This window comes from Promicromonospora sp. NPDC050249, from assembly GCF_040656015.1.
Lineage (GTDB): Bacteria > Actinomycetota > Actinomycetes > Actinomycetales > Cellulomonadaceae > Promicromonospora.
Genome location: NZ_JBFAKY010000016.1, coordinates 57,672 through 146,346, shown reverse-complemented (window position 1 = coordinate 146,346; position 88,675 = coordinate 57,672). Strand labels below are relative to the sequence as shown.

The 88,675-nt window shown below is 71.6% G+C and carries 77 protein-coding genes and 2 riboswitches (1 of these 79 running past the window's edge); of the genes, 37 read left to right on the top strand and 40 right to left on the bottom strand.

All coding sequences use genetic code 11. The features are described 5' to 3' along the window. Window positions 1-83: 83 nt before the first annotated feature. Both AB0I32_RS15280 and AB0I32_RS15275 read right to left on the bottom strand, forming a co-directional pair. On the bottom strand, window positions 84-347 hold the full coding sequence (locus AB0I32_RS15280; RefSeq protein WP_357507366.1) for a GlsB/YeaQ/YmgE family stress response membrane protein: 264 nt from the start codon (window positions 345-347) through the stop codon (window positions 84-86). A 135-nt stretch (window positions 348-482) separates the two neighbouring features. Continuing rightward, window positions 483-1,307, bottom strand: a complete 825-nt coding sequence (locus AB0I32_RS15275) for an exodeoxyribonuclease III (RefSeq protein WP_357507364.1) — start codon at window positions 1,305-1,307, stop codon at window positions 483-485. Between the two features lie 179 nt (window positions 1,308-1,486). On the opposite strand from AB0I32_RS15275, the gene AB0I32_RS15270 reads away from it, so the two are divergent. Together AB0I32_RS15270 and AB0I32_RS15265 are read left to right on the top strand one after the other, a co-directional pair. Continuing rightward, window positions 1,487-2,215, top strand: coding sequence for an alpha/beta hydrolase (locus AB0I32_RS15270; protein ID WP_357507362.1), 729 nt, complete (start codon window positions 1,487-1,489; stop codon window positions 2,213-2,215). A gap of 93 nt (window positions 2,216-2,308) precedes the next feature. Beyond that, on the top strand, window positions 2,309-2,965 hold the full coding sequence (locus AB0I32_RS15265; RefSeq protein WP_357507360.1) for a TRIC cation channel family protein: 657 nt from the start codon (window positions 2,309-2,311) through the stop codon (window positions 2,963-2,965). 19 nt (window positions 2,966-2,984) lie between these two features. On the opposite strand, the gene AB0I32_RS15260 is transcribed toward AB0I32_RS15265, so the two are convergent. The 3 genes from AB0I32_RS15260 to glyA form a co-directional block, all read right to left on the bottom strand. Next, a complete protein-coding gene (locus AB0I32_RS15260) occupies window positions 2,985-3,467 on the bottom strand; it encodes a VOC family protein (protein WP_357507358.1) in 483 nt (160 codons plus the stop codon). A gap of 177 nt (window positions 3,468-3,644) precedes the next feature. Further along, window positions 3,645-4,529, bottom strand: a complete 885-nt coding sequence (locus AB0I32_RS15255; protein ID WP_357507356.1) for a bifunctional methylenetetrahydrofolate dehydrogenase/methenyltetrahydrofolate cyclohydrolase — start codon at window positions 4,527-4,529, stop codon at window positions 3,645-3,647. A gap of 2 nt (window positions 4,530-4,531) precedes the next feature. After that, window positions 4,532-5,812, bottom strand: a complete 1,281-nt coding sequence (glyA, locus tag AB0I32_RS15250; RefSeq protein ID WP_357507354.1) for a serine hydroxymethyltransferase — start codon at window positions 5,810-5,812, stop codon at window positions 4,532-4,534. 96 nt (window positions 5,813-5,908) lie between these two features. Beyond that, a riboswitch (ZMP/ZTP riboswitch) is annotated at window positions 5,909-5,995 on the bottom strand. A 144-nt stretch (window positions 5,996-6,139) separates the two neighbouring features. On the opposite strand from glyA, the gene AB0I32_RS15245 reads away from it, so the two are divergent. The 3 genes from AB0I32_RS15245 to AB0I32_RS15235 all read left to right on the top strand — a co-directional run bounded on the left by AB0I32_RS15245 (window position 6,140) and on the right by AB0I32_RS15235 (window position 8,957). After that, window positions 6,140-6,943, top strand: coding sequence for a hypothetical protein (locus AB0I32_RS15245; protein WP_357507352.1), 804 nt, complete (start codon window positions 6,140-6,142; stop codon window positions 6,941-6,943). Between the two features lie 86 nt (window positions 6,944-7,029). Next, complete coding sequence (locus AB0I32_RS15240) at window positions 7,030-8,526, top strand: FAD-dependent oxidoreductase (RefSeq protein ID WP_357507350.1); 1,497 nt, start codon at window positions 7,030-7,032, stop codon at window positions 8,524-8,526. A gap of 38 nt (window positions 8,527-8,564) precedes the next feature. Next, window positions 8,565-8,957 (top strand): PPOX class F420-dependent oxidoreductase, encoded by a 393-nt coding sequence (locus AB0I32_RS15235; RefSeq protein WP_357507348.1) that lies wholly within the window; start codon window positions 8,565-8,567, stop codon window positions 8,955-8,957. Window positions 8,958-8,959: 2 nt separating this feature from the next. Here the strand turns inward: AB0I32_RS15235 and AB0I32_RS15230 are convergent, their stop codons facing one another. After that, a complete protein-coding gene (locus tag AB0I32_RS15230; RefSeq protein ID WP_357507346.1) occupies window positions 8,960-9,469 on the bottom strand; it encodes a GNAT family N-acetyltransferase in 510 nt (169 codons plus the stop codon). A gap of 88 nt (window positions 9,470-9,557) precedes the next feature. On the opposite strand from AB0I32_RS15230, the gene AB0I32_RS15225 reads away from it, so the two are divergent. The 5 genes from AB0I32_RS15225 to AB0I32_RS15205 all read left to right on the top strand — a co-directional run bounded on the left by AB0I32_RS15225 (window position 9,558) and on the right by AB0I32_RS15205 (window position 13,171). Then, a complete protein-coding gene (locus tag AB0I32_RS15225) occupies window positions 9,558-10,190 on the top strand; it encodes a GNAT family N-acetyltransferase (protein WP_357507344.1) in 633 nt (210 codons plus the stop codon). Between the two features lie 9 nt (window positions 10,191-10,199). Next, the gene (gene purU, locus AB0I32_RS15220; protein WP_357507342.1) at window positions 10,200-11,060 is read left to right on the top strand and encodes a formyltetrahydrofolate deformylase; all 861 of its coding nucleotides are present in this window, start codon (window positions 10,200-10,202) and stop codon (window positions 11,058-11,060) included. A gap of 148 nt (window positions 11,061-11,208) precedes the next feature. Next, complete coding sequence (locus AB0I32_RS15215; protein WP_357507340.1) at window positions 11,209-11,532, top strand: hypothetical protein; 324 nt, start codon at window positions 11,209-11,211, stop codon at window positions 11,530-11,532. Between the two features lie 194 nt (window positions 11,533-11,726). After that, window positions 11,727-12,107, top strand: a complete 381-nt coding sequence (locus AB0I32_RS15210; protein ID WP_357507338.1) for a MerR family transcriptional regulator — start codon at window positions 11,727-11,729, stop codon at window positions 12,105-12,107. A 50-nt stretch (window positions 12,108-12,157) separates the two neighbouring features. Further along, on the top strand, window positions 12,158-13,171 hold the full coding sequence (locus tag AB0I32_RS15205; RefSeq protein WP_357507336.1) for a zinc-binding dehydrogenase: 1,014 nt from the start codon (window positions 12,158-12,160) through the stop codon (window positions 13,169-13,171). Window positions 13,172-13,288: 117 nt separating this feature from the next. Here the strand turns inward: AB0I32_RS15205 and AB0I32_RS15200 are convergent, their stop codons facing one another. The 5 genes from AB0I32_RS15200 to AB0I32_RS15180 all read right to left on the bottom strand — a co-directional run bounded on the left by AB0I32_RS15200 (window position 13,289) and on the right by AB0I32_RS15180 (window position 22,636). Next, window positions 13,289-14,173, bottom strand: a complete 885-nt coding sequence (locus tag AB0I32_RS15200; RefSeq protein WP_357507334.1) for a carbohydrate ABC transporter permease — start codon at window positions 14,171-14,173, stop codon at window positions 13,289-13,291. Continuing rightward, window positions 14,173-15,048, bottom strand: coding sequence for a sugar ABC transporter permease (locus AB0I32_RS15195; protein ID WP_357507332.1), 876 nt, complete (start codon window positions 15,046-15,048; stop codon window positions 14,173-14,175). Before AB0I32_RS15195 ends, AB0I32_RS15200 begins: the two co-directional genes overlap by 1 nt. A gap of 3 nt (window positions 15,049-15,051) precedes the next feature. Continuing rightward, on the bottom strand, window positions 15,052-16,401 hold the full coding sequence (locus AB0I32_RS15190; RefSeq protein WP_357507329.1) for an extracellular solute-binding protein: 1,350 nt from the start codon (window positions 16,399-16,401) through the stop codon (window positions 15,052-15,054). A gap of 175 nt (window positions 16,402-16,576) precedes the next feature. Next, window positions 16,577-22,054 carry a pullulanase-type alpha-1,6-glucosidase gene (pulA, locus tag AB0I32_RS15185; RefSeq protein WP_357507327.1) on the bottom strand — a complete coding sequence of 1,826 codons (5,478 nt, stop codon included), beginning with the start codon at window positions 22,052-22,054 and terminating at the stop codon, window positions 16,577-16,579. 135 nt (window positions 22,055-22,189) lie between these two features. Then, window positions 22,190-22,636 carry a GNAT family N-acetyltransferase gene (locus AB0I32_RS15180; RefSeq protein WP_357507325.1) on the bottom strand — a complete coding sequence of 149 codons (447 nt, stop codon included), beginning with the start codon at window positions 22,634-22,636 and terminating at the stop codon, window positions 22,190-22,192. Between the two features lie 106 nt (window positions 22,637-22,742). Here AB0I32_RS15180 and AB0I32_RS15175 point away from each other — a divergent pair, with 106 nt between their 5' ends. Both AB0I32_RS15175 and AB0I32_RS15170 read left to right on the top strand, forming a co-directional pair. Further along, on the top strand, window positions 22,743-24,230 hold the full coding sequence (locus tag AB0I32_RS15175; RefSeq protein ID WP_357507323.1) for an MFS transporter: 1,488 nt from the start codon (window positions 22,743-22,745) through the stop codon (window positions 24,228-24,230). 70 nt (window positions 24,231-24,300) lie between these two features. Beyond that, window positions 24,301-25,881, top strand: a complete 1,581-nt coding sequence (locus tag AB0I32_RS15170) for a glycosyltransferase family 39 protein (protein ID WP_357507321.1) — start codon at window positions 24,301-24,303, stop codon at window positions 25,879-25,881. Window positions 25,882-25,954: 73 nt separating this feature from the next. Here AB0I32_RS15170 and AB0I32_RS15165 read toward each other — a convergent pair whose 3' ends face one another. The 3 genes from AB0I32_RS15165 to AB0I32_RS15155 all read right to left on the bottom strand — a co-directional run bounded on the left by AB0I32_RS15165 (window position 25,955) and on the right by AB0I32_RS15155 (window position 33,777). Beyond that, window positions 25,955-29,590, bottom strand: coding sequence for an ATP-binding cassette domain-containing protein (locus AB0I32_RS15165; protein WP_357507319.1), 3,636 nt, complete (start codon window positions 29,588-29,590; stop codon window positions 25,955-25,957). A gap of 835 nt (window positions 29,591-30,425) precedes the next feature. Beyond that, window positions 30,426-32,636 carry an NADP-dependent isocitrate dehydrogenase gene (locus tag AB0I32_RS15160; RefSeq protein WP_357507317.1) on the bottom strand — a complete coding sequence of 737 codons (2,211 nt, stop codon included), beginning with the start codon at window positions 32,634-32,636 and terminating at the stop codon, window positions 30,426-30,428. A 151-nt stretch (window positions 32,637-32,787) separates the two neighbouring features. After that, complete coding sequence (locus tag AB0I32_RS15155; protein ID WP_357507315.1) at window positions 32,788-33,777, bottom strand: malate dehydrogenase; 990 nt, start codon at window positions 33,775-33,777, stop codon at window positions 32,788-32,790. Between the two features lie 245 nt (window positions 33,778-34,022). On the opposite strand from AB0I32_RS15155, the gene AB0I32_RS15150 reads away from it, so the two are divergent. Together AB0I32_RS15150 and AB0I32_RS15145 are read left to right on the top strand one after the other, a co-directional pair. Beyond that, window positions 34,023-34,973: an aquaporin gene (locus tag AB0I32_RS15150; protein WP_357507313.1), complete on the top strand. Its 951-nt coding sequence runs from the start codon at window positions 34,023-34,025 to the stop codon at window positions 34,971-34,973. A 144-nt stretch (window positions 34,974-35,117) separates the two neighbouring features. Further along, window positions 35,118-36,350: a septum formation family protein gene (locus tag AB0I32_RS15145; protein WP_357507311.1), complete on the top strand. Its 1,233-nt coding sequence runs from the start codon at window positions 35,118-35,120 to the stop codon at window positions 36,348-36,350. A gap of 54 nt (window positions 36,351-36,404) precedes the next feature. Here the strand turns inward: AB0I32_RS15145 and AB0I32_RS15140 are convergent, their stop codons facing one another. Next, window positions 36,405-36,671: a DUF3017 domain-containing protein gene (locus AB0I32_RS15140; protein WP_357507309.1), complete on the bottom strand. Its 267-nt coding sequence runs from the start codon at window positions 36,669-36,671 to the stop codon at window positions 36,405-36,407. A 293-nt stretch (window positions 36,672-36,964) separates the two neighbouring features. Here AB0I32_RS15140 and AB0I32_RS15135 point away from each other — a divergent pair, with 293 nt between their 5' ends. Further along, entirely contained in the window at window positions 36,965-38,359 is a 1,395-nt protein-coding gene (locus AB0I32_RS15135; protein ID WP_357507307.1) for an FAD-dependent oxidoreductase, read from the top strand. A gap of 112 nt (window positions 38,360-38,471) precedes the next feature. Here AB0I32_RS15135 and purH read toward each other — a convergent pair whose 3' ends face one another. Both purH and AB0I32_RS15125 read right to left on the bottom strand, forming a co-directional pair. Next, on the bottom strand, window positions 38,472-40,112 hold the full coding sequence (purH, locus tag AB0I32_RS15130) for a bifunctional phosphoribosylaminoimidazolecarboxamide formyltransferase/IMP cyclohydrolase (protein ID WP_357507305.1): 1,641 nt from the start codon (window positions 40,110-40,112) through the stop codon (window positions 38,472-38,474). Window positions 40,113-40,144: 32 nt separating this feature from the next. After that, window positions 40,145-40,231: riboswitch (ZMP/ZTP riboswitch) on the bottom strand. 14 nt (window positions 40,232-40,245) lie between these two features. Beyond that, the gene (locus AB0I32_RS15125; protein WP_357507303.1) at window positions 40,246-40,671 is read right to left on the bottom strand and encodes a pyridoxamine 5'-phosphate oxidase family protein; all 426 of its coding nucleotides are present in this window, start codon (window positions 40,669-40,671) and stop codon (window positions 40,246-40,248) included. An 81-nt stretch (window positions 40,672-40,752) separates the two neighbouring features. Between AB0I32_RS15125 and AB0I32_RS15120 the strand changes: the two genes are divergently transcribed. Further along, a complete protein-coding gene (locus AB0I32_RS15120) occupies window positions 40,753-41,688 on the top strand; it encodes an AraC family transcriptional regulator (RefSeq protein ID WP_357507301.1) in 936 nt (311 codons plus the stop codon). 22 nt (window positions 41,689-41,710) lie between these two features. On the opposite strand, the gene AB0I32_RS15115 is transcribed toward AB0I32_RS15120, so the two are convergent. Continuing rightward, on the bottom strand, window positions 41,711-43,030 hold the full coding sequence (locus AB0I32_RS15115; RefSeq protein ID WP_357507299.1) for an MFS transporter: 1,320 nt from the start codon (window positions 43,028-43,030) through the stop codon (window positions 41,711-41,713). 82 nt (window positions 43,031-43,112) lie between these two features. Here AB0I32_RS15115 and AB0I32_RS15110 point away from each other — a divergent pair, with 82 nt between their 5' ends. Next, on the top strand, window positions 43,113-43,691 hold the full coding sequence (locus tag AB0I32_RS15110) for a helix-turn-helix domain-containing protein (protein ID WP_357507297.1): 579 nt from the start codon (window positions 43,113-43,115) through the stop codon (window positions 43,689-43,691). Between the two features lies 1 nt (window position 43,692). Here AB0I32_RS15110 and AB0I32_RS15105 read toward each other — a convergent pair whose 3' ends face one another. The 6 genes from AB0I32_RS15105 to AB0I32_RS15080 all read right to left on the bottom strand — a co-directional run bounded on the left by AB0I32_RS15105 (window position 43,693) and on the right by AB0I32_RS15080 (window position 50,997). Beyond that, a complete protein-coding gene (locus AB0I32_RS15105; RefSeq protein ID WP_357507295.1) occupies window positions 43,693-44,958 on the bottom strand; it encodes an MFS transporter in 1,266 nt (421 codons plus the stop codon). Window positions 44,959-45,148: 190 nt separating this feature from the next. Then, a complete protein-coding gene (gene purN, locus AB0I32_RS15100) occupies window positions 45,149-45,793 on the bottom strand; it encodes a phosphoribosylglycinamide formyltransferase (protein ID WP_357507293.1) in 645 nt (214 codons plus the stop codon). A gap of 10 nt (window positions 45,794-45,803) precedes the next feature. Beyond that, on the bottom strand, window positions 45,804-47,333 hold the full coding sequence (locus AB0I32_RS15095; protein WP_357507291.1) for a DUF6350 family protein: 1,530 nt from the start codon (window positions 47,331-47,333) through the stop codon (window positions 45,804-45,806). Between the two features lie 290 nt (window positions 47,334-47,623). Further along, complete coding sequence (gene sucD / locus AB0I32_RS15090; protein WP_357507289.1) at window positions 47,624-48,520, bottom strand: succinate--CoA ligase subunit alpha; 897 nt, start codon at window positions 48,518-48,520, stop codon at window positions 47,624-47,626. A 39-nt stretch (window positions 48,521-48,559) separates the two neighbouring features. Further along, the gene (gene sucC / locus AB0I32_RS15085) at window positions 48,560-49,732 is read right to left on the bottom strand and encodes an ADP-forming succinate--CoA ligase subunit beta (RefSeq protein ID WP_357507287.1); all 1,173 of its coding nucleotides are present in this window, start codon (window positions 49,730-49,732) and stop codon (window positions 48,560-48,562) included. Between the two features lie 200 nt (window positions 49,733-49,932). Then, entirely contained in the window at window positions 49,933-50,997 is a 1,065-nt protein-coding gene (locus tag AB0I32_RS15080; RefSeq protein ID WP_357507285.1) for a PHB depolymerase family esterase, read from the bottom strand. A gap of 130 nt (window positions 50,998-51,127) precedes the next feature. On the opposite strand from AB0I32_RS15080, the gene AB0I32_RS15075 reads away from it, so the two are divergent. The 6 genes from AB0I32_RS15075 to AB0I32_RS15050 all read left to right on the top strand — a co-directional run bounded on the left by AB0I32_RS15075 (window position 51,128) and on the right by AB0I32_RS15050 (window position 58,045). Further along, complete coding sequence (locus tag AB0I32_RS15075) at window positions 51,128-51,337, top strand: helix-turn-helix domain-containing protein (RefSeq protein WP_116673717.1); 210 nt, start codon at window positions 51,128-51,130, stop codon at window positions 51,335-51,337. Next, on the top strand, window positions 51,337-51,879 hold the full coding sequence (locus AB0I32_RS15070) for a Clp protease N-terminal domain-containing protein (protein WP_357507283.1): 543 nt from the start codon (window positions 51,337-51,339) through the stop codon (window positions 51,877-51,879). Before AB0I32_RS15075 ends, AB0I32_RS15070 begins: the two co-directional genes overlap by 1 nt. Before the next feature lie 166 nt (window positions 51,880-52,045). Then, complete coding sequence (locus AB0I32_RS15065) at window positions 52,046-55,783, top strand: S8 family serine peptidase (RefSeq protein WP_357507281.1); 3,738 nt, start codon at window positions 52,046-52,048, stop codon at window positions 55,781-55,783. A gap of 152 nt (window positions 55,784-55,935) precedes the next feature. Beyond that, window positions 55,936-56,706 carry a hypothetical protein gene (locus AB0I32_RS15060; RefSeq protein WP_357507279.1) on the top strand — a complete coding sequence of 257 codons (771 nt, stop codon included), beginning with the start codon at window positions 55,936-55,938 and terminating at the stop codon, window positions 56,704-56,706. Further along, window positions 56,703-57,323 carry a hypothetical protein gene (locus tag AB0I32_RS15055; RefSeq protein ID WP_357507277.1) on the top strand — a complete coding sequence of 207 codons (621 nt, stop codon included), beginning with the start codon at window positions 56,703-56,705 and terminating at the stop codon, window positions 57,321-57,323. The genes AB0I32_RS15060 and AB0I32_RS15055 overlap by 4 nt, the downstream gene beginning before the upstream one ends. Then, window positions 57,320-58,045: a hypothetical protein gene (locus AB0I32_RS15050; RefSeq protein WP_357507275.1), complete on the top strand. Its 726-nt coding sequence runs from the start codon at window positions 57,320-57,322 to the stop codon at window positions 58,043-58,045. Before AB0I32_RS15055 ends, AB0I32_RS15050 begins: the two co-directional genes overlap by 4 nt. On the opposite strand, the gene AB0I32_RS15045 is transcribed toward AB0I32_RS15050, so the two are convergent. Together AB0I32_RS15045 and AB0I32_RS15040 are read right to left on the bottom strand one after the other, a co-directional pair. Beyond that, window positions 57,987-59,327: a hypothetical protein gene (locus AB0I32_RS15045; RefSeq protein WP_357507273.1), complete on the bottom strand. Its 1,341-nt coding sequence runs from the start codon at window positions 59,325-59,327 to the stop codon at window positions 57,987-57,989. The two genes, AB0I32_RS15050 and AB0I32_RS15045, sit on opposite strands and share 59 nt — an antisense overlap. Window positions 59,328-59,428: 101 nt before the next feature. Continuing rightward, a complete protein-coding gene (locus tag AB0I32_RS15040) occupies window positions 59,429-59,968 on the bottom strand; it encodes a helix-turn-helix domain-containing protein (RefSeq protein ID WP_357507271.1) in 540 nt (179 codons plus the stop codon). Between the two features lie 87 nt (window positions 59,969-60,055). Here AB0I32_RS15040 and AB0I32_RS15035 point away from each other — a divergent pair, with 87 nt between their 5' ends. After that, on the top strand, window positions 60,056-60,946 hold the full coding sequence (locus tag AB0I32_RS15035) for an NmrA/HSCARG family protein (RefSeq protein WP_357507269.1): 891 nt from the start codon (window positions 60,056-60,058) through the stop codon (window positions 60,944-60,946). A gap of 51 nt (window positions 60,947-60,997) precedes the next feature. On the opposite strand, the gene AB0I32_RS15030 is transcribed toward AB0I32_RS15035, so the two are convergent. Further along, on the bottom strand, window positions 60,998-63,736 hold the full coding sequence (locus tag AB0I32_RS15030; protein WP_357507267.1) for a UvrD-helicase domain-containing protein: 2,739 nt from the start codon (window positions 63,734-63,736) through the stop codon (window positions 60,998-61,000). Window positions 63,737-63,863: 127 nt separating this feature from the next. Here AB0I32_RS15030 and AB0I32_RS15025 point away from each other — a divergent pair, with 127 nt between their 5' ends. Genes AB0I32_RS15025 through AB0I32_RS15015 form a run of 3 tightly spaced genes read left to right on the top strand, consistent with a single transcriptional unit; the run spans window position 63,864 to window position 66,525 of the window. Beyond that, window positions 63,864-65,090 (top strand): macrolide family glycosyltransferase, encoded by a 1,227-nt coding sequence (locus AB0I32_RS15025; protein ID WP_357507265.1) that lies wholly within the window; start codon window positions 63,864-63,866, stop codon window positions 65,088-65,090. Next, window positions 65,090-65,587 carry a hypothetical protein gene (locus AB0I32_RS15020; protein ID WP_357507263.1) on the top strand — a complete coding sequence of 166 codons (498 nt, stop codon included), beginning with the start codon at window positions 65,090-65,092 and terminating at the stop codon, window positions 65,585-65,587. The genes AB0I32_RS15025 and AB0I32_RS15020 overlap by 1 nt, the downstream gene beginning before the upstream one ends. Beyond that, entirely contained in the window at window positions 65,584-66,525 is a 942-nt protein-coding gene (locus AB0I32_RS15015; RefSeq protein ID WP_357507261.1) for a hypothetical protein, read from the top strand. Before AB0I32_RS15020 ends, AB0I32_RS15015 begins: the two co-directional genes overlap by 4 nt. Before the next feature lie 31 nt (window positions 66,526-66,556). On the opposite strand, the gene AB0I32_RS15010 is transcribed toward AB0I32_RS15015, so the two are convergent. Continuing rightward, window positions 66,557-67,357: a class I SAM-dependent methyltransferase gene (locus tag AB0I32_RS15010; protein ID WP_357507259.1), complete on the bottom strand. Its 801-nt coding sequence runs from the start codon at window positions 67,355-67,357 to the stop codon at window positions 66,557-66,559. A 39-nt stretch (window positions 67,358-67,396) separates the two neighbouring features. Then, window positions 67,397-67,846, bottom strand: a complete 450-nt coding sequence (locus AB0I32_RS15005; protein ID WP_357507257.1) for an adenylyltransferase/cytidyltransferase family protein — start codon at window positions 67,844-67,846, stop codon at window positions 67,397-67,399. Window positions 67,847-68,057: 211 nt separating this feature from the next. Here AB0I32_RS15005 and AB0I32_RS15000 point away from each other — a divergent pair, with 211 nt between their 5' ends. From AB0I32_RS15000 to AB0I32_RS14985, 4 genes are all read left to right on the top strand, one after another. Further along, the gene (locus AB0I32_RS15000; RefSeq protein ID WP_357507255.1) at window positions 68,058-68,699 is read left to right on the top strand and encodes a low molecular weight phosphatase family protein; all 642 of its coding nucleotides are present in this window, start codon (window positions 68,058-68,060) and stop codon (window positions 68,697-68,699) included. 98 nt (window positions 68,700-68,797) lie between these two features. Then, a complete protein-coding gene (locus AB0I32_RS14995) occupies window positions 68,798-70,480 on the top strand; it encodes a polysaccharide biosynthesis tyrosine autokinase (protein WP_357507253.1) in 1,683 nt (560 codons plus the stop codon). Next, entirely contained in the window at window positions 70,464-71,606 is a 1,143-nt protein-coding gene (locus AB0I32_RS14990; RefSeq protein WP_357507251.1) for a glycosyltransferase family 4 protein, read from the top strand. Before AB0I32_RS14995 ends, AB0I32_RS14990 begins: the two co-directional genes overlap by 17 nt. A gap of 21 nt (window positions 71,607-71,627) precedes the next feature. Then, window positions 71,628-72,275 (top strand): LysE family translocator, encoded by a 648-nt coding sequence (locus AB0I32_RS14985; RefSeq protein ID WP_357507249.1) that lies wholly within the window; start codon window positions 71,628-71,630, stop codon window positions 72,273-72,275. Window positions 72,276-72,288: 13 nt separating this feature from the next. Here AB0I32_RS14985 and AB0I32_RS14980 read toward each other — a convergent pair whose 3' ends face one another. Next, a complete protein-coding gene (locus AB0I32_RS14980; protein ID WP_357507247.1) occupies window positions 72,289-72,690 on the bottom strand; it encodes a nuclear transport factor 2 family protein in 402 nt (133 codons plus the stop codon). Window positions 72,691-72,782: 92 nt separating this feature from the next. On the opposite strand from AB0I32_RS14980, the gene AB0I32_RS14975 reads away from it, so the two are divergent. After that, window positions 72,783-73,148 carry a helix-turn-helix domain-containing protein gene (locus tag AB0I32_RS14975; protein ID WP_357507245.1) on the top strand — a complete coding sequence of 122 codons (366 nt, stop codon included), beginning with the start codon at window positions 72,783-72,785 and terminating at the stop codon, window positions 73,146-73,148. Between the two features lie 59 nt (window positions 73,149-73,207). After that, entirely contained in the window at window positions 73,208-73,612 is a 405-nt protein-coding gene (locus AB0I32_RS14970) for a hypothetical protein (protein ID WP_357507243.1), read from the top strand. A gap of 22 nt (window positions 73,613-73,634) precedes the next feature. Here AB0I32_RS14970 and AB0I32_RS14965 read toward each other — a convergent pair whose 3' ends face one another. Together AB0I32_RS14965 and AB0I32_RS14960 are read right to left on the bottom strand one after the other, a co-directional pair. Continuing rightward, on the bottom strand, window positions 73,635-73,940 hold the full coding sequence (locus AB0I32_RS14965; protein ID WP_357507241.1) for a DUF1905 domain-containing protein: 306 nt from the start codon (window positions 73,938-73,940) through the stop codon (window positions 73,635-73,637). Between the two features lie 25 nt (window positions 73,941-73,965). Beyond that, a complete protein-coding gene (locus AB0I32_RS14960) occupies window positions 73,966-74,352 on the bottom strand; it encodes a DUF1761 domain-containing protein (protein WP_357507239.1) in 387 nt (128 codons plus the stop codon). Between the two features lie 72 nt (window positions 74,353-74,424). On the opposite strand from AB0I32_RS14960, the gene AB0I32_RS14955 reads away from it, so the two are divergent. Next, complete coding sequence (locus tag AB0I32_RS14955) at window positions 74,425-75,084, top strand: TetR/AcrR family transcriptional regulator (protein ID WP_357507237.1); 660 nt, start codon at window positions 74,425-74,427, stop codon at window positions 75,082-75,084. Between the two features lie 33 nt (window positions 75,085-75,117). On the opposite strand, the gene AB0I32_RS14950 is transcribed toward AB0I32_RS14955, so the two are convergent. The 5 genes from AB0I32_RS14950 to AB0I32_RS14930 form a co-directional block, all read right to left on the bottom strand. Continuing rightward, on the bottom strand, window positions 75,118-76,146 hold the full coding sequence (locus AB0I32_RS14950; protein WP_357507235.1) for an acyltransferase family protein: 1,029 nt from the start codon (window positions 76,144-76,146) through the stop codon (window positions 75,118-75,120). Next, complete coding sequence (locus tag AB0I32_RS14945; protein ID WP_357507233.1) at window positions 76,143-77,399, bottom strand: hypothetical protein; 1,257 nt, start codon at window positions 77,397-77,399, stop codon at window positions 76,143-76,145. Before AB0I32_RS14945 ends, AB0I32_RS14950 begins: the two co-directional genes overlap by 4 nt. Further along, complete coding sequence (locus tag AB0I32_RS14940) at window positions 77,396-80,680, bottom strand: PKD domain-containing protein (RefSeq protein WP_357507231.1); 3,285 nt, start codon at window positions 80,678-80,680, stop codon at window positions 77,396-77,398. The genes AB0I32_RS14945 and AB0I32_RS14940 overlap by 4 nt, the downstream gene beginning before the upstream one ends. A gap of 156 nt (window positions 80,681-80,836) precedes the next feature. After that, entirely contained in the window at window positions 80,837-81,514 is a 678-nt protein-coding gene (locus AB0I32_RS14935) for a hypothetical protein (protein ID WP_357507229.1), read from the bottom strand. Window positions 81,515-81,574: 60 nt separating this feature from the next. Then, window positions 81,575-82,564 carry a glycosyltransferase gene (locus tag AB0I32_RS14930; protein WP_357507227.1) on the bottom strand — a complete coding sequence of 330 codons (990 nt, stop codon included), beginning with the start codon at window positions 82,562-82,564 and terminating at the stop codon, window positions 81,575-81,577. 91 nt (window positions 82,565-82,655) lie between these two features. On the opposite strand from AB0I32_RS14930, the gene AB0I32_RS14925 reads away from it, so the two are divergent. The 3 genes from AB0I32_RS14925 to AB0I32_RS14915 are packed head-to-tail and all read left to right on the top strand — an operon-like array spanning window position 82,656 to window position 86,232. After that, window positions 82,656-83,888, top strand: coding sequence for a glycosyltransferase (locus tag AB0I32_RS14925; protein ID WP_357507225.1), 1,233 nt, complete (start codon window positions 82,656-82,658; stop codon window positions 83,886-83,888). Continuing rightward, window positions 83,885-84,913, top strand: a complete 1,029-nt coding sequence (locus tag AB0I32_RS14920) for a glycosyltransferase (protein ID WP_357507223.1) — start codon at window positions 83,885-83,887, stop codon at window positions 84,911-84,913. The genes AB0I32_RS14925 and AB0I32_RS14920 overlap by 4 nt, the downstream gene beginning before the upstream one ends. Beyond that, complete coding sequence (locus tag AB0I32_RS14915; RefSeq protein ID WP_357507221.1) at window positions 84,910-86,232, top strand: polysaccharide biosynthesis protein; 1,323 nt, start codon at window positions 84,910-84,912, stop codon at window positions 86,230-86,232. Before AB0I32_RS14920 ends, AB0I32_RS14915 begins: the two co-directional genes overlap by 4 nt. A gap of 64 nt (window positions 86,233-86,296) precedes the next feature. On the opposite strand, the gene AB0I32_RS14910 is transcribed toward AB0I32_RS14915, so the two are convergent. The 3 genes in view from AB0I32_RS14910 to AB0I32_RS14900 are tightly spaced (each overlapping or abutting the next) and all read right to left on the bottom strand, a layout consistent with a single transcriptional unit that may run on beyond the window. Then, the gene (locus tag AB0I32_RS14910; RefSeq protein WP_357507219.1) at window positions 86,297-87,187 is read right to left on the bottom strand and encodes a glycosyltransferase family 2 protein; all 891 of its coding nucleotides are present in this window, start codon (window positions 87,185-87,187) and stop codon (window positions 86,297-86,299) included. Continuing rightward, window positions 87,184-87,915 carry a CDP-alcohol phosphatidyltransferase family protein gene (locus AB0I32_RS14905; protein ID WP_357507217.1) on the bottom strand — a complete coding sequence of 244 codons (732 nt, stop codon included), beginning with the start codon at window positions 87,913-87,915 and terminating at the stop codon, window positions 87,184-87,186. The genes AB0I32_RS14910 and AB0I32_RS14905 overlap by 4 nt, the downstream gene beginning before the upstream one ends. Further along, a protein-coding gene (locus AB0I32_RS14900; protein ID WP_357507215.1) for a DUF1972 domain-containing protein crosses the window boundary here: on the bottom strand, window positions 87,908-88,675 show its 3' portion. The gene runs 441 nt beyond the window's last position; the window shows 768 of its 1,209 coding nt (coding positions 442-1,209); its start codon lies beyond the right edge, outside the window — the gene reads right to left on this strand; it ends in the stop codon at window positions 87,908-87,910. The genes AB0I32_RS14905 and AB0I32_RS14900 overlap by 8 nt, the downstream gene beginning before the upstream one ends.

Here is an 88,675-nt window from a genome sequence, read left to right as displayed (position 1 = left end):
GGGGGGGCTGCTGGGTGTGGGTTGTTGGCTTCCCCGGTGTCCTGCACCTCCCCCACCAACGGCAGGTTCGCAGGGCGGTCGGCTCAGCGCCTCCTGCCCGTGACCGCGCCCCAGATGACCAGCACGAGCAGTGATCCGATGAAGGCCCACAGCCAGGTGGTCAGGGAGAAGAAGGACTGGTTGGTCGGGGCGCCGAAGAGCTCCCCGCCGAGCCAGCCGCCCAGGAGAGCCCCGAGCACCCCGATGACCAGTGTGACGAGCCAGCCGCCCCTGGCCTTGCCGGGCAGGATGGCACGTGCGATGGCGCCCATGATCAGGCCGATGAGGATCCAGCCGAGAATTCCCACAGCGTTGTCCCTTCGATCGTGCGGCCCGCTTCGCAGATGATGCGGTCCGTCGGTGGCCGGACCCTACCGGGCAACGCACGGTGCTGACCAGGGTTAGGCTCTAGAGATATTTCATCTCTTGAGAGACAAGGTAGTTCAGAGCTCGTAGGTGGCCACCAGCGGGGCGTGATCGCTCCAGCGCTCCGCGTAGGTGGGCGCACGGTCGACCTCGATCTTGCGGCACGCGCCCGCGAGCGCCTGGTTGGCGAGCTGGTAGTCGATGCGCCAGCCGGAGTCGTTGTCGAACGCCGCACCGCGCCACGACCACCACGTGTACGGGCCGGGACCGTCGCCGGCGTGCACCCGCCCGAGGTCGGCCCAGCCGTGCTCGTCGAGCCAGCGGGTCACATAGGCCCGCTCCTCCGGCAGGAAGCCTGCGCTCTTCAGGTTGCCCTTCCAGTTCTTGATGTCCGCGTTCTGGTGCGCGATGTTGAGGTCGCCCGCGACCACTGCCGGGGTCTGCGCCGTCGAGAGCTCCGCCAGGCGCGCCGTGACCTTCTCCAGGTAGGCGTACTTGGCCACCATCGTGTGTTCCTGGCCCGGGTTCGTGGACCCGGAGTGCAGGTAGGCGGAGACGGCGGTGAACGTCCCGCCGTCAGGCAGCTCGATGTCCGCCTCGATCCAGCGGCCGGTGTCGCCACCTGCCTCGACCTCGCCCTCCGGCCCGTAGGCGGCCAGCCCCGTACGCACCTCATCGAGCGGCAGCCGGGACGCGACGAGCACCCCGGCGCGGCCCTTGACCTCGCACTCGGTGTGCGCGACGTGCCAGCCGTCGAGCAGCTCGCGGGCCACCTTGTCGGGGGCACGCACCTCCTGCAGCAGCAGCACGTCGGGCGTTCGGGTGGTGATCCAGGAATCCATGCCGCGGCGGACGGCGGCACGGATCCCGTTGACATTGGCTGTGGCGACGATCAGAGGCACCCGGGAAGCCTAACGGGCGCCTCTGACACGGGCCGCTCACGCGCTCCCCGCGGCTGCGGGGTCTCGGTTCACCCTCGCTCCCGCGGCCAACATGCAATATATTGCATTCAAGATGCGTTACGCGGGGGGACGAAGACAGAAGTCTTCGACGAAGCAGTGCCGATCCGAGAGAGGGCATCATGAACACCACCGCCACCAAGCAGACCATCGTCCTGGTCCACGGCGCCTACGCCGACTCGTCGAGCTGGAACGGCTCGATCACGGCGCTTCGCGAAGCCGGCCACCGCGTGATCGCGGTCGCCAACCCCCTCCGCGACCTGGAGCAGGACGCGCAGTACCTGCGTGACGTGCTGAAGACGATCGACGGGCCCCTCGTCATCGCCGGCCACTCCTACGGCGGGCACGTGATGAGCCACGCGGCCGAGGGCAACCCGAACGTGACCGCCCTGGTCTACGTCGCGAGCTTCCTCGCGGAGCCCGGAGAGAGCCTGGTCGACCTCGTCGAGAAGTTCCCCGGAGCCAGGCTCGGCGGCGCGGCACAGCCGTTCCCGTACACCACGCCAGAGGGCAGGACGGCCACAGAGCTGTACATCGACCCGGCCCAGTTCCACGAGCTGTTCGCGGGCGACGTCGACGCGACCACGGCGGAGCACATGGCGGCCACACAGCGTCCGCTCGGGCTCGCCGCCTTCGAGGCGCAGGCCAGCGCCGCGGCCTGGAAGTCGATCCCGTCGTGGGTGCTCTCCGCCACGCAGGACCTGGCCGTCCCCGCGGAGCTCTCGCGCTTCATGGCCGATCGCGCGGCCGCCACGCTCGTCGAGGTCGACGCCTCGCACGCCGTGACGGTCTCCCAGCCGGAGTCCGTGACGAACGTGATCCTCGAGGCCGCACGGTCCACCGCGCGCTGACCCGTCTCGCCGGTCCCGACACGCCCCGCACGGCGCGGACGGGACCGGCAGCGGGCACGGGGCACAGAACAAGCACGGAGAACGAGCACCCGCATGGACACGATCATCCCCTTCGGGATCCCGCTCTGGGCCGAGCTCGCGGCGGTGGCACTGGGCGCACTCCAGGGCGCCCTCTTCGCCGGCGCGTTCACCGACCGCCGCATCGACGTGCTGGGCACGGTGCTCCTCGGAATCGGGGTAGCGCTCGGCGGGAGCCTGCTGCGCGACATCCTGCTCGGCGAACCGCCGGTGGTGATCTACGGGCCCTGGTACGTGCTCGTCGCGGCGGTCACCGCCCTGGCCGGGCTGTCGCTGCAGCGGATCTTCGCGCGCCTCGACCCCGTCATCCTGCCGCTGGACGCCGTCGTCATCGGCCTGTTCGGTGCGATCGGCACCTCGAAGGCCCTTGCCCTCGGGGTGCCTGCCGTCCCGGCGGTGTTCGTCGGCGCGGCGGCGGCCGTCGGCGGCTCCGTGCTCCGCGACGTGACCCTCAACCTCCCGGTCGCCCTGCTGCACGTGGGCTCGCTCTACGCGGTCGCGGCAGCGGGCGGCGCCGCCCTGCTCGTGGCTCTGGTGGCGCTCGGGGTCCCGGTGCTGTGGGCCGCCGTCGCCGCGGTGGTGCTCACCACCCTGCTCCGACTCCTCGCCCTCCGGTACGGCTGGCAGTTCCCCGAGCAGCAGGCCTTGGTCGTGCGGCGGCGGCCGCGCTGAGCAGTCCCCGTCGAACGATCTAGGCCCCGTCGTGCGCCGCCTGCAGCGCGGCCACGTCGATCTTGCCCATCTGGAGCATCGCGTTCATCGTCGCGATCTCGCCCGGCGTCGAGTAGGTGCCCGACAGCTGCTCGAGCTCCTTGGGGATGACCTGCCACGAGACCCCGAACTTGTCCTTGCACCAGCCGCAGGCGCCGGGCTCGCCGCCGTCGGCGGTCAGGAGGTTCCAGTAGTGGTCGACCTCCTCCTGGCCCTCGACGGACAGGTAGAACGAGAACGCCTCGTTCAGGGTGACGTGCGGGCCGGCGTTGAGACCGGTCACGGGCAGTCCGCCCACCGTGAACTCCACGACGAAGTCGGCGCCCTCCTCGGGGCCCGGCGCGTCCTTGGGTGCCTTGACGACGTTGTCCACCGACGATCCGGGGATGTGCTCGGCGTAGAACGCGGCCGCCTCGCCGGCGTTGTTGTTCGCGAACCAGAGATGCGCTCGAACGGTAGCCATCGTGTCCTCCTGAGTGGGTGGGGACCGTCGTCGGCCCCTTCACCTACTCCGACCCGGCGACCTGAGAAAACTCATCGGCCGGACCGCCGCGCCGGCCATGGCGTCGAGCACAGCGGCTGCTGCCAGGATCCACCGAATCTGGGCAGCAGCCGCTGTGCTCGACATGGTCAGCGGTGGTCAGCGCGCGAGAGCGCGCTCCGCCGAGTCCACCACGTTGGACAGGAGCATCGCGCGCGTCATCGGGCCGACGCCGCCCGGGTTGGGCGACACCCAGCCCGCGATCTCAGCGGCCTCGGGCGACACGTCGCCCACCACGCGCGACTTGCCCGTCTCCGGGTCGGTCTCGCGGGAGACGCCGACGTCGATCAGCACGGCGCCCGGCTTCACCATGTCGCCGGAGACGATGCCCTTGACGCCCGCGGCGGCCACGACGACGTCGGCCCGCCTGACCAGCGCGGCGAGGTCCTGCGTGCCGGTGTGCGTCAGGGTGACCGTCGCGTTCACCGCACGCCGCGTGAGCAGCAGGCCGATCGACCGGCCGACGGTGGTCCCGCGGCCGAGCACGACGACCTCCTTGCCCGCGAGCTTGATGCCGTACCGCTCGATGAGCTCGATGATGCCCCGCGGCGTGCAGGGCAGCGAGGAGGTGACCTCCTCGTTGACCCGCAGCACCAGGCGCCCCAGGTTGGTGGGATGCAGGCCGTCGGCGTCCTTGTCGGGGTCGACAAGCTCGAGCACACGGTTGGCGTCGATGCCCTTCGGCAGCGGCAGCTGGACGATGTACCCGGTGCAGGCCGGGTCCTCGTTCAGCCGGCGCACGGCTGCCTCGATGTCCTCCTGCGTGGCGTCGGCCGGGAGGTCCTCCCGGATCGACGCGATACCGACCTCGGCGCAGTCGCGGTGCTTGCCCGCCACGTACCACTGCGACCCGGGGTCGTCGCCGACCAGCAGCGTGCCCAGCCCGGGCACGACGCCGCGCTCGCGCAGCGCCGCGACCCGCTCCTTCAGCTCGCCCTTGATGGCCGAGGCGACACTCTTCCCGTCCAGGATCTGAGCCGTCATGGTCAGAGACCCGGGTAGAGCGGGAACTTGGCCGTCAGCGCTGCCACGCGGGCCGAGAGGGCGTCCACGTCCGTTGCCGCGCCGTTCTTGAGGGCCGTCGCGATGATGTCGGCGACCTCCGTGAACTCGGCGTCGCCGAACCCGCGCGTGGCGAGCGCCGGCGTGCCGATCCGCAGGCCCGAGGTGACGCGCGGGGGCCGCGGGTCGAACGGGACGGCGTTGCGGTTCACGGTGATCCCGGCGTCGTGCAGGAGGTCCTCCGCCTGCTGACCGTCGAGCTGCGAGTTGCGCAGGTCGACGAGCACCAGGTGCACGTCGGTGCCGCCGGTCAGCACGGAGGCACCGGCCGCCGCGACGTCGGGCTGCGAGAGACGCTCGGCGATGATCGAGGCACCCCGCAGCGTGCGCTCCTGGCGGTCCTTGAACGACTCGGTCGCCGCGACCTTGAACGAGACCGCCTTGGCGGCGATCACGTGCATGAGCGGGCCACCCTGCTGGCCGGGGAACACCGCGGAGTCGATCTTCTTGGCGTACTCACCCTTGGAGAGGATGAAGCCGGAGCGCGGCCCGCCGATCGTCTTGTGGACGGTCGAGGAGACGACGTCGGCGTGCGGGACGGGCGACGGGTGCAGGTCGGCCGCGACGAGCCCGGCGAAGTGCGCCATGTCGACCCACAGCTTGGCGCCGACCTCGTCCGCGACCTCGCGGAACGCGGCGAAGTCGAGCTGGCGCGGGTAGGCGGACCAGCCGGCGATGATGACGTCGGGGCGGTGCTCCAGCGCCTTCTTGCGGACCTCGTCCATCTCGATGCGGTAGGACTGCGGGTCCACGCCGTAGGCGCCGACGTCGTACAGCTTGCCGCTGAAGTTGATCTTCATGCCGTGCGTGAGGTGGCCGCCGTGGGCCAGCTCGAGGCCGAGGATCTTGTCACCGGCGTTGATCAGGGCGTGCAGCACCGCCGCGTTGGCCTGGGCGCCGGAGTGGGGCTGGACGTTGACGTGCTCGGCGCCGAACAGGTCCTTGGCGCGGGCGATCGCGAGGTTCTCCGCGATGTCCACCTGCTCGCAGCCACCGTAGTAACGGCGGCCGGGGTAGCCCTCGGCGTACTTGTTCGTCAGGACCGAGCCCTGGGCCTCCAGGACGGCACGCGGCACGAAGTTCTCGGACGCGATCATCTCGAGAGTGTCACGCTGGCGGGCCAGCTCTCCGTCCAGGACGGCGGCGATCTCGGGGTCGAGCTCAGCGAGCGGGGTGGAGAGCGGGTCGGGAGTCGATGCGCTCATAAGCTCCTCGATTCATGCGGGACGGGGATTGTCGGACGGCGGTGGAAAGCACACGCGCCGCGACACGACTGCCCGGGCGCACACCTTCACGAGGTGACCCGGGGCCCAGGCGAACGACCCCTCGTCGGCATGACTCGTCGCTCCCCGGTGGTGATCCACCTGACGCCAGTCGCGACCCGAAGATCGTAGCAGCGGCGGGTACGAACCCGTGCCCGACGACCGTCCGGTGATCCCGTCCTCGACCAGGAGGAGCGAAAAGCCCGGTATTGCAACGAAAGTATCTGAGACCCTTTCGCGATTCAGCCGGACGTGGCTATGGTGCGGCCCATGCCCTACCCCGTGTCACCGGACGCTGGTGTTCCGGAACACCAGCCGGACCAGCGTCGCCAGAACAGCCGGTGGACCGGCGGTCAGCCGCCGTCCGGCCCGTTCGCCGCGACCCGCCCCCCGTCGGGCCAGTTCGCCGCAAGCCCCGGCGTGGGTCAGGACCCGGAGCCGGGCTGGCCCGCCACGGGCCCTGTGCGGACCGGCAACGACGGCAGCGGCGACCGCCGCAGGAAGGGCGGCAGGCGGGACTGGATCTGGTCGGTCGTCGCGTTCGTCGTCGCCGCGGCCGTCATCGGCGCCGTCGGCTTCTACTTCTTCGGCCCCGACTCCACCGAGGCGCCCACCGCGACCTGGGCGGTCGACTCGTGTGCCGGACCGGACCCGGCGGTGGAGAGCACCGATGCCGAGACGGCCACCTACCGTCCGCTGCCCTGCGACGACCCGGGTGCGACCGTCACGGTCCTCGACATCCAGGACGCCGTGTCGGTGGGCCAGCTGCACTGCCCGGCGGGCACGGACCTCGTCTTCCAGAAGGACGGCAACGCCGGCGGGGAGACCCAGGCGGTCTGTGCCCGCAACCTGTCCGACGACCACCCGGGTGACCCGGGGATGGGTGGCGGGCAGCTCATGACCGGCGACTGCGTGGACGGGGACGGCGCCGAGGTGGCGTGCTCGTCCGACGGCGCGCATCCGGTCACCGGCCTGACGGTCGGGGGCGTCGAGTGCCCAGAGGGGACCAAGGACGAGCTCCGGCTCGGTTTCGACGCACAGCGCAGCTACGAGACGATCTGCCTCGGCTCCTGAGCCGGAGGCAGAGCCTGACCTGCACCGTCATCTGACGCTCATCCCGGCGAAACCGGTAGTCACCGGACATTGGCTAGATTCGCCGTATGGCACGTCTCCAGCAGACCGTCTTCGAGCGCAACGTCCCGGCTCGCGCCGTCGTCGACCACGCACTGGGCGGGACGCACCACGCGGTGTTCTGGCTGGACGACCTGGGTGAGCGTACGAGCTACCCGACGCTGTCGGCGCCGCTCCGTGCCGACATCGCGGTGGTCGGCGGCGGGTACACCGGCCTCTGGTCAGCGCTCCGCGCGAAGCAGCGTCACCCCGGGGCACGCGTCGTGCTGGTCGAGGCCCGCTCGGTGGGGTGGGCGGCGTCGGGCAGGAACGGCGGGTTCTGCGGGGCGAACCTCACGCACGGCCGCGCGAGCGGACGCCCGCCGGACGTCCCGGACCGCCTGGACGGACCCGACGAGCACGACCTCATGGTCCGGCTCGGCCACGAGAATCTCGCGGCGATCGGAGCGACGGTGGACGCCCTTGGTCTGGACTGCCAGTGGGAACGCACCGGCATGGTGGACCTCGCGATCGAGCCGCACCAGATCGACTGGCTGCTCGACGCCGCCGCGCGGGCCGCCCGCACCGGCGCCCCGCACACGTTCCTCGACCGGGCGAAGATGCGCGCCGAGGTGGCGAGCCCCACCTACGAGGCCGGTCTGCTCCGGCCGGACGACGCCGCGCTGGTGCACCCCGCGCGGCTGGCCGCGGAGCTGGCGCGGGCCGCGAGCGACCTCGGCGTGGAGATCTTCGAGCAGACCCGGGTGACCGGGCTCGCCCCGCCGCGGCGTGGCGCGCACGACGTCGTGCTGCGCACCCTCTCGCCCGGCGGCGAGGCGAGCGTGCAGGCGGACCGCGTGCTGCTCGGGACCGGCTCGTTCCCAGCGCTGCTACGGCGCTACCGCCACCACACCGTGCCCGTCTACGCCTCGGCGATCGCCACGGAGCCGCTGCCCACCGACCTGCTGGGCGCGATCGGCTGGCGCGGCAGGCAGGGTCTCGCCGACCTGGCGAACCGGTCCCACCGCTACCGGCTCACGGCGGACGACCGGATAGTGTTCGGCGGGCACGACGCCGTCTACCACTACGGCGGGCGCATGAGCCGGACGTACGAGGACCGGCCGGCGACGTTCCGGCGGCTCACCGAGCACCTCCTGACCACGTTTCCGCAGCTGGAGGGCATCCGGCTCACGCACAGGTGGTCGGGCACCGTCGACACGGCCACCCGGCCCGGCGCGTACTTCGCGCAGGCCGCGGGCGGTCGCGTGCAGCACACCGGAGGGCTGGCAGGGCTCGGCGTCAGCACCGGCCACTTCGCCGCTCAGGTGATGCTCGACCGGCTCGACGTCATGGACGGCGCCCCCGACACCGAACGCACGAGGCTCCGGACGGTGCGGCGGACGCCTGTTCCGTTCCCGCCCGAGCCGGTGGCGGCCGCCGGAATACGGGCCACACGGCTGGCCCTGGACCGGGCGGACCACCAGAGCGGACGACGCAACCTGCTGCTCCGGTCGCTCGACACGCTTGGCCTGGGGCTCGATACCTGATTGGCTGCTCGGACCGTCCGACGTCGAAGGAGCACACAGTGGCCACGCCCCCGGTCCCCCAGAACATCGCGAAGATCCTCGCCCAGCCGAACCCCGCCGTCATGGCGACCGTCCGGCCCGACGGCGCGCCCGTCTCCGTGGCCACCTGGTACCTGTACGACGACGGCAGGGTGCTGCTCAACCTCGACGCCACCCGCAAGCGCCTGGAGCACCTGCGCGCGGACCCGTGCGTCTCCCTCACGGTGCTCGACGGCGACACGTGGTACCGGCACATCAGCATCCAGGGCCGCGTGACGATCACGCCCGACGAGGGCCTGGCCGGCATCGACCGGCTCGCGACCCACTACACGGGCAGCCCGTACCCGAACCGCGAGAACCCGCGGGTCGACGCGTGGCTGGAGATCGAGTCCTACCACGCCTGGGGTTACTGACCTCAGCTGTCCTGGGGCACGCTCTGCGCGCCCGCGGCACCCAGCACGCGCCGCAGGTAGGTGTACGTCAGGTCGCCGGCGGCCTTGTCGTACTGCTCCTCGTAACCGTGCTTCGTGTACATCGCGAGGTTCTGCTTCGAGTCCTTGCCGGTGAAGACCCAGATCTCCTTGGTCTGCTCCGGCAGGTACGGCAGCACGGCGAAGAGCATCTCGGTGCCGATGCCGCGAGCCTGCTTGTCCGGCGCGACGGCGAGCCGGCCGAGCGTCGCCTTCTCGCCCTCGATCTCGACGCGTACCGAGCCGATCATCCGGTGGCCCTCCCACGCGCCGATGGTCACGACGTCGTCACGGGCCAGATCGTCCCGCAGCTCGGCGAGCGTCTGCGTCAGGGGCGGGATGTGCGGGTCGTCGTACAGCTGGGCCTCGGTCACGAACGCGGCGCGCCGCAACGTGAGGAGCTCGCCCGCGTGGTCGTCCTCGACCAGCGCGATCGTCGTGGTGGAGTTGCTCATGGGTCCATGGTGGCAGAGTTGGCGCGCCCGGGTCGACGGTGTTCGCGGTGCAGATGGTCGTGTCGGTGGCCCGGAGTAGGTTCGGAGCATGGGGAGCTCAGGAGCCCGGCGGACGGCGGAGGGCGAGCGCATCGACGTGCGCTCCGCGGTGGGGCGGTATGACGACTTCTACGAGGTGGTCGGGGTCAAGAAGCCGGGTGGCGGGGGCTGCTGGTGCATGAGCTACCGGGACAGCCGGGTCCGCAACGACGAGCGCCCCGGCTACATGCGGAACCTCTGCGAGTCCGAGCCCGGCCCCGGTGTGCTGGTCTACGTCGACGACGTCGTGGCGGGCTGGTGCTCGATCGCGCCCCGTTCCACGTACCGCCGGCTCATGAACAGCCGCACCATCCCGTTCGTCGACGACCGTGACGCCTGGGTGGCGGTGTGCTTCGTGGTCCGCACGGGGTACCGCAAGCGCGGGCTCATGCACCACCTCCTCGCTGGGGCGGTCGAGCACGCCCGGGCGCACGGCGCCGAGGTGGTCGAGGGCTACCCGGCCGACGTCGGCCCGGACCGCGTCGACGTGATCAGCGGCTACGTCGGGACCGTGCGGATGTTCGAGGAGGCGGGCTTCGAGCGCGCGGCCGAGACGAGCGGCGTCAGCGGGGGCCGACGGCGCTGGGTGATGCGCAAGGAGCTCGTCGCGGACGGCGGAGCCGCCTCGGCCCCAGCGGGTTAGCCTGACCGCGTGAACGACGCGACCGCAGCCACCCACTGGATCCTCACCCTGTCCTGCCCGGACCAGCCGGGAATCGTGCACGCGGTGGCGGGAATGCTCGCCGAGCACGGCGGCAACATCACCGAGTCGCAGCAGTTCGGAGACCCGACGTCGGGCCTGTTCTTCATGCGCGTGCAGGTCGAGTCGACCGCGTCCCGCGACGAGCTCACCACCGCGATGACGCAGGTGGCCGGCCGGTTCGCGATGACATGGACGCTGGATGTCGTCGGCAGGCGGATCCGCACGCTGATCATGGTGTCAAAGGCGGCCCACTGCCTCGTCGACCTGCTGTACCGCGAGCGCTCGCAGCGCATGCCGATCGATGTCGTCGGCGTGGTGGGCAACCATCGCGACCTGGAGGACATCGCCACGTTCTACGGCAAGCCGTTCCACCACGTCCCGGTCACGAAGGACACCAAGCCCGAGGCGGAGGCCACGTTGCGCGGCCTGGTCAAGGAGCTGGACGTCGAGGTCGTGGTGCTCGCGCGGTACATGCAGATCCTCTCGGACGAGCTGTGCCGCGACCTCAGCGGGCAGATCATCAACATCCACCACTCGTTCCTGCCGTCGTTCAAGGGTGCAGGTCCGTACCGGCAGGCCCACGACCGCGGCGTCAAGATCATCGGCGCCACGTCGCACTACGTGACGGGCGACCTCGACGAGGGCCCGATCATCGAGCAGGACGTCGAGCGCGTCGACCACTCCCGCACGGTCGAGGACCTGGTCGGCATCGGGGAGGACGTCGAGCGGCGCACGCTCGCCCGCGCCGTCCGCTGGCACGCGGAGCGCCGGGTGCTGATGGACGGACGCCGCACGGTCGTCTTCCGCTGAGGGCGCGGGTGTAGAAATGCGCGATGCCGGGCTCCTGACGTCCATCAGGGGGTCATTGCGAGACCTTCGACGTCCCGGCCAGCGCAGCATCCACTTCGTTTCCGAGCGCAACGCAGTTCGGGACGCCGTCGTACGCACCCTGGTCGACATGGATGTCTCCGCCCTGGTCGTCTCTGCGCCCAAGCGGCGAACAGCGCAGACGCCACGCGAGCTGTGCGTACGAACGCTCGCCAGGACGTGCGTCGAGAAGGACACTTCGTTCGTCGTCCTTGAGACCGATCGAACTCTTGTCCCCGATGACAAGAGATGGCTCTTCGAAGAACTGCACAAGAGTGACGTCCGCTACGACCACAAGGAGCGACACGAAGAACCGCTGCTCTGGGCCGCTGACGCCATCGCATGGGCCTGGAACCGGGACGCAGCGTGGCGAGCAAGAGTGCGCCCGCTCGTGGTCCACGAGGTCGAGGCCTGAAACCGCCGCTTGAGATCACAGATAGCGCAGAGCCCGAGACGCCGACCGTCCGGAAGGCTCTCGGGCTTGCTTCTCCGGGCTACTGCCCTTCGCGTCTCTCAGATTACCCGTCCAACGCAACACCGACCAGCGCCGCAGAGCGGGAAGTGCCGCAACAGAGGCAACCGCTCGGCGGAAGATCGAGCCGTCGCTCGATGTTGCGCACGAGTGTGAAGATCGGCGAAGCCTCCAGAGCCACCGGCGCGAGTGCGAGGTCGTTGCGGTTCTACGAGGACGAGGGCCTGATCGTCCCCGGCCGGTGCGGCAACGGCTACCGGGACTACTGCCGGACCACGGTCGACCGGGTGATCGCCGTCCGCTCGTTGCTGGAGTCCGGGCTGCCCGTGCGGATGATCAGGGAGCTGCTGCCCGAGCCGGCCGACGGCCGCGACGCCACTGCCGACCAGCCGCGCACCGAGTTCCTGGACGAGGTGCGGGCCTACCGCGACCGGCTCGCTGCGCGGATCACGGTCCTCGATTCCCAGAAGTCCGCCCTGGACGCGTTCCTGAACGAGGCCGGCCGCGCCCGTCGATGACCGCGGAGGGCTTGACGTTGACGCAAGCGTGAGGGTTCTACGTTCCCCGCATGGACGCGATCAACCGACACGAGAACTCAGCGGACACGATGCGAGCGCTGGTCCAGCAGTCCCACCACGGTCCGGGCAACCTGATCCTCACCCGCCGTCGCCGTCCGACGCCGGGGCCCGGCGACTATCTCGTCCGGGTCGGCGCTGCCGGGGTCAACTTCGCCGACGTCATGCAGTCCCGGGGAACCTACGGCGGCGGGCCGACGCCGCCCTACGTGGCGGGCTTCGAGGCTGCCGGCGAGATCGTCGGCGTCGGCCCGGAGGTCGAGGAGCCGTTGCCGATCGGCACCCGTGTCGTCGGGACGGGACCGGGGGCGTTCGCGGAGTACATGGTGATGCCGCACCACGGTGTGCTGCCCGTGCCGTCGGGCTGGAGCGACGCCGCGGCGCTCGGCATGGTCCTGAACTGGGCGACCGCGTTGGCGGCCCTGCGGCCGCTCGGTGAGGTCAGGGTGGGCGAGACGGTACTCGTCCACGCCGCGGCCGGCGGTGTCGGACAGGCCGCCGTCCGCCTCGCGCGGCACTACGGCGCGCGCGTCGTCGCGACGGCGTCGCCCGCCAAGCACGACGCCGTCCGGGCGCTCGGCGCCGACGAGGTGCTCGACAGCACGCGGGCCGATCTGGGCGCAGCCCTCGGCCGCCTCACGGGCGGCGTCGACCTGGTCCTCGAATCGGTCGGACGGGACACGTTCGAGACCAGCCTGGCGGTCACCAAGAGGTTCACCGGACGCGTCGTGGTGTTCGGTGACGCCTCCGGCAGCGCCTCCCTGACCACGCACGACCTCGTCTTCAACCACCCGGTACAGGTCAAGGGCCTGCACATCGGCGCGCTGGCCTCCGCTGCGCCGGCCCTGTACCGGTCGCTCGTGGCCGAGCTCGGAACGCTGATCGAGGACGGCGTCTACCCGCCGGGCACGCCAGTGACCCACCCGCTGACCGAGGGCCCCGCCGCGCTCCGAGAGCTGGAGCTGCGCACGAGCCGCGGCAAGCACGCCCTCGACCCGCGGCAGTAGTGGATGTCCGCCTCCATCACGCTGTTGCGCATGCTTTCGCGGCCGTTTCCATGCACAACCGCGTGATGGTGGCGGACATTCGGCGGCCCCGGCCCGGCGTCGCGGGCCGGGGCGCCGTCAGCCCTTGACCGCGCCCGCCAGGGCGAACGCCGAGCCCGAGATCCTCGTGACGAGGACGTACAGGCCCAGGACCGGCGCGGCATAGAGCAGCGAGTACGCCGCGAGCTGGCCGTACGCGACCGAGCCGTACTGCCCGAAGAACGCGAAGATGCTCACGGCCGCCGGCTGCTTCTCCGGGGAGAGCAGCAGCACGAACGGGACGAAGAAGTTCCCCCACGCCTGCACGAACACGAAGATGAACACCACCGCGATGCCCGGCCGCATGAGCGGGAGCACCACGCGCCGGAGCGCCTGCATCGCCGAGGCCCCCTCGGTCCAGGCCGCCTCCTCGAGCGAGATGGGCACGGAGTCCATGAAGTTCTTCGTCATCCAGATCGCCATGGGCAGCGAGGTCGCCGCCATGAAGAAGATGGTGCCCGGCAGCGAGTCCAGCAGGTTGAGCTGCACGAACAGCGCGTACACCGGGACCATGATCGCCGTGATCGGCAGGCACGTCCCGAACAGCACCGAGTACAGGAAGTACTTGCCGAACCGCATCCGGTACCGCGACAACGGATAGGCCGCGAGCACCGCCACGACCACCGTGATCGCCCCGGACCCCGCCGACAGCACGAACGCGTTCCACAACGGCAGCCACGTCAGCTCCGGCGTCAGGATCGCGGAGAAGTTGGCGGTCGTCACGGCGTCGGGCAGGCCGAAGGAGAGCGTCGCCTCCGCGTCGAACGACGCGACGAGCACCCACGCCATCGGGAGCACGAACAGCAGCGCGATCACGAGCAGCACCAGGTTCGCCGCCACTTTGGTGGCCTTGACGCGTGGTCCCGCCAGGCGGCCGACGCCGCCCCTGGCCGGTGCGGCGGGCCTCGTCATCGTGTCCGTCATCAGTCCACCTCCGGTCGGAGCGCGCGGATGTAGATCACGGAGAAGACCGCGCCCACGATGATCATCACCGTCGCGATGGCCGTGCCGTAGCCGACCTGCGCGAACTTGAACGCCTCCTGGTACGCCAGGATCGGCAGCGTCGAGCTGTCGGTGCCCGGACCGCCGCCGGTCATCACGTAGATCAGCGTGAACACGGACAGCGTCTGCAGCGTCGTGAGCATGAGGTTGGTCGAGATGCTGCGCCGGATGACGGGCAGGGTCACCCACGCCAGCCGCTGCAGCCCGTTCGCGCCGTCGAGCTGCGCGGCCTCGGTGAGCTCCGGCGGCACCTCGGCGAGCGCCGCCGAGTAGACCATCATCGAGAAGGCGGTGCCGCGCCAGATGTTCGCGACGATCACCGCGAGCATCGGCGTGGAGTAGAGCCAGTCGGGCCCGGTGATCCCGATGCCGCCGAGCATGGCGTTGAGCGTGCCCTCGGAGTGGAAGAACGCGTACGCGGCGAACGCGGCGACGATCTCGGGCAGCACCCAGGCGGCGACCACCACCGTCGAGGCGATGGACCGCACCGGCTTGACCGCCGAGCGCAGCAGCCCGGCGAGCATGATGCCCATGATGTTCTGCCCCACCACCGCGGACAGGAACACGAACACGACGGTCAGCCACAGCGACTTCGGGAAGTCCGCGTCGCCGAACAGCGCGGTGTAGTTGTCGAGCCCTATCCACTCCGGGTTCAGGGCGGCGGGTCCGGTGAGCGCGGCGTTCGTGAACGAGCCGTAGAACGACCACACCACCGGGCCGAGCATGAAGAGCACAAGAAGGACGACGGCGGGCGCGAGTGGGATCACCCGCGCCGCGCCGCGGGACGTGACGGCCACAGGTCAGCCCTGGGTCGTGTTCTCTTCGCCGACGATGCCGGTGACGGCCTCGTCGTAGACCGCAGCGGCCTCCTCAGGCGTCTGCTGTCCGGTCATCACGGACTCCATCGCGACCATGATCTCGTTGGAGACCTTCGGGTAGTCCGAGGTGGCGGGCCGGAAGTGGGTGACGTCGACGAGGCCGGTGAAGAACTCGGTGGTCGGGTTGGTCTTCGTGTACTCGGGGTCCTCCGCGACGTCGGTCCGCACGGCGATCTGGCTGTTCGCGACGTCGAACCACAGGGAGTTCTCGCGGTTCAGGGCCATCGAGATGAACTCGAAGGCGGCGTCGGGGTTGCTGGAACCGGCCCCCATGGCGAGGGTCCAGCCGCCGGACATGCTCACCGCACCCGGTGCGGCGCCGTCCTGGGTCGGCATCGGCGCTGCGCCCATCTTCTCGGACCACTCGGGCCACGGCGCGACGCCGGACTCGAGCCAGTTGCCGGCCACCCAGGAGCCGTCGAGCGCGATGCCGACCTTGCCCTCGGGCAGCCACTCGGCCTGGACCGTGTTGCCGATGTTGGTGTCGAGTGCCTGCTGGGGCGTTGGCGCGAGGCCTTCGGTGAACACCGTCTGGACGAAGTCGAGAGCGTCGACGAAGCCCTGGGAGCCGAGCACCCACTTGCCGTCCTCGTAGAGAGTGTCGCCCGTCCCGTACAGCAGCATCTCGAAGCCCTGCATGACCGCCGCCTCACCCTGCGGCTTGCCGGAGTACATGTTGAACGGCACGACGTCGGGGTCGGACTCCTTGATGGCCCTTGCCGCCTCGAGCAGCTCGTCCCAGGACTTCGGCGCCCAGTCCTCCGGCAGGCCCGCCTTCGCGAGCACGTCCTTGTTGAACCAGAGGCCGCGGGTGTCGGTCCCCATGGAGACGCCGTAGGTCTTGCCGTCGTCGCCCGCGCCGGCTTCCTTGGCGCTGTCGACGAACTGGTCCCACTCGTCCCACTCGGCGAGATAGTCGTCCAGCGGCGCCAGGTATCCGGCCTCGACGTCGGACTTGATCATGTACGTGTCCTCGTACATGACGTCGGGCGCGGTGCTGGGCGACCGGTTCATCAGCGCGAGCTTCGTGAAGTAGTCGTTCTGCTGTGCCTCGATAGGCACGAGCTCGACGGTGATGTCCGGGTTCGCCTTCTCGAAGTCGGCCTTGACGTTCTTGAACAGCTCGTCCGCCTGCGTGAAGTTGCCGAACTTCTGGTAGGCGACCTTGATCGTGCCGTCGTCGGAGCCGCCCCCGCCCGAGCCGCAGGCACCGAGCGAGAGGGCGAGTGCCACTGCCGTGACGGGTGCGATGAAGAATCGTGCCGTGCGCATGAAGCTCCCTTGCGTCGTGCGAAATCCGGCAGCTCTGCCAGACCATCTGGGGCACACGATTCACCCCCGACGGGTCAGAGTCAAGGGTTGATTGTCAGCGCTGTCAGCCGGACCCCCCGCCCTGACCGCAGACTTGTCGGCGACCGGCGTCTCCGACAAGTCTGCGGTCAGGTGGTCAGCCTCGGGCGTCGGTCAGGACGGCGACCGTCCTCGCGGGGACCGTGACGGTCCCGTCCGCCGCGTCCCACTCCGTCTCCCGCACGACGGCGTCCGCCCCGCGCACCTGCACCCGCGAGAGGGCGTAGTCGCGGCCCGCGAGCTCGGGCACCTCCACGGTGGCCGACGTCGGCGACGCGTTGAACACCACGAGCACCCCGTCCAGCCGCCGGTCGACGTCGGACGATCCCGCACGGTCGTCGATCGACATGGTGATCACCCCGGGGACCGCGTCCGGGCCCGAACCCGGGAACGTCACCTTCTGCCGGATCAGCTCGGCGGAGCCCAGCCGGAACAGGTCCGTCGAGTGCCGCAGCTCCAGCAGCTCGCTCGCCTGCGCCGACGCGAACGCGATGTCGTCAGGGGCCGGCTTGAGCGCCGGGTCGGCCAGGAGCGGGCCCTGGAGCGGCCACTTGTCCTCGTTGTCGGCCGCCATCGGCAGACCACGCCCGAACCCGTTGTCCCGCCCCGACCAGTCGATGGCGTTGAACCAGTCGCCCGAGTCGTACGAGTTGCGGTCCAGCGACTTCGAGCGCAGCAGGTCGGTGCCCGCGTGCCAGAACGACGGCGACTGGGACAGCGCGGCGGTCGCGAGCGACACCGTGTTCATCCGGACCCGGTCGGTCATCGGGGTGTCCGCCGGCAGCTTGAGCGTGAGCAGGTCGAACAGCGTCTCGTTGTCGTGCGCGTCCACGTAGGTCACGACCTCCTCGGGCGACTCCGCGTACCCTGCCGGCGAGCCGCGGTAGTCCAGCTCGTCGCCGCGCACCCGCTCGCCGTCTGCGGTGGTGATCTCGTAGGAGCGCAGGTTGCCGGCCAGGCCGAGCTTCACGAGGTCGCTCTGGTGCGCCAGGTCCGCCGCTTCGTCGGCCCCGCCGTCGTTGACCGACGACGGGTCGTCGAGCCGCGCGTCCCTGCCGTTCGGGTCGGTGAACAGCCCCGTCCCGAAGCCCTGCGTGAACAAGGAGGCGCCGTCGACCGGCGAGCCGCCGTGGACGGCGTCGCGCAGGCGGTCGCTGAACGTGCCGATACCCGTGCCGCCGAGCTGGCCCTGCGTGGCCTGCTCGAACCGCGCGTTGTTGGCGACCTCGCCGAAGTTCCAGCCCTCGCCGTACAGGTAGACGCTCTTGCCGTCCACGCCGTCGCGCCGCAGGGTGAGCTCGTCCAGGGCCGCCCGGACCGCCTCCATGTTCTCCCGCGAGTGGTGTCCCATGAGGTCGAACCGGAACCCGTCCACGCGGTAGTCACGGGCCCAGGTGACCACCGAGTCCACCATCAGCTTCTGCGCCATGGCGTGCTCCGTGGCGACGTTCTGGCAGCAGGTGCTGGTCTCGACCGCGCCGCTGACCGGGTTCAGCCGGTGGTAGTAGCCGGGCACCACGCGGTCCAGCACCGACTTCGGGTCCTGGCCCGACGCCGCCGTGTGGTTGAACACCTGGTCGAGCACCACCTGGAGACCGGCCCGGTGCAGGTTGCCGACCATCGAGCGGAACTCGGCGACACGCTTGCCGCCCTCGGCCTCGACGGCGTAGGAGCCCTCCGGCGCCATGAAGTGGTACGGGTCGTAGCCCCAGTTGAAGCCGTCCTGCCCCTGGACCTCCGCGACGGCGGCCTGCTGCTCCTCACTGTCCGGCGCGAAGCCCGACAGGTCGCCGGTCGTGGCCTGGTCCGCACGGCCCTCGGGGATCGAGGCGATGTCGAACGTGGGCAGCAGGTGCACGGTGGTCAGACCGGCGTCGGCCAGCGAGCGCAGGTGGGTCATCCCGTCCGACCGGCTCGCGCCGAATGCACCGTAGGTGCCGCGCAGACGCTCGGGCACTGTCTCGTCAGAGATCGAGAAGTCGCGCACGTGCAGCTCGTAGATCGTCTGGTCCACCGGGTTCTCGACGACCGGCGCGGGCGTGGTGCGCCAGACCTTGGGTCGCCAGTCCGCCGCGTCGAGGTCCACCGCCACCGAGTGCGTCGAGTCGAGCGTGAGGCCCACCGAGTAGGGGTCGGTCACGACGTTGGTCTCGACCTGGCCGGTGCTCGGCACGTACACCTCGACGGCGTACCGGTACCGAGCTCCCTGCCAGCCCGTTCGCTTGTCGAGGCCACGCCCGCCGTCGACCGTCCAGGCGCCGTCGTCCTGCCGCTCCATCTCGAAGGCGCGCGGCTCGGCGTCGAGCGACGACCCGGCAGGCCAGGCCTGCAACGTCACCGCGCGGGCCGTCGGTGCCCACAGCGCGAACGACGCCTTGCTGCCTCGCCACGTCACGCCCAGGGGACGGTCGGTGGCGAACAGGTCGTCCAGCACGCCCGGGATCTGCACGCCCGTGGCCGCGGTGAGCGTCTCGCCGTCATGCCGGGTCAGCCGGAGCGCACCCCGCAGGGCCGACGCCGCCGCGGCGCGGTCCATGCCCTCGACCTCCAGGGCGAGGTGCTCGGCCAGGTGCGGGAAGTCCTCGGCCGCGTCCGCGGGCACCTCGCCCGGGTGCAGCGCGTACGACGTCGGATCCTCCGGGTCGCCGGTCTCCAGCGTCCAGCGGTCACCGGCGCCGAAGTCCTGGGCGGGCACCAGCACCAGGTTCTCGCGGACCCAGTGCGCCGCCTGCTGCCCCTCCCCCGGCGTCCCCGGGGTGCCGACCTGGACGGTGGGCACCTTGGTCTCCGGGTCCCAGGTGAAGGTCACCGGGCCGCCGCCCGTGGAGTACGGGATGTTGGCGCCGTCGCGCACGCCGTCGGCGCCGTAGTTCTCCGCCCAGGAGCCGTTCACGGCCACCTTGAACTCGTACGAGCCTGCGGGCAGCTCGAACGTGCCCGTGTAGGTGCCGTCCTCGGCGAGAGTGAGGCGCGCGGCCTCGCAGTCCGGGGTCCAGTCGCCGGCGCAGCCCATCTCGCTGTTGTGCGAGCCGGCGACGGTGACCATGTCGATGTCGGGGTCGGTGCCGTCGTCCACCACTCCGCTCACGTCGACGCCCACCGAGGCGTACGAGCTGGCGGCGGCGCGGTCGCCGTCGGCGTCCCGGGTCACCGTGCGGTACTCGACGAGGGTGCCGTCGGGCAGGTCCGCGCCGTTGGCGCTCACGTCGTGGAACACGCGCGGTGTCGTGTCCTCGGCGGTGCCGAGGTGGTGCCACTCGTCGGTGCCGACCGCGCGCCAGGCGAAGGAGGTCTCGGCCCAGGCGTCGTCGATACCGGCGGCGACCGGGGCGACGCCGGAGAGTGCGGCGCCGGGCCGGGCGCTCGTGCCCGGGACGACGGTTACGGCTCCCGCGGAGTCGGCGCCCACGGTCCGGTCGGCGACCAGCACGACCGCTGAGCGGGCGGGGACGGTCAGGGTGACCGCGCCGTCGGCGTCTGCCGTGACCGTCGCCTCCGTGCCGTACAGCGGCGTGAAGCCGGCGCCCGGGGTGAGCGACTCGAAGGTGACCGTCCGCTCGGCGGCCGCGTTGTTGGCGGCGACCAGGTGCTCGACCCGCTCGTCGCGGTGCACCCGGGAGAACGCGTAGACGCCTGCGCCGTCGGCGGCGAAGCGCTCGATCTGGGCACCCGTGGCGAGCGCGGGGTGGTCCTCCCGCAGGTCGGCGAGGGCCGCGATGTGCTCGTAGAGCGGCGCGTCGGTGCCGTAGCGGTCCACGCTCCCGGCCTGCTCACCCGTGACCAGGGTCTGGTTCGCGTACTCGTCGACCTGCGTGGCGAACAGGGTCTGCCGGGCGTCCTTGTCACCGCCGGTGCCCACGAAGCCCTGCTCGTCGCCGTAGTAGACGACCGGCTGGCCGCGCGTGAGGTACATCAGCTCGTGCGCCAGCTCGTCGCGTGCCAGCGGGTCGTCGGAGCCGGCCAGCATGTAGCCCACGCGGCCCATGTCGTGGTTGCCGAGGAACGTCGACAGTGCGGCGGGGCTGCTGTGCGGCGTGGTGTACAGGTCGTCGGAGGCGTACAGGTCCGCGAGCCGCTGCGCGCTGTTGCCGCTCGCGTAGCTCGTGGCGGCGGACTGGAAGGAGAAGTCGAGCACGGAGCTCATGTCCGTGCGGCGCACGTACGGGGAGGTCTTGACGGCGTCGGCGTCGTACACCTCGCCGAACGTGAAGAACTCGTCCTTGCCCTGGGCGTGCGCGTACTCCTCGATCTCGGCCGACCACTCCTCCCAGAACTCGAAGTTCACGTGCTTGACGGTGTCGATGCGGAACCCGTCGATGCCGAGGTCGATCCACGCCTTGTAGATCTCCTCGAAGCCGTCGACGACGGTCGGGTGCTCGGTCATGAGGTCGTCCAGGCCGCTGAAGTCGCCGTAGGTCACCGACTCCCCGGCCCACGTCGAGTTGCCCCGGTTGTGGTAGAGCGTGGGGTCGTTGAGCCAGGCCGGGACCTTGACGTCCTGGTCGGCCGGGTCGATGACGGGCGTGTACGGAAAGCTCGTCGCGGCGTCGAGCTCGGGGAAGCTGCCCGTCCCCGCGTGGTCGGCGGGGTCGAACGGGTTGCCGGCGGCGTCCTCGTACGGGGCGGTGGCCTGGTCCACGTAGTCGTAGGTGCCCTCGGCGTAGTCGACGACGTCGGCCGTGTGGTTGGTGATGATGTCGAAGTAGACCTTGAGGCCGCGCGCGTGGGCGTCGTCGATCAGGGCCTCGAGCTCGGCGTTGGTGCCCAGGTGTGGGTCGATACGCGTGAAGTCGGTGATCCAGTAGCCGTGGTACCCGGCGCTCACGTCGGCACCCTCGCCTTGTACGGGGCGGTTGAGGAAGCTCGGGGTGAGCCAGATCGCCGTCGTGCCCAGGTCTTCGATGTAGTCGAGGTTCTGGCGCAGGCCCGCGAGGTCGCCGCCCTGGTAGAAGCCCTTGTCGGCCGGGTCGAAGCCGGTGGTGAGCCGGTCGCCCGTCAGGCCGCCCTCGTCGTTGGCCGGGTCGCCGTTGGCGAACCGGTCGGTCATCACGAAGTAGAAGCGCTCGTCGCTGCCCGGCTGACGGACCGGGTCGTGGACCCGTGCGTCGTCGGCCGGCGTGTAGTCGCCCTCGAGAGTGAGCGGGGTCAGAGCGGTGCGGTGGGTGGCGTCGTCGTAGGTGACGCGGAGCGTCGCGGGCCCTTCGAGATGGAGCGGGATGTTGTCCTGGCCGCCGTCGCGGCCGTAGGACTCGTCCCACGCGTCGTTCAGCGCGACCTTGTACTCGTAGGTTCCGGCCGGGACCTCGAACTCGGCGACGAACGTGCCGTCGCCCTGGGCGACCAGCTCGGTCGCGGCGCACGCGGGGTCCCAGTCGGCGGCACAGCCGAGCTCGTCCTGGAGGCTGCCCACGAGGGCGGCCGTACGGTCCACCACCTCGGTCGCGGTGGTCGCGGCGGGTATGGCCGTGCCGGTCAACGCCGATGCCGAGGCGGCGAGCCCGACCGATGCCGCGAGGGCTGTCGCGACGGCGGCCGCGCCGAGCTGGGTGAGGCGCGGGCGCGCGGTGCGAGACATGGATGACCCCTTCGTCGTCCGGAACCCAGATGTGTGGTCCGAGCGCGACTGTAACGCTTGCAGAACTTTGCAGCAAGGGTCCAGGTGCGGGGATTGACCCGCCCCGACACTTTCGACGGTGGGCGGCCGGCGCCGTCAGAGCGGGAGCTTGAAGCCCTCGTGGGACTGCTCGTAGCCGAGGCTCCGGTAGAAGCGGTGCGCCTCGGGCCGCTGCTTGTCCGACGTGAGCTGGGCCAGGGCGCAGCCCCGCGCACGACCGCGCTCGTGGGCGTGCTCCATCAGGCGACGGCCGATGCCCTGGCCCCGCAGCTCGCTGCTCACCCGCACCGCCTCGACCAGGAGCCGGGAGGCGCCGTTCCGGGAGATGCCCGGGATGAACGTGAGCTGCATGACGCCGATGACCTCACCGCCCGACTCCGCGACGACCAGCTCGTTGTCCGGGCTCGCGGCGACGGCCTCGAAGCCCCGGACGTGCGGCTCGCCATAGCTGCCGGTGCGGCGAGCCGCCACGGCGTCGTCGGCGATGAGCTCGACGATGCGTTCGAGGTCGTCACGCTCGGCCTCACGAAAGATCAGATCCATGAGTCTCACCCTAGGCAGACGTGCCAGGCCCCCGGACCGTCCGGCTGCGCCCCACCTCCGGCACGTACGATCTTTGAGTTCCCCCTTCTCCGAGAGGCGCACTTCCGTGACCAGCTCCCCCGCGCCCGCGGCGTCGAACAGCTCCCCTGACAAAGCCCCGCGCAGCTCGTGGATCGCGCTCGCCGTGCTCATCCTCGGCGTCTCGATGGCCCTGCTCGACACGACGATCGTGAACGTCGCGCTGCCGACGATCCGCACGTCGCTCGACGCGTCCGAGGGAACCCTGTCGTGGATCATCTCCGGGTACGCGCTCGCCTACGGCCTGGCCCTCATCCCTGCCGGCCGGGTGGGTGACCGGGTGGGCCACAAGTGGGTGTTCGTCGTGGGCCTGGCCGGGTTCACGCTCGCGAGCCTCTGGTGCGGGCTCGCGGCGGGCGCCACCGAGCTGATCGTGGCCCGCGTGGTCCAGGGCCTGTGCGGCGGCATCTTCTTCCCGGCCGTGACGGCGCTGATCCAGCTCATGTTCGCCGGCCGCACGCGCGGCAGGGCGTTCGCGGTGATGGGCGCGGCCATCGGGTTCTCCACCGCCCTCGGGCCGATCGTCGGCGGCCTGCTCATCGAGGCGTTCGGCGAGAACGAGGGCTGGCGCTCGATCTTCTTCGTCAACCTGCCCTTCGGGGTGATCGCGGTCGCCGCTGCGATCGTGCTGCTGCCCCGCATCGTCGTGGGCGGCTCCGCGCGTGGGGTCGACGTCGTGGGGCTGCTGCTGATCTCGGTCGCGCTCGTCGCCGTGCTGGTGCCGCTCATCGAGGGCGAGGACGCCGGCTGGCCGTGGTGGACCTGGACGTCGCTGGTGGGCGGCCTGCTGCTGCTCGTCGCGTTCGCGTTCTGGGAGCGCCGGGTCGCGGGACGCGGCGGCAGCCCCCTCGTGCCGCCCCGCCTGTTCGCCCACGCCGCGTTCACCGGCGGCGTGATCCTCGCGCTGGTCTACTTCGCGGCCTTCACCAGCATCTTCTTCACGATCTCGATCTTCTGGCAGTCGGGGCTCGGCCACTCGGCGCTGGCGTCGGGGATCGTGTCGGTGCCGTTCGCCATCGGGTCGATCGTCGGTGCGTCGCAGAGCGAACGCCTGGCGCACCGCCTTGGCCGGTCGGTGCTCGTGATCGGCACCGGCATGGTCGCGCTGGGGCTCGTGTCGCTGTGGCTCGTGCTCTGGCTGGTGCCGACCGGCGACCTGACGCACTGGACCCTCGCGGCGCCCCTGCTGGTCGGCGGCATCGGCAGCGGCCTGTTCATCGCGCCGAACGCCCAGTTCATCGTCGCGACCGTGGACCGCGACCAGGCCGGTGCGGCGTCCGGCGTGATCGGCACGATGCAGCGGGTCGGATCGGCGGCGGGCATCGCCGTCGTCGGCTCGGTGCTCTTCGGGTCGCTCACGTTCCCACCCGGACGGCCGACGCCCGAGGTGGTCGCCGACACCTTCGCGCACGCCGCGACCATGGCGATGGCGACGAGCGCCGCGCTGGCCGTGGCCGCGTTCCTGCTGGTCTTCACTCTGCCGCGCCGGGTCGACGACCGGGTGCGGCCCGCTTAGTCCCGGCGGCGCAGAAGACCACCCGCGCCGGCCCTGGCGCGCCGCGGACGGCGGCCGGTACGTTCCGGCCATGGCGGTCGCGTCCGCACCACCCGACCCTGGCACGCTGTCGGCGCGCCCGGCCGACGCACTGCCCCCCGTGGCCTGGGCGCCCGTGGGGGCCGCGGTACTTGCCCTCGGCGTGCTGCTGACCGCCGTCAGCACCCGGTACGGGTACCACCGCGACGAGCTGTACTTCCGCATGCTCGACCCGGCCTGGGGATACGTGGACCAGCCGCCGCTCACCCCCTGGCTCGCACGGACGTTCGCCGACCTGTTCGGCGACACGCTGCTGGTCATGCGGGTGCCGGCCACGCTGGCACACCTCGCCGCGATCATCGTGATCGCGCTCGTCGCGCGCGAGCTGGGCGGGCGCGCCGGTGCGCAGGCGCTGGCCGCCTGGGGATACGGGACGGCGGCGATCCCGCTGGCGTTCGGGCACACGTTTCTCACCGCGAGCCTGGACCTTGTCGTCTGGCCGACGGTGCTGCTGTGCGTGATCCGGGCGGTGCGGCGCGACCCGCGCTGGTGGCTCGCCGCAGGGCTGGTCACGGGCGTCGCCATGTACAACAAGCTGTTGGTGGCGGCGCTGGTCGGCGCAATGGTGGTGGGTCTGCTGGTCGCGTGGCCGTGGCGGCCGCTCCGTACGGCGGGCGTGGCGGGCGCGACGGCACCGGCGGAAGGCCTGGACGGGACCGTCCGCTGGCCGCTCGCGACGCCCTGGCCCTGGGCAGGCGCTGCCGTCGCCCTGCTGGTGGGACTCCCGAACCTCCTCTACCAAGCCACGAACGGCTGGCCGCAGCTCGCGATGGGCGCGGCGCTCGGCGAGAACAACGCCGCGGACGTGCGTGCCGAGATGTGGCTGTTCCAGCTGCTCACCCTCGGGCCGCCGCTCGCGTTCATCTGGCTGGTCGGGCTGTTCTGGTTGTGGCGGCGTCGGCCGACACTACGGTTCCTGGTGGTCGCGTACCCGGTGCTGCTGGCGTTCACCTACGCGGCCGGGTCCCAGACGTACTACGCGACCGGCCTGCTCGCGGTGCTCTTCGCCGCCGGCTGCGTCCCGGTCGCGGCCTGGGCCCGGACGACGTGGCGGCGGGTGGCCGTCGCGGCGGTCGTACTGGTGAACGCGGCGGCGTGCCTGGTCATCAGCCTGCCCCTGGTGCCCGTCGAGGACCTGGCCGGGACGCCGGTCGCCGATATCAACGCGTCGGCCCAGGACGCCGTCGGCTGGCCGGAGTACGTGCGGCAGATCGCCGACGTGCACGGTGCGCTGCCCCAGGCGGACCAGGACCGGGCGGTGGTCTTCACCCAGAACTACGGCGAGGCCGGGGCGGTGGACCGGTACGGCCCGGCGCTCGGCCTGCCGCCGGCGTACTCGGGGCACAACGAGCTCTGGGAGTACGGCCCACCGCCGGAGTGGGCGAGCATCGCGCTGGTCGTCACCGAGGCGCCCGGGGCCTGGGGTGACCGGTTCGCGGAGTGCGCCGTCGAGGGGCAGCTCGACAACGGCGTCGATGTCGACAACGAGGAACAGGGCGTGTCGGTGCTGGTGTGCCGCGAGCCGGTGGGCGGCTGGGCAGCCGTGTGGCCTGGGCTGCGGCACCTGGACTGACGCGAACGACCTGATGCCTGTCCTTGCCCGCGAAGCCTGTCGGGCTCCGCGGGCAAGGACAGTCGAACGGCCGTCAGCCCGCGAGGTGGCTCCACCTCGGCGCGAGACCGGCCCACGGCCCGACGTCGGCCACCTTGCCGTCCACCAGCACCACCACGCGGTCGGCGCGGGCAAGGGCCGCACGCTTCGACGTCGCGCCGACCACCGTGGTGCCCCGCTCCCGCAGGGCGGTCCACAGCTCGATCTCGGTCGAGGCGTCCAGCGCGCTGGAGACGTCGTCGGCCAGGAGAAGCTCGGTGTCCGCGGCGAGTGCCCGCGCGAGCGCGAGCCGCTGCACCTGCCCGCCCGACAGGCGCACGCCACGGTGCCCCACGAGGGCGTGCGGGCCGCCCGCCTCCGCCATGTCCTGGGCCAGACGCGCACCCTGGACCGGTCCCTCGATGTCGCGTGCGTGGTCGAGCCGCACGTTGTCCGAGAACGTGCCGGACAGCACCCGCGGCACCTGGGCCACGTGCGCCACCTGGCCGGGGCGCAGGAACGCCTGGGCGTCCGTCACCTCCGTGCCGTTCCACCTGACCTCGCCGGTGTGCTCCATGAGGCCCGCCAGCGCGGACAGCAGCGACGACTTGCCCGAGCCGACCTGGCCCAGGAGCAGCACGAGCTCGCCACGCCTGATCTCGAGGTCGACGTCGGAGACGCCGATCGTGCCGTCGTCGTGCACGGCCGTCAGGTCGCGCAGCTCCAGGCGGTCCAGGGGCTCACGCCGGGTGGGCTCGGGAGCGGGCGCAGTGCCGGTCACGAGGTCCACGCCGCGCTGCCGCGACACGAGGTCGGTGCCGCCGGCGAACCGGGCCGTGGCGACCTGCCAGGCCCGGGTACCGGGGGCCTCGGTGACGACCGCACCCGCCACGACGCCGAACCAGGCGAAGCCCATCACGGCGCTCGCCACGAGCAGCGTCGTGGCCAGGTCCCACCTGTCCGTGAGGAAGAACGACCATGCTGCGACGACGCCCGCGTACAGGGTCACGAGCGGCACGGAGTCGAGGACCGCCTGCACCCGGTGCTCGAAGATCGCCGCCGTCACGCGGCCGGCGTCGACCTCGCCGAGGTGCCGGCGCACGTCGGGCGTGCGCGCGGCCAGCTTGACCGTGCGCGCCGAGTCGAGCGCCGAGACCAGAGCGCGGCCGAACCGCGCACGCGCCGCGGAGGAACCCGCTGCCGACCGGCCGGCGATCGGCCGGCCGATGGCCGAGGCCAGCGCCGAGACGACCATGACCGCCAGCAGGACGGCGCCCGCGGTCCACGTGCCGCTGATCAGCGCGGTGACCGCGACGATCGCGAGGCCGTTGACGAAGTCGACCCAGCGGTCCGCGTACCGCACGAACCGGTCGGCGTCCATGGACCGGGCCACGACCTCACCGGGCGGCGTGGCCGGGAGCCGGTACTGCCGGGTCTGGCCGTGCATGACGGACATCCGGATCCGCAGCAGCACCTCGACCCACCAGCGGGGGTACACGCCTAGCGCGCGGGAGATGAACAGCGGCTGCATCAGCAGCAGCACGGCGAGCGCGACCAGCAGGTTCACCGGCAGCTCGCCGGTGCCGACGCGCTCGACGGTGCGGCCCCACAGGAATCCGGTGACCGCGCCCTGCGCCGCCACCAGGCTTGCCAGGAGGAACAGGACGGCCCCGAACAGGCCCCACTTGGGGCGGACGAAGAGCGCGTGCAGCACGCCCCGCGCGAGGCTCGGTCCGGTGCCCGGCTCGGGCAGGTCGGGCGGTGTCCCGGCCCGTCGGCGGCCGCCGACGGCGTCCGGTTCTGCCGTGGCGGTGTCGCTCGCGGGAGCGGCTGTGCCGGGCTCAGCCGTTGCCGCTCCGGGCGCGGCGACCGTCTGAGCCCGCACCTCGGCAGCGGCGTCGGTCTCGCCACCCGCAGGGGCGGCGTCCAGCGAGCCGTCGCTGGCCCCCGCCTCGAGCAGCGTGCGGAACGGGCCGGGTACACGAGCGAGCTCGGCGCGCCGCCCCTGCTGGACCACGCGGCCGTGGTCGAGCACGGCGACCAGACCAGCTCGCTCGATGGTGCCGAGCCGGTGCGCGATGAGCACGCCGGTACGCCCGGTCAGCAGCCGGTCCGACGCCGCCACCACGCGTGCCTCGGTGAGCGGATCCATCCGCGCGGTCGCTTCGTCGAGGACGACGAGCTGCACGTCTCGCACGAGGAGCCGCGCGAACGCGACGAGCTGCTCCTCACCGGCCGACAGCGTGGTACCGCCCGGCCCGAGCAGGGTCTCCAGGCCGTCGGGCATGCCTTCGACCCAGTCGGTCAGGCCGAGCTCACGCACCGCACGCTCGATGTCGGCCCGCGGCACGTCGGCGAACAGAGCGATGTTCTCCGCGAGCGTCCCCGCGATGATCTCGGTGCGCTGCGTGACGACACCCACGGCGCCGCGCAGCTTCTGCAGGTCCAGGTCGCGTACGTCGGCACCCCCGAGGAAGACCGAACCGGGGTCCGGCTCCACGGCACGGGACATCAGCGCGGCCAGCGTCGACTTGCCCGAGCCCGTGCGGCCCACGAGCGCGATCGTCTCCCCCGCGGGTACGGACAGGTCCACGCCGCTCAGCGCGAACGTGCCCTCGGCGTACGCGAAGGTCAGGTCCCGTACCTCGAGCCCGAGCGGCCCGTCCGGCAGGTCGTCGCCGCCGTCGGGCTCCGGCTCGACCGAGAGCATCTGGCGGATGCGCAGCACCGCGCCGAGGCCCTCCTGGATGTCCGGCAGGTGGTGCACGAGGTTGTCCATCTGGCCCACGAACATCGTCGTGACCAGAAACAGCGTGACGAGCTGCTTCGCCGACAGTGCCCCATCGGCGGCCACCACCGCACAGACGACGAATGTTCCTGCCAACAGGACGTACATCACCAGGCCAGCCCGCCGCAGCAGGCTCTCCTCAACCCGCACCACCGCACGGAACTTCTCGTGCACTATCGCAGACAGCTGCGCCACCCGGCGCACGGCAAATGCCTGCCCCAGGCTGGTACGCAGGTCGTTCCGGGCGGCGACAGCCTCCTCGAAAGCCGCGGCGTGGTCGGTCCACGCCGCCTCCTCTACCACCTTGCGCCTTGCGATCTCTCCGAGCAGCGGTCGGGTGAGCAGGGCAACGATCACGCCCAGCACCGGGAACAAGAACCAGGCCGGCCACCACGTGACGCCTGCGATGATCCACATCGGGATAATGCCCACGATCGTTCGACCCGCGCCCCAGAGCTGGCGGCGCACGAGCGTGCCCACGGCGTGCGTGTCGTCGTCGACCCGGTCGAGGATCTCACCAACGGCCTGCTCGGAGAGCGTCGCCAGCGGCTGGCGTAGAGCCGCGCTGAGCAGGTCGCTCCGGAGCTTGCCCTCGGCGCGGTCCACGACACCGGCCCAGACCACCTGTCCGACGCCATCGAATACGGCACCACCCACCACGCACGCGGCGAGCAGGACGAGGCCGACGACGGTGGCGTGCGCCGCCATCTGCCCGGCCGCGACCGTGCCGAGCGCCTGGCCCGCGGCGCCCGCGGTGAGGGCGAGCAGGGCGATGACCGCGGCCGGACCCCGCAACCGCCGCCAGTCGAGCTGGCGCGCCGGGTCGCCTGTCAAGGCACGTGCAGCGCTGCGCGACGCCTCAGAGGTGGGCGTGATCTCGGGTGTCTGCGGTGCGTCGATCATGGTCTGTTGAGGCTACGTCGAGACACCGACAGTCCCTGCCTCTTTTTCCGCGGAGAGACAGAAGTCGCGCCCCAGGCTCAGCGCACACGTCAGACCCAGATCGCCGAAGTGACCTGGGTCTGACGTGGGAAGTGACATGCCGCGCGTGCCGAGGGGGGCGGTTAAAAAGACGGTTACCGAGCTTCGATGAGCCACCTGCGCGATCCTTTGCAGAATCAAAGTCGGCCTTCCCCGCCTAAAAATCCGCGGCTCAGCTAAACACCGTCAACCACGCAAGAAGATGCCAACCTGAAACGGAATATCACGCGGGTAGGCGTGAAATACGCCGCCTCAAGGACGAACCCTTAAACCTCAGCAGTGAGCTGCACCGGTGGGCGTACCGAAACCGTCGGCACTCACAAGTTCCCAGGTGCGCGTCGCGTAGGGCGTAACAGTTGCGCAAGGCGTAGCAGGATATACGGTCCGCTTGATCTTGATGCTCACAACCGAGGAGCTACAGTTGAAGTACTTGACCGTGTACGTCTGAATTCGATCCATCGGGTCACCGTTAAAGGTAGACGAATACCCGCAGGGCGCCGCCATTGCGGGCCCGGAACTCACAACCGCACCACCCAGAGCCAGCACCAAGGCGATAACCACACTGTAGATCCGCTTCACCAGCAACCCCTCTTCGAAAGAATATCGTCAGGCGAAACTGTACGGGTTTGGTCCGATTTGTCAATCGCTACAAGCAGTCCTCGCCGCGCAGGATTCCGAACACCGTCGGGCACGGCGAGAGCGTGGCGTCACGCCGAAAGACGTCGCGCCACGCTCTCGCACCGTGAAGGTGCAAGCGTCAGAGGGACGCGAGAGCCTCGTTGAACGTCTTGCTCGGACGCATCACCGCGTTGACCTTCGCCTCGTCCGGGCGGTAGTACCCGCCGATGTCGGCCGGCTTGCCCTGGACCGCGAGCAACTCCTCCACGATCGCCTGCTCGCTCGCGGCGAGCGCCTCGGCGAGGGGCTGGAACGTGGCGGCGAGCTCGGCGTCGTCGGACTGCGTGGCCAGCTCCTGCGCCCAGTACAGGCCCAGGTAGAAGTGCGAGCCGCGGTTGTCGATCGTGCCGAGCTTGCGACCCGGGGAGCGGTCCTCGCCCAGGAACGTCCCGGTGGCACGGTCGAGCGTGTCGGCCAGGACCTGGGCCCTGGCGTTGCCCTCGTTCACCGCGAGGTGCTCGAACGACGCGGCCAGCGCGAAGAACTCACCCAGCGAGTCCCAGCGCAGGTAGTCCTCCTCGACGAGCTGCTGGACGTGCTTCGGCGCGGAGCCGCCTGCGCCCGTCTCGAACAGGCCGCCACCGTTCATCAGCGGCACGATCGACAGCATCTTCGCCGACGTGCCGACCTCGAGGATCGGGAACAGGTCGGTGTTGTAGTCGCGCAGCACGTTGCCGGTCACGGAGATGGTGTCGAGGCCCTGGCGGATGCGCGCCAGCGAGAACGCCGTGGCCTCCGACGGGTCCATGACGTGGATCTCGAGACCCTCGGTGTCGTGCTCCGGCAGGTACTGCTCGATCTTCCTGATCAGGTTCGCGTCGTGCGCGCGGCGCGAGTTCAGCCAGAACACGGCGGGCGTCGCGGAGGCGCGGGCCCGCGTGACGGCCAGCTTGATCCAGTCGCGGATCGGGGCGTCCTTGGTCTGGCAGGCGCGCCAGACGTCGCCGACGCGGACGGCGTGCTCGATGACGACGTCGCCGGCGCCGTTCACGATGCGGACGGTGCCGTCGACGGCGATCTCGAACGTCTTGTCGTGCGAGCCGTACTCCTCGGCCGCCTGCGCCATGAGGCCGACGTTCGGGACGGAGCCCATCGTGGCCGGGTCAAGGGCGCCGTTGGCGCGGCAGTCGTCGATGACGGTCTGGTAGATACCGGCGTAGGACGAGTCGGGGATCACCGCGAGGGTGTCGGCCTCCTCGCCGTCGGGCCCCCACATGTGGCCGCCGATGCGGATCATGGCGGGCATCGAGGCGTCGACGATGACGTCGGACGGCACGTGCAGGTTGGTGATGCCCTTGTCCGAGTTCACCATGGCCATCTTCGGGCCGTCGGCCAGCGCGGCGTCGAACGCGGCGCGGATCTCGGCGCCGTTCGGCAGCGACTCGAGGCCGGCGAAGATGCCGCCCAGGCCGTCGTTCGCCGACAGGCCGGCGTCGGCCAGGTCCTGCCCGTACTTCTCGAAGACCGGCTTGAAGAAGGCCTTCACCACGTGGCCGAAGATGATCGGGTCGGAGACCTTCATCATCGTCGCCTTGAGGTGCACGGAGAAGAGCACGCCCTCGGCCTTCGCCCGCTCGATCGACTCGAGCAGGAACGCGTCCAGCGCGGCGCCGTCGATGAACGTGCCGTCCACCACCTCGCCGGCGAGGACGGGCAGCGACTCCTTGAGCACGGTGACGGTGCCGTCGGCGGCGACGTGCTCGATGCGCAGGGTGTCGTCGGCCTCGATGACCACCGACTTCTCGTTGGAGAAGAAGTCGTCGTGGCCCATGGTGGCGACGTTCGTCTTCGAGTCGGGCGTCCACGCACCCATGCGGTGCGGGTGCGCCTTCGCGTAGTTCTTGACCGACGCCGGTGCCCGGCGGTCGGAGTTGCCCTGGCGGAGCACCGGGTTCACGGCGGAGCCCATGACGCGGCCGTAGCGCTCGCGCGCGTCCTTCTCGGCGTCGGTCTCGACGCTCTCCGGGAAGTCCGGCAGGTCGTAGCCGAGGCCCTGGAGCTCGGCGATGGCTGCCTTCAGCTGCGGCAGCGAGGCCGAGATGTTGGGCAGCTTGATGATGTTGGCGGACGGGTCGTGCGCCAGCTCACCGAGCTCGGCGAGCGCGTCGGCCTGACGCTGCTCCTCCGTGAGCCGCTCCGGGAACTGCGCGATGATCCGGCCGGCGAGCGAGATGTCGCGGGTCTCGACGTCCACACCGGCCTTCGCCGCGTATGCCGAGACGATCGGCAGGAACGAGTACGTCGCCAGGAGCGGGGCTTCGTCCGTGTGGGTATAGATGATCTTGGCCATGGGTGTGGCTGACTCCCCGGGTTATTGGAATGTGCCGATCTCTCGACATCAAGATACCCGAGGGTGCCGCGGTCCCCGGAATTCCGAGACGCACCTCACGCCCCGGCATACCCGTTGGTCGGGCTCGACCAACGGGTACGTCGGGTGCGGGTCAGACCAGGCCGAGGGAGCGGACGGCGTCGCGCTCCTCGGCCAGCTCGGCGACGCTCGCGTCGATGCACGCGCGGGAGAACTCGTCGATCTCGAGGCCCTCGACGATCTTCCACTCGCCGGTGCCGTCCGAGGTCACGGGGAACGAGGAGACGAGCCCCTCCGGGACGCCGTACTCGCCGGAGGACCAGAGGCCCGCCGAGGTCCAGTCGCCCTCGGGTGTGCCGAGCGTCCAGTCCCGGACGTGCGCGATCGCAGCGTTGGCCGCCGACGCCGCCGACGAGGCCCCGCGCGCCTTGATGATCGCCGCCCCGCGCTTGGCCACGGTCGGGATGAAGTCGTCGGTGAGCCAGGTCGTGTCCGCGGCGATCTCGGCGCCAGGACGCCCGCCGACCTCCGCGTGGAACAGGTCGGGGTACTGCGAGGCGGAGTGGTTACCCCAGATCGTGAGCTTCTTGATGTCCGCGACGGCGGTCCCGGTCTTGGCCGCGACCTGCGAGAGCGCACGGTTGTGGTCGAGCCGGGTCATCGCGGTGAACCGCGTGGCCGGCACGTCGGGCGCGTTCGTCGCCGCGATGAGCGCGTTGGTGTTCGCGGGGTTGCCGACCACCAGCACGCGGACGTCGGAGGCTGCGCCGTCGTTGATCGCACGGCCCTGCGGGCCGAAGATGCCGCCGTTGGCCTCCAGGAGGTCCGCGCGCTCCATACCGGCGCCGCGCGGGCGGGCACCGACGAGGAGCGCCACGTTCACTCCGTCGAAGGCCTTGACCGGGTCGTCGAAGATCTCGACGCCCGCCAGGGTGGGGAAGGCGCAGTCGTCGAGCTCCATCGCCGTACCCTCGGCGGCGGCGACGGCCTGGGGGATCTCGAGCAGGCGGAGCCGTACTGGCGTGTCCGCGCCGAGCATCTCGCCCGCGGCTATGCGGAAGAGCAGCGCGTACCCGATCTGGCCAGCGGCTCCGGTGACGGTGACATTCACGGGTTCAGTCATGACCCCACTCTTGCACCGACCGGCCCGCCTCGCCCAGCCCCCACGCGACATCCGTGCACAGGCCATGACGACCGCCGGAGACCGGACCCAGACGATGCCGTAGGGCACAGCATGAGTACGGTGAAGAAAATACCTGCCCGCATTCAGGTATTGCCCAGCCAGGTAATGGCAGGATGTGCGCGACATTGCACGCACGCCGCCACAACGCGCACCGGACCGGTGTGCCACTGAAAGGATCTGACTTCATGTCCCAGGACCTCGCCGCGACCCGCGGCGTCACCGAGGTCGAGGAGCGGTCTCCGAGCCTGCTCTCCCGCCTGCTCTCCGAGACCTTCGGCACGTTCCTGCTGACGCTCGTGATCGTGGGGATGCTCGTCTACGGCCCGCTGAACTCGGCCCAGGCACTCGGCATCGCGCTCGGTGGTGCCTTCGCGTACATCGCCGGTGCCGCTGCCGTCGGTCGCATCTCCGGCGCGCACTTCAACCCGGCGGTCTCGCTGGGCGCCTGGCTCGGTGGACGCATCTCGATCGGCGCCATGTTCAGCTACTGGGGTGCGCAGCTCGTCGGCGCCATCCTGGCCGCCGCCGTGCTCTTCACGACGCTTCCCCGCGCCCTCGTCGAGCTGCTCGGCAAGGAGGACGCGCCCGGCGTCTTCAGCTCGGCGGTCAACGGCTTCGGGGAGCTCTCCCCGCTCTACCTGCAGACGCAGGGCGGGGCCCAGTTCGACTGGTTCCCGGCGCTGCTGGTCGAGGTCATCATCTCCGCGGTGCTCGTGGGCGTGTACCTGGGCGCCAACGACCCGCGCAGCAAGTTCGGCTACGCACCCGTCGCCGTGGGTAGCGCCATCGCCGCGCTGACCCTGGTCTCGTGGTTCGTCACCAACACCGGCATGAACCCTGCTCGCTCGACCGCCGCCGCGATCTTCGCGGGCGAGTGGGGCCAGCTCTGGCTGTTCTGGGTCGCCCCGCTCGTCGGTGCCGCCCTGGCCGCCCTCTTCTACCGCGCGTTCGGCTCGAGCGAGCTCGAGGAGACCGACGAGCTGGACCTCGACGAGGACGACGACGATCTCGATGACGACGACGTCGTAGTGGTCGAGGAGACGGAGCTCGTCGTCGTGGAGACCCCCGCCAAGGCCGAGGCCGAGGCCGAGACCACCACGCCGGAGCCCGCGAAGAAGGCCGACGACAAGGCCTGATCCACCGCAGCACCTGCACGACGCCGGGGCCGCACCTTCCGTACGGGAGGTGCGGCCCCGCCGTCGTGCGGGCACTGTGCAGACCGTGCGCCGATAGGCAGCCGTTTGCCGGGTCGGCGCTCCCCGGCGCTACGATCCCGGATCATGGCCGACAAGAAGCAGACCCCCGGTGACGAGCCGGAGCCGGCTACGGAACCCAAGACGGCCGACCCCGTGGACGACCCTGTGGACGACACAGCGGACGACACGGCGGACGGCGCAGCGGACGGCGCAGCGGACGGCGCAGAAGGCGACACTGCAGGCGATGTCGCAGACGACGTCGCGGACGATGCTGCGGAGGCCGCAGAAGCCACGCCCGCCCTGCCGGACACCGAGTCGGCAAGCTCCGCCGACACCGACACCGACACTGACGCCGACACCGACACCGACACCGACGCCGACGCCCCAGACTCCGACCAGCGGCCCACCGGCCCCTTCCCGACCCGGGTCGGCTGGGTGGTGGCCGCGTTCCTGCTCTTCTGGCCGCTGGCGATCCCGGCCCTCGTGCTGTCGATGCGGACCGCCGAGGCCAACGGCACGGGGAACGTCCGCCGGGCGGAGAAGTCCTCCGTCCGCACGCTCGACCTCGCCCTGGGCGCCGTCACACTCGGCGTGCTCGGCATCGTGGGGCTGGCGGTCGGCATCGTGGCCGCGCCCACCTACGCGTCGTCGCTCCCGGCGGGGTTCGTCTCGGCGGTCCGGTCGTACGTCCCGCCTGCCCTGGCCGGCCCCCTCGGCATCACGCTGCACGACGCCGGTGCCGAGCTCGCCGCGCCGACGTCGTCCCCCAGCCCGAGCGACGACCCGTACGCGGACGCCGACCCCTACGCCCCCGAACCGTCCGCCACGGACCCGTACGCGGACGTCCCGGCGGACGACCTCGAAGAGACGCCCGAGGCCGACGACCCGGTGGATCCCGCCGTCGAACCGATTCCGGAGCTGGACGAGACCGCCACGGCCGGGGCAGAGATCCCCGACCTCGCGGTGGGCGACTGCTTCGACACGTCGGCGACGTCGGGCCAGACGACGCTCTACCGGATCCCGGTGGTCCCCTGCAGCACGGCGCACGGCGGCGAGATCTACGCCGAGACGACGGCGCCCGACAGCCTCGCGCGGAACGGCGGCACGCCGACGCAGCAGGCGCTCTGGGACGCCGCCGACGCGTACTGCTACCCGGAGTTCACGAAGTTCGTCGGCATGCGGTGGGCCAGGTCGGAACTGCTGTACTGGCCGATCGCGCCGTCGGAGGAGAGCTGGGCCGAGGGTGACCGCCGCATCCTGTGCGTCGTCGAGTCGGAGCAGCCGGTGACGGGCTCCCTCAAGGGCGCGGACCGCTGACGCACGCCGGGCGGCGCAGGCCGCCCGGCAGGGCGGCCGCCCGGCGGAACGGGGTCAGATGCTGGGCGTCGCCACGGCGAGGACGCCGATCAGCACCGCCGTCACGCCGTACAGCACTATGTCGACGGTCCGCGTGCGGATGACGAGCCCGACCGGGCTGTCGAGGACCGCGCGGAAGATCGCGCAGACCACGAGGACCACACCGATGCCGATCGCCCCGACGCGTGCCCCGGCGGTCAGCCCGAGCAGCACCGAGAGGGCGACGCCGAGCAGCACGAGCCAGATCGCGAGATTGCTGCGCTGCGGCTCGGGTGACGTCATCTCGGATGCCTCGCCGCTGGAGGGCTCACTGCGGTCGAGCTCCTGGCTGGTCGTCGTGGTGGCAGTCGTCAGACGTACCTCTCCGGTTCGTTCGAGCGTAGCCGTTCCGGCGGTTACCGGCTCGAGGAGCGCCGTAGCGCCACCTGATGCGCCGACGGCAGTCCGCGTCTCACTGAGATCCACGGCACGAGACTACAACCGAAACGTCGCGATTCTGCAGAGCCGTGACCTGCTTGCAACCTGAATACCAGTCCGTTCCCAGGTTGGCGGCCCTCCCGGCTACCGTGAGGTCTATGCCCACGCCTTCAGCACAGGTCCCCAGCAGCGTCGTCATCGTGGGTGCGGGACTGGCCGGCGCGCAAACCGCCGCGGCGTTGCGGAAGCACGGTTTCGAGGGTCGTGTGACGCTGCTCGGGGCGGAGGGCCTGCCGCCCTACGACCGGCCGCCGCTGTCCAAGGAGCTGCTCAAGCGCACGGAGCCGGTCTGGCTCGCCGACGACCTCGGCATCGACCTCGCCGCCCTCACCGACGACCTCCGGCTCGCGGATCCGGCGGTCCGTCTCTCGGTGGACCGGGAGCGCGTGGTGGTGCGGACGGCGTCGGGCGACGACGTGACGGCCGACGTCGTCGTGCTCGCCCTCGGCAGCGAGCCCGTCCGGCCGGCGGGCTGGGACGCCGCCGTCACCCTGCACACCGCCGCGGACGCCGAGCGGCTGCGCGCCGCCCTCGCGCCAGGGATACGGCTCGTCGTGGTGGGTGCCGGCTGGATCGGGGCGGAGGTCGCCGGCGTCGCCGCGGGCGCCGGCGCCCGCGTCACGGTGGTGGAGGCGGGTCCGGTACCGCTGGAACGGCAGCTCGGCCGACGGGTGGGCGGCCTGGTCGCTCCCTGGTACGACGCCGCCGGGGTCACCCTGCTCACGGGCGTCGCCGTCGACCAGGTGCTGCCCGGGTCGCACGAGGGCACCCGGGACGGCGCGCGCGTGACGCTGGCCGACGGCCAGGTACTCGAGGCCGACCTGGTGCTGGCGGCGGTCGGCGCGCGACCGGCGTCGGGCTGGCTCGCCGGTTCCCTGCCGCGTGAGTCGAACGGCGGGCTGCGGGTCAACCGGGCGGGCCGGTTCATGGGCCTGCGCTCCCCCACCGACCCGGCGGGCGGGCTGCACCTCGACGCGCTGCGCCGGGTCTGGGCGGTGGGCGACATCGCGACGCGGGAGCACCCGGTGTTCGGGCCGGTCCCCGGCGGGCACTGGTCGGCGGCCCTGCACGACCCCGACGTCACGGTCCGGGCCCTGCTCGGGCTCGACGAGCGCGCCGCCGAGCCCGAGCGGGTGCGCGCGCGGCTCGGGCTCGCACCGATCCCTGCGCATGCGCCGTACGTCTTCTCGCAGCAGCTGGGGCACGACCTGGCGCTGTTCGGCGCGCCGTCCCCGTTCGACGAGGTGGTGCTGCGGGGTGATCCCGCGGCGTCGGGCGGCTGGGCCGCGCTCTACCTGGAGAACGCGCTGGACCGGCATCCCCGCCAGACCACGGACGGCCACCGGGTGGCGACCGTCCGGGCCGTGCTGCTGGTCGACTCGCCCCGCGAGGTAGGGCAGGTGCGCAAGCTGATGAACCGCGGCGTCCCGCTGGAGCTGGACCTGGAGCGCGCCCTGGACCCGGCGACGAAGCTGAAGGACGCCGTCGTCTGACGGGAGTTCGCCGAAGTAGAGCACCTGTCCGGACGCCCGCTCTACCTCGCGCGCCGAGCGACCACGAAGTAGAGCACCTGTCCGGACAGATGCTCTCCTTCGGCGGGGTGGGTCAGTGGGCGAAGTGGCGGGTGCCCGTGAGGTACATCGTGATGCCCGCCGCCTCTGCGGCCTTGATGACTTCCTCGTCGCGGATCGAGCCGCCCGGCTGCACGACGGCGGTGACCCCGGCGTCGAGCAGCACCTGCAGGCCGTCAGCGAACGGGAAGAACGCGTCGGACGCCGCGACGGCGCCCCGGGCCCGCTCCGCGCCGTCGGCCAGGGTGTTCGCGCGCTCGACCGAGAGGCGGCACGAGTCGACGCGGTTCACCTGGCCCATACCGATGCCGACCGCCGCGCCGTCCTTCGCCAGGAGGATCGCGTTCGACTTGGCGGCGCGCACGGCCTTCCAGGCGAAGGCGAGGTCGGCGAGCACCTCGGGCGACGCGGCCTCGCCGGTCGCCAGGGTCCAGTTCTCCGGGGCGTCGCCGTCAGCCTGGAACCGGTCGGTCGCCTGCATGAGCAGCCCGCCTGAGATCGGCCGGGTCTCGACGGCGCCCGAGGGCGCCTCCGGGACGACCAGCAGGCGGATGTTCTTCTTGGCCCGCAGGATCTCCAGCGCCTCCGGCTCGAAGCCGGTCGCCACGACGACCTCGGTGAACACCGGGGCGATCTGCGCGGCGGCGGCCGCAGAGATCACACCGTTGGCGGCGATCACGCCGCCGAACGCGCTGACCGGGTCGGTCGCGTGGGCCCGCGCGTGCGCCTCCGCGATGTCGGCGCCGACGGCGATGCCGCACGGGTTGGCGTGCTTGATGATCGCCACCGCCGGGCCCTCGTGGTCCCAGGCGGCGCGCCACGCGGCGTCGGCGTCGACGTAGTTGTTGTAGCTCATGGCCTTGCCGTGCAGCTGCTCGGCCTGGGCCAGACCCTTGACCCCGTCACCGCGCGTGTAGAGGGCGGCCCGCTGGTGCGGGTTCTCGCCGTAACGAAGTACGTCGGCACGCTCCCAGGTGCCGCCGGCCCAGGCCGGGAAGCCCGTGGACACGGGGCCCTCGGCGCCGTCCACCGCGTCGGTGGGCGAGAGCACGGAGCCCATCCAGGACGCGACCGCGACGTCGTACGTGGCGGTGTGCACGAAGGCCGCCGCCGCGAGCGCCTTGCGCTGGGCGTAGGTGAAGCCGCCGGCCTGCACGGCGGTGACGACGTCGTCGTACCGCGCGGGGTCGACGACGACGGCTACCGACGGGTGGTTCTTCGCCGCGGCGCGCACCATGGACGGCCCGCCGATGTCGATCTGCTCGACGACGGCGTCCGGCCCGGCGCCCGACGCGACGGTGGCCGCGAACGGGTAGAGGTTCACGACGACCAGCTCGAACGGCGCGATCTCGAGCTCGACGAGCTGGTCGAGGTGGTCCTGCTTGCGGGTGTCGGCGAGGATGCCGGCGTGCACGCGGGGGTGCAGGGTCTTGACCCGGCCCTCGAGGCACTCGGGGAACCCGGTGAGCTCGTCGACGGGGGTGACGGGGATCCCGGCGTCGGCGATCCGCGACGCGGTGGAGCCGGTGGAGACGAGCTCGACCCCTGCGTCGTGCAGGGCGGTCGCGAGCTCGATCAGGCCGGTCTTGTCGTAGACGCTCAGCAGGGCGCGCCGGACGGGGCGCTGCGAGTCATCGGTGAGCTGGACATCGGGTACGGACGGGGCGCCGGACATGGCGGTTCTCCTCGGATTAGCTTCGCGGAAAACCCTGGCACCCAGGCGGGCGGCGCGCATCACGGGTCGCTCGGCCGCTCCCCGGTGGTGACCCACCCTCGCCAGTCACGGCCACAAGAAGTGTAGCCGGACGTCAGTACGCGTAGCGGTGGACGGTCTCCGGGTGGATGACGACGCGGAGCTGCTCGGTGGCGAGGATCCCGGCGAGGTCGGCGGCCCGGGTCGGGTCGGTGAGGTCCCAGTAGCGGGCGGCGAGCCGGGAGCTCAGGTCGTGCGCCCCTGCGGTCTCCACCGTGGTGCGGCCTGCGACGGAGATCCAGCGTTCGCGTTCGCCGACGGGTGCGGCGACGACCAGCGAGGCGCGCGGGTCGCGGGCCAGGCGGCGCAGCTTCAGGGAGCCCGGCTCGGTGATGAACTCGACGGTGCCCTCCGCGGTGACCTCGAACCACACGGGGCGGGGCTGCGGCGGCTGCGTCCCGCCGGCGACGGACAGGAACCCGTGCAGGGAGCGGGCGAGGAACTCGAGGTCCTCGGCGGTCAGGCTCGTGCTGTTGGTCATGACAGCGATTCAACGCCGCCCGGCCGGACGAATCCATGGGTGAGGAGCCGGTTTACCTTTGTGATCGTCTAGTCTCGGTGGATGGACTCGTTCGGTGATCTCTTCCGCGGGATGCGCGCCCAGGGCTCGCTGTTCGGCAGCTCGACGCTGTCGCCGCCCTGGGCGCTGGACTTCGTCGACGGTGCGCCGCTGACGCTGTGCGCGGTCATCAGCGGAGCGGGCTGGATAGTCACCGAGGGCCACCCGCCGGTGGAGCTGCGCGCCGGAGAGACGGCGGTCGTGCGCGGGCCCGCGCCGTTCCTGTTCGTCGACGAGGTCGGCACGACCGCCGAACCGGTGGCGTGCGGCGAGCACTGCGCGGTGCCCGAACAGGGCGGGACCAGGTACCGGCGTGGCTGGAACGACTGCGGCGAGGGCGCGACGACGCTCGTCGTCGGCGCCTACCCGGTGAGCGGGGAGATCAGCCGGCGGCTGCTGGACGCGCTGCCCGTGGTGCTGCGTGTCGGTGCGGGCGGCGCGAGCGACGCCGTGCTGGACCACCTCGCCGCCGAGGTCGCCACCGACATCCCTGGGCAGCAGGTGGTGCTGGACCGGCTGCTGGACTGGTTGCTGGTCTGCGCGGTGCGCGACTACTTCGACCGGCCCGACGGCGAGCCCCCTGCCTGGTACGCCGCCCAGCGCGACCCGGTGGTCGGCGACGCCCTGCGCCTCCTGCACGCCGAGCCGGCGGCGCCCTGGTCGGTCGCCACGCTGGCCGCCCGGACGGGCGTGTCCCGGTCCACCCTGGCCAAGCGGTTCGCCGACCTGGTCGGCGAACCGCCGCTGACCTACCTCACGGGTTGGCGGATGACGCTCGCCGCAGACCTGCTGACCGAACGCGAGAGCGCGACCGTCGCAGAGGTCGCCCGCGTCGTCGGCTATTCCGACCCGTTCGCCTTCAGTGTGGCGTTCAAGCGGGTCCGCGGCGTCAGCCCGAGCACGTTCCGGCGCACCGGTGCGCTCGCCCGGAGCGCGTAGCGCTCACGCCGGCATCCGCACCTCAGGTGGCCGGCGACGACGGCGTCGTCGGCCACTCGACCACGTCCGCCGCCCACGTGTCCGGGAGGCCGATGCGCCACAGCGGCCGCACCAGGAACATGGCGGCGAACAGAGACATCCATCCGGCGGCGAACGCCCACATCGCGCCGCCGATCCCGAGGTTCGCCAGCAGCAGGCTGCCCACGAGCGGCGCGGTGGGCCCGGCCACCAGGCTGGTGAGCCCCATCGTCCCGGCCATCCGGCCCTGCATGTGTCCGGGGGTGATCGCCGTGGCGTAGGAGACCATCCCGGCGTTGAGCGCCGGTGCGAAGAACATCATTCCCGCCAGCGCCGCGACAAAGCCCCAGAACGTCGGGAAGAGCGCCATCACGACGACGGCCACCCCGGAGACCCCGAGCGCCATCGCCGTCAGGAGACCCACGCGCACCCGGTTGACGAGCAGGCCCGCGAGGATCGATCCCGCCAGCACCCCGACTCCGACCGCCGTGTTGATGAGGCCGATGAGCACGGGTGGCGTCCCGATGCTCACCAGGTGCAGGTTGATCGTGATCATCATTCCGTTGAGCACGATGTTGACCAGCATGAACAGCCATATCGCGGTGCGCAGCAACGGCACGCCGAAGACGTAGCGCAACCCCTCCTTCAGCGACGCGAGCGGAGGCTCTGCCCGCGCGGCTGCGAGGTCGCCGTTGAGCGGCTCGCGCACCAGGGCCGTGGAAACCACCGACACCAGCCGCCCCGCCGCGGACACGACGAACGGCAGCACCGTGCTCATGCCGTAGAGCAGTCCGCCGACCGGTCCCTGGAGCAGAGTGGCCGCGGCATCACGCCCCTGCGCCACGGACATCGCCTGCCCCAGCTGCTCCTTGGGCACCACGGCGTGCAGGGCCGCCGTCCCGGCGGGGTCCATGAGCGAGCCCACCATCGACGAGACGAACAGCGCGGCCGCCAGGTGCGGGGCGGTGATCGCGAGCCCGTCGACCAGCCCGGCGACCACCACGCTCAGCCAGGCGAGCGCCGCGACCGTGCTACCGATCATGATGAGCCGACGGCGGTCCACCCGGTCCACGATCACCCCGGCCGGCAGCGTCATGAGCACCGATCCGAGCTGGCCGACGAACGAGATCACTCCCGCCTGCACCACCGATCCCGTGATCCCGTAGGCGGCCAGGGGCACGGCGAAGGCACCGATCGCGGCGCCGACGTCCTCGGCCGTCGCCCCGGTCAGGAGCAGACGGTAGGAACGGTTCTTCCAGAGACCGGTCGCCGTCGCGGGAGTCTCGCCCGCACGGGCCTCGCCCGTCGCCTCATCCGTCGTCATGGCGACAACCTAGAACCCGCACCGACTATTGCGCAACAGCTATTGCGCATCTGTCCGTGCGGAACGTTGTTAGCCTGGGACGATGCTGGATGAGACCGTTCTTCACATCACCGACCCGGAGACCCTGCGCGCCATGGCGCACCCGCTGCGGCAACGGATCCTGATCGAGCTCAACGTCCGGGAGCACGCCCGTGCAGCCGACCTCGCCAGGTCGCTGGACGTTCCGGCGAACTCGATCAGCTTCCACCTGCGGGTCCTCGCCAAGCACCACTTCATCGAGGAGGCGCCGGAGCTCGCGCGGGACAAACGGGACCGCGTGTGGAAGCCCGTCGTCGAGCGGTTCCAGGTCGACCGGAACCTCGCGGGGGCAGAGAACGCCATCGACCCCTACCTGCGCTGGCTCCGCGCCATGTTCCTGCGCGACCGGGAGGCTTCTGGCGCCCAGGACGACTTTCATGAGGGCACGGCCAGCGGAGCCTTCTTCACGCGCGACGAGGCGGAGCAGATGACGGCGGAGGTGTTCGCCGTCATGGAGAAGTGGTGGGACAGGACCGGCGCGGCCAAGCGCGCCGACCCGGACGATCCGGAGCGGAAGTTCTACCAGGTCCTCTACGCCGTGGGCCCGCGGGACCTGGCTCGCGAGCCCATCCCCGAGGACTGACCTACTCCAGCGCGTCGGCCGCCCAGGTGTCCGGCGTGCCGATCCGCATGAGCGGCCGCGTGCAGCCGAGCGCCAGGAGCACGCACGCCATCGCCCCCACCATCACCCACAGACTGGTGCCGACGCCGAAGCCTTCCAGCAGAGCACTGCCCAGGACGGGTGCGGCCGGCGCGGCGATCAGCCCGGTCAGCCCCAGCAGGGACGTGGCGCGGCCCATCATCCGGTCCGGGACGATCACCGTGAGGTACCCGGTGAAGCCCGCGTTGAGCGCCGGGTAGAGGAACACCCCGAACGCGAGCATCGAGACGAAGACCCAGTACGTCGGCACGAGCGCCATGACGGCCAGTGCGACGACCAGCAGGCCGATGGTCAGGAGCCCGAACCGGCCCACCCTGGTGCGCTGCACGATCGGTCCGGCGACGACCGCTCCCGCCAGCATGCTGATGCCCGCACACGCGTCCACCAGCCCGATGAGCCGAGGATCGGTGCCGGTCCGGACGAGCTCCAGGTTGATGACGACCATCAGCGCGATCGCCGTCAGGTTCAGCAGGGTGATCAGGACCAACACGGCACGGAAGAGCGGCACGGCGCCCACGAAGCGCAGCCCCTCGCGCAGGTCGGCCAGCGGATGGCTCAGCGCGGTCCGCTCACGGTTGAGCGGCTCGCGCACGAGCGAGACCGCTACCGCCTCGATCGCGTGCCCGACCACGGACGCCACGAACGGCAGCACGTGGGCCATGCCGTAGAGCAGTCCCCCGATGGGCCCCGCGAACAGCCCGACGGCCGCCATCCGCCCCTGGTTGACGGCCATGGCGTTCGCCATCTGGGCCGGTGGCACGACGGCGCGCAGCGCACCCCCCGACGCGGGGTTCACGAACGCGCTCACCATCGAGGAGCCGAACAGCACCGCCGCCAGGTGCCAGCCGCTCAGGGCGCCGGCGAGGCCGGCCACCAGCGCCGTCGCCCAGAGGGCGGTCCCTGTGGTGGCAGCGAGCACCAGCAGCCGACGGCGGTCCACCCGGTCCGCGACGACGCCCGCCGGCAGGGTCGCCACCAGCGCGCCGACCTGGCCGATCCCGCTGATCAGGCCGGCCTGCGCCACCGAGCCGGTGAGCTCGAACGCCAGCAGCGGCACCGCGAACGTGCCGACGCCCGCCCCGATCGCCTGCGCGAACCGCCCGGTGGTCAGGAGCAGGTAGGCGCGGTTGCGCCGGAGCGGGACCTCCGGCGCGGGTTCGGTCTCGGCCGTCCGGGTCTCTGCGGTCACGCCGCACAACGTAGTGGTCAGGCGTGTCGAGCGGGTGAAATGTCCATGCACCAGCTTGTCGCACCTGCCCGGTCTCCGGCGGTGCCAGAGCCGACGCGTAGCGCATACGCATCGGTGGGTGCCGGCTGTGCCGTACTACGTTCAGCTCAGTCCGGAGGATGCGGGCTCAGCTGAGCGGTCGAGACCGCGCTCAGCGGCCGATCGAAGCCTTCCGACCCGCGACGTACAGCCCCTCGCGGGCAATGCGGCCCACCGTCTCGACGAGCAGCGCCCGCTCGGCGACCTTGATCCGTTCTGTCAGGGCCGGCTCGTCGTCGTGCTCGTGGACGGGCACGGCGGCCTGGGCGATGATCGGGCCGGTGTCCACGCCGTCGTCGACGACGTGAACCGTGCAGCCGGTGATCTTCACGCCGTGGGCGAGCGCGTCGCGAACGCCGTGGGCGCCCGGGAAAGAGGGCAGCAGGGCGGGGTGCGTGTTGATGATCCGGCCCTCGAACCGCCGCACGAACGTCGGCGCCAGGATCCGCATGAAGCCGGCAAGCACCACGAGGTCCGGCTGGAAGACCGCTACGGCCTCCGCGACACCCACGTTCCACGCGGCGCGGTCCTCGAAGTCCTTCGTCGAGACGACGACCGAGGCGACCCCCGCCTCGTGCGCGAGGTCGAGGGCGCCGGCGGCGGGGTTGTCGGTCACGACACCGACCACGCGGGCGCCGTACGACGCCTCCCCGTGAGCGGCGAGCAGGGCAGCGAGGTTGGAACCGAACCCGGAGACCAGCACGACGACCCGCTGGGACGACGTGGACTCGACGGGGTGACCGGAGGGCGTCTGCACGCAGACCAGCCTACGTGGACACCGGTCCGCGGGCCGAACCGTCGGTCGACTCGTCGTCCGCCCCTGCGACGAGCCGGTCGGGCTGCTCGGGTCGGTCAGCTTCCAGTCCGTCGGATCCGTCAGATCTCTCAGACTCGTCGGACCCGTAGGGCTGCGATCCATCGGACTCGGGCCCCTCCGGGCCCCTCCCGACCTCCTCGGCCCGGTCCCGCACACGCGCGGCCAGGCCGACGGCGTCCAGCTTGGCGCCGAGCAGCACCGCGGCGGCTCCCCCGCCGACCTCCGCGGCCACGAGGCCGGCGGTCAGCAGCGCGTTCGCGCCGACGTCTGCCAGTCGGCCCGGACCACCCGCACCCGCCGCCAGCCACTGCCCGAGGAGCATGACGACGGCCGGGGTGAGGACTATCCCGCAGAGCACCCACCCGACGTCGGACCAGCGAACCAGCGACGGCTCCAGCCGGCGCCAGACGAACAGGCCCGCCGCCACCCCGCACAGGACCACGAGCACGGGTACCCAGGCGCTGATCGGGTTGGCCCAGTCCTCCCCCGGCAGCGCACCGAGGAGCGGGATGGCGGGCAGCGGTCCGGAGATCGTGCCGAACGGCGTGAAGCTGGTCCCCTCGCCGATGGCGAAACCCGGCCCAGCGAGCCAGGCGATCGCCCACAGCACCAGGTTGGGCAGCAAGGCCAGCTGCGCGACGGCGAACACGATCCCGCCGGTCCAGCCAGGCTCGAGGGCGGTGATGATGTCCGACGACGTGGCACGCCCTGCCAGCGCCCACGCCGCCACCAGGATCGCCGCACCGCCGAGGAGCAGCGCGACGGCCAGCGTTCCGCCCCGCAGTCCGAGCCGCAGCGTCGCAGGCACCAGGTCGACGCCGGTGACCTGGCGGGCCAGCGCCTCCACCCGCTCACCGAACTCGGTGGCCGCCGGGGCGTCAGGGCGCGCCAGGATGCCGAGCGCCATGCCGAGGCCGCCCACGGACAAGCCGGCCAGGGGCGCTGTCACGAGCGTCCAGCCGGGTGCGCTCCCTGCGATGGCGGCCACCGCCGTCGCGCAGAGGGCGTAGGTGACGGTGCCGGCGGCCCATGCGGCCACCGACGTGGTGGCGAAGCGCTTGGCCGAGACGTAGGTGAGGAACAGCGCCAGGCCCGTGACGCCGAGCGGCGCGAGGGAGACGGTGACGGTGTCGGCGGTGAGCGGGACACCGTGGCCCAGCAGCCAGATGCCCATCGCGACGTCGACGGCCGAGCGGACCTCCGCGCCGTCGCCGGGGGTGCCGGCGGCCGTGGACATCGCCGCAGTGCCGACGAGGTAGGCGACGACCGCCGGGAGGACCACCACGGCGAGCGACAGCATGAGCGCCTGACCGGCCGCGAGGACACCGGCCACGACGTGGGAGACCGTCGGCGGTTCGTGCTCCGCCGGGGTCGGATCCTCGACCAGCCGGCTGCGCCGGGCGGTCGGCCTGCTGGCCGGTCGGCTCGTCCGGGCGCCGGGGGTGCGGGTGGCCGAGCTGGGTCGGGGTGGTGCGCTCACCACGCAATCTTCACCCGGGCGGGGCTGTCACACGGCGGACGCGGCTCGGCGTGGCCCGGGTGAACTTCGGGAAAAATCACAGCGAAGCATGGAGTTCACGTGCGTTCCTGGTGTAGAAAAGCCCATTTTGCGAACTCCGCCCGCGAAGCAGAACCCTCGCGAGGCAGAACCCCAGCGAGATAGAACTGTGGCGAGGTAGGACCCAGCGCTTGCCGGGGTCCTACCTCGCCACAGTTCTACTTCGCCTCAGTGCTGTCTCGCGAGGGTTCTACGTCGCGGGAACGGGAGGGTCAGAGCGACTGCAGGACCTCGCGCATGAGGTCAGCGGTCTCGGTAGGCGTCTTGCCGACCTTGACGCCGACGGCCTCGAGGGCCTCCTTCTTCGCGGCGGCGGTGCCGGCCGAGCCGGACACGATCGCGCCGGCGTGGCCCATCGTCTTGCCCTCGGGGGCGGTGAAGCCCGCGACGTAGCCGACGACCGGCTTGGTGACGTGTGCCTTGATGTACTCGGCTGCACGCTCCTCGGCGTCGCCGCCGATCTCGCCGATCATCACGATCGCCTTGGTCTCCGGGTCGTTCTCGAAGGCCTCGAGCGCGTCGATGTGCGTGGTGCCGACGATCGGGTCGCCGCCGATGCCGATGGCGGTCGAGAAGCCGAGGTCCTTCAGCTCGTACATCATCTGGTAGGTCAGCGTGCCCGACTTCGACACGAGACCGATCGGGCCCTTGCCCGTGATGGTGTGCGGCGTGATGCCGGCCAGCGACTCGCCGGGCGTGATGATGCCGGGGCAGTTCGGCCCGATCATCCGGGTCTCCTTGCCCTGCAGGTAGGCCCACACCTCTGCGGTGTCCTGCACGGGCACACCCTCGGTGATGACTACGAGCAGGCCGATGCCGGCGTCGATGGCCTCGATGGCGGCGTCCTTGGTGAAGGCCGGCGGCACGAAGACGACGGAGACGTCCGCACCGGTCTCGGCCATGGCCTCCTTGACGGTGCCGAAGACGGGCAGGGTCACGTCGTTGCCGGCGTGGTCCTTGTGCTGCACCGTGGTGCCGGCCTTGCGAGCGTTCACGCCGCCGACGATCGTCGCACCGGAGTCGAGCATGAGGGCGGTGTGCTTGGCACCCATGCCGCCCGTGATGCCCTGGACGATGATCTTCGAGTCCTTGTTCAGGTAGATCGACATTGTCTTCTAATCTCTGCTTTCGAAGTCTTCAGCGGGCGATCAGGCGGCGGCCGCGGCCTTGGCGGCAGCGAGGTCGGCGCCGCCGTCCATGGTGTCGGCAAGGGTGACGAGCGGGTGGTTGCGCTCGGCGAGGATCTGACGGCCCAGCTCGACGTTGTTGCCGTCGAGGCGGACGACCAGCGGCTTCGTCGCGGCGTCGCCCAGCAGGTCGAGCGCGCCGACGATGCCGTTCGCAACCTCGTCGCAGGCGGTGATGCCGCCGAAGACGTTCACGAACACTGCCTTGACCTGCTCGTCCCCGAGGATGACGTCGAGACCGTTCGCCATGACCTTGGCGTTCGCGCCGCCGCCGATGTCGAGGAAGTTGGCGGGCTTGACGCCGCCGTGCTTCTCACCGGCGTACGCGACGACGTCCAGCGTCGACATGACCAGCCCGGCGCCGTTGCCGATGATGCCGACCTCGCCGTCGAGCTTGACGTAGTTGAGGTCGTTCTCCTTGGCCTTCGCCTCGAGCGGGTCGGCAGCAGCCGAGTCCTCGAGCGCCGCGTGGTCCGCGTGGCGGAAGCCGGCGTTCTCGTCGAGCGTCACCTTGCCGTCGAGGGCGACGATCTCGCCGTCCTCGGTCTTGACCAGGGGGTTCACCTCGACCAGCGTGGCGTCCTCTGCCTTGAACACGGTCCAGAGGCCGCGGATGACCTCGGCGACCTTGCCCTTGATGTCGTCGGCGAAGCCTGCGGCGTCCACGATCTCAGCGGCCTTGGCCTCGTCGATGCCGACGGCCGGGTCGACGGCGATGCGGGCCAGCGCCTCAGGGCGCTCGACGGCCAGCTGCTCGATCTCCATACCGCCCTCGACGGAGCACATGGCGAGGTAGTTACGGTTCGACCGGTCCAGGAGCACGGAGAAGTAGAACTCCTCGGCGATCTTGGCGCCCTGCGCCACCATCACGCGGTGCACGATGTGACCCTTGATGTCCATGCCGAGGATCTCGCCGGCCTTCTCGGCGGTCTCTTCGGGCGAGTGGGCCAGCTTGACGCCGCCCGCCTTGCCACGACCACCGGTCTTGACCTGGGCCTTCACGACGACAGTTCCGCCGCCCAGCTTCTCGGCGCCTTCGCGAGCCTCTTCGGGGGTCGTCGCGACAACCCCACCAAGCACGGGCACGCCGTGCTTCTCGAAGATGTCGCGCGCCTGGTATTCGAACAGGTCCACCCTGCTGCGTCCTTCCATCGGGATGCGGCCCTCGGACGTCGTTGTCGCCCGGAGCCCGGCTGAAGCGATGTCTCGACGTCAAGACATCCCGGTACAGCGTAGCCCTGGATCGTCCGTGCTTCCGAACGAAGCGGCGTTATTCCGGGGCCGGCAGGAGGTGGAGGCGCGGCTCGGCAGCACGGGCGACGAGCGCGGTCCGGTCACCTGCGGTAGTGGGTGAAGAACTCCCAGATGAGCTCGGTTGCAGACACTTCCTGTGTGGCGCTGCTGTCGTTGCCCCCGGGCCAGCTGTGCGTGCCGCCGGCGACCTTGTAGAACACGACGTCGGCCCGTCCGCGGCATGTGGTGTACGTCTCCCTGGTGACGTGCTCCGTGACCGGTTCGACCCTCGGCCCGGTCGTGCAACCGTTCATCCGGGCCCACGACTGCACGGCGAGCTGGGTCGTGTAGCCCCAGCGCTTGTCGGCGTTGCCCTGGTAGGGGTTCACGGTGTCCGCGTCGCCGTGGAAGGTGATGACCGGCACGCCGCGCGCGGGGGCGCACGACTGGAGCTCGACCGCAGCCGGGTCGTCGGGCGAGGGCCGGCCCGCGCGCAGTCCCGCGACCGGCGCGATGGCCGCGACCTTGTCCGGGCGGGCGCACGCGTACGCCGACGCCATCCGGGCGCCGCCGGAGTGCCCCGTCACGTAGACCCGGCGCGGGTCGGCGCAGCCGAGGCTCACCAGCTCGTCGATCACGGCGGTGAGGAACTCGACGTCGTCGCGCGTGCCGGGCGGCGGGTACGCGCCGGCCGTCGTCGGCACGCCGGGCACGTTCCAGAACCAGACCTGGCCGGGGTTCGGGTCGGCGACCGGGATGGCGCCGTTGGGCGCCACCGTGACGAACCCTTCCGCGTCGGCGGTCAGGTCGAGGTCGTTGTACGCGGAGATCGACTCCGCGTTGCCGTTGCTGGGGTGCAGGTTGAGCACCAGCGGCCGGACGCCGGTGCTGCGGTCGGCCTCCGGGTCGACGTCGGGCACGTGCACCCGGACGGGATAGGCGACACCGTCCAGCTCGACGTCGACCTGGCTCGTGCCCGCCGGCACCGCGCAGTCCCTGCCGGGTCGCCCGGTCGTGGCGCCGTCGAACGTGGACGTGCTGGTGGTCTCGGGGCCCTTGACCTGGTCGGTGCCGCTGGTCAGCGCCGCGTAGGCCGGGCCTGCGACGACCGCGCCGAGCGCGGTGAGCGCGGCGATCCCGCGGCCCAGGAAACGAGTGCTGTGCATGACGACTCCCTTGTCGTGGTGCGCCCGGCGGGCGGACGCCCGACGCCCCCTGGCATCGGCGCGTCGAGGCTACCCGGCGGATCGTCAACCTGGGTTGACACCCAGGGATCTTGTCAACCATAGTTGACACATGAGCCAGCAAGCACTTGTCGCGTCCGCCGCCGGGGACGACCCCGCGGACGGGCTGCGCGCCGTCCGGGCCCTGCGCGAGCTGGCCGACCGTCTCGAGGCGCTCCAGGTGGAGCGTGCGCGGCGGCTCGGCTGGTCGTGGCAGGACATCGCCGGTGCGCTCGGCGTCTCCCGCCAGGCAGTCCACAAGAAGCACAACAGGAGGATCTGATGTTCGAGAGGTTCACGAAGGACGCCCGCTCCGCCGTCGTCGACGCCCAGCTCGTCGCCCGTGCCGCGCACAGCGACCAGATCGACAGCCGCCACCTGCTCGTCGCCCTCGCCGAGCGCGACGGACCCGCCCGCACCGCGCTGACCGACGGCGGTATCGACGTGACGGAGCTCGTCACCCGCGCGCGCACGAACATCGAGGCGGGCGACGCCCTCGACCCGGCCGCACTGGCCGCCGTCGGCATCGACCTCGACGAGGTGACGCGGCGCACCGAGGAGACCTTCGGCGCGGGCGCGCTGACCCGCGCGGGCCGCATCCTGCGCGGGCGCCGCAAGCACGTCCCGTTCACCGCGGACGCGAAGAAGTCGCTGGAGCTCGCGCTCCGCGAGGCGATCCGCCTGGGCTCCAAGGAGATCCACGGCGGGCACCTCCTGCTCGGCCTGACCCGTGCGGAGTCCCCGGCCCGGAGCATCCTGTCCGAGGCCGGAGCCGACGTCGAGCGGGTCCGTCGCCTCGCGGAGGGTGAGAGCAAGGCGGCGTGACGCCCGTCGTCGACCGCCGCGACGGGTGGGCGACGGCAGGAAACTGGCCGAACGGTGCCACCTGACCGGAGTCGGCCACGAAACGGCGTCGCCGTTACACGGGCGAAACCCAGCACACGGTTTCCGATGGGTAGGAAAGGAGCAACACCTCTCGAAAGGGACTTCTGTGTCCACCTTCCTCACCCGTGCCAGAGGGCTGGTCGCCGTCGGCGTCGCAGCGGCTCTGGCGGTCGGAGCCGCGTCGACGTCCGCCGCGGCTCCGGCCGGCCCCGGCAGCCCCGTCCCGCCGGGCGGCTCACCCGCCGCGCTCCCGTCGTCGGCGCCGGGCTCGCGCAGCGTCACCCTGATCACCGGTGACACGGTCACCGTCACGACGGCGGCGGACGGCACGACCGTCACCGACGTCGAGGGCCCCGGCGGCGCGACGTCGACCTACCACCGCACCGAGCGCGAGGGCAGCACGTACGTCTACCCGGACGCCGCGCTCCCCTACGTCACCGCGGGCACCCTCGACGACCGGCTGTTCAACGTGACGCAGCTCCTCACGAACGGCTACGACGACGCGAGCGCGGACACGCTGCCGCTGATCGTCCGCTACACGGACGCCGCGGCCCGGTCGCGCGGCACCACGCCGCTCGACGGGTCCGACGTCGTCCGCACGCTGCCGAGCGTGGACGGCGCCGCCGTCGAGCAGGACCGCTCCGATGCGGCCACGTTCTGGACCGCCCTGACCGACGGCGCGGCCTCCGGCACCGCCCGCCGCGGCGCCGATACCCCCGCGTTCGCCGGCGGCATCGAGAAGGTCTGGCTCGACGGCCCCGTCACCGCCGACCTCGCCGAGTCGACCGCCCAGATCGGCGCGCCCGACGTGTGGGCCGACGGCAACACCGGCGCGGGCGTGGACGTCGCCGTGCTCGACACGGGCATCGACCCCACGCACCCCGACCTGGCCGACCAGGTCACGGCGTCGGCCTCGTTCGTGCCCACCGAGGACTACGTCGAGGACTACATCGGGCACGGCACGCACGTCGCCTCGACGATCGCGGGCACCGGTGCGGCGTCCGACGGGCTCGAGCGGGGAGTCGCCCCAGGTGCCCGGCTGCACGTCGGCAAGGTGCTGGACAGCAACGGCCAGGGTCTGGAGTCCTGGATCATCGCGGGCATGGAGTGGGCCGCCCGCGACCAGGACGCCCGCGTGGTCAGCATGAGCCTCGGCGGCGAGCCCGCCGGGGCGGACGACCCGATGGCGCAGGCCCTGGACGAGCTCACCGCCGAGACCGGAGCGTTGTTCGTGACCGCAGCGGGCAACGGCGGCCCGCGCACCATCAGCACCCCGGCCCTCGCGGACTCGGCCCTCACCGTGGGCGCGGTGGACGCGACCGACACGCTCGCCGAGTTCTCCAGCACGGGCCCCGCGATCGACGGCGGGATCAAGCCAGAGGTCACCGCCCCCGGCGTCGACGTCCTCGCGGCCCGCTCGCAGCTCGTGCGCGGCTCCGGCATGTACACGACCATGAGCGGCACCTCGATGGCGACCCCGCACGTCGCGGGCACCGCCGCGCTCGTCGCGGCGGCCCACCCGGACTGGACGGCGGCGCAGATCAAGGAGGCGATCGTCAGCACCGCCGTGCCCACGCCCGCCTACACGGCCTTAGAGGCCGGCAGCGGCCGGGTCGACGCGTCGGCGGCCGTGACCGCGGAGGTCTTCGGCACCGCGAGCGCCGGGTTCGGCTCCCACACCTTCGGGTCCGGCCCGGGCGAGCTGTCGAAGCCGATCACGTACACGAACCTGGGCGACGCGCCGGTCGACCTGCACCTCGCGGTCGACGGCACGGTCCCGGCGGGCTTCCTCGCGCTGTCGTCGGGCTCGGTCACGGTGCCCGCGCACGGCACCGCGTCGGCGACGCTCACGGCCGACCTGTCGCTGCTGCCCGCGGACGTGGAGCTGAGCGCCACCATCGTCGCGACGGACGACGCCGGGACCGTGCGGGCCCGGACCCTGACGGGCGCGACCCGGGAGGGGCAACGTCAGGAGCTGACCGTCACCGTGAAGGACGACGACGGCCGCCCGGCGGCCGGCAAGCTGCTCGTCACGTCGGACGCCATCTTCGCCGGGGCGGACCTCGACGAGAACGGCACCGCCGTGCTGCGGCTGCCCGTGGACAGCTACAGCGGCTGGCTGTCGGTCGACGTCGAGGGCGCGAACGGGTCGGGCTCGCTCGGCACCGCGCTCCTGAGCTTCGTGGACGTGGACCTGAGCCAGGACCGGGCCGTCGTGCTCGACGCCCGCAAGGCGGTCCAGGTGCGGGCGGAGGTGCCGCAGGACTCCGACCCTGCGGCGATGCGCCTCGACGTGATCCGGCAGTTCCCGAACGGCGGGTACACGGCCAGCTCCATGTTCCCGGCGGGTGAGTACGACAGCCTGTGGGCGCTGCCCACCGGAAAGAAGGTCACCGACGGCCTGTTCGAGTTCGGGGCGCAGTTCCGCCTGGAGCAGCCGGCGCTGACGGTCGTGGAGGGCCGCGACGGGCTCGGCGACCTGCGGGTCAAGCGCGGGGCCACGCCGCTGCCGGCCGGCACCCGCACCCTGCGGGTGGTGCAGGCCGAGGGCCCGTACGACCTGGCGCGGCCGGGCTCGGGTAAGAACCTGAAAGGCACGGCAGTCGTCGTGCACGCCGCCGACACCGACGAGATCGCGACGCTGGCGCAGGCCGCCGCCGACGCCGGGGCGCGCCTCCTGCTCGTGGTCCACGACGGCGTCGGGCGGCTGGCGCCGTGGGACGAGTCCCCGTGGGTGCCCGGTGAGCCGGCCCCGCTCACGGTCGCCACGCTCACGTCCGGCCAGGGCGCCGAGCTGCTCCGGTCGCTGGACCGCCGCCGCCCCGAGGTCACGGTCACGGCGCACCCGACGACCGAGTACGTGTACGACGTCGTGCACCACTGGACGGGTGCCGTCCCGGCCCGGCCCACGTGGACCTCGACGAGGCGCGACCTCGCCCGGGTGGAGACGTCGTTCCGCAACTACCGGCAGGGTCCCGCCATGGAGGCACGGTTCGACGTCTGGCACGGGTGGACGGCGGGCAACCAGCTCGCGGCGCCCGCGCAGGGCGAGCGGACCGACTGGGTGACGGCCGGTGTCCCGTGGACGCAGAGCGCCCACATCTCGGGCGAGATGGGGCAGTCGTCCATCGAGGTGCTGCGGTACGGAGCTCGCACGACCAGCGACGTGACGTGGTTCGGGCCGATCCTGCGGCCGCGCATGGGGCCGCTGGACTCCCAGCCGATCCGCTACCTGGACCAGATGTACGTCCCGGTGCCGGGCTGGGGCGACTCCGGCAGCGGGCACGTGGGCACGACCGGCGGCGGGAACTTCGAGGTCCGCAACCGGGCGACGCTCTACCAGGGCGACACCGAACTCCTGTGGGGCAACGCCGAGTTCCTGCCGGTGGGCGGCGGCCTGCCCGCCGAGCGGCTGCCGTACCGGGTGGTCGTCGACAACGACCGCGCGGACTGGGCGGGGCCCTACTCGACGCACACGCACACCGAGTGGGACTTCACGTCCGCGGCCAGCAGGCCCGATGCCGTCGAGCCCCTGCCACTGGTCCAGCTCGACTACGGGGTGGACACCGACACGGCGGGACGCGCCGTGCGCAACGCCCGGCTGACGGTGATCCCGTCGCACCTGCCGGGGATCGAGGCCCGCGTGGGCCGGCCCACGGTCGAGGTGTCGTACGACGACGGGGCCACCTGGCACCGGCTCGACCTCACGCGAGACCACGGCTCCTGGTCGGCCAGGCTGGCGGCGCCGAGGAACGCCGAGTTCGTGAGCCTGCGGACGGCGGTCGAGGACAGCGACGGGAACAGCGTGTCGCAGACGCTGACACGGGCGTTCGGCGTGCGCTGACACCGCGCCCCCCAGCGATCGTGCCCGGAGACCACATGGTTTCCGGGCACGATCGTTGGGTGGGCGTCGCCCTTCCTCAAGGCAGCACGACAGCTCATCACCCATGGACTTTCGCCCAGATGGTCCGTAATGCACCGCTACGATCATGCGCCATGAAGCATGCCCGTAATGACGGTCCCGACATCGCGTTCCGGCTCGCCCGGCGCGTGGTCTCGACCGTCGCCGACGATATGTCGACGACGCAGCGCGTCGTGGCCGGTGCGGTCGCCGCGCTCCTCGGCATCTCCCCGTTCGGGGCGTGGAACAAGGTCGAGGCCCAGGCCGAACCGCTCGCCGCGGGCACGCCGGTCGAGGTCGGTCCGTTCGAGGTGATCATCGAGAAGGCCGCAACGGCGGACGAGCTCGGCTACCTCGTGCCGGAGCCGGGCAACCACATGCTCGCGGTCGTCGCGAACGTCACCAACACCGGCGAGGTGCCCGAGTACAGCAGCAAGATCGGCGAGGCGATCCCGGCCCCGGAGAACGTCGGCATCATCCCTGCGGCACCACTCGGGGAGGACGGCGCGGTCACCGAGGCCGCCCCCGGGACCGGGGAAGCACCGGACGGCGCGAACCCCTCCGCGAGCCCGTCCCCCGACGAGGCCGAGCTACCCTCCGCGTCCGTCGTCAACATCGAGGACGGCACCAGCATCGGCATCCTCAACCCCGGCCTGACCTATCGGGTCGCGCTGATCTGGGAGCAGAGCGGCACGTTCTCCGGCGACGAGATTCCGCTCCGGATCATGGCGCTCGAGTGGATCGAGGAGAGCGCGGGGAGCCTGGACAACGAGTACTGGCTTCTTCTGGACGAGGTCGCCTTCGCGGGGCAGATCCCGGTCGAGCCGGCGAAGCCGGCACCCGACGCCGAGGCGGGTGCGCAGTGAGGCACGGGCGGCGGCGGATCACCTGGAAGGGCACCGCGCTCGTCGTCGGCGCCGTGACGGCGGGCTGCGCGCTCGTGACCTATCTGCCGCAGGACGCGGGCGTGGAGGCGCCCTTCATCGTCGAGGGAGAGGTCGGCGAGACGCTCGACCTCACGTACGCGGAGCTCACGGTCACCGAGGTGCGGGTCGCCGATACCCTGACGGGGCTCTCCGAGACCGCCGCCGCGGGCGGGACCTTCGTCGTGGTCGACGCGACCTGGCGCGCCGTGCAGGGCCAGACGAGCTTCGGCGGTGCCGAGGTCACCGACCGGCAGGGTCGCCGGTTCTGGCCGACCAACCTGGCCGGGTGCTCCACCTCGGCCAGCGCTCAGCCAGGTTATGCCTGGCGCACCACGTACTGCTTCGACGTGCCGCGCGACGCGCTGGCGGGGGCGACGGTCCGGCTCGCCCGGGGCGGCCAGAGCGAGGACCACGCGGGCCAGCGACGCGACGCCGTCGCCGTCATCGACCTCGGCATCACACCGAGCGAGGTCGACACGCTGTGGGAGGCGGAAGAAGCCGTGACGCCCGAGGCGCCGGGTTACGCCCCGGCGAGCGCAGGAGGTAGCGAAGGATGACGACTCTGGTGACCCCGGCGGCGCCGGGCCCTGGTCAGGGGACACCCCCGGGCGCGGCACCCAGCCTGCGCCCCGGCATGCTGCCCGGCATGATCCCGCCGAACGCCCCGGCACCGCGCCCGCGCAGGAGCTGGGGGCGGCGCAACGCCGTCTGGCTGGTGCTGCTGCCGATCGCGATCGTGGCGGCCGCGGGGGCATCTTCGTTCCGGGTATGGGCGTTCTGGTGGCCGGTGGGCCTGCACCTCGAGGTGGACCGGGTGGCCCTGGGCGAGCCCGCGCACCTGGCGGGCGAGTACTACGACGCCTTCGGGCTCGACGTGCCGGAGCGGGCGCAGACCACGGTGCTCCGGGAGATCGATGCGACGGTGACGAGCGTCGAGCAGGTCACCGAGCTGCCGGCGCCCAGCTACGGCGACCCGGTACCGATCCCTGAGGGCTCCGTCGCGTACGAGGTGCGGGTGCAGTTCGCGGCCGAGCTCCAGACCGACCTCTCGCTGTGTCAGATCACCCTCGTGGCGGAGGACGGAACGCGGTACGGGGACTCGACCACGGACGTGCTGGGCAGTTCCAACCGCTGCTCGACGCCGGAGGCGGAGGGCTTCGTCAGCGAGCAGCCGGAGTGGGAGGTCACGTCGTTCGTGCTGGCCGATCCCGGCGCGGAGATCACGCAGGTGCGGCTGGGATTCGGAGGTCCCGAGTACGTGACGTTCGAGCTGCCGTAGCCAGGCCGGTACCGGCGTCGCCGTCATCTCGGACCACCATGCCACGCTCGACCAGGGCCCCGACGCTGGCGGCGATCAGGGCCGCGGCGAGCGCCAGCGCGAGCGCGAGCCCGGCGGCCGATTCCATGGGGCTGAAAGCGAGCCACGTGTTGCTCTCGACGGGACCGGTCACCGCACGGACGAGCCAGCCGACGCCTTGCGGCACCCGCATGATGACGAGGTAGCCCAGGCAGAAGACGAGCATGGGGCCGAGGCCGCCGTGCACGATCAGCTTCAGACCGTTCCACAGGGCGGAGAAGCGGGCGCGCAGGTCCTCCGTGAGCGACTCCAGGAGCGAGCGCAGCCCGCCCGGCAGCCAGGTCATGCGGTCGAGCCAGCGGTGCTCGGTGGACGGCGGTTCCATCAGCTTGTGCCCGAGGACGACGGCGCCGAGGGCGAGCCACGCCAGCGGCGCGACGAGGACGATGTCGAGCGACTCGAAGACTGTCACGATCCCGTCGGCCACGAACGTGACGGTGGTGTTGCCCGTCTCCCCCACGGCCTCCTGCGCGACGTCGACGGTCCCGACGGCAGCCGCCACGAGCTGCAGGTTCGTCGCCTCGTCCCACAGGCCCAGCTCGATGGCCTCGACCTGGCCGGCGACCTGGCTGGTCCAGTAGACCTCGAGGCAGCCACCGAGCACGGCGATACCGAGGAACTGGAACCTGCCCTCCAGCCGGCCGAGCAGCCAGCGCAGCACGAACGCGCCGGCCACGATGGCGACGAGCGTCCAGCCGTTCCAGAGGCCGAGCCGGGAGACGAAGTCGACACCTTGCGCGGAGAACATGTCGTTGAACGCCTCGTCCGCGGCTGCCTCGTTGATGAACCGGTCCCGGTCGGCGTCCATCAGACCCTCGACCTCATAGATCACGAGGAACGGCACCAGGACGGACAGGGCGACGTCGATCAGGCGCCGCTCGCGCCCCTCGGACGGCATCATCGGGGCGCGAGTCGTACCGGAAAGCATGCCGGGGATCTGACCGTTCCTGTCCCGGTCGGGTCCCGGGTCCGGGCTCAGGTGTGGCAGGGACTGCCGGCAGACCCACAGCATCCCGACGACCGGCATGAGGTAGCCGAGCGGGCTCACGATCAGCAGCAGCTGTGCCACGAACGAGTTCCACTGGCTCAGCTCGACGGCGCCCCACATGGCGCCGTTCCGCACGGCGACGCCGAGCAGGCCGAGCGTCAACAGCGCGGGCCAGTGCGCGACGAACAGTCGACCGGCGGAGACCAGGATCCTCATGGCGACACATAGTGTCCTAAAGCAGGACGTATGCGCCAAGCCGGCTCATGGCGGCGCACGATCGCCGCACGGATGTGGAGCCCGGCGGCCGAGCCGGGGCGTCACCCACCGCGCGGCCGGACACCCTCCAGGGCCAGTGTGACCAGCCGTTCCGCCTCAGCCGCGCCCGCCTCCTGCGCCGCGAGCGAGATCGCGTTGACGAGGGTCATCAGGTCAGCCATCGCGACGTCCGGGCGCACAGAGCCCTCGTCGACCGCCCGACGGCGCAGCGGGTCTCCCGCCGAGATCAGTGTCGTGCTGCAGGAGTCGCTCTCCTCCGCCGGTGCGTTCAGGATCGACGCCGCCAGACCGCGGGTCGTCGTCGAGTAGACGGCCACCTCCCGGAGCCAGGTACTGAGCGCCTCGAGGGCGTCCGGCGCGGTCCGCAGCTCCTCGGCGCGGACGCACAGGCCCTCGATGCGGTCCCGGAAGACCGCCTCCAGCAGCGACCAGCGCGACGGGAAGTGCCGGTGCAGCGTGGCCGAGCCGACGCCCGCCGAACGCGCGATCGCCTCGAGCGACGCGTCGGCGCCGTCCCGCGCGATCGCCGCGGAGGCCGCGCTCACGATCCGGGAGTAGTTGCGTTGTGCGTCAGCTCTCATGATCCGCCGTTGCCAAAGTGGGGTGGTCCCCCATATGTTAGCCGAACCAGCAAACGGGGTACCACCCCATTTAATTCAGGAGGCAGCATGACGGTTCTGGTCATCGGAGCGACGGGCAACCAGGGCGGGGCCACTGCCCGGGCCTTGCTCGACCGTGGGGTCGCGGTCCGCGCCCTGGTCCGCGACACGAGCTCCGACAAGGCGCAGGCCCTGAAGGAACGCGGAGCCGAGCTGGTGATCGGCGAGCTGGACGACGCCGCGTCGCTGTTCGCTGCGGCCGAGGGCGCGGACGGCGTGTTCTCGATCCCGTACCCCGACGTCACCGACCTGGCGGGCGATGCGGAGGTGATCCGGGGTCGCAACGTCGTCGAGGCCGCCCGCAAGGCGGGGGTCGCGCAGGTCGTGCACAGCAGTGTCTCCGGCGCCGGCGAGTTCCACCGCACCCAGCCCGGCTGGGCCGAGGGGCGCTGGGACCAGCACTACTGGGAGAGCAAGGCCGCGATCGACGAGGCGGTGCGGACCGGCGGCTTCGAGCGCTGGACCGTGCTCAAGCCTGCGACGTTCATGGAGAACCTGACGGGCTGGTCCTACCTGTTCGGCGACTGGTCCAGCGGCACGATCATCACCGGGTTCGCGGCGGACACCCGGATCCCCTGGATCGCCGTCGACGACATCGGGGAGGCCGCGGCGATCGCGTTCACGGAGCCCGGCAGGCTCGACGGCATGGATGTCGAGCTCGCCGGCGAGATGCTGACGATGACCGAGACCGCCGCGATCCTCAGCGAGGTCACCGGACGCACGATCAGCGCGCCGGTGCTCAGCCCGCTGGAAGCCGTCGAGCGCGGCATGCTGCCCGCCATGGTCAACGGCGTCGAGCGGATCAACGCGAACGGAACGCCCGCCCGGCCCGAGGACGTCCGGGCCCTCGGGCTTCCCACCACGGACTTCCGCACCTGGGCGCGGCGCACCCTGGCCTGACGCCACCGCTGGAGGGACACGTCCGAGCCGGCTCTGACGGTGCGCGCACCGTCAGAGCTTGGTGACCGCCGTGTACTTCAGCGCGATGCGCTTGGTCCCGTTGCTGCCGAAGTCGATCTTGACCACCGCGTTCGCCTCGACGTCCACCACCGTGCCGAGCCCGTACGAGTCGTGCGTGACGCGGTCGCCGATCTCCAGGCTCGGGATGTCCTTCTGGACGTTGATCCCACCGAACCCGCCCTTCGCGCCCGCCTTCTTCTCCGGCGCGAACGGCTTGCTCTGCCCGCCGCCCGACGACGACGCGGCCGCGCCGCTGCGCGAGGTCCCGGACCGGCCGGCGGACCACGTGGAGCCCGTACCCGCGCCGCGCCCGCCCGAGCCGTAGCCGCCCGAGCCGTACCCGCCGCTCCAGCCACCTCGTCCGTTACGGATCGCAGCGGTGGACGACTCCCGGCGGCGCCAGTCCCACAGTTCCTCGGGGATCTCCTGCAGGAACCGGCTCTCCGGGAACTCGTTGGCCATGCCGAACGCTGCCCGCACCGAGGACCGCGTGATGTACAGGCGCTCGCGCGCCCGGGTGATGCCCACATAGGCGAGCCGGCGCTCCTCGGCGAGCTCCGAGTCGTCGTGCAGCGAGCGCATGTGCGGGAAGGTGCCGTCCTCCATGCCCGTGAGGAACACGACGGGGAACTCCAGGCCCTTGGCCGTGTGCAGGGTCATGAGGGTGATGACGCCCTGGTCCTTCTTGGGTGCCTCCTCCGCCGCGCCGTCCGCCACGTCCTCGTCGGGGATCTGGTCGCTGTCGGCGACCAGCGAGACCCGCTCCAGGAAGTCGGCCAGCGAGCCCTCGGGATCGGTCTCCCCGAAGTCGACGGCCACGGCGTGCAGCTCCGCCAGGTTCTCCACGCGGCCCTCGTCCTGCGGGTCCTCGCTCGCGCGCAGCTCCGCGAGGTAGCCGGTGCGGTCGAGCACCGCGCCAAGGACCTCCGCCGGCGGGGCGCCCTGGTCAACCAGGGCGCGCAGCTCCCGCATCATGTCGCGGAAGACGAGCAGCGGCTTGAGGGACCGGTTGGTCATGCCGGGGATCTCGTCGGCGCGTTCAAGGGCGGCGCCGAACGAGATGCGCTCCCGGTCGGCGAACGACGCGACCAACGACTCCGCGCGGTCGCCGAGCCCACGCTTGGGCACGTTGAGGATGCGGCGCAGGTTCACGTCGTCGTCCTCGTTGGCCAGTGCACGCAGGTAGGCGACGGCGTCCTTCACCTCGCGGCGCTCGTAGAACCGCGTGCCGCCCACCACCTTGTACGGGAGGCCGACGCGGACCAGCACCTCCTCGAGCGCGCGCGACTGCGCGTTGGTGCGGTAGAAGATCGCGACGTCGCCCGGCCGCACGCCGTCGGAGTCGCCGAGCTTGTCGATCTCGTCGGCGACGAACCGCGCTTCCTGGTGCTCGTCGTCGGCCACGTAGCCCACGATCTTGGCCCCGGCGCCCGAGTCGGTCCACAGGCGCTTGGGCGTGCGGCCGGCGTTGCGGGAGATCACCGCGTTGGCCGCGCTCAGGATGTTCTGCGTGGAGCGGTAGTTCTGCTCCAGCAGGATCGTGGTCGCGGCCGGGTAGTCCTTCTCGAACTCCAGGATGTTGCGGATCGTGGCGCCGCGGAACGCGTAGATGGACTGGTCGGAGTCGCCCACGACGGTGAGCTCGGCCGGGTCCAGCCCTCCGTCGGTCGAGTCGGCGGACCCGTCGGTGCCCACCCCCGCCAGCTCGCGGACCAGCGTGTACTGCGCGTGGTTCGTGTCCTGGTACTCGTCGACCATGACGTGCCGGAACCGGCGGCGGTAGTGCTCAGCGACGTTCGGGAACGCCTGGAGCAGGTTCACGGTGGTCATGATGATGTCGTCGAAGTCCAGCGCGTTCGCCTGTGTGAGGCGCGCCTGGTAGCGCGTGTAGACGTCGGCCAGCACCTGGTCGAACTTGGGCGCCGTCGTGTTGCGCTCCTCCGCCGACTGGCCACCCCACGGCCGGCGAATGGCACCCGACTCCGCCGCCGCTGCGGCCGCGAGCGCCTCCTCTGTGGCGTTCGCCCCGGTCTGCCGCGCGTAGGTCTCCGGGTCGATCAGCTCGTTCTTCAGGTCGCTGATCTTGTTTGACAGCCCACGCGCCGGATACTTCTTGGGGTCGAGGTTGAGCTCGCGCGTCACCAGCGTGATGAGTCGCTGGCTGTCGGCGGCGTCGTAGATGCTGAAGCTCGACCGCAGGCCGAGCGTCGTCGCTTCGCGGCGCAGGATCCGCACGCAGGCCGAGTGGAACGTGGAGACCCACATACGGCCCGCTGCCGGGCCGACCAGGCCCGCGACGCGCTCCCGCATCTCGGCCGCCGCCTTGTTGGTGAACGTGATCGCGAGGACCTCCCCCGCCCGCGCCCTGCCGGTGGCGAGCAGGTAGGCGATGCGGTGCGTCAGCACGCGCGTCTTGCCCGAGCCCGCGCCCGCGACGATGAGGAGCTGCCCGCCCTCGTGCACGACGGCGGCCCGCTGTTGCGGGTTGAGGCCGTCCAGCAGCGCCTCCGGGTCGAGGTGGGAGTAAGCGCCCCCGGCGCGCGGCGCCTCCGACTCGTGCGGCAGGCCCGCCAGCCAGTCCGGCTCGCTGGGCAGCGCTGCCTCGCCCGGGTCACCGGCGCCCGCACCGTCGTCGTCCCACTGCGGCGCCGTGCTCGGCAGGCGCGACATGGTGCCTGGCGACGCGGGGTCGAGGCCGGGCAGGGAGAGGCTGTCGAAGAGGGAAGTCATCGCCCCTAAGCCTAGGCGGGCTCACCGACACTGCCGACGGTGGCACGGATACGAGCCGTCACAGATCCGGTGCGCACCCGGTCGAGAGGGGGGACGGATCTGTTCGCAGGGTCACAAGGAGTCGTCGATGAGCACCATCGCGTTCGTCAACATCGGTATGCACGGGTACGTCAACCCGACGCTCCCCGTCGTGGCGGAGCTCGTCCGCCGCGGCCACACCGTGAGCTACTACGCCTCCCCGGCGTTCGCGGCGCAGATCGAGGCCACCGGTGCGGACGTCCACCTCTACGCCGGGGACGACCTGCCCCTGCCCGATCCGCCGATCCCCCTGGCGATGATCGAGGGGCTGGCCCGCACCGCCGTCGGGCTGCTCCCCGGTGTGCTCGAGGACCTCCGCGCCGCGCGTCCGGACCTGGTGGTCCACGGCGCCGCCTGCCCGTGGGGCGCGGTCGCCGCGCGGGAGCTCGGCGTGCCGGCCGCCGCGACCTACACGACGTTCGCGTTCAACCGGCAGGTGCCGAGCCCGTGCGGGATCTCCCGGGCGCTGCTGGTCGCCGCGGCGGCCTATCCCCGGATCGCGAGCAGCTACGTGCGGGCGCGCTGGACCCTGCGCCGCGGTTACGACACCAGCGGGCTGCCGCTGACCGACCTGATGAACGCGCAGGAGCCGCTGAACCTGGTCTTCACCTCGGCGACGTTCCAGCCCGGCGCCGACGCCTTCGGCCCCTCCTACCGGTTCGTCGGCGCCAGCGTGGGCTCCCGGCTGCCCGACCCGGCGTTCGCGGCCGACCGGCTCGAGGGCCCCGTGCTGTACGCGTCGCTCGGCACGGTGTTCGACGGTAGCCCTGGCCTGCTGCGTACCTTCGCCACCGCGCTGGCGCCGCTGGCCGGCACGGTGGTCGTGGCCACCGGCCACACGGACCCGGCCGACCTGGGCTCGCTGCCTGCCAACGTGCTGGCCCGCCGGTCGGTACCGCAGCTGCAGGTGCTCGACCAGGCCGCGCTCTTCGTCACGCACGGGGGCATGAACAGCGTCAACGAGGCGATGCAGGCCGGGGTGCCGACGCTCGTCGTGCCGCAGGGCGCGGACCAGCCGCTGGTGGCACAGCGGGTCGTCGACCTAGGCGCGGGCCTGGCGCTGCGCACCGAGGACGCCACGGCCGAGACGGTGAACACGCTCGCCCGGCGCCTGCTGGACGAGCCGCGGTTCCGGGAGGCGGCCCGCAGGCAGCGCGACGCCCAGCGGGAGGCGGGCGGCTGGGTACGGGCCGCCGACGAGCTCGAGCGGTACCTCGAGCGCGTCGGCGACCCGCCCCGGCCGGCAGCACCGGCCGATCCCCCGCGGGAGCGCTGATGTCGACGACGGTCGTGGTGCTGCTGGTCCTCGCCGGGCTGTCCGAGAGCGCCGGCCGGGTGCTGCCCCTGGTGGCTCGCCGGCCACGGCTGTCCCGGCGGCTCGTGGCCGGGCTGATGGTCACCGGAACGGTGGTCGAGGGCACGGTGATCGCGCTGTGGCCGGTGGCCGCGTGGACCGTCGCCGACCTGGTGAGCCGGGATCCGCTGCCCAGCACCTCGTGCCTGGCCTGGACGCCTGCCCTGGTGGCTCCGCTGCTGCTCGCGGCGATCCTCGCGTTCCCGCTGCTCGGCCCGTTCCTGCACCTGCTGCTCGTCGCCGGTGTCGGGGCCGGGCTGGTCGGACCGCTCGCCTCCGCGTCGGGTCTGGGCTGGTGGGCCGCCGCCGGCTGTGTCGCGGCCGCGGGGATCGGGCTCGCCGCCCTCGTCGAGGTGGTGCGCCGCGTGGCCGCGCGACTCGTGGCCGGAGCACGGGAGCGGGAGGTGGTGGTCGCGTGACCGAGCTCCTGCTGCTCGTCGTCCTGCTGGCGCTCGGCCCGGTCCTGCTCGCCGAGGGCCTGCTGGCCCGCTACGAGCTGATGGTCTACACCGTCGGCTGGCGCGCCCCGGCGCCACGGTTGCCCGAGGACGAGCCGTACGCCCGGGGCGCCGACCCCGCACGTCCGCCCGCCGCGTACCTGGTCTACCTGGACGGCATCGGCAAGCGGCGCTTCAGCGACACGCGTGACGGCGGCCAGCTCGTCCAGGCGGTCATCGCCGGGGCGCCGGAGCTGCGCGTGCTGGGCCAGGTCCAGCCCTACTCGCCGCTGGCCGACCCGCTCGTGGGGCGACCGGTGTGGGACTGGCTGCGCCGCCACATCGGCATCACCCTGTTCCTGCACAACGTCATGCAGATCTTCGTCGCCGCTGACCGCCGGTACCGTCCGCTGTACAACCGCGCCGTGGGCGCCCAGATCGCCGACCAGCTGCGCCTCGCGGGCTACGAGCCGGGCGGCGGCATACCGGTGGTGCTGCTCAGCTACAGCGGCGGCGCACAGGTGGCGACCGGCGCGGTCGACGGGATCTTCACCGAGCTGCGGGCGCCGATCTGGGTGATCACGCTGGGCGGTTTCCACAACGGCGCCAACGACCTCACGCACGCGGTCCACCTGCACCGGCTCACCAGCTCGAACGACTGGATAGAGGGCGTCAGCACCTGGCTGTTCCCCGAACGCTGGCGACTGTTCCGCCGCAGCGCGTGGAACCGGGCGCACGAGGCCGGCAAGGTCACCGTGCACTCGCTCGACCCCGCGGCGCACATCGGACCGCTGGGCTACATCAGCCCGACGGCGCGCCTGGCCGACGGGCGGAGCTACCTCGACCGCACGACCGCCCTGGTGATCGAGATCGTCCGGCGCGACTGCGAGGCGTACGCGGCACGGAACCCTGCGCACTGAGGCGCCCGCACAGGCGACGCGACCGACGCCGTCAGGCCTTCTCCCAGACCGAGACCTGCTTGGTGCTCTCGTGCTCGAACGGGGCCCGGTCCCAGTCCGCCCACCTGTGCTTGAGCCGCATGCCCGCGATACGGGCCATGAGATCCATCTCGGCGGGCCACGCGTACCGGAAGGGGACCACGCGGAAGCGTCCGCCGTCCGGGGTCACCGTCACGTGGTTCGACGTGAAGAGCTGCGTCGCGACGTCGTACCGGTCGAAGCCGACGTACCCGCCGCCGTCGTCGGGCGCGACCGTGAACGGGACGGTGTCCTGACCGGGCGGCATCCGCCGCAGGTCCGGGATGCCCACCTCGACGAGGAACAGGCCGCCGGGCCGCAGGTGCGCCGCTGCGTTGCGGAAGACGTCCACCTGCCCGTCCTGGGTGGTGACGTTGGAGATCGTGTTGAACACCAGGTAGACCAGCGAGAACTCGCCGGGCGCCACGGCGCCGTCGAACAGGGTCGAGGTCATGTCGCCGATGGTGACGTCGATCTGCCCGCCGCCTGGCTTGCCTGCGATCCGGGCGGCCATCGCCTTGCTCAGCTCGATGCCGCTCACCGGGACGCCGCGCGCGGCCAGCGGCACGGCGATCCGGCCGGTCCCGATCGCGAGCTCCAGCACCGGGCCGCCGTCGGCCAGGTCTGCCAGCGCGTCGACGACCGGGTCTATCGCCTCGGGCGTGTTCGCGTCCTCCGGGTCGTCGTACCCGGCGGCCACGCTCTCGGGGAACAAGCCGTCGCTCGGGTCGTCGGTGGTGGTCGTGCTCGTGTCGTCGCGCGCCGTTTCGCTCACGGCATCGACGCTATGCCCGACGGCGGCACCCGCACACGCTTATTTTCGGCCCTGCCTTGCGTGGTCCCGGTGCCCGTTCAGCACGTCCAGCGTGCGCCGCAGCGCGGTGCTCGAGGTGTGCACCGTGTACGGGAAGTACATGACCTCCACGCCGACGTCGGCGAACCGGCGCTCCAGCTCGAGCCCCTTGTCGGTGCCCTTCCAGTCGTCGCCCTTGAAGAACACGTCGAACGGGCGCTGCCGCCACGTCTCGATCTTGTCGGGCTGCGTCTCGATGAACACCTCGTCGACGAACGCGATGTGGCGCACGATCTCCGCACGCTCGATCACCGGCACGACAGGGCGGCGCCCCTTGGCGAGCTCCAGCATGTCGTCGTCGACGACGCCTGCCACCAGATAGTCGCAGCGACCCTTCGCGTGCCGCAGCACGTTGAGGTGGCCCACGTGGAACAGGTCCCAGGCGCCAGGCGCATAACCGACCACAGTCATGCCTGAGAGGCTAGAAGGGCTCTGTTTCCAACGCTGCCCAACACGGACATCTGAGCGGGTGAACGTGCAGTTCACCCCCCACGAATACACACAGACCCCCACCGATCGCACGCGAGCGAGTCGGTCACGGCACCCTGAAGGGGTGACCTTCGGGTGAAAGTACGTGGTTCGGCTACTACCGGACATAGGGCCAAGGCATGCTGGGCACGACATGGCTACGACAATCCTTACGGTGTGCACGGGGAACATCTGTCGCTCCCCAGTCCTGGCACGCCTGCTCACAGCCCGCACCGACGGCACCGTCCAGGTCAGCAGCGCTGGCATCCGGGCGCGCGCCGACGAACCCATCGAGCCGCACATGGCGAGCCTGCTGCAGTCACGCGGGCTCGACAGCGGCCAGTTCACCGCGCGCCAGCTCACACCCGAGATGATCCGCACCGCCACCGTCATCATCACGATGACGCGCGCCCAGCGCTCCGCGGTGGTGCGGGCCGTCCCTGAGGCCGTCCGGCGGACGTTCACCCTGCTGGAGCTGGCGCACGTGCTGAGCACGTCGCCGGGCCCGCGGTCCGCCACCGACGACGCGACCCGGTGGGCCCGGGTACCCGAGCTCGTGAGCCAGGAGCGCCTGAACCACTCTGCGTGGAACCGCACGCTCGACATCGAGGACCCCTACGGCCGCGGCGACAAGGCCTTCCGGCGCGTGTTCGAGCGGATCTGGTCGGCGACCGACACGGTGTGCGGCGTGCTCGGCACCGGCCGGCAGCCCTGGCTCCTGAGCGCACCCCAGCCGCGTTCGGGCGCGCAGCCGCTCACCCAGCCCCGGCACTCGTCGCACCTCGGCAAGCTCTGAGCCGAGCTGACGACCAGCCACAGGACCACCGGACGACAGACCGTCCCAGACAGGCAGTACCAGACGACAGGCCGTACGAGTCAGACAGGAGGCAGGACGTGGAACTCGTCGAATACGCGAACGTGCTGCGACGACGCTGGGCGGTGATCGTCTGCACGGCGCTCGTCGGGGCACTCGCCGCGTTCGGCTGGGCCTGGTCGACGCCGCCGTCCTACACCGCGACGGCCAAGGTCTACGTGTCGCTGAACACCGGCGAGTCGACCAGCGACCTGCTGCAGGGCTCCACGTACGTGAAGAACCTGATCGAGTCGTACGCCGCGCTGACCGACATGCCCGTGGTGCTCGACCCCGTCGCCGCAGACCTCGGCCCGGGCGTCAGCGGCCGTGACCTCGCCGGTGCCGTCTCCGCCGACTCGCCGCTGAACACCTCGATCATCGAGATCAAGGTCGACGACGGCGACCCCGAACGCGCCGCGGTGATCGCCAACGCCGTCGCCCAGCAGCTCTCGCTGACCGTCGTCGACCTGTCACCGGCCACGCCGACGGGCGAGCAGGCCATCGAGGTGACCACGGTCTCGTCGGCGGAGGTCCCGCGGTACCCGTCGGCGCCCCGGACCCGCCTCCTGGTGGCCGCCGGTGGCGCGGGGGGCCTCGCGATCAGCGTCGCGCTGGTCCTGCTCTGGGCGGTCGTCGACACGCGGATCAGGTCGTCGCAGGACCTGGAGGTCGTGTCGGAGGGCACCGCGCTGCTCGGCTCGATCCCCGTGGTCAAGCGCAAGGCCGCCCGCGTCCCGGCCACCCATGAGCCGCTGAGCACCCGGGCGGAGGCCTACCGCCGCGTCCAGACCAACCTGTCGTTCGTCGACGCGACCACGCCCGCGCGTGTCCTCGTGGTGACCTCGAGCGTGCCCGGAGAGGGAAAGTCCACGACGGCGATCAACCTCGCCTCGACCTTCGCCGAGAGCGGCAGCCGCGTGCTGCTCATCGACAGCGACATGCGACGCCCGTCCATCGCCACCGTGCTCGGCCTGGAGGACGCCGCGGGGCTCACCACCGCCCTGGTCGGACGGTCCGCCATGACCGACCTGGTCCAGCGGTACGGCCCCGGCCCGCTCGACGTCCTGCCCCTCGGACCCATCCCGCCGAACCCGCACCAGCTCATCGCCTCGGACGCCACGCGGGACCTGATCGCCACGGCCCGTGCGGCCTACGACGTCGTCATCATCGACGCGCCGCCGCTGCTCCCCGTCTCGGACGCCGCGGTCCTGTCCACCATGGCCGACGGCGTGGTCGTGGTCGTCGGAGCCCGCCGCGTGCGCCGCCAGCAGCTCACCCAGGCGATGCGGTCGCTCGCCGGGGTCGAGGCGCGGGTGCTCGGCTTCATCCTGGCGTTCGCACCCCGGTCCGGCCCGGGCGGTTCCTACTACGGCTACAGCACCAACCGGCGCCGGAAGCTGCGGTTCCTGCCGGGGCGGCGCCACCACGACACGCTCGACCTGCCGCCCATCACCGGCACGATCAGTGCGGTGCCCGGAGCCGGCAAGGTACCGAGCGGCATCCCCGGCCCTGGCATCGCCCCGGTCCTGGGGAGCACCTCCGGCCCGAGCGGCGTTCCCCGTGACGGCGTCGTCCCGGGCCCCGACGACATCCCGAGCCCCGGCAACATCCACGGGCCGGGCGGTATCCCCGGTCCCGGCGCGCGGCTGACCCCTGGCCCCTCGCCGCGGCCCATACCCCCTGTCGTCGCCGATCTCGGGACGGCCGATGAGCGAGCCGGGTGACGGCAGGACGCGCGACGTGCGCGTCTACAAGACTCTTCGCACGGCCCACCTCGAACGTGCTCTCGCGCTCACCCCGGCAGACATCCTGTACCAGGAGAGCCGCTACGACTTCGACGAGGACCTGGTGGCGGAGGTCCGCCCGCAGCAGGCCGGCGACCTCCGCTCCGCATGGCTCGTCGCCCGGAACGGGTACGAGATCGTCGAGATCAACGAGCCGGCGGCCATCGACTGCGTGCGCCGGTCCGCCGCCGTCCTCGCCGCGCTGCTCCTGAGCGACCTCGTCCGACGCCGCCGTACCCGGATCGTCGCCTACGCGATAGGCAACATCGACCCGCGCACCCTCCCGAGGCCTACCGCCTGGTGGCCGCGCCTGGGCAGGCGTCTGGACCTCATCCTCGCGCGCTGGGTCTGGCTGCGGCTCGACCGGGTCGTGTTCGGCACGGAGACAGCGCGCCAGCTCTACGGCACCGTCTTCGGTATCGCGGGCCGCCGCAGCCTCCGCTGGACCACCATCGAGGCGCTGCCCGCCGTCTGCGACTGCCTGCTCGACGGCGAGAAGACGCCGGGACGCGTGCTGTTCCTGGGCGACCTCTCGGCCCGCAAGGGGTTCGACTCCGTGCTGGCCGCGTGGGCGACGGTGCGGCACCACTCGCCGGACGCCGTCCTCACCGTGGTGGGGCGCGGCGCGCTGCTCGACGACGCCTACGCGGCCGCGCGGGCGGACAACCGGGTCCGGGTCATCGCCGACCCGCCGCGCGACGTCGTGCACGCGGAGCTGCGGAGGGCCTCGGTGGTGGTGCTGCCGTCCCGCCGCCAGGTCGCGTGGCGCGAGCAGGTGGGCCTGCCGATCGTCGAAGGGCTCGCGCACGGCTGCACGGTGGTGACCACCGACGAGACCGGGATCGCGGACTGGCTCCGGCGCAACGGGCACGGCGTCATCCCCGCGGCCTCGGTGGGCGAGCTGCTCGCCTCGGTGATCACCGAGGCCGCGGCGAGGCCGCTCGACCCGCGCGCGGTGTGCGCCTCCCTGCCACGTCAGGACTCCCGGCTGGAGGCGGACTCGTGGATGTTCGCGCGGGAGCTCATCGCGGCTGGTTCACCCGACAAATCCGGCGACCGTCGATGATCTCGTCGCTACGCTGACAGCATGCCGACCACCGCCCAGCTGCTCGCCTTCCTCGCGGCGTCCGTAGTCTTCATCGCGCTGCCGGGACCCAGCGTCCTCTTCGCGATCGGCCGCGCCCTGACGGTCGGCCGCCGGGACGCGCTCCTGTCGGTGACCGGCAACGCGCTGGGCCTGCTGGTCCAGGTGGCGTTCGTCGCGGTCGGGCTGGGGGCGCTGGTCGAGGCGTCCGCCGCCGCCTACACGGTGCTCAAGCTGGTGGGCGCCGGCTACGTGATCTACCTGGGCATCCAGGCGATCCGCCACCGTGCCGACGCCCGCCTCGCCCTGGCCACGCCCGACAAGGCCCGCACGGGGAGTCCGTGGCGCGCGGTCTGGGCCGGGTTCGTCGTCGGCGCGACCAACCCGAAGACCATCGTCTTCTTCGCGGCGTTCCTCCCGCAGTTCATGAACGACGCCGCTCCGGCGACCCCGCAGCTGCTGCTCCTCGGGCTGCTGTTCGGCATCCTGGCGCTCTGCCAGGACTCGATCCTCGCCCTGGTCGCGAGCCAGGCCCGCACGTGGTTCTCCCGCAACCCCCAGCGCCTCGACCACCTGAGCGTCACGGGCGGCGTCGCCATGGTCGGCCTCGGCACCGGCCTCGCGCTCGAGGGCACGGTCATCAAGGCCTAGCGCGGCTCAGCGCTCAGGCCTCGCCCCAGAAGACGTCCTCTGCGTCCTGGTCGGCCGAGAACAGCCACATCTCCACGATCTTGTCGCCCTCGACGCGGAGCACGTCGACGCCCGACATCGACATCGCCACGTCGCCGCGCTTGCCGGAGAAGTGGACCGGGATAGCGGCCAGTGCGCCGTTGACCATCGGCTGACCGGTGAACCGCAGCTCGAAGGTCCCCTCGGACACGGACCCCATCCCGCCGAGCAGCTCGCCCACGGCCGCCCCGCCGGCATGCGCACCGGAGAAGCGGTTGCGGCCCGGCTGGTGCCAGACGATGTCGGCGCCGAAGAGCGCGGTCCCGGTCGGGATGTCGCCGACGGACATCGCCTCGTAGTACTGCTGGGCGATCGCGGCGGTGCTGGACTCGGTCATCAGATTCTCCCTTGTGTGTCGTTCCTGCTTCCCGCCTATAGTCACTATTCGAAACCGGTCACCTCAACGTAACCATCGGAGCACTGTGACGCATGTCATACGAACCTGACTGGAACGTCCTCACCGTGACGTGCCCGTCGCGCACCTCGCTGGCACGGATCGCCAACAAGTGGACGGCGATGATCGTCATCGTGCTGTCCCGGGGCCCGGCCCGCTTCGGTGACCTGAAGAACGCGGTCGAGGGCATCAGCGGAAAGGTCCTCACCGAGACGCTGCGAGAGCTCGAACGCGACGGCCTGGTCAGCCGGCACGCGTTCGCGGAGGTCCCGCCCCGGGTGGAGTACGAGCTGACCGAGCTGGGCCGCACGCTGCAGGCACCGCTGAGCGCGCTCGGGCAGTGGGCCGAGGCGCACATCGCCGAGGTGCTCGTCGCGCGCGACCGCTACGACCAGGCGTAACGACTACCGGACAGCCCGGACGGCGCCCAGATGTTACTGTCCGGCCAGTCGGTGCCGCCGTGGCGCCCAGCTCCTCGGAGGTCGTCATGGTCCGGACCGTCACGCAGCACAGCGGGATCGAGCCGTTCCTCGACGAGGGCGACACGTTCGCGTCCGTCTTCAACGCCCTGTTCATCATCGTCCCGATCATCTTTGTCGGGTTCGTAGTCCTGATCATCGTGCTTGCTGTTCTCAACGCACGCCGCCTCCGCAGCAAGGGCATCAGCCCCCTGGCCACGGAAGCGGAGATCGTGGCCGACGCCGTGCGCGGCTCCGCAGCACAGCGATCCAGCGCTCAGCCCGCGGCGCACCCCGCGCAGACGCTCGAGGCACGGCTGGCGGAGATCGAGCAGCTGCACGCGACGGGCAAGATCACGAGTGCCGAGCGCGATGCCGCGCGGGCATCCGTGCTCGGCACCCTCTGACGGTCACGACCCGTCCACCTGCTCAGCTCAGGCGGCTCAGCAGGTGGACGGTCACGGTGTCGCCGGCCTGCTTGTTGATCTTGCGGCGTAGGCCGGCGGCGACCGGGAGCTTGTGCGTGCCGTCGCCGAGCGCCATGAAGGAACTGGTGAACGGGACTCCGTCGACGGTGCCGGTGACCTTGACCAACCCACGCGTGCCGAAGTACTCGGCGGAGCCGTCGAGCGTGAGATAGGTCCAGCCGCCCTTCGCCTCGCTCCGGAGCAGCGCGGCGGTGAAGGTGCGGTCGAGCGGGCCTGCGCTGGTGGCGTCGCTGATGGCTTCAGACATGGTCGGACTCCTTCGGATCAGTGGATCAGTGGATGAGCCCGACGGCGAGCGCCACGAGCACGAGCTTGAGCAGCCAGTCCCCTGCATGGATGGCCGCGGTCTGCCACGGCACGCGTTCCCAGATGATCGAGCCGGTGAGCAGCACGACCGGGAACGCCACCCACAGCACGAGTGCCAGCAGCAGCGACGAGGGCAGCGCCAGCAGGTCGCTCTGCGCGGCGATCCAGGCGAACCCCGCCCCGACCACGGCCGTACGCACCAGCTCGGTCACCACCTTCCAGGGAGCCGGGCGGCCACGGTCGAGGGCCCGGTCGCCGAGCGCCCGCTGCTCGAGCGGCGTGGTGACGACGTAGTAGACGGAACTGAGCACGAACGCCGCGACGGCGGCGACGGCGATACCCCCAACGATCATGACGATCCTCCTTTTAGTACTGACTAGTACTGTAGCCCCGTACAGCGGGTACCGTCCAGTACTATTTTCGGCGTGACCACCTCAGCCTCCCCCGCCCGGCGCCGTGGCAGGCCAGGCGGCAGCCAGGGCACCGACCTGCTCGCCATCGCGCGCGGCGTCTTCCTCACACACCAGTACGCCGGCGCGACGATGGACGCCGTGGCCGCGGGAGCACGGGTCTCGAAGCAGACGCTCTACCGGCAGTACCCCTCCAAGGAGGTCCTGTTCGGCGCCGTCGTCCGGGACTGGGTCGACCGTGGCCGCGACGCGATGAGGCCGCACCTGCAGGAGCTGATGGAGGCAGAAGACGTCCGGCAGGGGCTGCTGGAGCTCTCCCGGATCCTCCACACCGGTGTACTGAGCCCCCCGGTGCTCCAGATGCGGACGCTGATCGCCGCCGAGGCCGAACGGTTTCCGGAGATCGCCGCCGACTACGTGCGGCGCAGCTGGGACCACAACCAGATGCTCCTGGCCGAGGCCCTGCGGCACCTGGGCGCGCGTGGCCTGCTCCGCGTCGACGACGCGCGGGTCGCCGCCGAGCAGCTCACCTGGCTCGCTCTCGCCGCGCCCCTGAACCGGCTGACCCTGACGGCCGGCGCGGCCCGCTACAGCGCCGAGGAGCTGGACGCCGTCGCCCGCGAGGCCGTCACCACGTTCCTGGACCGGTACGGGCCTGGCGACGGGGCGCTCTGAGGCCGCCAGCGGTGGCAGCCGTACCTCGCGAGCTCAGCGCCGCGGAACGTGCTGACCCCGACGGAGCCACTCCGGGGCGACGTAGAGGTAGCGCAGCGGGCCGGAGGCGGTCCACCCGTGCAGGAGCCGCGACAGCGCGATCGCGATCGCCGCGGCGACCGGCACCACGACGAGGCCGACGACGTCCGGCAGGACCGTCGACCCGGTCAGCGCGAAGACCAGCGACGAACCCAGGATGATCACGGGCGTGTGGCCGAGGTAGACCGGCAGCGTCGCGGCCCCGATCCGCACCAGGACGGCGCTCCGGGCAAGGAACGTCCCCAGCGCGACGCCGGCGAGGATCCCGACGACGCACAGGGCGAAGTAGACCCCGACGACGGACCGGAGCCCCGTCGTCTCCACGACGGCGGCCAGGACCGCCCAGCCGACGAGCAGGCCGGTCCGCACCGGCCAGGACGTCCGGGCGAACGCGAGCAGCATCCCGCGCAGGTGCATGCCGCAGACGAAGAACACGTAGTACTTGAGCGCGCCGTTCCAGCCGACGTTGCCGAGGTCGAAGCCGTCGGTCAGCGCGATGACCGACGGGACCGCAGCGGCGAGCAGGTGCCAGCGCCAGTCGAGGGAGCGCAGGAGCCGCGCGGCGACGCAGAAGAGAGCGAGCGCCCAGATGAACCACAGCTCGAACTGCGGGCGGACCGGCGCCAGGAGCAGGTCACGCAGCATCGGCCCGAACCCGAGCGGGGTCCCGCGCAGGGCGAACCCGATCAGGTAGCACGCGGTGCCGATGGCCTCCCAGATCACGAAGACCCACAGGTAGAGGCTCAGCCGCCGGTCCCACAGCGCACGCCACGTCGTCCCGACCGGGGCCACCACGCCGATGCGGTAGGCGAGCATGCCCGAGATCACGAAGAAGAACGGCATGCGCACGGAGGACACGTAGTCGTTGAGCTCCTCCCACCCGGCCACCTCGAACCAGCGCGCCGCGTGGTACAGCACGACCAGGAGTACCGCGATCCCCCGGCCGGCGTCGATCCAGACCTCACGGCCGGGAGTGCCGGTCATTCGTCCGTCCGCCTCTTCTGGAGGGCCAGGGGCGCCATCAGCGCCACGGCGAGGACGAGGACCGTCAGCGCGCTCTCGAGGGGGGCGAACAGCAGGTTCCAGATCGACTTGACCCCGAGGAAGAGGAGCAGCGCGGAGGCGGCCCGCCCCGTGGTGAGGACCGTTGTACGCACCACGAGGAAGAGCAGCAGCACCGTGGCCAGCGCGAGACCCGGGAGGCCGGACCAGGCCCACAGGTCGCCGATCACCGAGTGCACCTCGAACCCGCTGCCGAACATGTAGTTCTCGACGTACCCGTTGTTCGGGTCGTACCCGAGGGCGGCCATGCCGGACTTGGCCACGAGGACATCGGTCATCGACGGGACGGCCCCGCCACCGAACCCGGCCGGCGACTGGGCCATCAGCGCCAGGGTGGCGCCGATCTCCGGCCTTCCGCCGGTGATCAGCGTGCCCGACGTCGACAGCTGGAGCTCGGTGCGGAGCTGTGCGCTCTCGCCGAGCGCACCCTCCAGGATCGCGGCCTGGACCGAGAGATACGTCCCGAAGGCGAGCATCCCGAACAGGATCAGGGTCCGGACGGCCGCGAGCTTGGACGACGCGGGCCTGCCCCACGACTGCCACACGACGAGCAGCGCGACCATGAGCAGGATCGCGCTCGTCGAGCGCCCGCCGTTGAGCGCGGAGACGCCCGCGAGCGCGAGCACGGCGACGACGTCGAGCCACCGCTTGCGCCACCGGGTCACGAGGGCGAGGACGATGACGGTGACCGGCAGCGAGAAGCCGAAGCGCCAGGGATTGTCGGCGAACGACTCGCCACCCGGATTGATGCCGAGCAGCAGCCCGATGCCGAACAGGGTGCCCACGGCGGTCACCGACGCACGGCTGCGCGCCCACAGGGTGGCACCGATGCCGCCCCCGAGCCCGAGCACCACGAACACCGACTCGAGGAGGCCCGACGTGGACACGGTCCGCGAGTCGCTGTGCCACACCGTGAGCCAGACGCTCGAGGCTGCCGCGATCACGGTCAGGGCCATCGTCCAGGTGATCCACCGGGAGCTCCGTACCTCCGACGCCCACAGCGGCAGGAGCACCAGGGCGAACGCGAGTCCCGCCGTCAGGCCGAAGAACAGGCCCAGGCCCATCCCCGTGAGGACGACGCAGAGCAGCGCCAGCCCTGTCGTGGCAACGGCCCAGCCCTCCTGCCCCTGACGGGACGGGAGGGCCTGGGCCGGTGCGGGGGGACTGGACGTCACGGCGCGGGCGGACCGGCCCAGAAGTCGTCCAGCCGGACGGTGTTCGCACCGGTCGTGACGCTGCCCGCGTTGCTCACGGAGTAACCGACGGCCCCGGCGTCCTGCAGCTCGGGAACGGTGTTGGTCGTCGTGAGCTGCCAGGCAGCCGGCTCGGCCGTCCCCGCGGTCCAGACCTTCGCGCGGATCGTCGTCGGCGACGAGCCGACTACCTGCATCCGGACCGCGAGCCGCTCGCCGGCAGCGACGGTCAGGCCGGTGATGTTGGCGGCGGCCAGGGTCGTCTCCGCCGACTGGAGCGAGTTGAGCTGGAGCTGGACCGCTCCCGTCGACTTGACCCAGACCTTGGCGCGGTACTCGCTGGTGAACCCGCTCGTGCGTCCCGCCAGGGAGACGAACGTGCCACCGCCGTCGGAGATCTCCTCGAGGGAGAGCACGCTCCTGATCTCGACGTCTCCGGCGGAGACGCTCTGCACCTGAGCCTTCCGGTTGGTGCCGGCCGTGGGAAGTGCCATGAGGCCCTCACCGCCGGCGACCGAGAAGCTCGACGCCACGCCGGAGAGCGTCCAGTTGCCGCCTACCGTTGCGGCGCCCCAGCCGCCCGTCTCGGAGCGGGCGAAGTCGTCGGTGGCGAACTCCGCGGGGGCCGCTGCCTCGACCACGACGGTGTCCTGGGCGGTAGCGCCCTCGTCGTCGGTCACCGTGAGGGTCACGGTGTACGTCCCCGGAGCGGCGTAGGTGTGTGTGACCTGCTGGCCGGTTCCCGTGGTGCCGTCACCGAAGTTCCAGGCCCAGGACACGAGGTTGCCGTCGGGGTCGTCGGACGCGCTGCCGTCCGCCGTCAGCTCGAAGCCGTGGATGTCCGCGGTGGCGTCCGCGACAGGCAGCTGGTTCGGCCGGCCACCGTCCTTCGCGACCGTGTAGTGGTCGAGCACCTGGGCGGCGGAGAGCACCGTCGGGTAGACGGCCACGTCGTCGACGGCACCGGTGTACCTGTCGCCGCCGAGCAGCGAGCGGTTGGGCCAGCCGGAGAGGGTGTCGGCGCCGATCCGCCAGTAGCCGTTGTAGGCCTGGCCGGCGGTGATGTCGGTCCGGGTGTTGACCCGGACGCCGTCGATGAAGAGCTGCATGCCGCCGGACCCGAGCGTGGCGACCACGTGGTGCCAGGCACCGTTGTCGACCCGGCCGGGCGACCGGAGGGTGCTCCTGCTGCCGTTGTTCACACCGAACGAGAGGCGGCCACCGGAGTCGACGTAGAGCAGGCGGTCCGTGGACGTGGAGGTACCGCTGGCCGAGTTGTTGTTGCCGAAACCGACGATCCGTCCGCTGCCGGTGCCCTTGATCCAGGTCTCGACGGAGAACGTGTTGGGCCCGGCGATGTTCTCCGTGGAGACCAGCCTGCTGGACGACGAGTTCTGGAAGGTGGCAGCGGTGTTCGAGTCGCCGGTGATCGCACCCGCCGTGCCGAGCCGGACGCTCGACGGCACGGTGAGGTCGTCGCCACCCGCCCAGTCGTAGGTGCGGGTGGAGCCCGCCGGCTCGCCGAGCCGCAACAGGTGCTCCGCGCCGTCCTGCACGACGGTGTCGGCGTAGTCGCTGCGGGGGGCGTTGGAGACCGTCACGTCGACCCACTCCGACCGCTTCACGTTGCCCCACGGGTCGGTGACCGTCAGGCGGTAGCGGTGCGCCGAGCCGGGCGCAAGACCGTTGTCGCGCACCGTCAGCTTCTTCGGCGACCAGAACTTGGCGGCGACCGTCTCCTGGAAGACCGGCGCCACCGCCTCGGAGTCGCGGTACACGCGATAGGTGAGCGCTTCGTCGTCGCGGTCCCACGTGGTGGTGAAGCTGAGCCGCACGGTGCCGGCCGAGACCGAGGCCGCCGTCGGGTTGAGCGTCGCGCCAGAGCCGACCGGACCCTGGTCGTTCGGCGCGATGGTGCGCTTGGCGTACCGGACCAGGCCCTGCTGCGCGGTGCCGTTCACCTTCGGGAACTCGCCGCCGTACAGCACGTAGTCGTCGTTGCCGGTGACCGTCCACACGGCCTGGCTCTTGCCGGTGTACGTCCCGACGTCCGTCTGGGGGTACCAGGTCATGAGCTCGGGGCGCGGGGTGCCCGGGTGGTCGGGGTAGCCCCAGATGTCCTTGGTGTTGGTGCCGCGCACCTCGTTGATCCAGGCGGTCGAGTGGTAGAAGCTCCACGGGTCCGTCTGCGGGAACCCGCCGCTGTTGCCGCAGTAGTGCTTGTGGCTGGCCGTGTAGACGATGTTGCCGACCGGTGCCACGTCGTACGTGTCGCCGTGGCAGTCCTCGAGCCAGATCAGCGCGCCGTCGGCCCAGCCGACCTTGAAGGTGCCCTCGCTCGTGCCGCCCCTCCCGTAGTGCCAGCCGACGCCGTACCAGCCTTCCTGGCCGTCGCTGGCGAGCCGCAGGATGCTGGAGTTGTCACCGGCGTTGCGGATCCGCGAGTTGACCGGCAGCGTGCGGCTGGCGCCGGTCGCGGCGTCGAGCCAGGCGAGACCGTACCCGCTCGCGGTGTTGGAGTTCACGGAGGTGAACGTCCCCGAGATCATCACCGTCTGCTCGTCCGGCGCCACGACTATCGACTGCACCTGCCGGTCGTCGACGACCGGGACGAACCCGGGGCGCAGGGCGCCGTTCGAGGCGTTCATCGCCGCGACCCGGTAGCGCGCGACGTTGTTGACGGCGGAGAAGTACCCACCCGCGTACACGGTCGTGTTGGTGGCCGCGACGGACTTCGTGTTGCCGTTCATGTTCGGGGCGAACGACGTGTTCAGCGTGCCGGTGGGCAGGTTGAACGCGGCGATGCGGTTGCGGGTGGCCCCGTCGACCGTGGTGAAGCCGCCCACGATGTACAGGCGCGTCCCGTCCGGCGAGACCGCCAGGTCGGTGACGTTGCCGTTCAGCGTGTGGTTGAACGACGTGATCAGCGCGCCGGTCGTCAGGTTGTAGGCGAGCAGGTTGGTGCGGGGCACCTGGTTCGTCCCGGGTGCGGCACCGGCGGGCCTGGCGTTCGCGAACTCACCGCCCACGTACACGGTGTTGCCGACGATCACCTGCTTCCACACGATGCCGTCGATCTGCACGGTCGGCAGCGCGTCGGCGGAGACGGACACCGGGTCGGCCGTCGGTTCGGCGACGTCCGCCGCGACAGGAGCCATCTCGATGGCGGATGCCGTCGGCACGGTCACGAGCGGCGTGACCGCGAGCGTGACGCTCGCGAGGAGCGCAGCGATGCGCCGGCCGGGCAGAATGCGATGGGACACGAGGACCTCACTGGGGATAAATGGGCCCGCCGGACCGTTGAGCGCCGGGCGATGTGGACCTGCGGATCACGCTAATAGCGGACAGGACGGTCGGCGCGGTCAAACCAGGGTGAACGGGGGGTGATCTCCTGCGCCTCAGGCGCAGGATGTCGGGCCTCAGGCACCGGTGAAGATGACTATCGCCTTGCCGACCCCTGGGTCGACCTCGAGCTCGACATCATCCTGGAACTCGGCCGGGACGTTGAAGACGAAAGCCCCGCGGGCCGAGTCGTCCGCGCCGGCCTCCGCTTCGAACGCCTTGCCGCCCGGCTTGAGCAGGGGCGCGGCCGGCGTGCGGTCGGCGCCGTAGTAGGCGTTCACCACCACCGTCCGCAGGTCGAGCGTCTTGCCGGTGCCGTTCGTGAGCTCGACGGTGAACCGGAGGGCGGGCCCGCCCACCTCACCGGGCACGTTCGCCTCGCCGGTCACCTTCTCGACCTTGGGCACCCGCACAGTGACTCCCGGCTCGGGGGTCGCCGCCGCGTCGAACGGCCGCGGTTCCAGCGTCTCGCGGGGCTCCGGGGCCTCTGCCTCGTCGGTCCCGCCGTCGGACTCCGGGTCCGACGTGGCGCCGTCGGACGGCTCGACCTCGTCCGCACCGGGCTCGCTCGCCTCGGGGTCACCCTCGGTACCCGTACCGGCCGACGCCGTCGAACCTGCCGACTGCGTGGCGCCGGCCGCCGGGTCGGCGTCGGGGCGCAGCGCGACAGCTGCCACGACGGCGGCGACCGCCAGGACCAGCAGGACGAGGGCGATCAGGAGACGGCGCCGGGTGACGAGAGTGGATGCGGACATAATTCTGGAGCGTAATCCCGCATCGCCCCGCAACCCCTGCGATCCCGCGGAGTTCACCCGCTAGCGGGCGTACGGCAGCAGCACCTTGCCGAACGTCGCGAGCAGCTCCCCGCGGGACCTGGCGAGCGCCCGCCGACCGTGCGCGTCCTGCCCCACGTCGCTCCGCACCGCGGCCACCGCGATCCCCAGCGCCCCGAGCGCCCCGCGAGCCAGCCCGGCCGCCAGGAGGCGTGCACGCACCACTGTCCGCCGCCCTCGGTCCGGCGCGAGCAGGAGCGCCACGCGCGCCGAGGCATTCGCAAGGCCCGCGGTGCGCGCGATGAGGTAGGCGCGGGTGAGCCGGTCGGCGGGCACGACGTCGGACACGACCGCCTCGGCGCACCAGACGATGCGCCCGCCTGCCGCGGTCAGGGCGCTCGTGAAGAGCGTGTCCTCGCCACCGGAGAGCCCGAGGGCCGGGTCGAAGACCAGCCCCGCACGGCGGACCACGCGCAGGTCGAGGAGCAGGTTGTTCGTCGCCGCGCTGGCGACCACCGTCCCGGTGCGGAGACCGCTCCGGTGGGCACGGTCGTAGAAGCCTCCGGCGACCACCCATGGATCGGGCTCTGTCGCGTACCGGGAGGTGACGGGCCCGGCCACGGCCGCTGCGCCGGTGCCGTGGTAGGTCGCCCACAGGGCGTGCAGCCAGCCGGCGTGCGGTACCTCGTCGTCGTCCACGAACACCAGCAGGTCCTGGTCGGAGGAGGCGCGCAGCGCCCGGTTGCGGGCGGCCGAGATGCCCGGCTCCGGTTCGACGACGGTGGTCACCGGCCATGCCTCGTCCGCGCCGCCCTGCCGGTTCGCGGCCCGCGCGACGGCCTCCGCGACCGCGGTGGCGCCCGTGCCGGCCGCGTCGTTGTCGACCACCAGGACACTCACGAGCAGCCCCTCGGCGCGGCGCGCCAGGTCGGCCGCCTGCTCGACGAGCACGGGCACGAGAGCAGCGATCCGCTCCGGGCGGCGGTAGGTCAGGACGGCGACAACCAACCGCTCCGGCCGAACTTCACCCACCACAATCACCCCTTCCACGGCACCACGACGCCTGATCCGGCAGTTACCGTAGCGTGGCCCGCCCCCTTGATCCTCCGGAGAGCCAACACTCATGCAGCAGGTTCACCCGCGCGTCCTCATCAGCGCGTACGCCTGCGGCCCCGGCGACGAACCGGAGGCCGCGGCCGGATGGGCCTTCGCGCGGGCGGCGGCCCGGTCCCACCGGGTGCACGTGATCACGCGGCACCGGTTCGCCCCAGCGGTCGACGCAGCGCTCGCGCGCGACCCGGAGCTCGCGCGGAACCTCACGGTCGAGTACCTCGACCTGTCCGAGCGGCTCCTCGCCCGCAAACGCCGCAGCAGCGACGTGTACTGGTACTACGTGCTCTGGCAGCGCGCGCTCGCGCGCCGTGCCGCCGAGCTGCACGATGCCGCGCCGTTCGACGTCGGCCACCACGTGACGTTCGCCAACGACTGGCTGCCCTGCGGGCTGGCCCGTGTCCCGAACCTGCCGGTCGTCTGGGGTCCGGTCGGCGGCGCGACGGTCGTCCCCCTGAACCTGGTGCGCTGGCTCGGGCTGCGCGGGGCTGCCAACGAGCTGCTCCGTGGGGTGCTCACGGCGCCGCTGCGGGCGGCCTGGGGCGATACCGCCGCCCGGCGCGCGGCGGTCGTCGTCGCGCAGAACGAGACGGTCGCGCGACGGTTCCGCCGGACCGGGCACGTCGTCGTGGAGCCGAATGCCGCGCTCGACGACCTGTCGGAGCACGTCCTGCCGGCGCGGGCGCAGGCGGCCGACGCGGACGGGTCCGACCCGCGCCCCCTGCGTGCCGTCTTCGTCGGCCGGCTCCTGGGCCTGAAGGGCGGCCGGCTCGCGATCGAGGCGCTGGCCCGTACACCCGGCTGGGAGCTGCACGTCTACGGCGACGGCTACGACCGCTCGACCCTCGTCCGGCTCGCCGGACGGCGGGGCGTGACCGACCGCGTCGTCTTCCACGGGCACCGCCCCCGCGCCGAGGTCCTCGACGCGGTCGCTGGGTGCGACGCGATGCTGTTCCCCTCGATGCACGACCAGGCCGGCTGGGCCGCGGCCGAGGCCAGCGCGCTCGGGCGCCCGGTGATCTGCCTGCCGCTCGGCGGTGTGCCGCTCATGGCCGGGGTCAACGCGCGGCTGGCCAGGGTCGACGGTGACGTCGTCGGCCACCTCGCGGCCCGCCTCGCGGAGGCGGCCACCACCCCGGGCACGCCGTCCGACCGATGGTCCACCTCCCGGCTGCCCGACGTCGTGGAACGGCTCTACGGCACCGCCCGGTCCGGGAGCCCTGCCGCGGAGGCAAGCACCGTATGACTCCCGTCCGGGTGCTGACCTCGAACCGCGAACCACGTAGCACCACCAACCCGTACATCACGATGCTCACCACGGCGCTGCGCCGGACCCCCGGCCTCGAGGTCGCCACGTTCTCCTACCCGGCGGCCCTGTTCGGGCGGTACTCCGTGGTTCATCTCCACTGGCCGGAGACGATCGTCGGGCTGGGCGGACGGCGCCTCGCCGGACGCCTGGCGCGCATCGTGCTCGCCACGCTGTTCCTCGTCCGGCTCACGCTCACCCGCACCGCCGTGGTCCGCACCGTGCACAACGTCGAGGCCCCGGCCGACGCCGACCGGCTCCAGCGTGTGCTGCTGCACTGGTTCGACCGGCTGACGACGCACCGGATAGTGCTGAACGACCGCACCGAGTGCGCCGGACCGTCGACGACGATCCCCCACGGCCACTACCGCGACTGGTACACCGGCCCCCGGGCCGCGCCGGTTCCCGGCCGCCTCCAGTACGTCGGCCTCGTACGGCGGTACAAGGGCGTCGAAGGGCTCGTCGAGGCCTTCCGCTCCGTCGCCGACGACTCGCTCACGCTCGACATCGCAGGTGCTGCGTCGTCCCAGGAGCTCGTGGTCACCGTCTCCGCCCTGGCCTACGACGACCCGCGGATCAGCCTGCGCTTCGACTACCTGTCCGACGACGAGCTCGTCGCCGCCGTGACCGCGGCGGAGCTCGTGGTGCTGCCCTACCGGTTCATGCACAACTCGGGGACCGTCCTGGCCGCGCTCTCGCTGGACCGGCCGGTTCTCGTCCCGGACACACCGGTCAACGCCGACCTGGCCGCCGAGGTCGGGCCGGGCTGGATCCATACCTTCACCGGCGACCTGACGGCCGGGGACATCGAGGCGGCACTCGCAGCGGTGCGCGAGCCGCGTGCGGCGACCCCCGATCTCGGCGCCCGCGAGTGGGCCGACGCCGGGCGGGCACACCTGGCCATCTACCGCCTGGCTCTCTCCCGTGCCCGCCGGTCCGGACCGGGCGCCGGGGTACGCCCGTGACCAGGACCCGGGCGGGTGCGCCGTGGCGCTCCGTCGGGAACAGCGCGATCGTCCAGGTGGTCGTGACCGGCCTGTCCGGCCTGCTCGGCATGGTGACGGCACGGCTGATCATCGAGCAGTTCGGCGTGGCGCAGTACGCCCAGTACGGGCTCCTGGCGTCCTTGCCGTCGCTCATCCCGTTCGCGGACCTCGGCATGGCCGCCGTGGTGGTGAACGTGCTCGCGTCCTCGGACCGGGCGAGCACCGATCCCACGGTACGTAGGACGCTGACCAGCGCCTTCCGGGTCCTGGTCTGCTCCGGGCTCGTGATCGTGGCGGTGGGCGTGCTGCTCGGCGTGCTCGACCTGTGGCCCACGGTCCTCGGCCCCGGCCTGCTCGACGACGGCGCCCTGACCGCCACGGTGTGCGTGGCGATCCTCGGGCTGGCGCTGCCGTGCGGCGTCGGCGCGCGGATCCTCGTGGGGCTGGGCCGCAACCCGCTCCAGACCGCCCTGACCGGGCTCACCGCACCGATGGTCCTGGGGGGCGTGCTCGTCGTCCTCGCACTGGGGAACGGTTCGGGGTCACTCCTCGCCGTGGCGGCCTACGCTGCGGCGGCGGTGGTAGCGGTGACGCTCCTGATCACCGCGTCCCGGCTGATCCGCCCCCAGGTCGGAGCAGCGCTCCGGGACGTGCCGCGCCTGCGTGCTGTGCCAGGCGTCCGGGTCTTCGACGTCGCCTGGCCGATGCTGGTGCAGATGATCTCGCTGCCGATCGCCATGCAGACCGGCCGGATCCTGCTCAGCCATCAGGGCACCGCGGTCGACCTCGCGCGGTACAACCTGGCCTCGCAGCTCTTCGGTGTCGTCCTCGCAGCGGTCTCGACGGCGGGGCTCGCGCTGTGGCCGCACTTCGCGCGGGCCCGCAGCCAGTCGATCAAGGCCTCGCCCTTCCGGGCTTCCCTGGTCTTCACGTCGGCAGGCATCGTGCTCGCCCTGCTGCTCGCGGTGCTGCTCCCGCTCCTGGTCCCGCTGGTGACCGACGGCGAGTTCGGGCTCGGTCTGCCGCTGGTCGCGGCGTTCGTCGTGTTCACGGTGGTGCAGGCGGCGAAGTACCCGGTGGGCATGTACATGACCGACGCAGCGGGACTGCGGGCGCAGGTGCTCCCGATAGTCCTGATGGTCCCGCTGAACCTGGGGCTGGCGTGGTGGTCGATCCCGTACCTGGGCGCGGCCGGGCCCGTGTGGGCGACGGCGGTGTCGGTGCTGTTGTGCCAGGTGATCCCGAACGCACTGTGGGTGCGCCGGAGGCTGCGGGCCGGCGAGGGCCGGGGGAAGTAGTACGTCCGCGAGGTCCGTTGCTCTGCGTAGACATCGTCTACGCAGAGCAACCAACTCCGGATTCCTACAGTCTCCCCGGAGGTCCGGCCATCAGCGCCTCCAGCACTCCCCTGGTCACGCCGCGCCACGGGGCCAGCCCTTCGACGAACTGCCGGCGTCCGCCGCGCAGCGCCACCGCGCGCGCGGCGCGCGGCAGGGTCCGCCGCCAGCGCCGCACCTCGGCCGGGCCCAGGTTCTTGCGCGCGAACAGCATCCGGTTACGGATGTCGTACCGGTAGTACGTCTCGCTCTTGGCCCGGCCCCGGGACTCCTGGGTCCCGCCCTCGTCGTGCACCACGTACGCGTCGTCGACCACCTCGAGCCGGGCCCCGAGCGCGCGGGCCCGCCACGACAGGTCGACGTCCTCCCAGTACAGGAAGTAGTCCTCGTCGAACCCGCCGAGCTCCGCCCAGAGCTCGGCCCCGACGGCCAGGCAGGCGCCGCTGAGCCACGGCACGTCGTCGGGCGCGGTGGAGCGGCCACTCATGGTGCCGTCCGCGAGGCGCAGGTAGGTGAGGCCGCGCGAGTAGACGCCGCCGTCGGGCCGGTGGACCCGCGGCGCGACGAGCACCCGGTCGGACGACCGCACCGCCGTGGCGAGGGCCGACAGGCCCGTCGGATCCGTCCAGGCGTCCGGGTTGAGGAACACCAGGACGCGGGACCCGGCAGCAAGAGCGTGCGCCGCGCCGAGGTTCGAGCCGCCGCCGAACCCGACGTTCGTCGCCGGCGTCAGGAGCTCCCAGCCTCGCTCGGCGGCCAGGCGCGTCACGGCGACCCGCTCCACCGCACCGCTGAAGCTGTCCGCGACGACCACCCGGACGCCGCTGTCACCGACCGTCCGGGGCAGGTTCGCCGCGAGCAGGTCCGACGAGCCGTAGCTGACGACGACCAGCGCGACGTCGTCGAGCCCGCTCACAGCGCGCGCACCTCGCGGAACCACTTGACCAGCGCGAGCGCCAGGAACCCGAGGGTGCAAGCGGTGATGGCCGCGTAGACCCACAGGAAGACGTGCGGTGCGCCGAGCAGCAGGAACGTCCAGCACAGCACGCCGTAGTCGGTCGGCAGCACCAGGACGGACCGGAGCCACGGGAAGCGGCCCTCTGTGGGTGCAACGGACTGCACGCCGTGCGCGCGGCGGAGCTGGTCGGTAAGGATCATCGCGAAGAACAGGACGCTGCTGACGACGACCGAGACGAGCGGGACGACCAGCCAGACGAGGTCGACGACGTCGTGCACCACGAGCCCCACCGCGAGCGCCAGCGGCAGGGTCACCACCTTGATCGCGTCGACCACGTGGTCGAGCCACTCGCCCGCTGGGCTGCCGAGGCCGGTGAGGCGCGCGACCTGCCCGTCGGCCGAGTCCCAGGCGTAGCCGAGGACGAGCAGCGCGGTGATCGCGGCGCCCTGGCCCCAGGAGGGCGGCAGCGCGACGAGCAGCGCGATGCCGCTGAACGTGAAGAGCGCACTGACGCCGGTGACCGCGTTCGGGGTCAGGCCGAGCTTGTACGCGGCCGCCGCGAGGTACCTGCCGATGCGACGGTTCACGAACCGGGAGTAGGCCGGCGCGCCGCGTGCGGCGCCCTTCTGCGCGCCACCGAGCCGGGCCAGGACCGCGCTGTACGGCTCACGGAGAGTCTCAGCCATCGGATGCCACCGTTCCCGACCATGCCCACTCCGGGGTGTTCCGACGTCGCGCGAGGCGCCTCGGCCCGGGCGTGCGCCGGGCAGCGAGGTCGTGGGCGAGCTGCTCGTAGCCGTCGGCGACGAGGTCCCAGTCGTAGGCGGCCGCGCGCTCGGCGAGGGCCTTGCCCCGGTCGGCACACTCGGCGACGTCGTCCTCGGCCTCGGCGAGCCGCGCGGCGACGTCGGCGGGCGTGCGGAAGTAGCGTCCGGCGTCCCCGAGCACGTCGCGGTTGAAGGTGACGTCGTACGCGGCGGTCGCCGTGCCGCCGCCGATCGCCCGGAGCAGCGACGGGTTGGTCCCACCGACCGAGTGTCCGTGCAGGTAGGTGAGGGCCCCTGCATACAGCTGGTCGAGCAGCTCCTGGTCCCAGACGCCGCCGAGCAGGCGCACGCGCGGGTCGCTCGCGGCGAGGTCGGAGATCCGCCGGGTGTACCCGTGCGAGTACGGCGCGGAGCCGACGACGACGAGCGGGCGGACGGCGTCCCCGGCGACGTACCCCTCGACGATGACGTCGACGTGGTTCTCCGGCTCGAACCGCGCGACCACGAGGTGGTAGCCGTTCGGGGTCAGGCCGAGCTCGGCGAGACGGTCGTCGCCCACGCCGGTGAGGTCGGGCGCGCCGTAGGTGATGAGGCGGCTGTCCGCGCCGTACTCGTCGCGGTAGTAGTCGGCGATGCCCTGCGCGTCGGCGATGAGGGCGTCCGAGAGCCGCACGGCCGC

Bases quoted from the DNA above. Each gene is read 5' to 3' on its own strand.
- AB0I32_RS15035 (WP_357507269.1), top strand. From the start codon at position 60,056: ATGACGGTTCTGGTCATCGGAGCGACGGGCAACCAGGGCGGGGCCACT.
- AB0I32_RS15075 (WP_116673717.1), top strand. From the start codon at position 51,128: ATGAGCCAGCAAGCACTTGTCGCGTCCGCCGCCGGGGACGACCCCGCG.
- AB0I32_RS15125 (WP_357507303.1), bottom strand. From the start codon at position 40,671: ATGACCAACAGCACGAGCCTGACCGCCGAGGACCTCGAGTTCCTCGCC.
- AB0I32_RS15135 (WP_357507307.1), top strand. From the start codon at position 36,965: ATGCCCACGCCTTCAGCACAGGTCCCCAGCAGCGTCGTCATCGTGGGT.
- AB0I32_RS15210 (WP_357507338.1), top strand. From the start codon at position 11,727: ATGTTGCGCACGAGTGTGAAGATCGGCGAAGCCTCCAGAGCCACCGGC.
- AB0I32_RS15150 (WP_357507313.1), top strand. From the start codon at position 34,023: ATGTCCCAGGACCTCGCCGCGACCCGCGGCGTCACCGAGGTCGAGGAG.
- AB0I32_RS15000 (WP_357507255.1), top strand. From the start codon at position 68,058: ATGGCTACGACAATCCTTACGGTGTGCACGGGGAACATCTGTCGCTCC.
- AB0I32_RS15110 (WP_357507297.1), top strand. From the start codon at position 43,113: ATGCTGGATGAGACCGTTCTTCACATCACCGACCCGGAGACCCTGCGC.
- AB0I32_RS14960 (WP_357507239.1), bottom strand. From the start codon at position 74,352: ATGATCGTTGGGGGTATCGCCGTCGCCGCCGTCGCGGCGTTCGTGCTC.
- AB0I32_RS15070 (WP_357507283.1), top strand. From the start codon at position 51,337: ATGTTCGAGAGGTTCACGAAGGACGCCCGCTCCGCCGTCGTCGACGCC.
- purH (WP_357507305.1), bottom strand. From the start codon at position 40,112: ATGTCCGGCGCCCCGTCCGTACCCGATGTCCAGCTCACCGATGACTCG.
- AB0I32_RS15040 (WP_357507271.1), bottom strand. From the start codon at position 59,968: ATGAGAGCTGACGCACAACGCAACTACTCCCGGATCGTGAGCGCGGCC.
- AB0I32_RS15260 (WP_357507358.1), bottom strand. From the start codon at position 3,467: ATGGCTACCGTTCGAGCGCATCTCTGGTTCGCGAACAACAACGCCGGC.
- AB0I32_RS15030 (WP_357507267.1), bottom strand. From the start codon at position 63,736: ATGACTTCCCTCTTCGACAGCCTCTCCCTGCCCGGCCTCGACCCCGCG.
- AB0I32_RS15140 (WP_357507309.1), bottom strand. From the start codon at position 36,671: ATGACGTCACCCGAGCCGCAGCGCAGCAATCTCGCGATCTGGCTCGTG.
- sucD (WP_357507289.1), bottom strand. From the start codon at position 48,520: ATGTCGATCTACCTGAACAAGGACTCGAAGATCATCGTCCAGGGCATC.
- AB0I32_RS15270 (WP_357507362.1), top strand. From the start codon at position 1,487: ATGAACACCACCGCCACCAAGCAGACCATCGTCCTGGTCCACGGCGCC.
- AB0I32_RS15045 (WP_357507273.1), bottom strand. From the start codon at position 59,327: ATGAGGATCCTGGTCTCCGCCGGTCGACTGTTCGTCGCGCACTGGCCC.
- AB0I32_RS15050 (WP_357507275.1), top strand. From the start codon at position 57,320: ATGACGACTCTGGTGACCCCGGCGGCGCCGGGCCCTGGTCAGGGGACA.
- AB0I32_RS15200 (WP_357507334.1), bottom strand. From the start codon at position 14,173: ATGACGGACACGATGACGAGGCCCGCCGCACCGGCCAGGGGCGGCGTC.
- AB0I32_RS15080 (WP_357507285.1), bottom strand. From the start codon at position 50,997: ATGCACAGCACTCGTTTCCTGGGCCGCGGGATCGCCGCGCTCACCGCG.
- AB0I32_RS15255 (WP_357507356.1), bottom strand. From the start codon at position 4,529: ATGACGGCTCAGATCCTGGACGGGAAGAGTGTCGCCTCGGCCATCAAG.
- AB0I32_RS14985 (WP_357507249.1), top strand. From the start codon at position 71,628: ATGCCGACCACCGCCCAGCTGCTCGCCTTCCTCGCGGCGTCCGTAGTC.
- AB0I32_RS14990 (WP_357507251.1), top strand. From the start codon at position 70,464: ATGAGCGAGCCGGGTGACGGCAGGACGCGCGACGTGCGCGTCTACAAG.
- AB0I32_RS14975 (WP_357507245.1), top strand. From the start codon at position 72,783: ATGTCATACGAACCTGACTGGAACGTCCTCACCGTGACGTGCCCGTCG.
- glyA (WP_357507354.1), bottom strand. From the start codon at position 5,812: ATGAGCGCATCGACTCCCGACCCGCTCTCCACCCCGCTCGCTGAGCTC.
- AB0I32_RS15060 (WP_357507279.1), top strand. From the start codon at position 55,936: ATGAAGCATGCCCGTAATGACGGTCCCGACATCGCGTTCCGGCTCGCC.
- AB0I32_RS14920 (WP_357507223.1), top strand. From the start codon at position 83,885: ATGACTCCCGTCCGGGTGCTGACCTCGAACCGCGAACCACGTAGCACC.
- pulA (WP_357507327.1), bottom strand. From the start codon at position 22,054: ATGTCTCGCACCGCGCGCCCGCGCCTCACCCAGCTCGGCGCGGCCGCC.
- AB0I32_RS15245 (WP_357507352.1), top strand. From the start codon at position 6,140: ATGCCCTACCCCGTGTCACCGGACGCTGGTGTTCCGGAACACCAGCCG.
- AB0I32_RS14935 (WP_357507229.1), bottom strand. From the start codon at position 81,514: ATGTCCGCATCCACTCTCGTCACCCGGCGCCGTCTCCTGATCGCCCTC.
- AB0I32_RS15205 (WP_357507336.1), top strand. From the start codon at position 12,158: ATGGACGCGATCAACCGACACGAGAACTCAGCGGACACGATGCGAGCG.
- AB0I32_RS15165 (WP_357507319.1), bottom strand. From the start codon at position 29,590: ATGATCGACGCACCGCAGACACCCGAGATCACGCCCACCTCTGAGGCG.
- AB0I32_RS15180 (WP_357507325.1), bottom strand. From the start codon at position 22,636: ATGGATCTGATCTTTCGTGAGGCCGAGCGTGACGACCTCGAACGCATC.
- AB0I32_RS15225 (WP_357507344.1), top strand. From the start codon at position 9,558: ATGGGGAGCTCAGGAGCCCGGCGGACGGCGGAGGGCGAGCGCATCGAC.
- AB0I32_RS15005 (WP_357507257.1), bottom strand. From the start codon at position 67,846: ATGACTGTGGTCGGTTATGCGCCTGGCGCCTGGGACCTGTTCCACGTG.
- AB0I32_RS15025 (WP_357507265.1), top strand. From the start codon at position 63,864: ATGAGCACCATCGCGTTCGTCAACATCGGTATGCACGGGTACGTCAAC.
- AB0I32_RS15120 (WP_357507301.1), top strand. From the start codon at position 40,753: ATGGACTCGTTCGGTGATCTCTTCCGCGGGATGCGCGCCCAGGGCTCG.
- AB0I32_RS15145 (WP_357507311.1), top strand. From the start codon at position 35,118: ATGGCCGACAAGAAGCAGACCCCCGGTGACGAGCCGGAGCCGGCTACG.
- AB0I32_RS15240 (WP_357507350.1), top strand. From the start codon at position 7,030: ATGGCACGTCTCCAGCAGACCGTCTTCGAGCGCAACGTCCCGGCTCGC.
- AB0I32_RS14980 (WP_357507247.1), bottom strand. From the start codon at position 72,690: ATGACCGAGTCCAGCACCGCCGCGATCGCCCAGCAGTACTACGAGGCG.
- AB0I32_RS14965 (WP_357507241.1), bottom strand. From the start codon at position 73,940: ATGTCTGAAGCCATCAGCGACGCCACCAGCGCAGGCCCGCTCGACCGC.
- AB0I32_RS15115 (WP_357507299.1), bottom strand. From the start codon at position 43,030: ATGACGACGGATGAGGCGACGGGCGAGGCCCGTGCGGGCGAGACTCCC.
- AB0I32_RS15215 (WP_357507340.1), top strand. From the start codon at position 11,209: ATGGATGTCTCCGCCCTGGTCGTCTCTGCGCCCAAGCGGCGAACAGCG.
- AB0I32_RS15170 (WP_357507321.1), top strand. From the start codon at position 24,301: ATGGCGGTCGCGTCCGCACCACCCGACCCTGGCACGCTGTCGGCGCGC.
- AB0I32_RS15155 (WP_357507315.1), bottom strand. From the start codon at position 33,777: ATGACTGAACCCGTGAATGTCACCGTCACCGGAGCCGCTGGCCAGATC.
- AB0I32_RS15265 (WP_357507360.1), top strand. From the start codon at position 2,309: ATGGACACGATCATCCCCTTCGGGATCCCGCTCTGGGCCGAGCTCGCG.
- AB0I32_RS14925 (WP_357507225.1), top strand. From the start codon at position 82,656: ATGCAGCAGGTTCACCCGCGCGTCCTCATCAGCGCGTACGCCTGCGGC.
- AB0I32_RS14905 (WP_357507217.1), bottom strand. From the start codon at position 87,915: ATGGCTGAGACTCTCCGTGAGCCGTACAGCGCGGTCCTGGCCCGGCTC.
- AB0I32_RS15020 (WP_357507263.1), top strand. From the start codon at position 65,090: ATGTCGACGACGGTCGTGGTGCTGCTGGTCCTCGCCGGGCTGTCCGAG.
- AB0I32_RS15160 (WP_357507317.1), bottom strand. From the start codon at position 32,636: ATGGCCAAGATCATCTATACCCACACGGACGAAGCCCCGCTCCTGGCG.
- AB0I32_RS15190 (WP_357507329.1), bottom strand. From the start codon at position 16,401: ATGCGCACGGCACGATTCTTCATCGCACCCGTCACGGCAGTGGCACTC.
- AB0I32_RS15230 (WP_357507346.1), bottom strand. From the start codon at position 9,469: ATGAGCAACTCCACCACGACGATCGCGCTGGTCGAGGACGACCACGCG.
- AB0I32_RS14950 (WP_357507235.1), bottom strand. From the start codon at position 76,146: ATGACCGGCACTCCCGGCCGTGAGGTCTGGATCGACGCCGGCCGGGGG.